The 115,343-nt window shown below is 59.2% G+C and carries 101 protein-coding genes and 4 pseudogenes (2 of these 105 cut by a window edge); 55 read left to right on the top strand and 50 right to left on the bottom strand.

Annotated elements, in window-relative coordinates:
* Window positions 1–589: the 3' portion of a two-component system response regulator KdpE gene (gene kdpE, locus ACFPM8_RS10845; RefSeq protein ID WP_378997564.1), read on the top strand. Its footprint begins 110 nt before the window's first position; 589 of the gene's 699 nt are visible here — the last part of the coding sequence; its start codon lies off the left edge, out of view; it ends in the stop codon at window positions 587–589.
* 2 nt (window positions 590–591) lie between these two features.
* On the opposite strand, the gene ACFPM8_RS10850 is transcribed toward kdpE, so the two are convergent.
* Window positions 592–1,488: a LysR family transcriptional regulator gene (locus tag ACFPM8_RS10850; protein ID WP_378997565.1), complete on the bottom strand. Its 897-nt coding sequence runs from the start codon at window positions 1,486–1,488 to the stop codon at window positions 592–594.
* Window positions 1,489–1,614: 126 nt separating this feature from the next.
* Here ACFPM8_RS10850 and ACFPM8_RS10855 point away from each other — a divergent pair, with 126 nt between their 5' ends.
* Window positions 1,615–2,394 carry an SDR family NAD(P)-dependent oxidoreductase gene (locus tag ACFPM8_RS10855; protein WP_378997566.1) on the top strand — a complete coding sequence of 260 codons (780 nt, stop codon included), beginning with the start codon at window positions 1,615–1,617 and terminating at the stop codon, window positions 2,392–2,394.
* A 764-nt stretch (window positions 2,395–3,158) separates the two neighbouring features.
* On the opposite strand, the gene ACFPM8_RS10860 is transcribed toward ACFPM8_RS10855, so the two are convergent.
* Window positions 3,159–3,890, bottom strand: a complete 732-nt coding sequence (locus ACFPM8_RS10860; protein ID WP_378997567.1) for a hypothetical protein — start codon at window positions 3,888–3,890, stop codon at window positions 3,159–3,161.
* Window positions 3,891–4,394: 504 nt separating this feature from the next.
* Between ACFPM8_RS10860 and kdpF the strand changes: the two genes are divergently transcribed.
* The 5 genes and pseudogenes from kdpF to ACFPM8_RS10885 form a co-directional block, all read left to right on the top strand.
* Window positions 4,395–4,475: a K(+)-transporting ATPase subunit F gene (gene kdpF / locus ACFPM8_RS10865; protein ID WP_378997707.1), complete on the top strand. Its 81-nt coding sequence runs from the start codon at window positions 4,395–4,397 to the stop codon at window positions 4,473–4,475.
* Between the two features lie 34 nt (window positions 4,476–4,509).
* A complete protein-coding gene (gene kdpA, locus ACFPM8_RS10870) occupies window positions 4,510–6,327 on the top strand; it encodes a potassium-transporting ATPase subunit KdpA (RefSeq protein WP_378997568.1) in 1,818 nt (605 codons plus the stop codon).
* An 18-nt stretch (window positions 6,328–6,345) separates the two neighbouring features.
* Window positions 6,346–8,499 (top strand): potassium-transporting ATPase subunit KdpB, encoded by a 2,154-nt coding sequence (kdpB, locus tag ACFPM8_RS10875; RefSeq protein ID WP_465263049.1) that lies wholly within the window; start codon window positions 6,346–6,348, stop codon window positions 8,497–8,499.
* Window positions 8,500–8,507: 8 nt separating this feature from the next.
* Window positions 8,508–8,798, top strand: a pseudogene (locus ACFPM8_RS10880) (potassium-transporting ATPase subunit C); the annotation flags it as partial.
* 465 nt (window positions 8,799–9,263) lie between these two features.
* Window positions 9,264–9,524 (top strand): annotated as a pseudogene (locus ACFPM8_RS10885) (potassium-transporting ATPase subunit C); the annotation flags it as partial.
* 22 nt (window positions 9,525–9,546) lie between these two features.
* Here ACFPM8_RS10885 and mgtA read toward each other — a convergent pair.
* On the bottom strand, window positions 9,547–12,309 hold the full coding sequence (mgtA, locus tag ACFPM8_RS10890) for a magnesium-translocating P-type ATPase (RefSeq protein WP_378997569.1): 2,763 nt from the start codon (window positions 12,307–12,309) through the stop codon (window positions 9,547–9,549).
* A gap of 192 nt (window positions 12,310–12,501) precedes the next feature.
* Between mgtA and ACFPM8_RS10895 the strand changes: the two genes are divergently transcribed.
* The 5 genes from ACFPM8_RS10895 to ACFPM8_RS10915 all read left to right on the top strand — a co-directional run bounded on the left by ACFPM8_RS10895 (window position 12,502) and on the right by ACFPM8_RS10915 (window position 18,900).
* On the top strand, window positions 12,502–13,077 hold the full coding sequence (locus tag ACFPM8_RS10895; RefSeq protein ID WP_378997570.1) for a PTS sugar transporter subunit IIA: 576 nt from the start codon (window positions 12,502–12,504) through the stop codon (window positions 13,075–13,077).
* Between the two features lie 120 nt (window positions 13,078–13,197).
* Entirely contained in the window at window positions 13,198–14,595 is a 1,398-nt protein-coding gene (locus ACFPM8_RS10900; protein WP_378997571.1) for an MFS transporter, read from the top strand.
* Between the two features lie 197 nt (window positions 14,596–14,792).
* A complete protein-coding gene (locus ACFPM8_RS10905; protein ID WP_378997572.1) occupies window positions 14,793–16,559 on the top strand; it encodes a cation:proton antiporter in 1,767 nt (588 codons plus the stop codon).
* Window positions 16,560–16,662: 103 nt separating this feature from the next.
* Complete coding sequence (rpiA, locus tag ACFPM8_RS10910) at window positions 16,663–17,334, top strand: ribose-5-phosphate isomerase RpiA (protein ID WP_378997709.1); 672 nt, start codon at window positions 16,663–16,665, stop codon at window positions 17,332–17,334.
* A gap of 171 nt (window positions 17,335–17,505) precedes the next feature.
* The gene (locus ACFPM8_RS10915) at window positions 17,506–18,900 is read left to right on the top strand and encodes an amino acid permease (protein WP_378997573.1); all 1,395 of its coding nucleotides are present in this window, start codon (window positions 17,506–17,508) and stop codon (window positions 18,898–18,900) included.
* A 223-nt stretch (window positions 18,901–19,123) separates the two neighbouring features.
* Here ACFPM8_RS10915 and ACFPM8_RS10920 read toward each other — a convergent pair whose 3' ends face one another.
* The 3 genes from ACFPM8_RS10920 to argA form a co-directional block, all read right to left on the bottom strand.
* Complete coding sequence (locus tag ACFPM8_RS10920) at window positions 19,124–21,886, bottom strand: M16 family metallopeptidase (protein ID WP_378997574.1); 2,763 nt, start codon at window positions 21,884–21,886, stop codon at window positions 19,124–19,126.
* A gap of 278 nt (window positions 21,887–22,164) precedes the next feature.
* Window positions 22,165–22,437, bottom strand: coding sequence for an oxidative damage protection protein (locus ACFPM8_RS10925; protein ID WP_378997575.1), 273 nt, complete (start codon window positions 22,435–22,437; stop codon window positions 22,165–22,167).
* A gap of 85 nt (window positions 22,438–22,522) precedes the next feature.
* A complete protein-coding gene (argA, locus tag ACFPM8_RS10930) occupies window positions 22,523–23,833 on the bottom strand; it encodes an amino-acid N-acetyltransferase (RefSeq protein WP_378997576.1) in 1,311 nt (436 codons plus the stop codon).
* A gap of 122 nt (window positions 23,834–23,955) precedes the next feature.
* On the opposite strand from argA, the gene ACFPM8_RS10935 reads away from it, so the two are divergent.
* The 5 genes from ACFPM8_RS10935 (at window position 23,956) to ACFPM8_RS10955 (ending at window position 28,637) form a co-directional block, all read left to right on the top strand.
* On the top strand, window positions 23,956–24,459 hold the full coding sequence (locus ACFPM8_RS10935; RefSeq protein ID WP_378997577.1) for a hypothetical protein: 504 nt from the start codon (window positions 23,956–23,958) through the stop codon (window positions 24,457–24,459).
* 83 nt (window positions 24,460–24,542) lie between these two features.
* A complete protein-coding gene (locus ACFPM8_RS10940) occupies window positions 24,543–25,043 on the top strand; it encodes a YgjP-like metallopeptidase domain-containing protein (protein WP_378997578.1) in 501 nt (166 codons plus the stop codon).
* Between the two features lie 477 nt (window positions 25,044–25,520).
* Entirely contained in the window at window positions 25,521–26,654 is a 1,134-nt protein-coding gene (locus ACFPM8_RS10945) for a porin (protein WP_378997579.1), read from the top strand.
* A gap of 163 nt (window positions 26,655–26,817) precedes the next feature.
* Complete coding sequence (locus tag ACFPM8_RS10950) at window positions 26,818–27,867, top strand: M14 family zinc carboxypeptidase (RefSeq protein WP_378997580.1); 1,050 nt, start codon at window positions 26,818–26,820, stop codon at window positions 27,865–27,867.
* The gene (locus ACFPM8_RS10955) at window positions 27,864–28,637 is read left to right on the top strand and encodes an alpha/beta fold hydrolase (RefSeq protein ID WP_378997581.1); all 774 of its coding nucleotides are present in this window, start codon (window positions 27,864–27,866) and stop codon (window positions 28,635–28,637) included. Before ACFPM8_RS10950 ends, ACFPM8_RS10955 begins: the two co-directional genes overlap by 4 nt.
* A gap of 124 nt (window positions 28,638–28,761) precedes the next feature.
* On the opposite strand, the gene ACFPM8_RS10960 is transcribed toward ACFPM8_RS10955, so the two are convergent.
* The 4 genes and pseudogenes from ACFPM8_RS10960 to ACFPM8_RS10975 all read right to left on the bottom strand — a co-directional run.
* The gene (locus ACFPM8_RS10960) at window positions 28,762–29,106 is read right to left on the bottom strand and encodes a copper-binding protein (RefSeq protein WP_378997582.1); all 345 of its coding nucleotides are present in this window, start codon (window positions 29,104–29,106) and stop codon (window positions 28,762–28,764) included.
* 167 nt (window positions 29,107–29,273) lie between these two features.
* Entirely contained in the window at window positions 29,274–29,756 is a 483-nt protein-coding gene (locus tag ACFPM8_RS10965) for a cupredoxin domain-containing protein (RefSeq protein ID WP_378997583.1), read from the bottom strand.
* Window positions 29,757–29,816: 60 nt separating this feature from the next.
* A complete protein-coding gene (locus ACFPM8_RS10970; RefSeq protein WP_378997710.1) occupies window positions 29,817–30,710 on the bottom strand; it encodes a multicopper oxidase domain-containing protein in 894 nt (297 codons plus the stop codon).
* Window positions 30,693–31,056: pseudogene (locus tag ACFPM8_RS10975) on the bottom strand (multicopper oxidase domain-containing protein); the annotation flags it as partial. The gene ACFPM8_RS10970 and the pseudogene ACFPM8_RS10975, both read right to left, overlap by 18 nt.
* A gap of 348 nt (window positions 31,057–31,404) precedes the next feature.
* Here ACFPM8_RS10975 and ACFPM8_RS10980 point away from each other — a divergent pair.
* The 14 genes and pseudogenes from ACFPM8_RS10980 to ACFPM8_RS11045 form a co-directional block, all read left to right on the top strand.
* Window positions 31,405–31,726, top strand: a pseudogene (locus ACFPM8_RS10980) (type 2 periplasmic-binding domain-containing protein); the annotation flags it as partial.
* Window positions 31,727–31,884: 158 nt separating this feature from the next.
* A complete protein-coding gene (locus ACFPM8_RS10985) occupies window positions 31,885–32,685 on the top strand; it encodes an oxygen-binding di-iron domain-containing protein (RefSeq protein WP_378997584.1) in 801 nt (266 codons plus the stop codon).
* Between the two features lie 118 nt (window positions 32,686–32,803).
* Window positions 32,804–34,222 carry an oxygen-independent coproporphyrinogen III oxidase gene (gene hemN, locus ACFPM8_RS10990; RefSeq protein ID WP_378997585.1) on the top strand — a complete coding sequence of 473 codons (1,419 nt, stop codon included), beginning with the start codon at window positions 32,804–32,806 and terminating at the stop codon, window positions 34,220–34,222.
* 12 nt (window positions 34,223–34,234) lie between these two features.
* Entirely contained in the window at window positions 34,235–35,038 is an 804-nt protein-coding gene (locus ACFPM8_RS10995; RefSeq protein WP_378997586.1) for a sulfite exporter TauE/SafE family protein, read from the top strand.
* A 20-nt stretch (window positions 35,039–35,058) separates the two neighbouring features.
* Entirely contained in the window at window positions 35,059–37,560 is a 2,502-nt protein-coding gene (locus ACFPM8_RS11000; protein ID WP_378997711.1) for a heavy metal translocating P-type ATPase, read from the top strand.
* Window positions 37,561–37,571: 11 nt separating this feature from the next.
* A complete protein-coding gene (ccoS, locus tag ACFPM8_RS11005) occupies window positions 37,572–37,745 on the top strand; it encodes a cbb3-type cytochrome oxidase assembly protein CcoS (protein ID WP_378997587.1) in 174 nt (57 codons plus the stop codon).
* 88 nt (window positions 37,746–37,833) lie between these two features.
* A complete protein-coding gene (gene pdxH / locus ACFPM8_RS11010) occupies window positions 37,834–38,469 on the top strand; it encodes a pyridoxamine 5'-phosphate oxidase (protein WP_378997712.1) in 636 nt (211 codons plus the stop codon).
* A gap of 107 nt (window positions 38,470–38,576) precedes the next feature.
* Entirely contained in the window at window positions 38,577–40,031 is a 1,455-nt protein-coding gene (ccoN, locus tag ACFPM8_RS11015; protein WP_378997588.1) for a cytochrome-c oxidase, cbb3-type subunit I, read from the top strand.
* Window positions 40,032–40,069: 38 nt separating this feature from the next.
* Entirely contained in the window at window positions 40,070–40,684 is a 615-nt protein-coding gene (gene ccoO, locus ACFPM8_RS11020) for a cytochrome-c oxidase, cbb3-type subunit II (protein ID WP_378997589.1), read from the top strand.
* Window positions 40,685–40,686: 2 nt separating this feature from the next.
* On the top strand, window positions 40,687–40,887 hold the full coding sequence (locus ACFPM8_RS11025; RefSeq protein WP_378997590.1) for a cbb3-type cytochrome oxidase subunit 3: 201 nt from the start codon (window positions 40,687–40,689) through the stop codon (window positions 40,885–40,887).
* A complete protein-coding gene (gene ccoP, locus ACFPM8_RS11030) occupies window positions 40,880–41,809 on the top strand; it encodes a cytochrome-c oxidase, cbb3-type subunit III (protein ID WP_378997591.1) in 930 nt (309 codons plus the stop codon). The genes ACFPM8_RS11025 and ccoP overlap by 8 nt, the downstream gene beginning before the upstream one ends.
* Before the next feature lie 33 nt (window positions 41,810–41,842).
* Complete coding sequence (gene ccoG / locus ACFPM8_RS11035; RefSeq protein WP_378997592.1) at window positions 41,843–43,243, top strand: cytochrome c oxidase accessory protein CcoG; 1,401 nt, start codon at window positions 41,843–41,845, stop codon at window positions 43,241–43,243.
* Between the two features lie 16 nt (window positions 43,244–43,259).
* Window positions 43,260–43,799, top strand: a complete 540-nt coding sequence (locus ACFPM8_RS11040) for a FixH family protein (protein WP_378997593.1) — start codon at window positions 43,260–43,262, stop codon at window positions 43,797–43,799.
* Between the two features lie 13 nt (window positions 43,800–43,812).
* Window positions 43,813–44,055 carry a hypothetical protein gene (locus tag ACFPM8_RS11045; RefSeq protein WP_378997594.1) on the top strand — a complete coding sequence of 81 codons (243 nt, stop codon included), beginning with the start codon at window positions 43,813–43,815 and terminating at the stop codon, window positions 44,053–44,055.
* A 4-nt stretch (window positions 44,056–44,059) separates the two neighbouring features.
* On the opposite strand, the gene fnr is transcribed toward ACFPM8_RS11045, so the two are convergent.
* Window positions 44,060–44,824 carry a fumarate/nitrate reduction transcriptional regulator Fnr gene (fnr, locus tag ACFPM8_RS11050; protein ID WP_378997595.1) on the bottom strand — a complete coding sequence of 255 codons (765 nt, stop codon included), beginning with the start codon at window positions 44,822–44,824 and terminating at the stop codon, window positions 44,060–44,062.
* Between the two features lie 222 nt (window positions 44,825–45,046).
* On the opposite strand from fnr, the gene ACFPM8_RS11055 reads away from it, so the two are divergent.
* The 17 genes from ACFPM8_RS11055 (at window position 45,047) to ACFPM8_RS11135 (ending at window position 63,589) form a co-directional block, all read left to right on the top strand.
* Entirely contained in the window at window positions 45,047–46,132 is a 1,086-nt protein-coding gene (locus ACFPM8_RS11055; protein WP_378997596.1) for a fatty acid desaturase, read from the top strand.
* Window positions 46,133–46,501: 369 nt separating this feature from the next.
* Window positions 46,502–47,674, top strand: coding sequence for a hypothetical protein (locus ACFPM8_RS11060; RefSeq protein ID WP_378997597.1), 1,173 nt, complete (start codon window positions 46,502–46,504; stop codon window positions 47,672–47,674).
* Window positions 47,675–48,442: 768 nt separating this feature from the next.
* Window positions 48,443–49,402 (top strand): sterol desaturase family protein, encoded by a 960-nt coding sequence (locus ACFPM8_RS11065; protein ID WP_378997598.1) that lies wholly within the window; start codon window positions 48,443–48,445, stop codon window positions 49,400–49,402.
* 193 nt (window positions 49,403–49,595) lie between these two features.
* On the top strand, window positions 49,596–50,333 hold the full coding sequence (locus ACFPM8_RS11070) for a methyltransferase domain-containing protein (protein WP_378997599.1): 738 nt from the start codon (window positions 49,596–49,598) through the stop codon (window positions 50,331–50,333).
* A complete protein-coding gene (locus tag ACFPM8_RS11075; protein WP_378997600.1) occupies window positions 50,321–51,280 on the top strand; it encodes a class I SAM-dependent methyltransferase in 960 nt (319 codons plus the stop codon). The genes ACFPM8_RS11070 and ACFPM8_RS11075 overlap by 13 nt, the downstream gene beginning before the upstream one ends.
* Before the next feature lie 41 nt (window positions 51,281–51,321).
* Window positions 51,322–52,413, top strand: coding sequence for a M50 family metallopeptidase (locus tag ACFPM8_RS11080; RefSeq protein ID WP_378997601.1), 1,092 nt, complete (start codon window positions 51,322–51,324; stop codon window positions 52,411–52,413).
* A gap of 17 nt (window positions 52,414–52,430) precedes the next feature.
* Complete coding sequence (locus ACFPM8_RS11085; protein WP_378997602.1) at window positions 52,431–52,646, top strand: TglA family RiPP precursor; 216 nt, start codon at window positions 52,431–52,433, stop codon at window positions 52,644–52,646.
* A gap of 64 nt (window positions 52,647–52,710) precedes the next feature.
* Window positions 52,711–53,643, top strand: coding sequence for an MbnB/TglH/ChrH family RiPP precursor modification enzyme (locus tag ACFPM8_RS11090; RefSeq protein WP_378997603.1), 933 nt, complete (start codon window positions 52,711–52,713; stop codon window positions 53,641–53,643).
* Window positions 53,640–54,488 (top strand): hypothetical protein, encoded by an 849-nt coding sequence (locus ACFPM8_RS11095; RefSeq protein ID WP_378997604.1) that lies wholly within the window; start codon window positions 53,640–53,642, stop codon window positions 54,486–54,488. Before ACFPM8_RS11090 ends, ACFPM8_RS11095 begins: the two co-directional genes overlap by 4 nt.
* Window positions 54,485–56,992, top strand: coding sequence for a lantibiotic dehydratase (locus ACFPM8_RS11100; RefSeq protein WP_378997605.1), 2,508 nt, complete (start codon window positions 54,485–54,487; stop codon window positions 56,990–56,992). Before ACFPM8_RS11095 ends, ACFPM8_RS11100 begins: the two co-directional genes overlap by 4 nt.
* A 32-nt stretch (window positions 56,993–57,024) precedes the next feature.
* Entirely contained in the window at window positions 57,025–57,354 is a 330-nt protein-coding gene (locus tag ACFPM8_RS11105) for a DHCW motif cupin fold protein (RefSeq protein WP_378997606.1), read from the top strand.
* A gap of 91 nt (window positions 57,355–57,445) precedes the next feature.
* Window positions 57,446–59,119 carry an AMP-binding protein gene (locus ACFPM8_RS11110; protein ID WP_378997607.1) on the top strand — a complete coding sequence of 558 codons (1,674 nt, stop codon included), beginning with the start codon at window positions 57,446–57,448 and terminating at the stop codon, window positions 59,117–59,119.
* A gap of 54 nt (window positions 59,120–59,173) precedes the next feature.
* A complete protein-coding gene (gene prpC, locus ACFPM8_RS11115) occupies window positions 59,174–60,340 on the top strand; it encodes a bifunctional 2-methylcitrate synthase/citrate synthase (protein ID WP_378997608.1) in 1,167 nt (388 codons plus the stop codon).
* 46 nt (window positions 60,341–60,386) lie between these two features.
* Complete coding sequence (locus tag ACFPM8_RS11120; protein WP_378997609.1) at window positions 60,387–61,184, top strand: c-type cytochrome; 798 nt, start codon at window positions 60,387–60,389, stop codon at window positions 61,182–61,184.
* A 41-nt stretch (window positions 61,185–61,225) separates the two neighbouring features.
* Window positions 61,226–61,852 carry a chromate transporter gene (locus ACFPM8_RS11125; protein WP_378997610.1) on the top strand — a complete coding sequence of 209 codons (627 nt, stop codon included), beginning with the start codon at window positions 61,226–61,228 and terminating at the stop codon, window positions 61,850–61,852.
* A gap of 2 nt (window positions 61,853–61,854) precedes the next feature.
* Window positions 61,855–62,382 (top strand): chromate transporter, encoded by a 528-nt coding sequence (locus ACFPM8_RS11130; protein WP_378997611.1) that lies wholly within the window; start codon window positions 61,855–61,857, stop codon window positions 62,380–62,382.
* Window positions 62,383–62,455: 73 nt separating this feature from the next.
* Entirely contained in the window at window positions 62,456–63,589 is a 1,134-nt protein-coding gene (locus ACFPM8_RS11135; RefSeq protein WP_378997612.1) for a 3-deoxy-7-phosphoheptulonate synthase, read from the top strand.
* On the opposite strand, the gene ACFPM8_RS11140 is transcribed toward ACFPM8_RS11135, so the two are convergent.
* The 15 genes from ACFPM8_RS11140 to ACFPM8_RS11210 form a co-directional block, all read right to left on the bottom strand.
* Window positions 63,586–65,049 (bottom strand): efflux transporter outer membrane subunit, encoded by a 1,464-nt coding sequence (locus ACFPM8_RS11140; protein ID WP_378997613.1) that lies wholly within the window; start codon window positions 65,047–65,049, stop codon window positions 63,586–63,588. The two genes, ACFPM8_RS11135 and ACFPM8_RS11140, sit on opposite strands and share 4 nt — an antisense overlap.
* Complete coding sequence (locus ACFPM8_RS11145) at window positions 65,046–66,266, bottom strand: efflux RND transporter periplasmic adaptor subunit (protein WP_378997614.1); 1,221 nt, start codon at window positions 66,264–66,266, stop codon at window positions 65,046–65,048. The genes ACFPM8_RS11140 and ACFPM8_RS11145 overlap by 4 nt, the downstream gene beginning before the upstream one ends.
* Window positions 66,267–66,315: 49 nt before the next feature.
* Entirely contained in the window at window positions 66,316–69,486 is a 3,171-nt protein-coding gene (locus ACFPM8_RS11150; RefSeq protein WP_378997615.1) for an efflux RND transporter permease subunit, read from the bottom strand.
* 70 nt (window positions 69,487–69,556) lie between these two features.
* A complete protein-coding gene (locus tag ACFPM8_RS11155; RefSeq protein WP_378997616.1) occupies window positions 69,557–70,528 on the bottom strand; it encodes an extracellular solute-binding protein in 972 nt (323 codons plus the stop codon).
* A gap of 50 nt (window positions 70,529–70,578) precedes the next feature.
* Entirely contained in the window at window positions 70,579–71,163 is a 585-nt protein-coding gene (locus ACFPM8_RS11160; RefSeq protein WP_378997617.1) for a class I SAM-dependent methyltransferase, read from the bottom strand.
* A 200-nt stretch (window positions 71,164–71,363) separates the two neighbouring features.
* Window positions 71,364–72,260: a LysR family transcriptional regulator gene (locus tag ACFPM8_RS11165; protein WP_378997618.1), complete on the bottom strand. Its 897-nt coding sequence runs from the start codon at window positions 72,258–72,260 to the stop codon at window positions 71,364–71,366.
* Window positions 72,261–72,426: 166 nt separating this feature from the next.
* The gene (locus tag ACFPM8_RS11170) at window positions 72,427–72,915 is read right to left on the bottom strand and encodes a hemerythrin domain-containing protein (protein WP_378997619.1); all 489 of its coding nucleotides are present in this window, start codon (window positions 72,913–72,915) and stop codon (window positions 72,427–72,429) included.
* A 232-nt stretch (window positions 72,916–73,147) separates the two neighbouring features.
* Window positions 73,148–73,630, bottom strand: coding sequence for a cupredoxin domain-containing protein (locus ACFPM8_RS11175; RefSeq protein WP_378997620.1), 483 nt, complete (start codon window positions 73,628–73,630; stop codon window positions 73,148–73,150).
* A 72-nt stretch (window positions 73,631–73,702) separates the two neighbouring features.
* The gene (locus ACFPM8_RS11180) at window positions 73,703–75,097 is read right to left on the bottom strand and encodes a multicopper oxidase family protein (RefSeq protein ID WP_378997621.1); all 1,395 of its coding nucleotides are present in this window, start codon (window positions 75,095–75,097) and stop codon (window positions 73,703–73,705) included.
* Window positions 75,098–75,124: 27 nt separating this feature from the next.
* Window positions 75,125–76,534 (bottom strand): TolC family protein, encoded by a 1,410-nt coding sequence (locus ACFPM8_RS11185; protein WP_378997622.1) that lies wholly within the window; start codon window positions 76,532–76,534, stop codon window positions 75,125–75,127.
* A 9-nt stretch (window positions 76,535–76,543) separates the two neighbouring features.
* On the bottom strand, window positions 76,544–76,933 hold the full coding sequence (locus tag ACFPM8_RS11190; protein ID WP_378997623.1) for a hypothetical protein: 390 nt from the start codon (window positions 76,931–76,933) through the stop codon (window positions 76,544–76,546).
* Window positions 76,934–77,685: 752 nt separating this feature from the next.
* Window positions 77,686–78,441 carry a TolC family protein gene (locus ACFPM8_RS11195; protein ID WP_378997624.1) on the bottom strand — a complete coding sequence of 252 codons (756 nt, stop codon included), beginning with the start codon at window positions 78,439–78,441 and terminating at the stop codon, window positions 77,686–77,688.
* Window positions 78,442–78,576: 135 nt separating this feature from the next.
* Window positions 78,577–78,969, bottom strand: a complete 393-nt coding sequence (locus ACFPM8_RS11200; protein WP_378997625.1) for a hypothetical protein — start codon at window positions 78,967–78,969, stop codon at window positions 78,577–78,579.
* Between the two features lie 10 nt (window positions 78,970–78,979).
* Complete coding sequence (gene cueR, locus ACFPM8_RS11205) at window positions 78,980–79,399, bottom strand: Cu(I)-responsive transcriptional regulator (RefSeq protein ID WP_378997713.1); 420 nt, start codon at window positions 79,397–79,399, stop codon at window positions 78,980–78,982.
* A gap of 4 nt (window positions 79,400–79,403) precedes the next feature.
* On the bottom strand, window positions 79,404–81,674 hold the full coding sequence (locus ACFPM8_RS11210; RefSeq protein ID WP_378997626.1) for a heavy metal translocating P-type ATPase: 2,271 nt from the start codon (window positions 81,672–81,674) through the stop codon (window positions 79,404–79,406).
* Between the two features lie 211 nt (window positions 81,675–81,885).
* On the opposite strand from ACFPM8_RS11210, the gene ACFPM8_RS11215 reads away from it, so the two are divergent.
* The gene (locus tag ACFPM8_RS11215; protein WP_378997627.1) at window positions 81,886–82,083 is read left to right on the top strand and encodes a heavy-metal-associated domain-containing protein; all 198 of its coding nucleotides are present in this window, start codon (window positions 81,886–81,888) and stop codon (window positions 82,081–82,083) included.
* Here ACFPM8_RS11215 and ACFPM8_RS11220 read toward each other — a convergent pair.
* Both ACFPM8_RS11220 and ACFPM8_RS11225 read right to left on the bottom strand, forming a co-directional pair.
* A complete protein-coding gene (locus tag ACFPM8_RS11220; RefSeq protein ID WP_378997628.1) occupies window positions 82,062–83,429 on the bottom strand; it encodes an MFS transporter in 1,368 nt (455 codons plus the stop codon). The two genes, ACFPM8_RS11215 and ACFPM8_RS11220, sit on opposite strands and share 22 nt — an antisense overlap.
* 80 nt (window positions 83,430–83,509) lie before the next feature.
* Entirely contained in the window at window positions 83,510–84,178 is a 669-nt protein-coding gene (locus ACFPM8_RS11225) for an alpha/beta hydrolase (protein ID WP_378997629.1), read from the bottom strand.
* A gap of 472 nt (window positions 84,179–84,650) precedes the next feature.
* Between ACFPM8_RS11225 and ACFPM8_RS11230 the strand changes: the two genes are divergently transcribed.
* Window positions 84,651–84,923: a hypothetical protein gene (locus ACFPM8_RS11230; protein WP_378997630.1), complete on the top strand. Its 273-nt coding sequence runs from the start codon at window positions 84,651–84,653 to the stop codon at window positions 84,921–84,923.
* Window positions 84,924–85,168: 245 nt separating this feature from the next.
* Here the strand turns inward: ACFPM8_RS11230 and mog are convergent, their stop codons facing one another.
* On the bottom strand, window positions 85,169–85,801 hold the full coding sequence (gene mog, locus ACFPM8_RS11235) for a molybdopterin adenylyltransferase (protein WP_378997631.1): 633 nt from the start codon (window positions 85,799–85,801) through the stop codon (window positions 85,169–85,171).
* Complete coding sequence (yjgA, locus tag ACFPM8_RS11240) at window positions 85,776–86,390, bottom strand: ribosome biogenesis factor YjgA (RefSeq protein WP_378997632.1); 615 nt, start codon at window positions 86,388–86,390, stop codon at window positions 85,776–85,778. Before yjgA ends, mog begins: the two co-directional genes overlap by 26 nt.
* A gap of 75 nt (window positions 86,391–86,465) precedes the next feature.
* Here yjgA and pmbA point away from each other — a divergent pair, with 75 nt between their 5' ends.
* Complete coding sequence (pmbA, locus tag ACFPM8_RS11245) at window positions 86,466–87,830, top strand: metalloprotease PmbA (RefSeq protein ID WP_378997633.1); 1,365 nt, start codon at window positions 86,466–86,468, stop codon at window positions 87,828–87,830.
* Between the two features lie 147 nt (window positions 87,831–87,977).
* Here pmbA and ACFPM8_RS11250 read toward each other — a convergent pair whose 3' ends face one another.
* The 9 genes from ACFPM8_RS11250 to argH form a co-directional block, all read right to left on the bottom strand.
* The gene (locus ACFPM8_RS11250; RefSeq protein WP_378997634.1) at window positions 87,978–88,703 is read right to left on the bottom strand and encodes an ABC transporter ATP-binding protein; all 726 of its coding nucleotides are present in this window, start codon (window positions 88,701–88,703) and stop codon (window positions 87,978–87,980) included.
* Complete coding sequence (locus ACFPM8_RS11255; RefSeq protein WP_378997635.1) at window positions 88,700–89,461, bottom strand: ABC transporter ATP-binding protein; 762 nt, start codon at window positions 89,459–89,461, stop codon at window positions 88,700–88,702. Before ACFPM8_RS11255 ends, ACFPM8_RS11250 begins: the two co-directional genes overlap by 4 nt.
* Window positions 89,461–90,339 carry a branched-chain amino acid ABC transporter permease gene (locus ACFPM8_RS11260; protein ID WP_378997636.1) on the bottom strand — a complete coding sequence of 293 codons (879 nt, stop codon included), beginning with the start codon at window positions 90,337–90,339 and terminating at the stop codon, window positions 89,461–89,463. Before ACFPM8_RS11260 ends, ACFPM8_RS11255 begins: the two co-directional genes overlap by 1 nt.
* Window positions 90,340–90,343: 4 nt before the next feature.
* Window positions 90,344–91,225 (bottom strand): branched-chain amino acid ABC transporter permease, encoded by an 882-nt coding sequence (locus ACFPM8_RS11265; RefSeq protein WP_378997637.1) that lies wholly within the window; start codon window positions 91,223–91,225, stop codon window positions 90,344–90,346.
* 154 nt (window positions 91,226–91,379) lie between these two features.
* Complete coding sequence (locus tag ACFPM8_RS11270) at window positions 91,380–92,549, bottom strand: ABC transporter substrate-binding protein (RefSeq protein WP_378997638.1); 1,170 nt, start codon at window positions 92,547–92,549, stop codon at window positions 91,380–91,382.
* A gap of 384 nt (window positions 92,550–92,933) precedes the next feature.
* A complete protein-coding gene (locus ACFPM8_RS11275; RefSeq protein ID WP_378997639.1) occupies window positions 92,934–93,392 on the bottom strand; it encodes a hypothetical protein in 459 nt (152 codons plus the stop codon).
* Window positions 93,386–94,279, bottom strand: coding sequence for a DUF6402 family protein (locus tag ACFPM8_RS11280; protein WP_378997640.1), 894 nt, complete (start codon window positions 94,277–94,279; stop codon window positions 93,386–93,388). The genes ACFPM8_RS11275 and ACFPM8_RS11280 overlap by 7 nt, the downstream gene beginning before the upstream one ends.
* Window positions 94,276–94,953: a PAAR domain-containing protein gene (locus ACFPM8_RS11285; RefSeq protein WP_378997641.1), complete on the bottom strand. Its 678-nt coding sequence runs from the start codon at window positions 94,951–94,953 to the stop codon at window positions 94,276–94,278. The genes ACFPM8_RS11280 and ACFPM8_RS11285 overlap by 4 nt, the downstream gene beginning before the upstream one ends.
* Before the next feature lie 486 nt (window positions 94,954–95,439).
* Window positions 95,440–96,834, bottom strand: a complete 1,395-nt coding sequence (argH, locus tag ACFPM8_RS11290) for an argininosuccinate lyase (RefSeq protein ID WP_378997642.1) — start codon at window positions 96,832–96,834, stop codon at window positions 95,440–95,442.
* Window positions 96,835–96,973: 139 nt separating this feature from the next.
* On the opposite strand from argH, the gene ACFPM8_RS11295 reads away from it, so the two are divergent.
* Both ACFPM8_RS11295 and ACFPM8_RS11300 read left to right on the top strand, forming a co-directional pair.
* Complete coding sequence (locus ACFPM8_RS11295) at window positions 96,974–98,086, top strand: sensor histidine kinase (protein ID WP_378997643.1); 1,113 nt, start codon at window positions 96,974–96,976, stop codon at window positions 98,084–98,086.
* A gap of 70 nt (window positions 98,087–98,156) precedes the next feature.
* Window positions 98,157–98,966: a LytR/AlgR family response regulator transcription factor gene (locus tag ACFPM8_RS11300; RefSeq protein ID WP_378997644.1), complete on the top strand. Its 810-nt coding sequence runs from the start codon at window positions 98,157–98,159 to the stop codon at window positions 98,964–98,966.
* A 163-nt stretch (window positions 98,967–99,129) separates the two neighbouring features.
* Here ACFPM8_RS11300 and ACFPM8_RS11305 read toward each other — a convergent pair whose 3' ends face one another.
* Window positions 99,130–100,461, bottom strand: a complete 1,332-nt coding sequence (locus tag ACFPM8_RS11305; RefSeq protein WP_378997645.1) for a DUF1501 domain-containing protein — start codon at window positions 100,459–100,461, stop codon at window positions 99,130–99,132.
* A gap of 3 nt (window positions 100,462–100,464) precedes the next feature.
* The gene (locus tag ACFPM8_RS11310; protein ID WP_378997646.1) at window positions 100,465–102,009 is read right to left on the bottom strand and encodes a DUF1800 domain-containing protein; all 1,545 of its coding nucleotides are present in this window, start codon (window positions 102,007–102,009) and stop codon (window positions 100,465–100,467) included.
* A 452-nt stretch (window positions 102,010–102,461) separates the two neighbouring features.
* Here ACFPM8_RS11310 and ACFPM8_RS11315 point away from each other — a divergent pair, with 452 nt between their 5' ends.
* The gene (locus ACFPM8_RS11315; protein ID WP_378994596.1) at window positions 102,462–102,707 is read left to right on the top strand and encodes a SymE family type I addiction module toxin; all 246 of its coding nucleotides are present in this window, start codon (window positions 102,462–102,464) and stop codon (window positions 102,705–102,707) included.
* Window positions 102,708–102,823: 116 nt separating this feature from the next.
* On the opposite strand, the gene ACFPM8_RS11320 is transcribed toward ACFPM8_RS11315, so the two are convergent.
* Complete coding sequence (locus ACFPM8_RS11320; RefSeq protein WP_378997647.1) at window positions 102,824–104,467, bottom strand: DUF4139 domain-containing protein; 1,644 nt, start codon at window positions 104,465–104,467, stop codon at window positions 102,824–102,826.
* Window positions 104,468–104,615: 148 nt separating this feature from the next.
* Window positions 104,616–105,806: an MFS transporter gene (locus tag ACFPM8_RS11325; protein WP_378997648.1), complete on the bottom strand. Its 1,191-nt coding sequence runs from the start codon at window positions 105,804–105,806 to the stop codon at window positions 104,616–104,618.
* A 413-nt stretch (window positions 105,807–106,219) separates the two neighbouring features.
* On the opposite strand from ACFPM8_RS11325, the gene ACFPM8_RS11330 reads away from it, so the two are divergent.
* Complete coding sequence (locus ACFPM8_RS11330; protein WP_378997649.1) at window positions 106,220–106,720, top strand: GNAT family N-acetyltransferase; 501 nt, start codon at window positions 106,220–106,222, stop codon at window positions 106,718–106,720.
* A 10-nt stretch (window positions 106,721–106,730) separates the two neighbouring features.
* Here ACFPM8_RS11330 and ACFPM8_RS11335 read toward each other — a convergent pair whose 3' ends face one another.
* From ACFPM8_RS11335 to ACFPM8_RS11365, 7 genes are all read right to left on the bottom strand, one after another.
* Window positions 106,731–108,920, bottom strand: a complete 2,190-nt coding sequence (locus ACFPM8_RS11335) for a TonB-dependent receptor (RefSeq protein WP_378997650.1) — start codon at window positions 108,918–108,920, stop codon at window positions 106,731–106,733.
* 234 nt (window positions 108,921–109,154) lie between these two features.
* Entirely contained in the window at window positions 109,155–109,595 is a 441-nt protein-coding gene (locus tag ACFPM8_RS11340; RefSeq protein WP_378997651.1) for a ParB N-terminal domain-containing protein, read from the bottom strand.
* Between the two features lie 130 nt (window positions 109,596–109,725).
* The gene (locus ACFPM8_RS11345; protein ID WP_378997652.1) at window positions 109,726–110,925 is read right to left on the bottom strand and encodes a type III PLP-dependent enzyme; all 1,200 of its coding nucleotides are present in this window, start codon (window positions 110,923–110,925) and stop codon (window positions 109,726–109,728) included.
* A complete protein-coding gene (locus ACFPM8_RS11350) occupies window positions 110,922–111,677 on the bottom strand; it encodes an HpcH/HpaI aldolase family protein (RefSeq protein ID WP_378997653.1) in 756 nt (251 codons plus the stop codon). Before ACFPM8_RS11350 ends, ACFPM8_RS11345 begins: the two co-directional genes overlap by 4 nt.
* Window positions 111,668–113,452: an IucA/IucC family protein gene (locus ACFPM8_RS11355; RefSeq protein ID WP_378997654.1), complete on the bottom strand. Its 1,785-nt coding sequence runs from the start codon at window positions 113,450–113,452 to the stop codon at window positions 111,668–111,670. Before ACFPM8_RS11355 ends, ACFPM8_RS11350 begins: the two co-directional genes overlap by 10 nt.
* A 4-nt stretch (window positions 113,453–113,456) precedes the next feature.
* Window positions 113,457–115,178, bottom strand: a complete 1,722-nt coding sequence (locus ACFPM8_RS11360) for an IucA/IucC family protein (protein ID WP_378997655.1) — start codon at window positions 115,176–115,178, stop codon at window positions 113,457–113,459.
* Window positions 115,179–115,191: 13 nt separating this feature from the next.
* Window positions 115,192–115,343, bottom strand: partial view of an MFS transporter gene (locus ACFPM8_RS11365; protein ID WP_378997656.1) — the end only. 1,051 nt of this gene lie beyond the right edge of the window; the window shows 152 of its 1,203 coding nt (coding positions 1,052–1,203); its start codon lies beyond the right edge, outside the window; the stop codon is at window positions 115,192–115,194.

A 115,343-nucleotide genomic window follows, 5' to 3' on the forward strand; every position in this document is an offset into this window, starting at 1 on the left:
CATGCAGCGCGGCCTGATCGATTGCGGCACACGCAAACCGAGCCTGATCATCCTCGATCTCGGCTTGCCGGATGGGGATGGAGTGGACTTCATCCTGGATGTCAGGAAGTGGTCGACGGTGCCTATCATCGTGCTGTCGGCACGGGTCAGCGAAACCGACAAGATCCGGGCGCTGGATGCCGGCGCCGACGATTATCTGGGCAAGCCGTTCGGGGTCGGCGAACTGCTGGCGCGGGTGCGCGCCACGCTGCGCCGCCAGCATCAGCCGCTGGCCGGGGCCGACGGCCTGATCCGTTTCGGCGACGTCACGCTGGACTTACAAACGCGCTCGCTGACCAAGGCGCAGCAACCGGTGCATTTGACGCCGACCGAATATCGCCTGCTGTCGGTGCTGGTGGCGAATGCCGGCAAGGTCGTGACCAATCCGCAATTGCTGAAAGAAGTGTGGGGGCCATCCCATTCCGAGAGCGGCCATTACCTGCGGATCTACATGGGCCACTTGCGGCACAAGCTGGAGGACGATCCGGCGCAGCCGAAATACCTGTTGACCGAGACTGCGGTGGGATACCGGATTTTGTTGTCGCAGTAAGGCTAATCCAATTCACTTAAAGCCTTGACCAGCGCGTCGAACACGACCCGTACCCGTCCCGGCACCGGCCCGCGCTGCGGTCGGTAGACATAAATTTTCCAGGGTTCCGGATCGCTCTTTTGCAGAACTGGGATCAACCGTCCGTTTTCAATTTCCGCTGCGGTCAGATAGCTTGGCAACTGACCGAAGCCGACTCCTGCCAGCACCGCCGCCAATTCCGCTTCCGGGTCGTCGGTCAGAAACGCGCTGGAGCTTGGCTGGAATTGCTCGCCATCGGCGAAATACCAAGGCCAGGCTCGGCCCGTGCTGCGATCGAGCAAAGCGGTGAGCGGCTGCTGGCGCAGCGCATTGATGGTTTTTGGTTTGCCGACCCGCGCCAGCAATTCAGGCGAGCCGACCACAGACAAGATGCCTTGCCCGGCGGCGCGTGCGACGAAGCGGCTGTCGCGCATTAATCCAGTCCGGACGCCGACATCGATTTGCTCGTCGACGACGTCGGCGATTTCATCCGACAAACGCACATCCAGGATGATGCCCGGGTGAGCGACGGCCAGCCGGGTCAAGGCCGGCATCAAGTACCTGCGGCCCAGCGCTGCCGGAGCCGTCAGCCTGACGATGCCCTCCATGTCCATTTTTGAACTCGCGGCGGAGCTGCGAAACAAATCGTCGATCGACGCCAGCGAAACCTGCGCCCGCCGCGCCAGGCCTTCGCCGAAGCTGGTGATGTTGACTTTGCGCGTATTGCGGTGAAACAGCGGTTCGCCGAATGTGCTTTCCAATTCGTTGATGGCGCGGGTAACCACTTGCGGAGATATGCCGAGATGGGCCGCCGCTTTGCTGAAGTTTTGCAGTTCGGCGCAAACGCAAAAGATGCGGATCAATTCAAGACGATTGGACATGATGGCGCTGGATTGTTCCAGGAATTGGAATTTTAAAATCCTGATTATTCCATTTTCTTGCGCTGTTGGGGCAGGCAAAATTCTTTCCGTTGGTGGAGCCCCACCAGCTCATTAAACGGAGGATGTATGACTAAGCAAAACAATTTTTCCAATCCGCTTGCAAACAAGATCGCCCTGGTGACCGGCGCCAGTTCCGGCATCGGCCGCGCTTCGGCCATCGAATTGGCGCAACGCGGCGCCAAGGTGGTAGTGACGGCGCGCCGTGCGGCGGAACTCGAACAACTGGTGCAGGAGTTGCGCGGGCAAGGCCTGGAGGCGATTGCCGTCACCGCCGATGTCACCAAGGAAGAGGATATGGTGCGTGCGGTCGATGCCGCGGTGGCTGCATACGGCCGGCTCGATATCGCGTTCAATAACGCTGGCGCCGAAGGGATATTCGGGCCGCTGGTCGAGCAAGACAACCACAGCTACGATCTGGTGTTCGAGCCGAACGTGCGCGGCGTGTTCAATGCGATGAAATACGAAGCCAAGGTGATGCTGGCGCAGGGCAGCGGCACCATCATTAACAATGCGTCGATGGGTGGCGTGGTCGGCTTCCAGAACGGGGCGCTGTATATCGCCACCAAGCACGCGGTGGTCGGCATGACCAAAACCGCTTCGCTCGAATGGTTCCGCCAAGGGGTCCGGGTCAATGCGCTGTGTCCTGGAATTATCGACACGCCGATGCAGCATCGAGGCGTCTGGCCATCGGACGAGGCGCTGCATGAGTTCGCCCGGGCCACGCCGGCCGGACGGGTTGCCAGCGCGGAGGAAATGGCGAAAATCGTCGCCTTCCTGGCGTCCGACGATTCTTCTTATATCTCGGGGCATGCACTGGTTGCCGACGGCGGGTATACGGCCGCATGATCAATCCGGCCAGTTCGAGTTACCCACAGAATCTGTGAACAGGCCTGTGGATAACCTCGCTGGCTTCTATCCATGTCTTTGATCCGTAAGGTTTTTTTGATGGTGGTAGCTGGGAGTGCAAATCGCCCGGAACCGGACTACGGGGTAGATACGTCGGCACTCTGCCCGAGTTACCCACAGAAACTGTGAACAGCCTTGTGGATAACCGGTCTGAGTTCTACTCATGTCCTTGATCTGTAAGGATTTTTTGGTAGTGCTGCCTGACGTGCAAATTGTCCAGACTGGAGTGTCCGGGGGCAGAGCGGATGCTCCGGTGCTCTGCCCGAGTTACCCACAGAAACTGTGAACAGCCTTGTGGATAACCGGGCTAAGTTTTATTCATATCTTTGATTTGTAAAGATTTTTTGGTGGTGGTACCTGGACGCGCAAATTGTCCGGGCACGAACTACGGAGTGGATACGTCGGCATTCTGCCCGAGTTACCCACAGAATCTGTGAACAGGCTTGTGGATAAGCAGGCTTGATTCCATGCATGTCATTGATCTGTAAGGATTTTTTGGTGCTGGTAGCTGGGCGCGCAAAATCAGTCCAGGGCGTAGAAGCGCTGTGCTTAGGTCCGAGTTACCCACAGAATCTGTGAACAGCCTTGTGGATAAGCAGGCTGGGTTCTATCCATGTCATTGATCTGTAAGGATTTTTTTGTGGTGGTGCTTGACCGCGCAAATTTTCCGGGCACGCGTGCGTGGGACAGGCGCAAGCTGAAACTTATTCGTGTATCCGTCTTTGAATCGCATGCATGATGGCCAGGTTGTTCGCGGCGGCTTCCACCGGCAAGTCCCTGATTCTGGATATCTCTTGGTAAAGGTCCTTGATTTCTGCAGCGGCATGTTGGTTGCCGGGTTCGCTTTCAAACACGGAAAGCCCTTGCTCAAAGCTGCGACGGTCGTCGATCCACTCGTGAATGACGGTCTTGGCGAGCGTCGCCGTCAGGACTTTTTGGGCAAAAACTTTAGCGCTATTGAATGCTTGTGTCGCAGCATCGCCAAAAGCGCTGATGGCTTGAACCTCGACCACCAATACCCGCAGTGCCGAATTAAACAACCGTGAGGTTTCGATGCGCTGGACCAGGTTTTCCCGGTTGCGTACATCGTTTTGGCCAGACCGGATGGGAACGACTAACACATCGGTTGCGAGCAACGCCGAGTCGGTACTCCGGGCATCGATGCCATCGGCATCGATAATAATTTCTCGATAGTGGGTGCGATAGTACGAGTCCGGACTTTCCAGTTCCGACTCCAGGTTTTCCGTGCCGTGCACGACAAACCTTGACTTGACGCCGGCAGCATTGAACTGCGTGCTCCAGTTCAGCGAATATTCCGGCGCAGTCGCATCAATCAGAAGTACCTTGTGATGATCAAGTGCACGCAGTGCCGCCAGGTTGACCGCAAGCATTGACCTCTTGGCGTTGTCGTCCTCGCTGAAAATCGTGATGATCATGGATCCTCCGATGCATTAAACATGTCAACGATGCAGCGCGCGGCAGACACCCATTCAGCAGCGTCGCCAGCGACGTCCATTTGACGAATTCAATTTAGCGTTATCGACATAAAGATGTCGTAAAAAGTCTGACGCGCTCTATAAATAAAAAATAAAAATCGGGCATTGCCGGGCATCCGTGACCTACTTCATTGCATAGTCATTTATCGGATGACGCGGCCGATTTCTTTCTCTTCCAATGTTGCGGGATCGAGCTGGCAGATATCGGGAAGTCCAACTTCCTTCGGCGAAGATTTACATAAAAATTACGTTCTTCACATCGTTATTTACATCATTTTTACATGCGCTGTACTACAACTTAATTGCTCGTTCGAGCATGTATGCGAAGGAGAAATGCCATGACTCTCGCAATCTGGCTGCCGGCAATGTTCGTATTAGGCTTGCTCGGCCTGGGACTTTGCCTGGCGTTCGTGAGCGCCTGCGAAAACATTTAAGGAGACCATCATGGCCTGGCTTGCAGCGGTGATATCGGCGCTTGTTTTCGTCTACCTATTTGCGGCACTGATCCGGCCGGACTGGTTCTAGACGAGACCAATGGCTTGATTGAGGGGAAATGCTCATGTGGATTCTGCCTTTGCTGTTGCTGCTGACCGCCATCGCGATGGCGATCCCGTTGAGTCGCTACATGGCGTGGATCATGGACGGCCAATATCGTGCGCCGCGTCTGTTGCACTGGTTTGAGCAAGCTCTCGACAGCGGAGCGCAGGACTGGAAGCAATATGTGATCGCGCTGCTGGTGTTCAACGCCGCGCTGTTCGTTTTTGGTTTTGTGGTGCTGTCGCTGCAGCCGATCATGCCGCTGAACCCGCTGGGCAGGGGAATGCTGGCGCCATCGACCATCTTCAACACGGTGGTGTCGTTCATGACCAATACCAATCTTCAGCACTATTCCGGCGACCAGCATTTTTCAAATTACAGCCAGCTGTTTTTCGTTATCACCAATATGTTCCTGTCGGCGGCGGTCGGACTGTGCGCGCTGGCGGCGATCATTCGCGCCTTGCGCGGGGATAGTACCGTAGGCAATTTTTTTGTCGATATGTGGCGCGTGGTGGTTTATATGTTCGTTCCTGCTGCGTTGCTGTCAGGGGTGCTGTTCATCCAGCAGGGCATGCCGATGACGTATCAAAGCGCGCATCAGGTGACGACCTTGGAGCCGGCGGCGATGGGCAGCACCGACAAAGGGCTGGCCAAACCGCAGACGATCATCGTTGGCCCGGTCGCCGCGGTGATCCCGATCAAGATGCTGGGTACCAACGGCGGCGGGTTTTACGGCATGAACTCGGCCCATCCGCTGGAAAATCCGACCGCGGTGACCAACTTCGTTACGACGCTCGACATGATGTTGTTTCCGTTTGCGCTGGTGCTGATGTACGGCCGGATGCTGAAACGATTGCGGCATGCGGTGGTGATCTTCAGCGTGATGCTGACGATGATGATCGGCTTGATCGGATGGGCGATTTATTGGGATACGCTGCAGCCGAATCCGGGGCTGACCGCACACGCCGTTAGCCGCAGCTATGACATACCGAGCCCGGGCGCGCCCGGCGGCAAGCAGGTCATCACGATACCGCCGGTGGCGGCTTTGCCGGTCGAACAGCACCTGGGCAATCTGGAAGGCAAGGAATTGCGCTTCGGGACATCGGCCGGCGCGACCTTTGCCGCCATCACGACCGACGTCACCTGCGGCGCCGTCAACGCCGAGCACGACAGCCTCAATCCCATGGCCGCCTTGTCGCCGCTGATCGGCATGTGGATCAACTGCGTGTTCGGCGGCAAAGGCGTGGGGATGATCAATCTGCTGCTGTTCCTGATCATCGGCATCTTCCTGGCGGGCCAAATGGTGGGCCGCACGCCGGAATACCTGGGTCGGAAAGTCGGTGCGCGAGAAATGAAACTGGCGATGGTCGCGCTGCTGGTGCATCCGATTTTCATTCTCGGGCCTACCGGACTGTTCGCCGCCAGCGATTGGGGCACCAAGGCCGAGAGCAATCCGGGAGCCCACGGCTTTACGCAGATCACATACCAGTTTTCATCGGCCTCCGCCAACAACGGCTCGGCCTTCGACGGGCTCGGTACAACCTACGGTTTTAACAACAATCCGACCCCATCGCCGACGGCCGTGCAATGGGACACCTCGACCGGCCTGGTGATGATGTTCAGCCGCTATCTGCCTATCGTGGCGCCGATTGCGATGGCCGCGAATCTCGGCCGCAAGAAGAGAACGCCAGAGACGCTGGGCACGATGCGGGACAATACTTTGACGTTTGGCCTGCTGCTGCTCGGTACCATCGCGATCATCGGTGCGCTGCTGTTCTTGCCGGTGGCGGCGTTGGGGCCGTTGGCTGAACATCTCGGCCCAATTCCGTTCGGCGGTTAGCCAAAGGAGTTCGCAAAAATGGAATCAGCCAGTGTTTTGAAGACGCCGGATGTTGTGCCGCAAGAGCCGCCTCCGGTCGGGAATGGCGCGCGCCCCGGCCTGTTCGAATGGCGGATGGCGCGTGCCGCCCTTAAACACGCATTCGTTGCGTTGCGGCCGGATGTGCAGTGGAAAAATCCGGTGATGTTCGTGGTCGAGATCGGCGCCGTGCTGACCTTGGTTTTCGTGCTGCAGATGGCGTTCGGCGCATCACCAAGCCAGATCCCGATCACTTACTTCATCGCGTTGGATTTCTGGTTGTTCCTGACGGTGTTGTTCGCCAACTTCGCCACCGCCATCGCGGAAGAACGCGGCAAGGCGCAAGCTGATTTTTTGCGTCGCACCCGGCGCAACACGATCGCCTACCTGCTGCGCGATGGCCAGGTAAAACAGGTGTCGTCGATCACACTGGCGCCGGGCAATCTGGTGGTGGTGAAAGCCGGCCAGGTGATTCCCAGCGATGGCGAAGTGGAGCGGGGTGTCGCTTCGGTCGACGAGTCGGCCATCACCGGCGAATCTGCGCCGGTGATCCGGGAAGCCGGCGGCGACCGTTCCGGCGTCACCGGCGGCACCACCGTGTTGTCCGATGAGATCATCGTGCGCATTACCGCCAACGCCGGCGAAACCTTTCTCGACCGTATGATCGCCTTGGTTGAGGGCGCAGTGCGACAACGCACTCCCAATGAAATCGCGCTGACGCTGGTGTTGTCGGCGTTCACGCTGATCTTCCTGATCGTGGTGGTGCCGCTGTGGGCGATGGCGTCCAATGCCGAGCAATATATGGCGAGCTATCTAGGCCTGTCCGAGCCGCTGAAGAGTCTCGGCACCGATATTCCGACACTGGTGGCGCTGCTGGTGTGCCTGATCCCGACCACCATCGGTGCGCTGCTGGCGGCAATCGGCATCGCCGGCATGGATCGGGCGTTGCGCGCCAACATCATCGCCAAGAGCGGCAAGGCGGTCGAGGTGGCAGGCGACGTCGATACGGTGGTGCTCGACAAGACCGGCACCATCACCATGGGTAATCGGCGCGCCACCGGGTTCTTTCCCATAGGCGAATATAGCGAGTCCGACCTGGGCCGCTTGGCGGCATTGGCATCCGCAGCCGATCAGACTCCGGAAGGCAAAAGCATTGTCGCCGTGGTGCTGGCGCACGGCGCCAACGAAGCAGCCATTGCGGCTCCGGCCGAGGCCCGGTTTATCCCCTTTACCGCGCAGACTCGCATGAGCGGCATCGATATGCTGGATGGTCGGTCGATTCGCAAGGGCGCGCCAGATTCGATGATGAGATATGTGGAAAATCTGGGCGGCACCGTGCCGCATGAACTGCGCCAACTGGTGATCGACGCCGGGATCAAGGGCGCGACACCGCTGGTGGTGTCCGAAAACAAGCAATTCGCCGGCGTGGTGCTGCTGCAGGACGTGCTAAAGACCGGTATCCACGAGCGCATCCAGCGCTTGCGGCGGATGGGTCTGCACACCGTCATGGTGACCGGCGATAACGCGCTGACGGCAGCTACGATTGCGCACCAGGCGGGCGTTGACGAGTTCATTGCCGAAGCCACTCCCGAAGCGAAACTGACTTACTTGAGGAAGGAGCAGGCCGAAGGCAAGCTGGTGGCGATGATGGGCGACGGCACCAACGACGCGCCGGCGCTGGCGCAAGCCGATGTCGGCCTGGCGATGAACTCGGGCACCCAGGCCGCGAAAGAGGCCGGTAATATGGTCGACCTCGACAGCGACCCGACCAAGCTGATCGAGGTGGTCGAGATCGGCAAGCAACTGCTGATGACGCGCGGGGCGTTGACGACATTTTCGATTGCGAACGATGTGGCCAAGTATTTCGCGATCGTGCCGGCGCTGTTTGCCGGCACGCTGCCGTGGCTCAAGGTGATGGACGTGATGCAGTTGCACTCGCCGACTTCGGCGATCCTGTCCGCGGTGATTTTCAACGCCGTCATCATTCCGCTGCTGATCCCGGTTGCGCTCAAAGGCGTGAAGTACCGGCCATTGGGCGCCGACGCGCTGTTGCGCCGCAATCTGCTGATCTGGGGACTGGGCGGCGTCATCATTCCGTTTATCGGCATCAAGCTGATCGACTTGTTGATGGTTGCCCTGCATCTGGCTGCATAGGAGAAGTCATGTTGCGCACTCTATCGAAAAGCCTGTTGCTGCTGGCACTGACCGTAGTCCTGGTCTGCGGCATTTATCCTGGCATCCTGTGGGTCGTCGGCCAGACGGTTTTCCCGTTCCAGGCGAATGGCAGCATCGTCGCCGGTCCGGACGGCAGGCCGGTCGGTTCGCTGCTGGTCGGGCAGCCATTTACGAAAGACGAATACTTCCAGCCGCGGCCCTCTGCCGTTTCGTACGATGCCTCGGCATCCGGCTCTTCATCGCTGGCGGCCTCCAATTATTTGCTGCGCGATCGGGTGGCGCGGATGCTCGGTCCCATCGTCAAATATCGCAGCGGCCCAAAGCAGGGGAAACCGGCGGCGCCTGATGTCGAGAGCTGGTTCCAGGCCGACCGGTATATGGGGCAGCCGCACTTGGTCGCTCAATGGGCGGATGCGCATAACGGGCTGGCGCAGGCTTGGGTCAATGCCGACCCGGCGCATGCGAAATATGTCGATGCATGGGCGCAGCACCATCCGCAGGCCGTGACCGCATGGATCAAGGCCAACCCGGCAACGCCGCAGCCGAAGGCGGCGGATCTTGCGATCCCTTTCTTTGAATCGTTCTCTGCCGAACATCCCGGCCGGTTCCCATCGGCCGCCATGCATCCGGACGCGAACGGCCAGCCGGTCAGCGCTATCGAGCCGGTGCAGGACGGCACTGATATTCAATCCATCTTTTTCGATATGTGGCGGCAGGAACATCCGAACGCAGAGTTACAGGACGTGCCGGGAGATATGGTGACAGCCTCGGGCTCCGGCCTCGATCCCGATATCACACTGGCGAACGCGGAATATCAACTGGAGCGGGTTGCCGCCGCATGGGCCAAGGATACAAAACGCGAACCGGCGCTAGTGGCTAAGGAAATCAGAGATCTGCTGCAGCAGAAAGCGCGCGCGCCGTTGCACGGGCTGGCGGGTGAGCCATTGGTCAATGTGCTGGAAGTCAATCTTGAACTGCGCAGGCGCTATGGAGCGCCTGCGTAAGCGACAGTTTCTTAATGGATCGTTACCAACCGTAGCGACGCGCGTAAAAAGTTTTCATCGCCTGCGTCAGCAGCATGTAACCCAATAAGATCGCGGCCAGCCAGCCGAAATAACTCAGCGGCAAAGCTTGCAGTTTGAAATATTCCGCGAACGGCCCCATAGGCAGGAAAACGCCAATCGCCATGATCGTCGCCGTGGTGATCAGCAGCGGCCAGGAGGCGCGGCTTTGCAGAAACGGAATTTTGCGGGTCCGGATCATGTGCACGATCAGCGTTTGCGTCAACAGCCCTTCGACAAACCAGCCGGATTGGAACAGCGTTTGGGTAGCGGGAGTATTGGCGCGGAAGACATACCACATCAGCGCGAAGGTCGCGATATCGAACACCGAACTCATCGGCCCGAAGAAAATCATGAAGCGTCCGATTTGTCCGGAATTCCAGCGCTGCGGTTTTGCCAGCAAATCGGTATCGACGTTATCCAGAGGGATCGCCACTTGCGAAAAGTCATAAAGCAGATTTTGCACCAGCAATTGCAACGGCAACATCGGCAGAAAGGGCAGGAACACGCTGGCTAGCAATACCGAGAAAACATTGCCGAAATTGGAACTGGCCGACATCTTTGTGTACTTGAGCATGTTGGCGAATGTTTTTCGTCCTTCCATCACGCCTTGTTCCAGCACCAGCAGGCTTTTCTCCAGCAGAATGATATCCGCTGCCTCCTTGGCGATATCGACAGCCGAATCGACCGAGATGCCGATATCCGCCGCACGCAATGCAGCTGCGTCGTTGATGCCGTCGCCGAGGAAGCCGACGATATGCTCGCCTTGCCGCAGCGCCCTGACTATCCTTTCCTTGTGCAATGGAGTGAGTTTGGCAAACACGTCGTAGCGTTCGACCGCCAGCGCCAATTCGGGATCGGACATTGCCTCGACCTCGGCGCCGAGCAATATGGCGTCGCAGGCCAGACCGACTTCGCGGCAGACTTTGGCTGTCACCTTGTCGTTGTCGCCGGTCAAAACCTTGACCCGAACGCCGTGCCTTTGCAGTGCGTTGATGGCGGGTGCCGTGGATTCTTTCGGCGGGTCGAGAAACGCGATGTAGCCGAGCAAAGTCAGCTCCGCCTCGTCCTCGACGTCGTAACTTTCCTTGTCAGGGGCCCGTTCGCGGACGGCGACAGCAACCACCCGCAATCCTTCTTCATTGAGCGCGCTGGTGACCCTGCGGATGCGCGCTAGCAAGTCGGGTGTCAGCGCGGAAGTTGTACCGTTCTCATGCACCTTGCTGCATACCGACAGTATTTCGTCGACAGCGCCCTTGCAGATCAGCAGATGATGATCTTCACGCTCGGCCACGATGACCGACATCCGGCGCCGGTGGAAATCAAAGGGTATTTCGTCGATTTTGCGAAAATGTCCGGCGACATTCAATTTGCTTTGCAGTTCGACGTGTTCCAGTACCGCGACGTCCAGCAGGTTCTTCAATCCGGTCTGGTGGTAGCTGTTCAGGTAGGCGTATTCGAGCACCTTGTCCGACGCCGCGCCGAAGATATCGGTATGCCGTTCCAGGAAAATTTTGTCTTGGGTCAGGGTGCCGGTCTTGTCGGTGCACAGTACGTTCATGGCGCCGAAGTTTTGAATCGCATCGAGCCGTTTGACGATGACCTTTTTGCGCGACAGATGGATGGCGCCCTTGGCCAGCGTTGCCGTGACGATCATCAACAGCATTTCCGGCGTCAGTCCCACTGCGATCGAGAGCGCGAACAGTGACGCGCTCCACCAGTCGTGCTTGGTGAAGCCATTGATCAGCAACACGATAGGCACCATCACCAGCATGAAGCGAATCAATAGCCAGCTGACTTCATTGACTCCGCGCTGGAAAGCGGTGGGCGAGCGGTCGGTCTTTAACACGCGTTCGGCCAACATGCCGAAATAGGTGTTCTTGCCGGTATTGACGATGACTGCCGTGGCCGCGCCGCTGATCACGTTGGTGCCCATGAAGCAGAGATTGTCCAGGTCCAGCGGGTTGGATGCGGCGCCGCTCGTCTGCTGCGCGAATTTCTCGACCGGCAGCGATTCGCCGCTCATCGCGGCCTGGCTGACAAACAAATGCTTGGCCGATAGCAGGCGTACATCGGCCGGGATCATATCGCCTGCGGACAGCGCGATGACGTCGCCAGGCACCAGCAGCTTGATCGGGATTTCGATTCTGTTGCGCGGATGATGCGCTTCCGGGAAATGGCAGTCTTCGCGGCTTGTCCCCAATCCGTCTTGCGTGGCGCTGCGCCGCAGCACCGTAGCGGTATTGCTGACCATCGATTTGAGTTTTTCTGCCGCCTTGTTGGAGCGGGTCTCCTGCATGAACCTGATCAGCGTACCGAGCGCCACCATGGAGCCGATGACAATTGCGCCTTTGGCATCATCGGTGCAGTAGGAGATCGTCGCCAGCACGGTGAGCAGCAGGCTGAAAGGATTTTTGTAGCAATGCCACAGATGCATCCACCAGCGCAGGGTGCGCGCTTGCCCGATTTCATTAGGGCCGACCTGATCGCGAATCCTGGCCGCCTGCGCCTCGGTCAAGCCGTCGGCATGCGTGCCCAGCGATGGAAGCAGCAGCTCCGGCGTGGTATTCGACGCGGCAACCAGGTTTTTGGTCAGCGTCGATGTCAAGCCGTTGTCTGTATCGCTGCGTTTGCCGATGTCGAACCAGGCGAGGCGTTGAAAATGACGTTCCAGACCGCGGGTTCGGACGAATGTGCTGAAAGCTTGCTGAAGCATTGAAATGTTCATCTAACGTGTTTTTTGCATCGACGACGTGAATGCCGGGTCGTTGCCGGTGAAGAGGAATTCTTAAAAAATCCGCGCCAGATTACACATTTGCTTGTAAAAAAATCGTAAAGATTGGCGATTTTCTGATGCCCTGTTGTGCCGGGCATTGCGTCGCGGTGAGCGCGCACCTGGAAAAAATTACGAAATTTTTATATGAAAACGCGTATTGTTTTTCGACCACGATTGATAAATATCGGCCCTTCTCCAAGCTGGAAGATAAATGCAATGCGCGTCGCCAAATTACTGCAACCGGATTTTCTGATGAGCCCGTTCGCGAAATTTCTTTTTCCTGAAAATATTCGGCTGGACGTTGCCGCATTCGACAAGACCCAGGCATTTGCACAGGTTGCGGCCGTGTTTGAGCGTGAACATCGGATCGGTTATTCACAGGTCTACGAGGGTTTGCGGGCGAGAGAACAACTGGATTCGACCGGCTTGGGGTGCGGCGTGGCGCTTCCGCATGCGCAAATCAGCGGATTGCGCGCGCCGATGATGGCATTCGTGCGGCTCAGGATGCCTATTGGATTTGATGCGCCGGATGGACTGCCGGTGTCTGACCTATTGGTGCTTCTGGTGCCGGGCAAAGGATCGCAGGAATATCTGCAGCTGCTGGCCGAGATCGCCGGTGTTTTGTGCGATGCCAGCTTTCGCGAACAACTTTGTACTGCGCATGACCCGTACGCCGTGTGGCAGCTTTTTGTGCGATGGCGGCGGTCACATGCGCATTGATGAGAGTTTTAAGACTTGTCGCGACAGCTTTCGCACGCCTGCCGATTTGCTCAAATCGGTGTAAACTGACGGCTCGACAGACGCAAAGCTGCTTGCGTCTGTTTTTTATTTCTCTCACGATTGTCAGCAGTGCCACGTACCCTTCTTATTCCGCTTATCGTTGCTTGTGCGCTGTTCATGGAAAACATGGACGCGACGGTGATCGCGACCTCGTTGCCGGTGCTGGCGCACGATCTCGGGCAGGAACCGTTGATACTGAAACTGGCGTTGACCGCGTATGTGGTCGGGCTCGGCGTGTTCATTCCGATCAGCGGCTGGGCGGCGGATCGGTTTGGCGCGCGCACGGTGTTTCGGACGGCGATCGCGGTCTTCATGACGGGGTCGCTGTTGTGCGCGGTATCCAGTTCGCTGGCGGCTTTTGTCGCTGCCCGTTTCTTGCAGGGCATAGGCGGCGCGATGATGGTGCCGGTGGGACGGATCGTGATTTTTCGTTCGGTGCAGCGGACCGAACTGGTCAAGGCCATCAGTTTTCTGACCATCCCTTCGCAACTGGGACCGGTGCTCGGGCCGCCGCTGGGCGGCTTCATCACGACCTATTTTCATTGGCGCTGGATTTTCCTGATTAATGTGCCGATCAGTATTCTCGGCATGTATCTGGCGGGCCGTTATATCGAGAACTGGCGCGCCGAGCAGATGCAGCCGCTCGACACCAAGGGCTTCGTCTTGTCCGCCGTCGGCAGCACGCTGCTGATGCTGGGTTTGTCGCTGATCGACGGCGAGTTGCTGGCGTCGCAGCTGGCATTCGGCATGTGCGTCATCGGGGCGCTTACTTTATATGCCTATTTGCGGCACGCCCGGCGCGAACCTTCTCCTTTGCTGGATTTGCGCTTGCTGCGGATTCCGACTTTTCGCGCCAGCGTGCTGGGTGGCTCGTTGTTCCGGATCGGTCTGGGAGCGGTACCATTTTTATTGCCGCTGTCGTTGCAGCTCGGCCTCGGCATGAGCGCCTTTCACGCCGGCACCATTACCTGCGCTTCCGCCTTCGGTGCGATTTTCATGAAAGCGATCGGCACGCAGGTCCTGCGGCGCTTCGGTTTCCGTTCGGTATTGATCTGGAATGCGGTGCTGGCCGGGCTGGCGCTGGCCTCGTATGGCTTGTTCACGCCGAGCACGCCTTATCTGGTGATGATGGCGGTGGTGTTGTTGGGCGGCTTTTTCCCGTCTATGCAATTCACTTGCCTCAATACGATGGCATATGCCGACCTGGGCGATGCCGATGTCAGCCGCGCGACCAGCCTGGCCAGCGTGGTGCAGCAGATTTCGCTCGGCCTGGGGGTCACCATCGGCGGCCTGGCGGTGCATTTTTCGAGTCATTTGCAGGGGCACTCGACCATCGTCGCCGGCGATTTCTGGCCGGCCTTTGTTGTCATCGGGCTGTTTTCGATGGCCTCGATTCCTGTTACCCGCCGCCTGCCTTCAAATGCGGGCGCCATGCTGACCGGGCACAACCCCGCATAGTCACGCACTATTCATCCAGCTATTAAACGAGAAATTCTGATAGCAGATTATAATTAATCGAATTTTCTAACGGCAGCGCTGTCTTTATCCTGCCAGCTGCCTATTATTCATTTCGCCGTTGTCCCGCTTCGCGCGCCCTGTAGTCGCTGCTTGCTTGTCTTCCATCGTCCCGCTGTTTTCAAAAGGAAAGCCCGTCCATGCATCAAGCCGTCGAATTGTTCATCCAGGATCTGGCCGTGATCATGTTGGTCGCCGGTGTCGTGACCTTGATATTCCATCGTTTCAAGCAGCCGGTGGTACTGGGTTATATCGTCGCCGGCGCCATCATCGGACCGCATACGCCGCCGTTCTCGCTGATCACGGACCAACACACGATTCAGATTCTGGCCGAACTGGGCGTGATCTTTTTGCTGTTTTCGCTGGGGCTGGAGTTCAGCCTGAAAAAACTCGGCAAGGTCGGCGCCACGGCGTTTGTCACGGCGCTGGCGGAGATTACGCTGATGCTGTGGATCGGTTATGAAATCGGGGTCTACTTTGGCTGGAAGACGATGGATGCGGTGTTCCTCGGCGCCATGCTGGCGGTCTCTTCGACCACCATCATCGTCAAGGCGCTGGATGAGCTGGGGATGAAGCATGAGCGCTTTGCACAGCTGATTTTCGGCATCCTGATCGTCGAAGACGTGCTGGCGATCGGCATGATCGCGCTGCTGTCGGGGATTGCCACCAGCGGTTCGGTGGACGCCGGCGATGCCGCGATCACTATCGGCAAGCTGGTGCTGTTCATGATCGTGGCGCTGGTGCTGGGGATTTTGATCGTGCCGCGTCTGCTGGATTATGTAGCCAGGTTCCACAGCAAGGAAATGCTGTTGGTGACGGTGCTGGGCCTGTGCTTCGGGTTTTGCTTGCTGGTGATGAAGCTGAATTACAGCGTGGCGCTGGGCGCTTTCATCATCGGTGCGGTGATGGCGGAATCGCGCCACCTGTATCGGATCGAGCACCTGATCGAACCGATACGCGATATGTTCAGCGCCATCTTTTTCGTCGCTATCGGCTTGCTGTTCAATCCCGCCATCCTGGCTCAATACTGGTTGCCGATTACGCTGATCACGCTGGCGGTGGTGATCGGCAAGGTGCTCAGTTGCAGCCTCGGCACTTTCTTGTCGGGCCACGACGGCCGCACCTCGATGCGGGTCGGCATGGGGCTGGCTCAGATCGGCGAGTTTTCATTCATTATCGCGGCGCTCGGGGTCAGCCTGAAAGTGACCAGCGATTTCCTGTATCCGACCGTGGTGGCGGTGTCGGCCATGACCACCTTGTTGACGCCTTACTTGATCAAGCTGGCCGATCCGCTGTCGGCCCGTCTGGCGACCGCGATGCCGGACAAGATGTCCGCGGTATTCGGCATGTATTCCAGCTGGCTCGGCAGCCTGCAACCGCAGGGCGATCGCGCCGCGCTGTCCAGGATCATCCGCCAGATCCTGATGCAGGTGATCGTCAATCTGGCGCTGGTGGCCGCGGTGTTCATCGTCGCCGCCTATTTTGCCGACAGTCTCGGCCGCAGCATGGCGTCGTGGGTGGCCGATCCGGAGATCCAGAAAGCCGTGGTGTGGGGCGGGGCGCTGGTGCTGTCTTTGCCGTTCCTGATCGCCACCTACCGCAAGTTGCAGGCGCTCAGCATGTTGCTGGCCGAAATCGGCGTCAAGCCGGAACTGGCCGGTTCGCACAGCCGCGGTGTGCGGCGGGTGATCGCGGAAGTGATCCCGGTGGTATCCATTATCGGCATCATGTTGATGATGGCTGCCCTCAGCAGCCGCATCCTGCCGCCGACCAAGTTGTTGATCCTGGTGCTGATCGGCGCCGCCGGCCTGGTGCTGTTGTTGTGGCAACGCTTGGTCAAATTGCACTCGAAGCTGCAAATTGCGTTGCATGAAACGCTGGAACAACCGCCCGACGAGAAAAAATAATTGCTGCCGGCCGGGAAGTTCTGCATGCTGAATGACAAAGGGTGGCAATTGATTAGTTAAAATAGCGTCTTTACTTCTCTTACAAGATACAGCCATGACTGCCATGACCCAGGACCAACTCAAGCAAGCGGTTGCCCGCGAAGCCATTAAATATGTGGTGGATGGCGAATACGTCGGGGTCGGCACCGGCTCCACCGCTAACTTCTTCATCGACGAACTGGCCAAAATCAAGGACCGCATCAAAGGTGCGGTGGCGTCGTCGGAAGCAACCGCCGCGCGCCTGCGCAGCCACGGCATCGACGTGGTCGAACTGAACCAGGTCGCGATTCTGCCGGTGTATATCGACGGCGCCGATGAAATCACGCCGCAGGGCGCGATGATCAAGGGCGGCGGCGCAGCGCTGACGCGCGAAAAAATCGTGGCCTCGGTCGCCGATAAATTCATTTGCATCGCCGACGGCTCCAAGCTGGTCAATGTGCTTGGCAAATTTCCGCTGCCGGTCGAAGTGATTCCGATGGCGCAAGCGGTGGTCGCACGCAAATTGGCCAAACTGGGCGGCGAGCCGAACTTGCGCTTCAAGGATGGCAAGCCGCTGATCACCGACAACGGTTGCGTGATTATCGACCTGGTCAACCTGAAGATTGCCGATCCGGTCGAACTGGAACGGCAAATCAACCAGATCACCGGCGTCGTCACGGTCGGCCTGTTCGCCGCGCGCGGGGCCGATGTTTGCCTGCTGGGGAACCCGGACGGCGTGAAGACCCTGACCTTCTAAATAGCAGGTCGCCTTTAAAAACCGTAGCGAGCGACCCGAGATTGGGTCGCGCGGCAGGTTTCAATCCCATTTTTTGCAAGACCCCGTAACAGCGCTGAGACAGCCTTAATCGATTGCAAGGTCGATTAAGGTTAAAGCGTTATATATCAAAAGAAAGTTGGAAAGCTGTTTATGAGTTTATTTCGTACCAAAGACCTGGACCTGATGATCAGTTCCAGTAAATCCGATAGCGGCCTCAAGCGTACGCTGGGCGCGATGGATCTAACCTTGTTGGGAGTCGGCGCGATTGTCGGTACCGGTATTTTTGTGCTGACCGGAACCGGCGCAGTGCAGGCCGGTCCGGGTCTGTCGCTGTCGTTTATCCTGGCCGCCCTGGCCTGCGGCTTTGCCGCGCTGTGTTATGCCGAGTTCGCTTCCACCGTGCCGGTGTCCGGTTCGATTTATACCTACAGCTACGCGACCATGGGCGAAATCGTGGCCTGGATCATCGGCTGGGACCTGATGCTGGAATACGGCCTGGCCACCTCGGCGGTCTCGGTCGGCTGGTCGGGTTACATGCAATCGCTGTTGTCCGGTTTCGGCATCACGCTGCCGACCGTGCTGACCGCCGCTCCGGGAGCTGTGCCCGGCGTGACGACCTGGTTCAATTTGCCGGCGTTCTGCATCCTGCTGGTGATTACCGCCTTGTTGTCGATCGGGATTCGCGAGTCGGCCCGCGCCAACAACATCATGGTGTTTATCAAAGTGGCGGTGGTGCTGCTGTTTATCGCGGTCGGCGCCGGTCATGTGCAGCCGGTCAACTGGCAGCCTTATCTGCCGTTCGGTTACAACGGCGTATTCAACGCTGCCGCCATCGTGTTTTTTGCTTTCATCGGCTTTGATGCGGTCACCTCGGCCGCCGAAGAGGTCAAGAATCCGGCGCGCGCGCTGCCGATCGGCATCATCGCTTCGCTCGGCATTTGCGCTTTGCTGTACGTGGTGGTGGCTGCCATCATGACCGGCATCGTGCCGTATCACAAATTCGCCGGAGTCGACCATCCAGTCTCGCTGGCGCTGCAATATGCGGGAGAAAACTGGGTCGCCGGCTTTGTCGACCTGGGTGCGATCATCGGCATGACGACCGTGATCCTGGTGATGACTTACGGCCAGACCCGGATCCTGTTCGCGATGTCGCGCGACGGCTTGCTGCCGAAAAAACTGTCCAGCATCCATCCGCGTTTCGCCACGCCGGTGTTCACCACCTGGCTGGTCGGTATCGTGTTTGCGCTGATCGCCGCCGTGGTGCCGCTCAACATCCTGGCGGAACTGATCAATATCGGTACGCTGGTGGCGTTTTCGCTGATCGCGGTGGCAGTGCTGGTACTGCGCAAAACCCGTCCCGATTTGCCGCGCGCGTTCCGCTGCCCCGGCGTGCCGTTTGTGCCGCTGGCGGCGATTGGATTCTGCGTATTCCTGATGCTGCACTTGCAGGTCGTGACCTGGATTGCCTTCCTGTGCTGGATGGCGATCGGGTTTGCGGTGTATTTCGGTTATGCACGCAAGCGTTCTTTGCTGCATGTAGATTAAACGAGCGAAAAAAAGCCGGTGCTGCAATCGCACCGGCCTTTGAACAGCAGATCGAAGGCAAGCCATTCATACGGCTTGCTTTTTTTTGCTTCGTGTTTTTGGACCAAGCCCAAAATAACGGGAGTAGGGTGGATGAGCGTAGCGTTATCCACCGATGGATGCGTCACATTTGTTTGACGCATCTAAAACGGCGGAAGACGCTACGCTTTTCCGCCCTACTTAGTTACTTCGCCATTGCCGTGTTCGCTTTCGCCTTCGCTTCATCCCGCGCAATCACGATGCTCAAACGCGCCGGATCTATCCTGCTGCGGAAGGCGGCGTTGACCTGGTCGACCGTCAATGCGCTGATCTTGTCTTCCATCTGCTTGCTCCAGGCAAAAGTGCGGTCCAGGTCGAGGAACCTGGCCCAGCCGGCGCTCAGTGCGTTGTCTTGCGCGCGCGAGCGTTGGTTTTGCTGCAGGATGCCGGATTTGGCGCGTGCCAGTTCGTCGGCGCTGAAGCCGTCTTTCAGCGCCCGCGCCAATTCTTCCTTGACCGCCAGATCCACCTTTTCCAGGTTTTGCGGTGCGGCGATGGCCTGGATGTTGAAGCTGGCCGCGCGGCTGATGGCATCGACTTCCAACGCCGAGCCGACGCCGTAGGACAGGCCGTCCTTTTGCCGGATGCGGTCCATCAGGCGCGATTTCAGGCTGCTGCCGCCAAACAGGTAGTTAGCCACCATCAATGCCGGATAGTCGGCGTCGTCTTCCCGCATGTCCAGATTCAGTCGCGCCAGGTAAAAGCCGTTTTCCTTTTCCGGCGCGTTGATCGCTTTCTGCATCGGTGCGATGTCGAAATTCTGACGGATCACGCGTTGATACGGGGCCGCGCTTTGCCAATCGCCGAAAGTATCCTGGACCACCTTGGTGATCGCGGCCGGATCGAAATCGCCGACAATCGCCAGCTCGCCGTGCGAGGCGCCGAAAAAGTCATGATGAAAGGCGCGCACCTCGGTCAGCGTAGCCGACTTGATGCCGGTGATTTGCTGGTCTACGGTCAGCTCCGATAGCCAGTGGCCCGGCGGATATTGGTCGAAGTGCTGGTTGATGGCTTCTTCGGCCAGCGTGTTGGGATCGTTGCGCGATGCTTCCAATCCGACCACGGCTTCATTGCGCAAGCGTTCGAATTCGGCCGAGTCAAAGCGCGGTTGCTTGAGCACGTTGGCGATCAGTTGCAAGGCGCCGGCCAGGTTGCCGCGGGTGGTCTGGAATTGATACAGGCCGCCGCTGATTTTCAGCTTTGAAAATTCGTCGGCCAGCTGGTCGCGGCTCAGCGTGGTGCTGCCGCGCAGCAGCATGGCGTCGGCCAGTTCGGCTGCGATTTTTTTGCCGTACAGGCTTTTTTCATCGCCCCATTGCAGCTTCAATCTGACCGATACGGTTTCGCCGCGTGTCTTTTTCGGCAGCAGCGCGAGTTTCAAGCCGCCGACAGTCAGGCGCTGGGTACGGGCGTCGATATTGGCCTGGGACGGATCGAAAGCCTCACCGTCGGCTATCGCCTGCTGCGGCGTGTATTGCTTGATCAGCTCGGCGACGCTGGGTGCCGTCGGCACCTCGGCACGCTGCGGTTGCTCTTCCGGCAGGAACAGACCGACGGTGCGGTTGTCACGTTTGAAGTAGTGCGCCGCTGCCGCCGCTACCTGGGCCGAAGTCGTTTTATTCAGCAGGTCGCGTCCTAAAAACAGCAAGCGCCAATCGCTCAGCGCAATCGAGTTCGACATTGCAACGCCGACCTTTTGATGATCGTTCAGCAGCTTTTCAAAACCGTTGGCGTTGCTGAGACGGACTCTTTCCATTTCTGCCGCGGTCGGCGGCGTCGCCGCAAATTGCTCGACGCCGTCGATCAGCGCTTGCCGTACCGGTTCTATCGGCTCGCCTTTTTTGACCACCGCAGCGATGATTTCCAGGCCAGGCGCATAGCCGCTCATTTCATAATTGAACACGGCGGTGGCCTTGCCGGTCTCGACCAGGCTCTTGTGCAACCGTCCATTCGGGGTGTCGGCCAAAATCGATCCGGCATAGGTCAGCGCAGTGCTGTCGGGGTGCAAGTCGCTTGGGATCTTGTACGCAACCGCCACAATCTGCACATCGCCCTGGCGTCGCACCGTGACGCTGCGTTCGCCATCCTGGGTCGGCTCCACGGTCCAGAAGTCGCGCATTTTACGAGTCGGCTTCGGCATCTTGCCAAAGGCCTGGCTGACCCAGGCCAGCGCCTGTGCCGGCTCGAATTTGCCGGCGATCAGCAGCACCGCATTGTCCGGCTGGTAGTAAGTGCGATAAAAGGCTTGCAGGTTCTCGATTTTGACGTTTTCGATATCGCTGCGGTTGCCGATGGTCGGTTTGCCGTAGTTGTGCCAGTCATAGGCGACCCCTTGCAGGCGTTTCACCAGGACGTTGAACGGCGAATTTTCACCTTCTTCGTATTCATTGCGGACCACCGTCATTTCGCTGTCCAGGTCTTTCCTGGCAATGAAGGAGTTCAGCATGCGGTCCGCTTCCATGTCGATCGCCCATTTCAGGTTGTCGTCGCCGGCCTGGAAGATCTCGAAGTAATTGGTGCGGTCGACGCTGGTGGTGCCGTTGAACGACATGCCGCGCTGGCTGAAATCCTTGGGAATCGACGGATGCTTGGGCGTGCCCTTGAACATCAGGTGTTCCAGCAAATGCGCCATGCCGGTTTCGCCGTAGTTCTCAAAACGCGAACCGACCAGGTAGGTCATATTGACGGTGACGGTCGGCTTCGAGGCATCGGGGAACAACAGCACTTTGAAGCCATTGGCAAATTGGTATTCGGTAAGGCCTTCGGCGGTCGGGCCCTGGGTCACTCCGGCGGGCAGGGCGGTGGGCTTGGCGGCTTCGGCGGGAGCAATGAAGCCCAAGCTGCAGGTGGCCGCCAGAAGGCATGACAGCAAGCGATTGGACCAGGAAAGTTGGCGGAATGGGAGCATGAATTTTCCGATCTATGAAAGTGAGAATACGGATGAATCTGCGAGTCACCTCTAAAAACCTACTGCGCGGCCCAATCTCGGGGCTGTGATGCTCGCCGTACCACCGTACGGCTGCGCTTCTCGCCCCGACCTTGGGCCGCTCGCTACGGTTTTTAGAGGCGACTTAAACCAATGTAGTTGAAACTGACGACCTGAAATTGATGTGTTGCCGGGCAAAAAACATGCTGTGTATTTTGCCCGGTAGGTGCGTGGAAGAGATCTTGTGCGGACCGGACTTTTTATTCAGTCGGCGGCACATAGCCGCTGGCGGCGTCGGCGCCTGAGCCGAAGAAGTGGTTTTCCATCTGCTGCGCCAGGTATTTGCGGGCGCGGACATCGGCCAGGTTCAGGCGGTTTTCGTTGACCAGCATGGTCTGGTGCTTGAGCCATGCAGCCCAGGCTTCTTTCGAAACCTGTTGATAAATGCGTTGGCCCAGTTCACCAGGATAAGGAGGGAAGTCGAGACCTTCGGCTTCTTTGTCGAGTTTGATGCAATGAATCATGCGTGCCATGGCTTTTCCTTGAAGGTTTGGGGGTCTTGCTCGCCGGTTGCAGGAGCGTGGTCCAGCAACCGGCAAATGGGTTATTCAATCAGCGTTAAAGGTTCTTGATCAACACCAGCGATTTACGCTGCCAGTTGTACATGTGCTGGCGGTCTTTCGGCAGGTTGTCGACGGTTGCGTGGACAAAGCCGCGGCGCAGGAACCAGTGCGAAGTGCGAGTGGTCAGTACGAACAGCTTGGTCAGGCCGGCCGCCCGGGCCCGGCTTTCCATGTGTTTCAGGATGCGCTCGCCATCGCCTTGCGCCTGCACTTCGGGATTGACCGTCAGGCAGGCCATTTCGGCCATTCTTTCAGCCGGGAACGGATACAGCGCGGCACAGCCGAAAATCACGCCGTCATGCTCGATCACCGAGAAGTAGTGGATTTCGCGTTCGATCAATTCGCGGCCGCGCTTGACCAGGGTGCCGTCGGCTTCCAGCGGTTCGATCAGTTTCAGGATGCCGCCAACATCGTCAATCGTGGCTTCGCGCAGGCTTTCCAGGTTTTCATACGAAATCATGGTGCCGACGCCGTCATGCGTAAACAATTCGAGCAGCGCCGAACCGTCGGTCGCAAACGGCACCACATGCGCGCGCGGCACGCCGGCGTTGCAAGCCTTGATCGAGTGCTGCAAATAGAATGCCGAATCGGCCGGCAGGCAACCGCTGTCCAGCACCGCTTGCGCCTGATGCGAAGACAGTTCGCGGATCTCGGCGTCGCCGGCATCTTTCATCAGCGGCGTTTCGCTGATGAAGATCAGTTTTTCGGCGCGCAAAGCGATCGCCGCCGATACCGCCACATCTTCCATGGTCAGGTTGAACGCTTCGCCGGTCGGCGAAAACCCCAGCGGCGACAGCAACACCAAACCGCCGGCATTGAGGATCGGATGAATCGTTTCATAGTCGATCTTGCGCACCACGCCGGTCAGTTGCAGGTCGGCGCCGTCGATCACGCCGAGCGGTCGTGCCGTCACGAAGTTGCCGGAAATAATGCGGATCGCGGCATGCGCCATCGGCGTGTTCGGCAAGCCCTGGCTGAATGCGGCTTCGATATCCAGGCGCAGTTCGCCGGCCGCTTCCTTGGCGCATTCCAGCGCTGCGGTGTCGGTAATGCGCAAGCCGTTGTGAAAGCGCGCCTCGACATTGCGCAGCGTCAGTTGCTCTTCCACCTGCGGCCGCGAGCCGTGCACGATGACTACCTTGATGCCGAGCGCATGCAGCAGCGACAGGTCCTGCGCCAGCACCGGCAGGGCGCCGGCAGTGACCAGTTCACCCGGGAAAGCGACGACAAAGGTCTTGCCGCGAAAGGCGTGGATATAGGGGGCGACTGAGCGTAGCCATTGGACGAATTGGGTGGGATTTTCCATGCCGCACATTATATACAGGACGCACCGCCGGCTGCATGGATTTGACTATGTTGGACGCGGTTTTGCTGGCAACTCCCGTCATTGCAAATAGTTGGAGCGGAAGGGAATGAGATAATCCGGCGATGATAAATACGATTACCGTGGAATTCGACCCCGCCGAGGTGCAAAAACTGTTGCAGCACGCCTCGGCGGCTAGCGAACATTTGCCGTGCATGGGTGATCAGTTCGTTGCCAAATATTATGCCGGCGGCAAAGTGATCGGCAATGACGACGGTCCCGACATCAGCCGGATCGACACCGCGAAGATCCCGGCCGCGCTGTTTCTGGTCAACGATTCGTTTTTGATGAGCAATGGCGTCAATCCGGCGCAAGCCAGCCCGTGCGTCTATAAAAACGACCACATGCCCTCCGAGATGCAGAACGAGAGCGATGCTCATGCCTTGGGCGCGGAGGATTTGCCCATCGTCACCAAGATCCTGGTCAGCGACTTTGATGGCATCGATGCCGCACAGCTGGTCCGGATCGTGTTTCAGGACGATCCGCGCAAGGGGCTGATTGTTTCGCTGGAGATGGTGAACGATAGCTGTGAGACGCCGGATGTCAGAATCATCAGTCGCCGCTCGTAGCTAAAAAGCTAGCGATTCACTATTTTTTTTCAATGGCTTTTTTTGCAATTAATTAAGCATGGACAGCTGACCGAAAGCAATAAATGAAATATTTGATGGCTTATTCCGACCAGATAAAAGAACAGGTACAGCAACTTGTCGAAAATAAGAAACTGGCCGATGTGCTTTTAAAAAGATATGCCGCAGCGCATGAGATCAGGACCGATAAAGCGCTTTACCAGTACGTTCAGGACTTGAAGAATAACTACATGCGCAATGGCGCGCCGATCAGCAAGGTCAGCTTCGATAGCAAGATGCATGTGATCCAGCATGCGTTGGGTTTGCATACCTCGATTTCCAGAGTGCAGGGAAGCAAGCTTAAATCGAAGCATGAAATCAGCGTTTCTTCCCTGTTTAAAAATGTGCCGATCGAATTCTTGAAGATGATCGCGGTGCACGAGTTGGCGCACCTCAGGGAGAAAGAGCACGATAAGGCTTTTTATAAACTGTGTACGCATATGGAGCCGCAATATCATCAATATGAATTCGATTTGAGGCTGTATCTGACGCATTTGGATACATCCGGAGATCCTTTGTGGTCTTAATCACCTCTAAAAACCTACTACGCGGCCCAATCTCGGGCCTGCGATGCTCGCTGTACATCCGTACAGCTGTGCTTCTCGCCCCGACCTTGAGCCGCTCGCTACGGTTTTTAAAGGTGCCCTGAAAAATATATAGAGCGCGCTAAAAACGCTAAAAGATTGCTGCAGGAAATAACAGGTATTTCTTCATTGATTTTCGGCAGTTATTTTGCTTATCCTTAATATAGTTTCTGCCCATCATTCAGATTGTTTCGGCACGAAAATAATGCTGTATAGCCACCCCGGAATTGCCTTTCGAAATTGCAGATAATGTGTTGTTTTTTTCGGACGCTGAGAGCCCATAGATTTACGCTATTCCCCTATGAGAACGAGCAAAAATGCGACAAAAAATAATTGTCACACGAAGTAATTTAATGAGACCTCTTGCTCAAATTTTCGCAGCGCTGCACTATTCAATCTCCAATTAAATTAGGAGACAAAATGAAAAAAACGTTACTCGCAATCGCTGTCCTGGGCACCATTTCCACTGTTGCTTCAGCACAAACGAACGTCACGATTTACGGCGTGATCGATACAGCGATTCGCTTTACCAACAACCAGGTAACTTCTACCGGCACTCTGGGCAAACAGACTGCCATGACCGAAGGCTCGTTCCAGGGTTCACGTATTGGATTCAAGGGCAGCGAAGACCTGGGTGGCGGCACCTCCGCCATTTTCCAGTTGGAAAACGGTTTTCAGAGTAACAACGGTGCAACCGACCAACAAGGCCAGATCTTCGGTCGTCAGGCATTTGTCGGACTGCGCAGCAAAACCTTGGGTGAGTTCACCGTCGGCCGTCAATACGGTCTGGCGTTTGAAACACTGGGCAACTACGATCCTTTGGGCATCGGTAACTTCGTAGAAAACGAATGGGCTTCTTTCCTGTACGGCATTCGTTTCGACAACACCGCCAAATACACCAAGAGCTTCGGCCCGGTGACGGCGGCATTGCAATACTCGTTCGGTGAACAGGCTGGCAAAACCAGCATCGGCTCGACAGTTGCCGGTTCCTTGAACTACACGCAAGGCACCTTCAACCTCGGCGGCGTCTATCAGCAATCGAAAGATGCCAACTCAGCCGAGATGAAATTGGGCGGCGTCGGTACAGCGTGGGGCGTTGGTCCTGCAACCCTGTATCTGCAAGTGTTCCAGGCGCGCCGCGATCCAGGTTTTGCCAAGGCGGCTTCGAACAGCGGCGGTCCGCTGGCCAACACCAGCATGACGTCCAACTCGGGCAATACGCTGCGTCGTACCGACAGCGTGCTGACTACCGGTGTCTTGTATCAAGCCACGCCGGCGATGGGTTTTACCCTCGGCTACATGTATGACAAGATCAAGAACGTATCGTCTGCTGGCGATAAGGGACGGATCTCAAGCGTGTATGCAGTCGCCGATTACAACCTGTCCAAGCGTACCGACGTCTATGTTGAAGTCGATCGCACCACGCTGGGCGGCGGCGAAATCCAGGACGTGAATGGCGTGATGCCGTTTGCCGGCAGCAGCCTCGGCGCTGGCGGTCCTAATACTGCTTCGTCCCGTAACGGCGTCGGTATCGGTCTGCGTCACAAGTTCTAAGCTGACTTTGTAGTTGCAACGAAAATAGAAAGCCCAACCGCAAGGTTGGGCTTTTTTGTTTTTGTGCTCGCTGGAGAGTACTTTGTGGATGGCGATAAGAGTAATCTAGACGACTGAATCGGCCCGCTTTTTCATCGCCTCGCAATCACTCCTCAGCACTGCCATGACCAGCTGCAAACTGCCCGAACTGATTGAACTGGAGCGCATCATCGCGTCCGGCGGGCCGCAGCTCGAAGTGCGGACAGTGTGCGAAATCGCCGCCGGCGGCCAGCGTCTTCCGGTGTATGCGCTGGCGCTGGGGAACCCGGGGCCGGCTGCGCCGGCGGTGGGTTTTTTCGGCGGCGTGCATGGCTTGGAACGGATCGGCACCCAGGTGCTGCTGGTGTTTCTGCACAGCTTATTGATGCGCTTGCGCTGGGACGATGTGCTGCACCAGCAACTGAGCTTGGTGCGCCTGGTGTTCATGCCGCTGGTCAATCCGGGTGGCATGTGGCAGGGCACCCGCTGCAATACGCATGGCGTCGACCTGATGCGCAACGCGCCGATCGACGCCAGCGACAAAGTGCCTTTTTTGCTGGGCGGACAGCGCATCAGCGCGCGTCTGCCGTGGTATCGCGGCAGCGCCGGCGGCCCGATGGAAATCGAAAACCAGGCGGTTTGCCGTATCGTCCGGGAAGAGTTGTTGGCGCGCGACTTCAGCCTGGCGCTGGACTGCCATTCCGGCTTCGGTTTGCGCGACCGCATCTGGTTTCCCCATGCGTACACCGCGGTGCCGATTTCGCACCTGCCCTATATCAGCGCGCTGGAATATTTGTTCGAGCAAACCTATCCCCATCACAACTACATTTTCGAACCGCAAAGCCGTCAGTACCTGACCCACGGCGACCTGTGGGACTACCTGTATCTGGGCGTGGCTGCGGGCGGCCCGCGCGTGTTTTTACCGCTGACGCTGGAAATGGGATCGTGGCTCTGGCTTAAAAAAAATCCGCGCCAGTTATTTTCGCGTCAGGGTTTCTTTAATCCCTTGCCCGGCCATCGTCTGCAAAGAGTGCTGCGCAGCCATTTGATCTGGTTCGACTTCCTGGTGCGCGCCGCGTGCGGCTATCAACGCTGGCTGCCGCAAGGCGATGCGTGCGGTCAGCATCAGCAGCGGGCTTATTCCCGCTGGTACCCAGAAGAACTGCGAAAAGAATTGCGCGGAGCGTCGCGGTGAGCACCTGGGTCTTGTTGCGCGGCTTGATGCGGGAGGCCCGCCATTGGGGCGATTTTCCCAGCGTGCTGGGCGCGGCCATCGCCGATGCCAGGGTGGTGTCGCTGGATCTGCCCGGCAACGGTCCGCTGCACCGGATGCCCAGCCCGATGCGGGTGGAACAGATGGCGCAATACTGCCGCCAGGAGTTGCGCGCACGCGGCATCGCGCCGCCGTATCACGTGCTGGCGTTGTCGCTGGGGGCGATGGTGGCGGTGGCATGGGCTACCGCTTATCCGCAAGAACTGAGCGCTTGCGTCCTGATCAATACCAGCCTGCGTCCGCTCAATCCGTTTTACCGCCGCTTGCGTCCGCACAATTACCTGGACGTATGCAAGTTGGGCCTGATGCCGCTGGATCAGGAGCGGCAGGAACGCTTGATCTTGCGCCTGACCAGTTGCCGCGGCGATGCCCAGTGGGCGATTGTCGATGCCTGGGTTGCTTACAGGCGCGAATACCCAGTCTCGCGCCGCAATGCGCTGCGTCAATTGAGCGCCGCCATCCGCTATCGGGCACCGGCGACACCGCCGGTCACGCCGATGCTGGTGCTCGCCGGTGCCCAGGATAAATTGGTGGATGCGCGCTGCTCGCAACAGTTGGCCAGTCGCTGGCAAACCGCTTTCGCCATGCATCCCGGCGCCGGCCATGATTTGCCGCTGGACGATGCGCACTGGGTGGCGCAGCAGGTGCGCGACTGGCTAACTGGTGCTACAGGGCAGCTCGAAAAACCGTAGCGAGCGGCGGCCCAAGGTCGGGGGACGATGTTGCAACACCTACAGCCGTACGGTGATACGGTGAGCATCGCAGCCCCGAGATTGGCGGGCTTGCCAAACCCTGCAGTAGTTTTTCCGAGGTGCCTTACAGGTCGACCAGCTCCAGGCTCACGATAGTCAGCGCGCCGCCGACCTTGTTGACTGAAAACTTGACCTTGTCGCCGGCCTTGAACTGATCCAGCATGGCCGGATCGCCGGCTTTGAACAGCATCGTCATGGCCGGCATGCCGAAGTTGGGGATTTCGTCGTGTTTGATGGTGATCTTGCCGCTGCTTGCGTCGACTTTGCGGATCTCGCCGTTCACCAGCGGCAGTGCAGTCTTGTCTTCCGGTGTGATTTGGGTTTCGACGGCGCCGTTGGCGGCCATGCTGCTCGCCGGCAAGCCGATTAACAAGGTACCCAGGATCGCGAGTAATTGAAGATATTTCATGGGGCTGATTCCTTTCAAACTAAGTGATTAAATAGGCTGGTATCTGGACGGTATCGCTTCCTATGTGATTGAAAAGAAACACATGGTCCAATACCGTCCCAAAAAAGTACCGTTTTTTTACAGCTCGTTACGTAATGTTGAGAATAAATAGTCTGTCCGGACGGCAATCAATGTGCAGCAATGACCGCCACCCGGCCCCTCATGCCGGCTTCGTAGTGACCGGGTTCCAAACAGGCAAATTCGAGCTTGGCGGCCTGGCTGAATTTCCAGATCAAGGTCGCGCTTTTACCGGGTTCCAGCGTCACCTGATTGGCATCGGCATGCTCCATTTCGGGGATTTTGCGCATCAGGGCGGCGTGTTCCGCCAGTTCGGCCGCGCTGCCGAGCACCATTTCATGTTTCAGCTGGCCGCTGTTGACGACTTCGAATCGGACGGTTTCGCCTTGCCTGACCGTCACACTGGCCGGGGTAAAGCGCATGTTGTCGGTCATCGCTATCCTGACGGTGCGGCTGACATCGGCGGCCAGGCCGGGTTCGCCGGACAGCGCGCTTGCGCCGGCGTCATGGTGATGTCCGGCATCGGCGTGGGTCATATTGGCGGCGGACAAGAGACTGATCAGCAAGGTAAAAATGGCGATCGTGTTTTTCATGTGTTGTTCCTTTTGTCGTTGATAACTAAGGGTTGAGTTTGCCGCAAAGAAATATACCGTTTACGAATGATGGTGTGCTGTTGGCTTGACGACATTGACCACGCTTTCACCAGCGTTGCCGGAGCCCGCCGGATTCTGAGCGGGCGCCTGACTGGCAGGCGGCATCGCCGCCGCCGGCCCCTGCCATTCGTAGGCGACGCTGCCGGCAGGCGCCCGGTACCAGCCGGGGTCGCGGTAATCGTTGCGCGCCAGACCGGCCCGCACCTTGACCATGCTGAACATGCCACCCATCTCCATCGAGCCATACGGGCCTTGGCCGCCCATCATGGGCAGCGTGTTGTCCGGCAATGCCATTTCCATCTCGCCCATGGAGCCGCCTTTGTCGCCCATCACCATGTAGTCGGGAATCAGCTTGTTGATTTTTCTCAGCACCGAACTTTGATCGACGCCTATCATGGTCGGCACTTCGTGTGCCATCGGGTTCATCGTGTGATGCGACTTGTGGCAGTGCAGCGCCCAGTCGCCGGGTTCGCTGGCGTCGAACTCGATCGCCCGCATCTGGCCGACCGCGATATCGACACTCACTTCCGGCCAGCGCGAGGCGGGCGGGGGCCAGCCGCCGTCGGTGCCGACCACCACAAATTCGTGGCCGTGCATATGGATAGGATGATTGGTCATGCTCAGGTTGCCGACCCGGATCCGGCCCCGGTCATGCTGCCGCACCACCAGCGGGTCGATGCCGGGGAAGGCGCGGCTGTTGAAGGTCCACAGGTTGAAGTCGGTCATCTCGTTGACACGCGGCGTGGCGCTGCCGGGTTCGATCGCATAGGCATTCAACAAGAACACGAAGTCGCGCTCGACCCGCATCGCCGCCGGGTCCTTAGGATGGATGATCCAGAAACCCATCATGCCCATCGCCATTTGCACCATTTCATCCGCATGCGGGTGGTACATGAAGGTGCCGGCGCGACGGGCCACGAATTCATAGACGAAGGTCTTGCCCGGCTTGATCCCCGGCTGGGTCAGGCCGGTGACGCCGTCCATGCCAATGCACCGAGGTTTGCTCCGGCAATTTGTTGGTGACGAAAATCCGTACCCGGTCGCCTTCCACCACTTCTATCGTCGGTCCCGGGCTCTGGCCGTTATAGCCCCACAGATTGGCTTTCATGCCGGGCGCGATTTCACGCAGCACCGGTTCGGCCACCAGGTGGAATTCCTTGACCCCCTGGTTCATGCGCCACGGCAGGCTCCAGCCGTTCAAGGTGACTACCGGCTGATACGGGCGGCCGGTGGGCGGCATCAATGGCGGCTGGGTGCCGGTGCTGGCCTGGCTCACCGCCTCCGGCAGCGAGGCGGCGCCGACCCGGCTGACGGCGCTGCTGGCCACCGCCAGTGCCGAGCCTTGTAAAAAAGCGCGTCGTGATAAATGACTCAAACCTTAAGAATACTTACTAACAGTTAAATCTCGTAACTGATTGTTTTTAAACAACTTATAGTAAGTAACAGTTTTCGCGCTTTATGAAGGCAACAATTCAGCTATTTTGGTCACGCTGGATAACGTCCTCAAACTGAGCCTAAATTAAATATGCTGACATGAGTGTATGAAATTGCGCTTCCTTGAGCGCCTATTTGATACGACGTGACTACCCTCGTTTCCCGGCGGGGACTCGACAAGGGGCCGATTGATGAAACGTTGAAATCGTTGCATCTGGAACGGAATATCGTGACGATCGTTGGCGGCATTTTCTAATGCGCTGGCCCTGGCCTCCGATCTGATCGCCAGTGTTCCCGAACGACATACCGGCAACCTGCGTGCAGGAATGCATAGTTTCCCGCTTCCGGTTCCTGTGCCGGAGATTACGGTTTCCTTGCTCTGGCATCCACGGCTGCATGCCGATCCCGCGCATCGCTGGCTGCGCGGGTGCGTACGGGATATTTGCGCGGAACAACGCAGCGATTCTTTTGCGTGAGAAAAAGGGGTGCGGCAGGGAAAGAGCTGAAAAACAGCAGAAATCGACCTGATCCTCTTGATTCCTCTGGAGTTCGCTCACTTCTTTGATGTATATCAATGGCAACACTCAATGCGTGCGTTAGGCTCCGCCATTCATTCATTTCATTCGGTAGAACAATGGCAACGGAACTCTTTAACGATGGTCATCATGTGTGTCTGGTGTTTTCAGATCTGGTAGAGGAGGATGAGGGGGAGGTTGTGCAAACCAACCAGTTCTTTATCGCCGATCACGGTCATGGCGCGCTAATCGATCCCGGCGGGCATATGACCTACAACGAACTGTTTATTGCTCTTAGCCGGTTTTTCCCGCCCAAAGAACTCAAGTATATTCTGGCGTCGCATGCCGATCCCGACATTGTCGCCTCGCTCGGCCGCTGGCTGACCGGTTCGGAATGTCAAGTCGTCATATCAAAACTCTGGTCGCGCTTTATTCCGCACTTTTGCCCCGCCGGCAAGACATCCGGCCGGATCATAGCCATTCCGGATGAGGGATTCCGCATCCCGCTCGGTCATGGCGATGTTCTGGCTTTGCCGGCGCATTTCCTGCACTCGGAAGGCAATTTCCAGTTCTACGACCCGATCAGCAAGATTCTGTTCTCTGGCGACCTCGGCGCATCGATGGTCAGCAATGCCGACGCTGCTGAACCGGTAACGGATTTTTCTGCGCATTTATCGACGATGTCGACATTTCACCGCCGCTACATGAGCGGCAATCGCGCATGTCGTCTATGGGCCGCCATGGTCAGGCAACTCGATATCGAGTGCATCGTGCCGCAGCACGGGCGCATGTTCAAGGGGCGGGAAATGGTTGCCCGCTTCATTGCCTGGGTAGAGCAGCTTAGCTGCGGGATCGATCTGTTGACCGAGCGGCACTACAGTTTGCCAGACAACTGGATGCAGCCGATCGGTAGTTTGTGACGATGGATTCGCGCGACTTTTGATGTAAGTCAAGATATTGGCGAACGCAGAACCATACACTCGATGCTGATCAGGTCATGTTCCAACTCTTGGGGCGGCCAGCAGCAGGGGAGAAATAATGGTGGTATCTGCAAAACCGGCATTACAAGCCGCGTCGGTCGAATTCGATGTCAAACTGATTCGCAAGCTAGACCATGCCGGGCCGCGCTACACGTCCTATCCGACCGCGGATCGGTTTACCGAAGCATTCGGCTATCGCGACTACCTGCAAGCTGTCGCTGGTTTGCGCACGCGGGGCAACAGGAAGCCGTTATCGCTGTACCTGCATATCCCCTTTTGCGACACGGTCTGCTATTACTGCGCGTGCAACAAGATCGTCACCAAAAACCGCGATAAAGCGGCTATCTACCTGAGCTATCTGAAACGGGAAATCGAAATGCAGGGCCAGCTGTTCGTCGGCATGAATCATGTCGAGCAGTTGCACCTCGGCGGCGGGACGCCGACCTATCTATCCGATGCGCAAATGGCCGATCTGATGGCGCAGCTGCGGCGCTGGTTCCAGTTTGCGGCCGACGATGTGGGGGAATACTCGATCGAAATCGATCCGCGCACAGTTTCCGGCGCGCGCGTGCGGCGCCTGCGCGAACAGGGATTCAACCGCATCAGCCTGGGCGTGCAGGACTTCGATCCGGATGTGCAGCAGGCAGTCAACCGGATTCAGCCGGAGGACGAGACGGTCAAAATCATCGATGCGGCGCGCGATGCGCATTTTCGCTCGGTGAGCATCGACCTGATCTATGGCTTGCCAAAACAAAACGTCATCACCATGGCGCAGACGCTGACGAAGGTCATAAAGGCCAGCCCGGACCGCATCGCCATCTATAACTATGCGCACCTGCCGCACCTGTTCAAGCCGCAACGGCGCATTGCGGAGCAGGATCTGCCTGGCAGCGAGGTAAAGCTCGACATGCTGTCTCTGTGCATCGGGCGGCTGACCGACGCGGGGTATGTGTATATTGGCATGGACCACTTTGCCAGGCCGGGCGACGATCTCGCGGTGGCGCAGCGACAGGGGCGCCTGCATCGCAATTTCCAGGGGTATTCGACCCATGCAGAATCGGATCTGGTGTCGTGCGGCGTATCGGCGATCAGCGCGGTAGCCGCGACCTACAGTCAAAACGTCAAGACGCTTGAGGCGTATTACGATCATCTCGACAATAATCAATTGCCGGTTGTGCGCGGCATCAAGTTGAATATGGATGACGCATTACGGCGCGTCATTATCCAGACGCTGATGTGCAATTTTGAACTATCGGTGCCATCGATCGAGCTGGCTTATCCGGTCACATTTGCAGAATACTTTGCGCCTGAGATGGAAAAGTTACAGGCGCTCACCCAGGACGGCTTGCTGACGATCGATGCCGACTGGATCAGCGTGACTCTAAAGGGGCGGCTGCTCATTCGCAATATATGCATGGTATTTGATCGCTATCTGCATGCCACGCCGGATCGGGTGCGTTATTCCAAAACCATTTGACGGACAGCGCACATGACAGGCCCTATCCCCGGCGTCAACCTGTTACCGATTTTTATGGTCGGCCTGCTCGGCAGCGTGCATTGCGTCGGCATGTGCGGCGGCATCGTGAGTGCATTCTCGATGACGCCGGCGGCGCGGAAATTTCCGGTGGCGGTCGTGGTCCGGGCTGGACCGATAGCAGAAGCCGGCACGGTCGATAGCTTGTTACGCGTGATCGAATACAACGCGGGGCGGATCGCCAGCTACGCCACGGCCGGTGCGATAGCCGGCGGCATCGTCGGCGGTGTACGCACGTTGGCGAGCGCGTCCGTTGTGCAGATGATCGGCTATTGGCTCGCCAATCTGATGCTGGCGACGCTGGGGCTATATCTGATGGATGCGTGGCGCGGACTGTCCAGGATAGAGGCAGCCGGTCAAACCCTATGGCGACGGATCCAGCCTTTGACGAAACATCTAATGCCGCTGGACAGTCCGCTAAAGATGCTGGCCTTAGGCGGACTTTGGGGATGGCTGCCATGCGGCATGGTATACAGCGTGCTGCTGACAGCGATGCTGAGCGGTTCCGCTCTGTCAGGGGCGGCCGTGATGCTGATTTTCGGGCTGGGGACCTTGCCGGTTTTATTGATGATGGGCATGCTTGGCGCCTGCCTGAGAAGCTGGCTGCAGCGACGCTCGGTACGTTTCATAAGCGGCTTGGTGGTGCTGGGCTTCGGTGTGCTGGGCCTGATACGTGTAGCTGACGGCATACACTCGAACTGGCTGGACGTGGTATGCGTGACGCCGACGCCAGCGCTATCGACAGGAGCGCATCCGTGAGCGCATCCTCGTCCGCCGGCATGGCTCAGTCGACCTGCTTTCATTGCGGTTTGCCGGTGCCTGCCAACACGGGCTGGCTGGTTGCCATCGATGGCGTCATGCGGCCGATGTGTTGTCCTGGGTGCCGGGCGGTTGCGCAAAACATCGTCGATAACGGTTTCGGCGATTATTACAGCACCCGCATGGGTTTCTCTGCCGCGACAGGGCAAGATGATCTGATTCCAGTGGAGCTCCTGCTATACGATAGCGACGGCATCGCAACGTCGGCCGACGTCGATGCGTACAGCTGCGAGGCTGCGTTTTCGGTCGAGAATATCCGTTGCGCGGCTTGCGTCTGGCTGATAGAACGACGACTGGCGCGCATGCCCGGCGTGCAAAAAGCTGATATGAACGCCGCCACCGGACGACTCCGCGTGCGCTGGACGCGAGAGCTCTGCAAACCGAGCGACATTCTGCAGGCGATGCGCGCGATCGGCTATGCCGCTTATCCTTTCGACCCGCTCAGGCATGGCGAGCAGCTGGAGCAGGCGCGCAAAACGCTGTTTCGCCAGTTGTTCATCGCCGGATTGTCCATGATGCAAGTAATGATGTATGCGCTCCCGGCATACCTGGCCAACGACGGCACAATGGACGCCGACATGACGCAGCTGATGCGATGGGCGAGCCTGTTGCTGACTTTGCCTGCGATGGCGTATTCGGCGCAGCCGTTCTTCCGGGGAGCATGGATCAACCTGAAGCAGCGTATGCCAGGTATGGATATACCGGTGGCGCTCGGCATTGCGGCGGCTTTTGCCGCCAGCCTGGCTGCCACCTGGCGTGGCCATGGCGACGTGTATTTCGATTCGGTCACGATGTTCATCTTTCTGTTGCTGGGCAGTCGCTATCTGGAACTGGCGGCGCGGCGCAAGGCGGCTGCGGCACTGGAAAGTCTGCAGCATGCATTGCCGGTGTCGGCATTGCGCATGCCCGGCTATCCCGCTCGTCGCGATATCGAGTTGACCGCGGCTGCCCGCTTGCGCGAGGGCGATGTCATTCTGGTCAAGCCGGGAGCGGCGGTTGCTGCCGACGGCGTTATTCTTGAAGGCGATACCGAGATCGATCTCGCCCTGCTGACAGGAGAGAGCCGGACGCAGCGCAAGTTCGTCGGTGACAGTCTGCCCGGCGGCGCGGGCAATGCGACGCAAGCGATCGTTATGCGCGTCACCCGGGCCGCGGCCGACAGCACCTTGTCGCTCATGGTGAAACTGATTGAGCGCGCAGGGCAGGGCAAGCCGCAACTGGCGCTGTGGGCAGACCTGGTGGCCACATGGTTCGTCGCGATCCTGCTACTGCTCGCAGCGGCGGTTTTTGTCGTATGGCATTACCTCGATCCATCGCGGGCGTGGCCGATTGCGATTGCAGTGCTGGTGGTGTCTTGTCCTTGTGCATTGTCGCTGGCGACGCCCACCGCGCTGGCTGCCGCTACCGAACGTTTGCTACGGCAAGGCGTACTGATTGCGCAGCCGCATGTGTTGGAGACCCTGCATCGCGCCACCCACGTCATCTTTGACAAGACCGGTACGCTCACCGCCGGCAAACCATTGCTACGAAACGCCGAAACCCTGGGGGCGACGCCGCGGGCGCAGTGCCTGCTGGTCGCTGCGGCGCTGGAGACATCCAGCGCGCATCCGTTGGCCGTGCCGATCGTGGCGGCGGCGGAAGATTGCGCTGCGCCGCCGCTGACGGCATGCGAGGTGCAGGAGCTTGCCGGTCAGGGACTGGAAGGCACGGTCGATGGCATACGCTACCGGCTGGGTTGCGCCCCATTCGTCCGGGCATTGACCGGCTGCCCGCTGCCGCAAGAGGCATCGCAAGGATCGCAAGGCGGGACGGTGCTCTACCTTGGCAGCGGCGCCGGCTGGCTGGCACGCTTCGATCTGGCCGACGGTTTGCGCTGCGATGCGCTCCAGACAGTCCGGCAATTCCAGGCGGGAGGAAAAACCGTCATCCTGTTAAGCGGCGATGAGCAAACGGTCGCGCAGCGGGTTGCCGACGAATTGGGTATCGGCACTGCGCTTGGTCAATACCTGCCTGATCAGAAGCTCGCATTCGTGCAAGGTCTGCAACGTGACGGCGCCATTGTCGCCATGGTGGGAGACGGCATCAATGACGCGGCGGTATTGCGCGCAGCCGACGTGTCGTTTGCCATGGGCAGCGGCGCAGCTCTGGCGCAGATGCATGCGGATTGCGTGCTGCTGTCCGGCCGTCTGTCGTCGCTATGCGAGGTCGCCGTAACGGCAGCGCGGACAATCGCCATTATTCGCCAGAATCTGGCGTGGGCGACGCTGTATAACCTGCTGGCCATACCAGCGGCAGCAATCGGCCTGCTCAATCCGTGGCTATCGGGAATCGGCATGTCGCTCAGTTCGGCGCTGGTGGTCGTCAATGCATTGCGTCTGCGGCGCATGCCTCATGCACAAGCAAACGCCGACGTGTCGCCGGTTGTATGCAGCAATGTCAACAAGACGCTGCAAAGCGGGTAGGGCAGATCGATATGGAAGCGCTCTTTCTACTCATTCCGCTTAGCGTCGGCATCGTATTCATTGCAGTCTGGGTGTTTTTCAGGATGTCCGACAGCGGGCAATTCGACGATATGGTCGGCCCGGCATTACGGATCTTGCTTGACGATGACCGCATCGATACGACAGAAGAAATCCGTCCAGATTGATAACCCAATAAATGCCTTCGGCATTTTTACTCACAGGAAGCCACCAAAAGCCATGTCCACTCACTGCATCCAGGAACGACTGAACAACATGTCGATCGCTCTGCTTCGTAAAGACTATAGCCACGCCAGTTTGTCCGAACTGGACACAGCACCCGATCCGTTTGTGCAATTTGCCAGATGGTTCGACGAGGCATTGCAATCGCAACTGCCCGAGCCGAACGCGATGAGCGTCGCCACCGTGGGTGCAAACGGCCGTCCATCTTCCCGCATCCTTTTGATCAAGGAGTTCGACCGTCGCGGATTCACCTGGTATACCAACTATGAAAGCCGCAAGGGCGAGGAACTGCATTGCCATCCGTATGCTGCCCTCTTGTTTCATTGGGTAGAGCTGGAGCGCCAGGTACGCATCGAGGGACGGGTCGAACGCGTTTGCGCCGCAGAAAGCGACGCTTATTTTCAGAGCAGACCGCTAAATAACCGCCTTGGCGCAATCACATCCCGGCAAAGCCGCCCTGTGTCGAGCCGTCAGATACTGGAGACGAACTTCGTCGCAGCCGCACGGAAATACGGCGAACGGCCGCCGCGTCCCGAGTATTGGGGCGGCTATCGCCTGATCCCGGATTGCATGGAGTTCTGGCAAGGCCGCAGCTCGCGCATGCACGACCGCATTCGATATACGCCGGAGCCGGATGGCCAGTGGCAACGCCAACGCTTGCAACCGTAAGCGTAAGAATCTGTGTTGATGTCGGTTAATTTGATTCACATCAAGGTTTTTAAGTGCTCAGGCTTTTATTCTCTCCATGTCATCGTCGTAATTCGGGGAGAGCATTTGTGGACACAGAGTTGAACTACAACTACAAGATCGTCAGGCAGTTTACGATCGCGACCGTAGTGTGGGGAGTGGTGGGCATGCTGGTTGGCGTCTTCATCGCCGCGCAGCTGGCATGGCCGGAACTCAATTTCGATATACCGTGGCTGACCTACGGGCGTCTGCGGCCCTTGCATACCAACGCCGTCATCTTTGCATTCGGCATATGCGGTCTGTTCGCAACTTCTTATTACGTCGTGCAGCGCACCTGCCAGGTACGGCTGTTTTCGGACAAGCTGGCTGCTTTTACCTTCTGGGGCTGGCAAGCGGTGCTGGTCGCGGCGGCGATCACGCTGCCAATGGGACTGACGCGCGGGAAAGAATACGCCGAACTGGAATGGCCGATCACGATTCTGATTGCCATGGTCTGGATCGTGTATGCGGTGGTTTTCTTCGGCACTTTGGTCAGGCGCAAGGTCCAGCATATCTACGTAGCGAACTGGTTTTTCGGCGGCTACATCATCGCCGTCGCGCTGCTACATATTGTCAATGGCGCCAGCATGCCGGCGTTGCCATGGAAATCGTATTCGGCCTACTCCGGCGTGCAGGATGCCATGATCCAGTGGTGGTATGGGCACAACGCGGTCGGTTTCATCCTGACCGCCGGTTATCTGGGCATGGTGTATTACTTCATCCCGAAACAGGCAGAGCGTCCGATCTATTCCTACCGCTTATCGATCGTTCATTTCTGGGCGCTGATCTTCACTTACATGTGGGCCGGGCCGCACCATCTGCATTACACAGCGTTGCCGGACTGGACGCAGTCGATCGGCATGGTGTTCTCGCTGATCCTGCTGGCGCCATCCTGGGGCGGCATGATCAACGGGGTCATGACCCTGTCGGGCGCATGGCACAAGCTGCGTTCCGACCCGATTCTGAAATTCCTGATCGTGTCCCTGTCGTTCTACGGCATGGCAACCTTCGAAGGGTCGATGATGTCGATCAAGACCATCAATTCTTTGTCGCATTACACGGACTGGGGCATCGCTCACGTCCATTCCGGCGCGCTGGGCTGGGTCGGTTTCATTACGATAGGCTCGCTCTATTACTTGATTCCCCGTCTGGCGGGCAAAAAAGAGATGTGGAGCATACATCTGATCGATACCCATTTCTGGGTTGCGACGATCGGCGTCGTGCTGTACATCGCTTCGATGTGGATCGCCGGGGTGATGCAGGGCCTGATGTGGCGTGCGGTCAATGCCGACGGCACGCTGACATATACCTTCGCCGAAGGCGTCAAAGCGACGTATCCCTACTATGTGATCCGCTTCAGCGGCGGCTTGCTGTATCTGAGCGGGATGCTGGTGATGGCATACAACACCTTCATGACGATGCGCGATAGCGTTCCGGCAGACGGGCGAATCCCGACGTTAAGGACCGTGCCTGCCGCGCCGGCCGCAGTGGCCGCACGCAGCTGATTGCCGCGCCTGACCTGATTTGAGTTTGGAGTATTGACATGAAATTTTCACATGAATGGATAGAAAAATATCCGTGGCTCCTGATTTCACTGGTGCTGCTGGTAGTCAGCGTCGGCGGCTTAGTCGAAATCGTGCCGCTGTTTTTCCAGAAATCGACCACCGAGCCGATTGCCGGATTGAAGCCTTATTCACCGTTGCGGCTGGCGGGTCGGGATATCTACGTGCGTGAAGGCTGCTACAACTGCCATTCGCAAATGATCCGTCCGTTCCGCGCCGAAACCGAGCGCTACGGACATTATTCGGTTGCAGGCGAATTCGTCTACGACCGGCCTTTCCAATGGGGTTCCAAGCGCACCGGTCCGGACCTGGCCCGTGTCGGCGGCCGCTACAGCGACGAATGGCACCGCGCGCATCTGAACAATCCGCGCGATCTGGTGCCGGAGTCGAACATGCCGGGCTACCCATGGCTGGCCGCCACCAAATTGAATCCGGACGAGATCGTGCCAAAAATGCGCGCACTGCAGCGGCTCTCCGTTCCTTATTCAGAGGATGACATCGCACAGGCGTCCGCAGCCCTGGCGGACAAGACCGAGCAAGACGCGCTGATTGCGTATTTGCAAGGACTGGGTATCTTGATCAAGGCACGGAATTAACCATGGCAATCGCACATTTGTTAACTGACGCTTCCGCCATCATGACCGTCGTCAGTTTTATCACGTTCATCGGCATTCTCTGGTGGGCATTCAGCAGTCGGCGCAATGCCGATTTCGATATCGCCGCGCAGTTGCCGTTTGTCGATGACACCAGTGGCGCCGATGACGCCGGCTTGCCGAATCCGGAGAAGCATCATGGCTGATTTCACCAACAGTTTCTGGAACATCTATATCGCGGTATTGACGCTGCTCGGCATTGTCGGGTGCGGCCTGTTGCTATGGTCGCAATCGACTGTAAAGGGGCCGGTTGAGCCGGGTTGCCAGACCGGCACCACGGGTCATGTGTGGGATGACGATCTGACAGAGCTGAATACGCCGATGCCGCGCTGGTGGATGTGTATGTTTTACATCTCCATTGTGTTTGGTCTGGCTTACCTGCTGCTGTACCCGGGGTTGGGCGCCTATGCCGGCAAGCTGGGCTGGAAATCGAGCAGCGTCTACCAGCAAGAGTTGCGCAAAGCCGATAGCGATTACGGTCCGCTGTTCGCCAGATATTTGCAGCAGGATTTGAAGGCGGTCGCAGCCGACCCACAGGCACATGCGATCGGCGAGCGTCTTTTCTTGACCTACTGCGCCCAATGTCACGGTTCGGATGCGCGTGGCAGCAAAGGTTTTCCTAATCTGACCGACAAGGACTGGCTGTATGGCGGCGATCCGGATGTGATCAAGACCACGATCCTGCACGGACGCAACGGCCGGATGCCGTCCATGGCGGCGGCGCTCGGTTCGGACACGGATGTGGAAAACGTCGCGAACTACGTGTTGAGCCTGTCCGGATCGACGCACGATCCGATCAAGGCAATCTTCGGCAAATCCAAGTTCGGGGCATGCATGGGCTGTCATGGTCCCGGCGGTACCGGCAATCAGGCCATCGGTGCGCCGAACCTGAGCGACAAGATCTGGCTGTACGGCGGCGGCGTCGAGACCATCATGGAAACCATCCGTAAAGGCCGCAATAACACCATGCCTGCTTTCCAGGATTTTCTGGGCGAAGCGAAGGTGCATGTGCTTGCCGCATATGTATGGAGTTTGTCGAATGAAAAATCGAGCCTGCCGCAACAATGACATGCATCTTTCCCCGGCTCTGCTGTGAGTTCCATGAATAACGTCGCGCCCAAGGTCTCCACCATCAAGATGTACGCTGCGCGCGCAGAGATTTATCCGCGCGAGGCAAAAGGCCGCTACGCCGGATTGCGCTGGCTATGCGTGTGGCTGACGCAACTGGCGTTCTATGGCTTGCCGTGGCTGTCCTGGAACGGGCGCCAGGCCGTGCTGTTCGATCTGGTTGCACGCAAGTTCTATATTTTCGGCGTCGTATTGTGGCCGCAGGATTTCATCTATCTTGCGGCGCTGTTGATCATCTGTGCCTATTCATTGTTTCTGGTTACCGCAGTAGCTGGGCGGGTCTGGTGCGGATTCGCCTGCCCGCAAACGGTGTATACAGAAATATTCATGTGGATCGAACGCAGGATCGAAGGGCCTCGCGGTGCGCGCATCCGTCTCGACAAGCAGCCCTGGTCGCTTGAAAAACTTGCAAAGAAAACTGCCAAGCATACGGTTTGGGCTAGCGTAGCCTTGTGGACCGGATTTACTTTTGTCGCTTACTTCACGCCGGCGCAAACGTTATTGCATGAATTGACAGACATGACGCCTGGCCCGTGGGAATGGTTCTGGGTCCTGTTCTACGCGTTTGCGACTTATGGCAATGCCGGCTGGATGCGGGAGCAGGTGTGCAAATACATGTGCCCCTATGCGCGCTTCCAGAGTTCGATGTTCGACAAGGGCACGCTGATCATCACCTACGACAATGTGCGCGGTGAGCCGCGCGGCGCGCGCACCAGAAAAGAGGGCGCCGCAACCGCGCCGTCGGGTGCCTGCATCGACTGCTCAATGTGCGTGCAGGTTTGCCCCACCGGCATCGATATCCGCAATGGCTTGCAGTACGAATGTATCGGTTGTGCTGCCTGCGTCGATGCATGCAATTCGGTCATGGCGAAGATCAATGCGCCGCCCGGCCTGATCCGTTATTCAACCGAGCATGCGATGGCCGGCCATTTGTCTGCGGGACAGTTGTGGCAGCGCGTGTTGCGTCCGCCGGTACTGCTCTATATTGGTTTGCTGCTGGTGATCGTGACGGTTTTCCTTGGCGCGCTGATCATGCGCACGCCGCTCAAGCTAGACGTCATGCGCGACCGTGGATCGATGGGGCGGGAGGTCGAAGACGGGATGATCGAAAATGTATATCGGCTGCAGATCATGAATACCGCCGAAATATCGCACCGTTACAAGATTGCCGTATCAGGGATCGAATCGATCGCGCTGGCTACGCCGGACGAGGTCATCCTGGACGGCGCCGCATCGCGCGCGATGCCGGTTCGCGTGCGCATCGATCATGGAAAAGGCAAACCGGGATCGAACCCGATCGTGTTCGAGCTGAAGGCGCTGGACGATGCGCAGTTGCAGGTAAGTGAGAAGGCCGTATTTTTTATACCCAAATAGAGTCAAGGAGAATGCCGTGCATACCGTACCTCCCTTAATCGATCGGATAAACAGTGCGCGACCCTGGTATGCGCAGGTCTGGCCGTGGCTTCTGATGCTGGGGCCCTGTATGGTCATGCTGGCAGCCGTGTATACCGGCTGGCTGGCATTTGCGAAGCCCGATGCGATGGTGGTGGACGACTACTACAAGCAGGGGCAGGCCATCAATCAGGATTTGCACCGCGACCGCATTGCGGCTTCGCTGGGCTTGTCGTTCGATGCCCGCTACGACGCCGCCGCCGAAAAGCTGAATGGCACGCTGCTGGGCTTCGGCAAGCCGATCGGCGGAAAAATCAGCATCCACCTGGCTCATGCCACCCAGCCGGAGAAAGACCTCAAGCTTGCCGCACAGCTCGACCGGCATGGTGAATTCAGCGTCGCCTTGCCGATACTGGAAAGGGCGCGCTGGCAGGTCGTGGTGGAGAGTGAGCAGCGTGACTGGCGTCTTACCGGCGCATGGACATGGCCGCAGCAGCAGACGGTCGACATCCAGGCCGATTTGCCGCCGGCCGACTGAAAGAGGAGGGACCATGTTGCGACTGACGATCAGCATCCTATGGCCGTCTTTCCTGGCGGCGGCCCTCGCGGAAGGCTGCTTTTTTTCGCTGTTCGATCCGCGCGACTGGCTGCGTATCGATGGCCTGCATGAATTGCCGCCGATGGCCTGTTACACCATCGGCTTTTTCTTCTTCTGGACATGTTGCGCGATGGCCAGCATGCTGACGTACCATCTGGCCAAAGCGCCGAATGAGCGCCCGCCGTGCCGAGATTGAAACGTTACGTTGAGCCGCAGTTTTCCGTGCCGGCCGCCAGTGCTTTCAACATTGCCGGATCAAGCAGTTGCACCTCCCGCTTATCGACCTTAAGCCAGCCTTGTTTCTTGAAGCGCGACAGCAACCGGCTGATGCTCTCGATGGTCAGCCCCAGGTAATTGCCGATATCTTCGCGCGACATCCGCAACTGGAAGCTGGTGGGAGAATAGCCGCGCGCTGCATAACGCGCAGACAAATTGACCAGAAAGACCGCAAAACGCTGCTCTGCACGCATGTTTCCGAGCAAGAGCATCACATTCTGCTCGCGCGTGATTTCCTGGCTCATGATGCGGTGGAAATGATGCAGCAGCGCCGGGATGTGGCTGAACAATTCTTCCAATCGCTGAAAAGGGATTTCGCATACCTCGCTATCTTCCAGCGCCATGGCTTCGCAATGATGGCGATCAGCGCTGATGGCATCCATTCCCAGCAACTCGCCAGCCATCTGGAAACCGGTGATCTGCTGCTCCCCGTTTTGATCGAGCTGATAGGTCTTGAAGTGTCCAAAGCGAATGGCATACAGATTCCTGAAAGGATCTTCCATCCGGTACAGGTTTTCGTCGCGCAATACGCGCCGCCGGCGTCCGATAATCTGGTCAAGCCGATTGATGTCCGCATCGTCCAGGCCCATCGGAAGACACAGCTGATGCATGCTGCACCCGGTACAGCTTGCTTTCAGGGCGCTGACGTTGACAACTGACGACGGGATATAGGGAAGCGGTTGATTCATATCATTATTAATTTCTTGTTTTTAGGATGGCATTGAGGAAATCGGCTTAATTTACATTAAAAATCAGGGGCGTACAAAACAGAAACGGCACTTTTTTCATCCAGGCAGAGCCTGTGTTTATATTAAAAAATCCGGCAACTCTTTGATCGAGGTCAAGATATCCCATCTTGCCTTGCCCTAACATCGGACGATGTTTTGTTTCCGTCAAAGGTTTGCCTGATCATGTCCTTACATCTGCCCGACCCGGTGCCGCCATCGGCGCCAATGCCGCATCGCAAAGTGATTCGCTCCTGGTTGTTACCGGTTACGCAACGCAGCACCAGTCGTGCCCTGGCGCTGGTGGCGCTTGACCTGATCCTGTTCGGACTGGCGATATCGGCCACCGTCTGCTTGCAGAACATTGCTGCGAAATTATTGTCCGGCCTGATCGCAGGGTTCATCATCGGCCGGTTGTTTATTCTCGGTCACGATGCCTGCCATCAGAATTTCACGCCGCATCGGCGTCTCAACCGCTGGCTCGGCCGTCTGGTTTTTCTGCCGTCGCTGACGCCATACAGCCTCTGGGATGTCGGCCATAACGTCGTGCATCACGGCTATACCAACCTGAAGGGCGTCGATTTCGTCTGGCAGCCTTACTCCCTGGACGAGTTCCGGGCGCTACCGCGCTGGCGCCAGCGTCTGGAACGCGTTTATCGCAGCGGCTGCGGTTCCTGGCTGTATTACCTGATCGAAATGTGGTGGCTGCGCATGTACTTTCCTAGCCGTCGCCGGATGCCAAGCAGGCGACCGGTATTTTTCTGGGACGGCGTGCTGGTAACGGTGGCCGCCATCAGCTGGAGCGGCGCGTTGAGTGCGGCTGCGATCGTCACGGAGCAATCGGCCTGGCTCACCTTGCTGGCCGGTTTCGTCATGCCGTTGCTGTTCTGGAATGCAATGATCGGCTTCGTCGTCTATGTCCATCACACGCATATCGATGTCGCCTGGCACGATGAAAAAACCGCCTGGGCCGCAGCGCAGCCATTCGTCTCGACCACCGTCCATCTGAGCTTTCGTTATGGTATCGGCTCATTGTTGCATCACATCATGGAGCACACCGCGCACCACGTCGACATGAGTATTCCGCTATATCGATTGCGGCAGGCCCAGCAGATACTCGAAGCCATGCTGCCGCAACGTATCGTAATCCAGCGCTTTTCATGGCGCTGGTACTTCGATACCGCCCGGCGTTGCAAGTTGTATGATTTCCAGCGGCATTGCTGGACCGATTTCAACGGCAGGCCGAGCAGCGAGCCGGCGATGGCGACTTGATATGCCGCGCCATGCGCTAAGCCTGACACGCAGTGAACGCTATGACAAACATAGCGTCTTGAAGTGAAGGGCGCGCGTCGTAGGAGGTGCAAATCTGATCGCATTAATTGTTGGCTATGCGATGCGTCGAGAGCAAAGAATCACAAAACTGGAAACACTCGTTCGATTTTTTGGTTAAACTTTAATTGCCGTGCATCAACATGCTAAAATAATATCACCCTCCCGTACCTTGAGCTTTGCAAACAAGCGCCGGAGGCATGCAGGCGATATCGCAGCAAACCTGAATCGCCTTTCAATCCGTCATCCAAACCGAGAGAGTCCAGCTTGAACCTATCCATGAAACGCTTGCGGCGACTAGGAGCCGCAGGCATGCTCGCGGCCTTGCCGCTGCTGCCCGCATACGCGGCCGATTTCACTACCGTGATGAACAATAATCTTTCCACCACCGGCGAAGGGCAGATCAATTCTTCGTATGGAAAGCAGATCAAGAACCTGATGATCTATCAGGCCGGAGGCTGGGCTGGTTTTCCCGAGGTGGCGATGGCCGCTCGCGGACAGGGTTACGACCCCACTTGGCCGCAAGTAGGCGGGGTTAACAACTATCTGCTGCGCAATCCGGAAATTTTGCTGCGCCAGATGGGACAGATTAAATCCTTGAACGCCAATACCGCGATCGCCGTATTGATCATGCCTCCTGAGGAAGCGGATTTCCCCAGTAAGCCATTGAATCTCAAGAAAAAATTTGGCGCTTGTCTGAACGGTAGCTGGGCAGGGCAGGACAACTGCTCCGGTGGCGACGGATGGAAGAGGTCTGATGAAATGTTCGCCCAGGTGAGATGGGCTGCCTGGATGAAGGGGATTGAGGTCGCGCCGTTTTTCTCCATCAACAATTACGATCACGAGAACGAGCTCGGTCGCGGGCAATACGTACTGCCAAAACTTCAGCGCCTGGTCACATGGGTACGCTCCATGACCGATGCCACCAGCCTGAAAACCGTGGACGGCAAAATCGTCATCATGACTGAAGGGCTGCCCGGCAACACTGGGCTATCCGACCAACAACGCCAGGATCTCTTGAGCTGGATGGGGCAGCAGCTGGATATTCTCTGGCTAGACAATCTGGCGGTTCCGTTTAACAATCCCCAGTCCTTGATGCAATACCCGAACATCTACGTCAGTGGACAAATTGCCCCTCCCCTGGATGTGCCTAACCCCTTGACCAGCGATTACGCCACCGACGGCACATGGTGCCCCACGCCGGACGCGCAAACGTCGCTGAAATCCATGTTCGGCCCCCGTTATCGCTGGAGCTTTACCGACCGCTTTGGCAAAACCAAGGCTGACATGTATAGCTACAACCATAAAGTATGCGAGTCCCTCCGTATGCGCTGGCTGAACATCTCTCCCTATGACTCCACCATGTATCCCGTCATCATCTCGCAATGGAATGAGTATGGAGAATTCCTGTACTTCGAGCCCAGTCAATTCGATGGAAATGCGGAGTTCAACTATCTAAGCTGGCGCCTTTCCCAGCAGCAGTAGCAGCACTGCCTCGCCGTCCCGCAGAGTTTGGGCGCGGTACGGCGAGGCGTAGGCCGTGTGAGGCGGCATGATCACAAGCCCCGTTGAGGGCCATATGCTTCGCAACTGGAAATATCCGCTGAATATCCGCTGTGATTGTGGCTAACCGCAGCTCGCACAAGATCCACAGACTGCCACACGGTCCAGGCAGCGTATCGGTGATCGATTTCGCAATGGAGAAGGTCATCGCCACTTGGCCGATCTGCTGCCGACTTTCCTTCTGGCGTACCATCTGCGGGCGCGACTGCGGTACCTTGAACAGAATTCGCAGGTGCAGGGTTCGATACTGAGAGATTCCTTTTTAAATTCAAATATTGATCCAGGTATTTCGTCACAAAGCCTACACCGGGATCGTCCTGCAAGTTCAGCGCAGTGTTCGCACCTTCAAAGCCTTTTGCTAAGCTGCACAAGTCATTGTCCCGAACAGGCGGGCGAGCCGCGGACATTTGCGCAGTGCCTGCCGACGACAACGAAAGCAGGCCGTATTTCTCCCTTTTTGTTTCTACATAGAAACAACAATTTCGGGTCGGAGAATTGCTTGCACTCCGCAAAACCAACGGATAGCATTGCGTGCATATACATATTACTTAAATGAATTAGCCGATCAATTGATCGCATTATCTTGCGTTCAAGAGCAATGGCGTCTGTCGCCAAGCGCGGCAGGAAGCCTGGTCCCTTTGATGGCTATGCGGGTTTTGATCTGCAGATGTTTCGTCGGTATTTGATTTGATGGCACGCGCTAATGAAAGCCTGCCATCTCAAAAATATCATTCCGGTACGGTGAACAAGCTAGACGGAGGACGTTTGAAATCATTGCTGCCTGCGACGCTGAGCGTTGCCCTGATCAGTTCGATCGGTTTTTTTGTAATACTTTTCGTCCTTGAACGTATTTATCCGCGGATCCGGTTTTCAGGCAATCGAGGAAAGCGCCTGATCCATAATTTCGGTCTCGGCTTTACCTATAAGCTGCTGTTTGCGCCAATGGTGATCGGGCCGTTATTGTTATTCATTGCGCATGACATGCCGTACAAGTGGCATCGGCCAGAATGGTATGCGGGCTGGTTCGTTATTGCGCTGGACTTCATTCTTCTGGATCTGACACACTTCTTCCAGCATATTCTGGCGCATCGCATACCCTTGCTCTGGCGTTTCCATGCCGTGCACCACATTGACGAGCACCTCGACGTCACCACAGGAATACGGAGTCACTTCGCCGAGAAGTTTCTGGCCCTGGCCACCAAGCTCCCCGCGCTGTACCTGCTGGCAGTGCCGCCTGAAACCCTGGCCGTGTATGAAGTCGTGGTGTTCTGCTTCGGGGTATTTCATCACAGTAATATCGCCCTGCCGGAGCGCCTGGAACTGTGGCTTGGCAAGGTATTTGTCACGCCTCTCTATCACATCATTCACCACGGCCGGACGCCGGACTTCACGGACTCCAATTACGGTGCGATCCTGAGCATCTGGGACGCTCTGATCGGCACGCGCTGTGCCGTTACCCGGAAGCCGCCGGGTTTTTCGAACGGCCTGGACGACCATGGCGACTTTTCTCTGGTCGCGCTGCATGTTCTGCCATTTACGCCAGTCAGCGTTAAACAATGGAGCAACGATTGGCGGGGAAAATGGCAGCGTCGCGGCGGGACGAAGCCGTCCGGCATGGCCGCGCGCGCAAACGGGAGACCCCCCGGATAGAGGCGAGGCTCCTCACGCCGCTATCGTAGCGGTCGATACCGACTTAACGCGTCGCGGTGATCGCTTTGCAGATCTGAATTCGCCGTCACGCAGTTTTCACGACCAATGCACGCTTTCCGCCTGAGCAGACCTGCTGGCCTGCTAGCCGGGGAAGTGCCGGCCACCGCTTTCCCATTACTATTTCGAGGTGAACATGGACGCTTCACAGAATCCTCTCTCGGTCGGCGACTCTATCGTCACGAGCAACGCGGCGTGGACATTTGCCGGCGACACCGCCAAGAATTTCGACGGACATGTGTCGAAGTCGGTGCCGTGCTATGCGGAAGGCCATGAGCTGATAGCGCAGATCAGCGATTTCTTCGTTGGCGGACATTCGGTCTGCTACGAGCTGGGCTGCTCGACTGGAACGCTGACACGCGCGCTTGCCCGGCGCCATGGCGTCAACGTCAAGTGGATTGGGCTCGACATCGAGCCTGACATGATCGAACAAGCGCGGGAGTCCACTGCGTCGGAGGCCCATCCGCTGCCGAACGTCAGCTTCATTACCGACGACATCAATCTTCACCCTTACGAAAAGAGCGACTTCATCGTGGCGTATTACACGCTCCAGTTTGTGCGGCCGCGGCTGCGCCAGGAATTGCTGGCCAGGATCTATGAGAGCCTGAATTGGGGCGGCGCCTTTCTGTTGTTCGAAAAGGTGCGCGCGCCGGACGCGCGTTTCCAGGATATAGCCGTCGGCCTGTACAACGAATACAAGCTCAAGCAAGGATACGACGCCGAGCAAATCCTGCAGAAAACACGCAGCCTGAAGGGCGTTCTCGAACCATTCTCCACCGATGGCAACATGGATTTGCTGAGGCGCGCGGGCTTCGTCGACATTGTGACGGTCTTCAAGCATATCTGTTTCGAAGGTTTTCTATGTATCAAATAACGCAGCATCTGGCGCCGGATTCATTCCATCGCTATTTGCGTGCGGTTGGGATGGAGCGCGACTACACCGTCGTCGCGCATCCCTGTGATTTGTGCGGCGATAGCAGCTTCCGCTCCCTGGTGACGGAGGTCGACATCGGTCGCGGGCAACGCTGGGAGCTGCCAGTCGTCATGTGCAACAGCTGCGGCTTCGTGATGCAGAATCCCCGCTTCGAGTCGCGCTTTTATGAGGACTATTACAGGAAATACTATCGTGTGAACCTGTTCGGCGCGACCGAGCCGGAACGCGCCTTTGTGCTGGATCAGATGCGGCGCGGCGATCTGCTGTATCGCGCGATAGAACAGTTCTTGCCGGACACCGGGGCGTTGCTCGATGTCGGTTGTTCCGCAGGCGGGATGATGGTGCCGTTTCACAAGCGCGGCTGGCAGACGCATGGCACGGATCCCGATTTCGGTTACGCCGATTACGGCCGTCGTCAGTTGAAGCTGGCGATCGACGTCGTGTCCGCCGAAGAGATGGTCTTGCCCGACGAGCAGTTTGATCTGATTGTCATTACCGGTTCGCTCGAACACGTGTACGACGTCAACCGTACGCTCGAGATCTGCCGCCGCGCCAGCCGGTCGAACGGTCTTTTATTCATCGAAGGGCGCGCGCTTGAGAGCGGAGCGGCGAGCGGTGTCTTCAGTCATACCCACCGGCGCTACCTGACCTTGCACAGCATACGGCTTCTCATGCGCAAGCATGGCTGGACGCCGATGCTGGCGACGTCCGATCCCCTGTGCGGACCGACTCGCCCGGGTGGCGTCTACGTGCTGGGGCGCGTCGATGCGCCTCTGACACCGTCGGCGCTGCTGGCTGATGCGCGTCGCGGCGCACGCGACGAACAGGCCCGGGTCAGCGCGCTCGTTGCGCCTGAAGTCGTGTCTGCAAGCGGGGGGCAGCCGTGACTCAGGACATGGCGCCAGGCATCGCATGCGGATGCAGCCGCATGCGCGACGACCTGGCTATCGAAGCAATCGACGATGCGGCGCGCCAGGCCCGTTACCTTATCCATGATCCGTGTTCGGATGCATCGTTCGTCCTGGGTAAGCGCGAACTGACCGTCGCGAGAATGTTTGACGGCACGCGCTCGATCGAACAGATCGTCACGCAACTGCGCGAGGATCACGCGATCCTGGCAGCGGTTGCAAAAATCCAGCAGTTTGAAGAGCGCATGCTCAAGCTCGGCATCCTGATCGACCCGGTGCGGCCGGCGCTTAACGCCCGTTCGCCCTCGGCGGGAATCACCTACGGCCCCTTCAAACGCTTTCTCATGCTGACGCTGCTGCGCTTCGATCCGCGCCAGCCCATCGAAGCCATCGCGCGCCACCTGCCATGGCTCATGTCGAAGAGCGGTGTCGCCGTATTCAGCGCCGTCATCCTCGGCGCACTGATGCTGCTGGTCCAGCGCTGGGGAGTTTTTACGCATGACCTGGCGACGGTATACACGAACGACCTCGGCTGGATTCCCCTGCATTACGCCGTGGTGGTCGGTTCGATCGTCGTGCACGAGTTCGGCCATGCAATCGCCTGCCGTGCGTACCGGGTGCGCGTGACGGAAATCGGCGTGGCCGTCTACGTCCTGATCCTGACCGGCTGGGCATGGCCTGTGCAGCGCGACTGGAGCAAATTGCACAAAGGCGCCAGAGTCATGACCATTCTCGGCGGACCATTTGGCAGCCTGCTGTTCGCTGCCGTAGCGGTACTGGTCTGGTCGTTGGCCAAGCCGGGCAGCGCCCTGTGGTACCTGGCCGTGGTCGCCGCAGCAAGTCCGACGGTCGCGCTGATTCCAACGCTTTTGCCGATCTTTAATGGCGACACCTATCTCGCGCTGACGGAATTGCTGGACATGCCGCGCATCCGTCAGCGTGCTTTCCAGGCACTGTTCAGTGCAGTGCGCGGAAACCGTCCCGCTTTGACGCGGGGCGAAATGCTGACCTATGCGGCACTGATACTGAGCACGCTGGCCGGATGGGCGATCGCATGGCTGGTTCTGATCCGCATGCTTATTTCCATTATTTCCACTATTTCCCATTATTGATTATTCCGGAGGATACGATGACTGAAGCGACGAAAGCCAACGAACAAGTGACGTCCAACATGAACAACCAAGCCAGGGCCGAGGCCGACAAGCCCGTTGCCGTACCGTCCGCGCCCGCCGATGCCAGTCAGCCGGTGGTGTCAGGCTCGTCCGGGGAGGCCGGGCAGAGCGAGGATTTCGAAGACTTCTCTCTGGACGACATCGAGGTTATCGAAAGCAAGGTATTTGCGTAACCTTACCCCGCAGCCCGGCCGGTGCGAGCGCAGCGGCCGGGGCGACTAAAACAACGGAGCCACCATGAAATTTGCGAAACCGTCGTCGATCGGCATCGGCTTGCAGTACAACCCGGAGATCCTCGACTGGTTTCCGTTCAAGGAAGTCGAGGTCGATCTTTTTGAGGTGCTGCTCGACAATCTGATGGGCCCGCTCGACGGTCCGTATCTGATGCGACCGGCCGCGCGCGAGCAGCTGTCAACGATCCGCGATTACGGACGCCTTCTCGCGCATTCCAACTATGGCTGCGACTTCGGCTTCGCGCCATTGGAGACGACTGCGGCGGTGAGGCGTCATGTGCCGCTAGCAAAGTGGCTGGGCAGCCCGTGGGTCGCCAACCACTGCTTTTATGGAGAGGAGTCCTGGCTCGACATCTGGAGCAGTCCGCTGCAATTCTCAGAGGCCGAAATCGCACGCTGCGCAGAGCGCGCGAGCGCGTTGCAGGACGCCTACGGCATGCCGCTTGCGCACGAAAACGCAGCGTATTACATGCCATGCCCCGGCGCGCAAATGCGCGAGGCCGAGTTCATGGCGCGCCTGGTCGAGCGGGCCGGCACCTTCCTCCATCTGGACCTGCACAACATCTACACCAATGCGATCAATCTGGCCGGCTTCGATCTGGCCGACTACCTCGATACGATCCCCCTGGAGCGCGTGGTTGCCATCCATCTGGCCGGCGGCAGCTGGTACGGCGGCAGTTATCACGACTGGCACGATAGCAAGGTCCCCGAGCCGGTATGGGACCTGCTTGAGAACGTGTTGTCGCGCGCGCAGCCGGCCGCGGTGATTCTTGAGTACCAGGGACAGGCGCATCACGCGGGAACGCGGGTGATGGGCAAGGCCAACGTCGAAGCCGATCATGCGATGATTTGCGACGACCTTGCGCGCGCCCGATCGATCTGGAATCGCTATCAGGGCGCGTGCCTTGAGGAACGGGACATGGTGGCCGCGCAATGAACGCACACACCGTTTGGACTACCTGGCGCCGCATTTTGCGCGAAGAGCCGCTGCATGCGGCGATACTGAGCGGCGATTGCACGGATCTGCAGCAGCGCTTCCTTTTATCGGATGACGAAGCCGAGGCAGCCTTGCATTACGCGCGCGACGCACGCAGCGCCCGCTGGTTTGTCGAGAACTATCGGTTCCGCATGGGGAATTCGTTCCTGAACGCTCTTGAGACCGGAGCGCCGCTGACATTGCGCGCACTGATGGCGGGCGGGCATGAGATCTCCGGGCTTGCGACGGATTTTTTAAACTCGGTCGGCTGGCGCGACTACGGGCCGTTCGTCTACACCTTCTGTGCCGACGCACTCGACTATCTGAAGAACCAGCCGGCGGTGGTGCGCCTGGCGGGAATGGCGGACCTGATCGGGCTTGAAGCGGCGGCGGTCGCAACCTTGCGCCGTTGCGCTGCGCAACCTGCGCGCACCGATCCGCATGGCGGTCCGCAGCAGGCCGGACAGGCGGAAAAGAAATGGTCGCAAACTGGCTGCGCCACGCTGTACCGATCATCGACGCAACTGGGCCAATGGTTGCGCGACAAGGCGACCCTAGGCCGCGTGCCGCTGCCGTCAGGCGATACAATTTTTGTCGCCTACTTTGTCGACGATGAGCACACCCACCGTTTCGCGACGCTGCCCGCGCGCGCGGAAGAGCTGTACGCGGCGCTTGCCGCGCCGGCTGACCGGCAGGAGCTGTCGGCGCGACTCGCGACCCGCGGCGCGGCGCCGCTGACGCCTGACGACGAGCGATTTCTTGCGCTGCTGCAGCAATGCCGGGCGATTGCCGAGCGCTGGGCATGAACATGCAGCTTTCCTCCTATTTCTGGATCCGTTCTGCGGGGTTTCCCATTAGCTGGCTCGAGCGATTCGCAGTCCATCTGGATGATGCGCAAGTCGCCCATGCCGATGCGCTTCGCATTGAGATCGACGCCAGGATCGACAGGATACGCGACGCTCTGCTGCAGGCCGGTTCGTCGGCTGCGCTCAAGATCGTGCGCAAGCTCAAGGACGGCACCGCGCTGAACGGCAAGGACTGGCCGGCGGGTCAGGAAGATTTATACCAGCGTGAAGTAGCGCCGCTCTATGCCGCGCAGGCGGCGCTGGCGGGTAATGCTGCCGCGCTCGAAGCGCAGTTCAAGGACGCGGCCGAACTCAGCCGTCGCGCACTCTTCGAGACATTGACCGACCCATTGGTGCGGGAGGCGGTGTTCCTGTCCAATCCGAGCGCCCTGGAACGGCTGACCGCGCTGGCGGACAGCGCCCCGGAGCGGGTCGACAACCGGATGCGGCAAAGATTGCGCCTGGCCTGGAGCTATATCCAGCGCCTGTGCGCGAAGAATGACACGACCAGCTTTTTCGGGCCGATAGCGTGGGGCGAGTTTCGTGCCGCCGATGCCGCTGCGGATGCGCAGTCGCTCAGCGTCGTATCCTCTCCGGGCAACTGGATCGCTGAGCGCCGCACTTATTTCGAGCACTGGGTGGTGTCGCGCGTCGCCGACTGCATCTCGCAGGATGCGGTCTTGAGCGAGGCGCTGCCCATTTATCTCAGTGCCGCCTGCGTGCTGGTCGATGGCGCACTGCATGTGCCGGCCAATCGCCGCATTGCCGTCGGCGGCGCAAGCGCGGCCGTGCTGACGGAACTGGAGCGCTGCCGCGCCGACGGAGTGCGGCGGGCCGAGTTGCACAGCAAGGCTGTCGCCGCCGGCTTCACTGCGCAGGAAGTCGACGATGCCATCGACGGCGTTCTTGAAAAGAGGGTGGCCCGGCAGGGCGTGCGCGTCGGCACGGGTCTGGCGGATCCGCTGGGCACATTGCGCGACCAACTGGCCGGCTTACGCGCAGCACCAGCCCGGGTGGTGTTCTGGAACACGCTGCTCGACCAGCTTGAGGTTCTGCGCCAGCGTTTTGCCGCCGGGGATCTCGCCTTGCGCCAGCAGACCATGGCTTGCTGCGAGCAATTGCTGGCCGACAACGGCGTCGATGTCAACCGCGAGCACGGCAAAATGTATGTCGGCCGTTTCCCGTTCTACGAAGATTGCGCCCGCAACGTCCAGGCGAGCATCTCCGGCGCGCTGCTCGGCGCGATCCGACAGGATCTGATGCCGCTGATGAGGCTGTACGACCGCCTGGCCGGGGCCGTTGCGTCTGAGCTGATGAGCGCGTACCTGGACATCCGCGCAGGCTGCGGCGCGGACACGAGATGCGATTTCCTTTCCTTTGCCGGCGAGCTGCAACGGCACCGTATCGTCGAGGGCGTGATCCAGCGGCTCAGGCCGGTATTGCGGACCGCCTGGCAGAGCTTCGCCGGCGAGACGACAGCGGTCGGCGGCGAGATCGTGCTGGCGTCGCACGACCTTGAACGGCTGTTCGAGGTGTTCGATCGCGTCGGTTTGCAAGCGCATGGCGCGCTGCCGCTTGGCGCGACGGTGCATTCACCCGATTTTTTCGTCGCAGCGGCCAGCGTGGCTGCCATCAATGCCGGAGATTTTGACATCGTGATCGGCGAGGTGCATCCGACCGTGCACACCGTTTCACAGCCGGTCGCGCAACCGTTCTGCCCATTCAACGAGCAGATTCGCGCCGAAGTCTCGGCGCTATTCGCCGGACCGCGCCTGGTTGCGGCCGACTCGGACCGAACCTATCAGCGTTCGCATATCGACTGGCCCGACGTCGCGGAACTGTGGCAGGTCGAACTCCCAGGCGCCAGCGCGCGTGTGCCCGGTGAGCGGCGCGTGCCGGCAGGCCGTCTGGCTATCGTTGCCTGCGACGACGTACTGTACGTCGAAGACTGTGCGAGCGGCAGACGCGAACACTTCCTTACCGTATTGCCCGGCGATCTGCATCGCGCATGTTTCGCGCTTGCGGCCGACGTGCTTGGCGCCGGCGTCGGTCCCAGGATCCGCCATGGCAGGACGATCTGCAAGCGTCGGACATGGGAGATGCGCGCAGACGGCTTACCGTCGGTCGAGCGGGTGGCGGAGAGTGCACAGGGATTTTTAGCCTGGCGGCGCTGGGCTGCCGAGCAGCAGTTGCCGCGTTATGTGTTCGTGAAAGCGGACACCGAGCCGAAACCGGTGTTCGTCGACTTCTGCTGCCCGCTATCGCTCGATGCACTGGCGTCCATCGCCGCGCGCGCCGAGATTCTCGCCGTGTCAGAAATGTTGCCAACGCCAGACCAGGCCTGGCTCGCGGACGAACGTGGCAACTACTGCACGGAGTTCCGTACCTCGATCAGCGCGATGACGGCACCATCGGTCGCGCCGATCGCCGCGGAAAATCGTATGCAGGAACCGCACTGCATTTAACCAGCACACCTTGTGGAAAGAAGAGAACGCTCATGGAAATGACAAATATTCCTTTTGGCATCACGGACTGGTCGGACGTTCCAGTCGAGGAACACGCCGGAGTCACCGGCATGGCCTATTGGCGCACGCGCCAGTTCGACAGGATTCGCGTGCGCCGGGTCGATTACTCGCCGGGCTACCTGGCCGACCACTGGTGCACCAAGGGGCACATTCTTTACGTACTTGAAGGCGCGCTCAGCACCGAGCTGGAAGACGGCCGCCGCTTCGAGCTGGAAGCCGGGAAAAGCTATCAGGTCGCGGACAACGCCGAGCCGCATCGTTCGTACACCGCCAACGGCGCCGCCTTGCTGATCGTCGACTGACCCCGGATGGCCGCGATCCGGCTGATTATCCGGCTGGTTATCCCGGCGCTGCAACCGCTGCATTAGCGGGTTTTATTTTGAGGGATGCAATGTGAGTAATTTCGATGCGGATCTGTCCAGGAATACAGCCAATTTTGCCGCTTTGACCCCCCTGGATTTCATCGCCCGAGCGGCCGCAGTGTATGGCGACAACCTCGCCGTGGTCTACGGCGCTTTGCGCCGTAACTGGCGCGACACCTATGCCAGGACGCGACGCTTGGCGAGCGCCCTGGCGCGCGCAGGGGTTGTGCGCGGCGATGTGGTGGCAACGCTCATGCCCAATACGCCGGCAATGATAGAGGCGCACTTCGGCGTGCCGATGGCGGGCGCGGTTCTCAGCGCGCTCAATACCCGGCTCGACACGTCGACCATGATCTATATGCTGCGCCACTCCCAGGCCAAGGTACTGGTGCTTGACGCAGAGTTCGTTGCGCATGCCATGGAAATCGCCCAGGCATGCCCTGCATTGAAGCTGATTGTCGATGCGGTTCCGGGGACGGCAGCAACAGCGCAACCGGATGGTTGGAAGGACTACGAAGATTTCCTGGACGGCGGCGACCCGGAGTATGCCTGGCTGCGTCCGACCGACGAATGGGAGGCGATTGCACTGAACTACACGTCGGGTACGACCGGCCAGCCGAAGGGCGTCGTCCTGCATCACCGCGGCGCCTGCCTCAGCGCACTGAGCATTGTCGTTGACTGGGATTTACCGCGACATCCCGTGTATCTGTGGACCTTGCCGCTGTTTCATTGCAACGGCTGGAGTTGCGCATGGGCAGTCGCCGCGCGCGCCGGGGTGAATGTCTGTCTGCGCCGCGTCGACGCCAACGCCATTCTCGATCTGATCCAGGCCGAACGCGTGACCCACTACTGCGGCGCGCCTATCGTGCATGCGATGCTGGCCGACACGATCGAAGCCCGGCACGATAGCTGGCGCCGCGACACCGCGCACCGCGTGCATGCCATGGTCGCTGGCGCCGCTCCATCGCCGACGCTGATCGGGCGTCTCGACGCATTGGGTTTTGAACTGACGCATGCGTATGGCTTGACCGAAACCTACGGCCCCGCAGCAATTTGCGCCCCCCATGCCAGCTGGACCGCGCTGGATGCGGCAGAGCGGACAGCGAAGACGGCGCGCCAGGGCGTCGCCTATCAACTGCAACTAGGCATGTCGGTGCGCGACCCGGAGACGCTTGAACTGGTTCCTGCGGACGGGGCCACGATCGGCGAACTGATGTTCCGCGGCAATCTATGCATGAAGGGCTATCTGCGCAATCCTGAAGCGACCCAGAAGGCGCTCAAGGATGGCTGGTTCCATACCGGCGATCTCGCGGTGACCATGCCCGACGGCTACGTGCAGATCAAGGACCGCAACAAGGACATCATCATCTCCGGCGGCGAGAATATTTCCAGCATCGATGTGGAAAACGCGCTGTACCAACACCCGGCCGTGGGCGCGGTCGCCGTTGTCGCGATGCCGGACGAGAAGTGGGGCGAGGTGCCGTGCGCGTTTGTCGAAACGCGGCCGGGCGCGGCGGTGAGCGCTGCCGAACTGATCGATCATTGCCGCACGCGACTGGCCGGATTCAAGATGCCGAAGGCGATCTGGTTTTCGGAATTGCCGAAGACCTCAACGGGCAAGATACAAAAGAACGAATTACGCGCAATCGTTGCCGCGATGCAGAGCGCCAGGCCCGACAAGCCGCGCCTGGAACCGGCGATGTAGGCGCTTTGCGGCCGACATTCAAGAAAATCATCAACTTAACCAAGGAGCAACAAGATGGATATGCCAGAACCCGTGTCAAGCAACACCGCTTTCAAACCCAAGAAATCTGTCGCCCTGTCCGGGGTAGTGGTCGGCGATACGCGCCTTTGCACAGTTGGCCGCGCGGGCAACGACTTGCACTATCGCGGCTACAACATCCTTGACATTGCCGACGTGTGCGAATTCGAAGAAATTGCCTACCTGCTGGTGCATGGCGCGCTGCCGCGTCCCGCCGAGTTGAGCGCCTATAAGTCCAAGCTCCAGGCGCTGCGCGGCCTGCCTGCGGCGGTAAAGATGGCGCTTGAGGCGATTCCGGCATCGGCGCATCCGCTGGACGTGCTGCGCTCGGGTGTGTCGACGCTGGGCACGGTGCTGCCGGAAAAGGACGATCACGGCGTCTCCGGCACGCGCGACATCGCCGACAGGCTGATGGCTTCGCTGGGCTCGATGCTGCTGTACTGGTATCACTTCAGCAACAACGGCCGCCGTATCGAAGTGGAAACCGACGACGACTCCATCAGCGGGCATTTTCTCCATCTGCTGCACGGCCGCCCGGCGCCGGACCTGTGGGTACGGGCGCTGCACACCTCGTTCAATCTGTATGCGGAACATGAGTTCAATGCGTCCACCTTCACCGCTCGCGTCATCGCCAGCACCGGCTCCGATTTCTATTCTTCGATTACAGGGGCGATCGGTGCACTGCGCGGCCCGAAGCACGGCTGCGCCAATGAAATCGCATTCGAGATCCAGAAGCGCTACGACACGCCGGATGATGCCGAGGACGACATCAGGAAGCGCATCGAAAAGAAAGAGGTGATTATCGGCTTCGGACATCCGGTATACACGGTCGCCGATCCACGTCATCAGGTAATCAGGACCGTGGCAGAGCGACTGTCCGATGCGGCGGCCAATCGTAAAATGTTCCAGGTCGCGGAACGCATCATGCATGTCATGGCGCAAACGAAAAAAATGTTCCCGAACATGGATTGGTTTTCTGCGATTGCCTATCATCAGATGGGTGTGCCGACGGCGATGTTTACGCCGATTTTCGCCATAGCGCGCACGGCAGGCTGGAGCGCCCATGTGATCGAACAACGGATAGACAACAAGATCATCCGGCCCAGCGCCAATTATGCAGGCCCGGAAAATCGTCCATTCGTGCCCTTGCAGCAGCGCACCTGAGATATCCCGCGATGACCGTGACAGCCCTTGTAGACAAGAAAGCCCAATGATGCGCCGATTGATTTTTTGCGTCCTTGCATGTGCGACGCTCACCTTGCATGCCCATGCCGACGATCTTGACGTCGCGCTCGACAAACTTGCTCCCGGACCGGACCGGGACGCGATTCTGCTCGGCCGGAATATCGTGTTCGACACGCCGCGCTATGCGGCGAAGTACGTCTCCGGCGGCATATCCTGCGCGAGTTGCCACATTAACGGCGGAAGGCAGGCGCACGCCTCGCCGTGGTACGGCATTGTCGGCGTCATGCCGGCTTACAGCGCGCGTAGCGCAACGGTCGCATCCCTTGAGCAAAGGATCAATGAATGCTTCCGGCGCTCGGAGAACGGCAGCCCGCTGCCGTTCGGCTCAGCCGAAATGAACGGCTTGCTGGCCTACATGTCCTTCATCTCGAAGGGGGTGCCGGCGGGAGAATTCGGTCCGGGGCGCGGGATGGGCAAACTGGCAGGCGCGGATCGTCCGGATGCGCTCCACGGCAAGACGATCTACGGCCAGAAATGCGCCGCCTGCCACGGCGCAAACGGCGGCGGCCTGCAAAGCAATGGCAGCTACAGCGTGCCGCCGCTATGGGGTGACGCCTCGTACAACATTGGGGCAAGCATGGCGCGCGTCGGGCCGGCGGCCGCATTCATCAAACATAATATGCCGCTCGGTCAGGGCGACACCTTGACCGACCAGGAGGCGCTTGACGTCGCCTACTACGTGACCCGTCAGCCGCGCCCGGATCTGGCGGGGAAGGCGGCGGATTGGCCTAACGGCGGCAAACCCGCCGATGCGCGTTACTGACCGGGTGCATTGCGCCGGATCCACTGAATCAGGGAGTGTTTATGCGCGACACGCGTATTACTGTTGAAGACGGCCCCCGCGAGCCGATAACGCCTAGGGCCTTATTCATGGCGTTTGCCATGATCGGGCTATGCGGCTTCGGCGGCATCCTGTCCTGGGCGCGTCGGATGCTGGTCGACACCAAAGGCTGGTTGACCGAAACGGAGTTCACCGAGTTGCTCGGGTTTGCCCAGATTCTGCCCGGCGCCAACGGCACCCATCTTGCGGTGATGTTCGGCCTGCGCTGCTGCGGCTGGCGCGGCGCTGTGGCCGCCGTCGCGGGGCTGTTGATCCCGCCGTTCGGAATCCTGATTTCACTGGCAGTGTTGTATCAATGGTATGGCGCGCTGCCGCAGGTGCGTGGCGCGCTGAAGGGGATGGCGGCGGTGGCGGCGGGGCTCAGCATCGATGCCGGCATCAGGCTCGCGCGTGCCCAGCCGCGGCGCGCCCGTTGTTTCCTGTTAAGCGCTGCCGCATTCGTCGCCATTGCACTGCTGAACCTGCCGCTTGCGGGCGTGATGGCAAGCCTGGTTCCGGTGTCGATCGGTTGCGAGTTGCTGCTTCTGCGGCAGCCGGCATGGCCTCAACGCAAAGCGGCTCCAATGGACCGGAAGGAAGGAAGAAGTTGAGCATGCTGTACGTCCTCGCTGTCCATTTCTTTCTGATATCGCTGATTGCGTTCGGCGGGGCCAGCGCCGTATTGCCGGAAATGCACCGCTTTCTGGTGGAAAACCTGCACTTGATCAGCGACCGGGATTTCATTGCCTTGAATGCGCTCGCGCAGGCGGCGCCCGGACCCAACGTGCAGATTGTCGCGATGTACGGTTTTCAGGTCGCCGGCCTGTCGGGCGCGGTCGTGTCGATGCTGGCGATGTGCGGGCCGACGTCCATGCTGGCGATACTGGTCGAGAGTTTCGGCAAGCGCCATAGTGGGACCGCATGGCACAAGCTGATCCGGCGCGCGCTTGCGCCGCTGACGGTCGGTCTGGTGTTGGCGACAGGGTACATGCTGTCGATCGGCGCGGCGCGCATGGGGGATAGCGGGACCCGGCCGCTCGCGCTGACCGCTGTTGCAGTCGGGGTCGCGATGTCGCGCCGGCTCAGCCCGATTGCCTTGATAGCGATCGGCTGCGTACTGGGCGCGGCCGGCTTGATATAAGCCAGGTCGATAAGCCGCGCCGATAGGCCGCGGTTTTTCTTGAATAGCCACCATCTCAGAGGACTTGAAATCGATGAGCATCAACGCTAGTGAAGCGGAGCGGTATCCGACACGCCTGAAGCGTGTAACGCCGGTCATGTCGCCGGCGCAGCTGTGCGGCGAGTTGCGAAACTCCGTTCAAGTACGAGAGACTGTCCAGTCCGCGCGGCGCGCATTGACGCGCATTCTGCATCGGCATGACGACCGCCTTGCCGTGATAGTCGGACCTTGTTCCATCCACGACGTCAACGCAGCGCGTGACTATGCAGAAAAGCTGGCTGCGCTGCGCCAGGCCCACCGTGGCGACGTCGACATCATCATGCGCGCGTATTTCGAAAAACCGCGCACGACCGATGGCTGGAAAGGCCTGTTAAATGATCCGCATCTTAACGGCAGCAGCGACATTGAGCTGGGTTTGCGCCTCGCCCGCAGCCTGCTGCTGGACATAAATCTGATCGGGCTGCCGGTCGCCACGGAATTTCTGGAGCCTTGCGCGACCCATTTTATTAGCGACCTGGTTGCCTGGGGCGCCATCGGCGCGCGCACGGCCGAGTCGCAGATCCATCGGCAACTGGCTTCCGGCCTGTCCTGTCCGATCGGCTTCAAGAATGGCACCGATGGCAACGTAAAAATCGCGGCCGACGCCGTCAAATCGGCCAGCGCCCAGCACCAGTTCCTGACAGTCGGAGCGGACGGGGTGTTTGCCGGGGTCTGGACCACCGGCAATCCCGATTGCCATATCGTGCTGCGTGGCGGCGTCGCGCCGAATTATGATGCGGCCAGTGTCGCGGACGCCTGTCTGGCGCTGGCGCAGCATGGTTTGGCGGGGCGCGTGATGATCGATGCGTCGCATGGCAACAGTCGGAAGCTGCACGACAATCAGTTGGCGGTCTGCGAAAACATTGCCGGCCAGCTGGCAGGCGGTAGCCAGGCAATCGTCGGCGTCATGATCGAATCCAACCTGGTCTGCGGCAGGCAGGATTTTGCGGCAGGCCGGCCGCTCACTTATGGGCAGAGCATTACCGACGCATGCATCGCCTGGGATGATACGGTGCGCATCGTCGAACGGCTGGCGCAAGCGGTGCGCCAGCGGCGCGATGCCTTGTCGGCCACGACGAAAGGCTTTGCGCCGCCCGAGCCCAAGGCATTGCCGGCGCTACCGATTTAACTGTCACGCTCTACCGGGGCCGGTTCAGGTTGCGGCAGCTGCGGATCGTTCCAGCCGCCGCCCAGCGCCTTCGCGAGAAACACCACCAGCGCGATTTGCTGGCCGCGAATCTGGACTTCCTTGCGCTCGCTGTCGAGCAGACGCTGTTGTGCGCTGATGACGTCGATAAAGGCAGCCAGGCCGCCGCCATAGCGATCATTGGCGAAGTCGAGCAGACGCTGCGCATCGGCCACCGCCGCATGCGCCTGGCGTAGCGCGCCATCGAGCAGCGCCAGTCCCGTCACGCCATCCTGAACCTGCTGGAACGCGTCGAGCACGGTCTGCCTGTACCTGGCTTCGGCCGCGACATAATCCGCGCGTGAAAAATCGACCCTGGCAGTCCGCCTGCCGCCATCGAACAGCAGCTCGGCCGCCGCGCCGCCGACCGACCATGCCAACGCCGGTGCGCTCAGCATGTCGGCAAAGCGGGTCGCTTCCCAGCCGATGTTCGGGGCCAGTGTCAGGCTTGGAAAATACGCGGTCCGGGCGACGCCGATGCGCGCATTCGCCGCCGCCATTGCCCGCTCCGCCGATGCGATATCGGGCCGCCGCTGCAGTAGCTCGCTCGGCACGCCGAGCGGCAGCGTCGGAGCGTTCAGCGTCTGCAGCCTCGGCGCCAGCGAAAACAGCGGCGCGGGCTGCCCGGTCAACGCGGCAATCGCATGCTCATATTGCGCACGCCGGTTCAGCAGCAGTTGCGCCTCGATCCGCGTCGCGTCGAGTTGCGCCTGCTGTTGCAGGAGATCGAGCCCGGACACCGCGCCCAGTTCATGACGCGCTGTCACATAATCGAGCGCCTTCTCTTGCAGGGCGACCGAACGCTTGAGCACGTCGCTCTCAGCATCCAGTTCGCGCAAGGCGACATAGGCGGTGGCAAGGTCCGCAGTCAATATCAGCCGTGCATTGACGAGATCGTCCGCGGCCTGTTGTGCGGATGCGCCGGCTGCATCGGCTGCGAGCCGGATCCGGCCGAACAGGTCGAGTTCATAGTTGATGCTCACGCCCAATCTGATGTCGTTCTGCACGGTCGACTGGCTCGGCACAGCGTAGTTCAGTTGCGGCCGGTCGGCGGAAATTTTTGCGCGTGCCACGCTTGCGGCAAGACCGACTTCCGGCGCAAGCGCCGCTGAAGCAGCTGCCAGCGCAGCCACCGCCTGATCGTAGTGCGCGCTAGCGACACGCAGGGTTTGATTGTCCGCGAGCGCTTGCTGTTCCAGCGCGTCCAGTTGCGGATCGGCGAAACTGCGCCACCAGTCCGGTTCCAGCGGCGCGTGCGCAGGGGAGATCGGACGCCAGTACGCATCGGCCGGATCGGTCTTCCAGGCAGCAGGCGCGACAACCTGCGGCCGCCGGTATGCGGGGCCGACGCTGCAGCCGGCCAGCGCCGCCAGCAATATGAGCGCAACAGACGGCAACCTCATGTCGCTGCCTTGGCCGGCGTTTTCCGGATAAGGACCTTGTCGCCATCCGTGAGCGAATCGCTCGGATTGACGATGAGCTGATCGCCCGGCGCGATGCCGCTTTCGATCTCAAGCGCCTGTCCGAGATCGTGCGCGATCACGACAGGCCGCAGATGCACATTGCCGCTGGCGTCGACGATCGCGATGCGCGGGCCTTCAGCGCGAAATAACAAGGTATTGCCGGGTACTTCCAGGCGTGCCTGCGCGGCCTTGGGCAACGCTACCTGGACATAAGCGCCTGGCAGCAGCGCGCCGTCGCGATTTGGCAGCGCTACCTCGATCTTCAGCGAGCGCGTGGCGACGTCGATCGCGGCCGCCGAATGAACCACCGTTCCAGCAAAGCTGCGCTTTGCCAGTTCGGCCTGGGTCACCGTCACTTGCTGTCCGACTGCAATGCCTGCGGCGTACGCCTGCGGTACGTTGACATAAACCCGCAGCCGGTCGGACTGGGTCAGCACGAACAGCGCTTGTCCCGCGCCGCCGCTGCCCGCCTCGACCAGGTTGCCGATGTCGACGTTGCGCCGGGTGACGATGCCGGCGAACGGCGCGACGATGCGCTTGAAAGACTCCAGTTGACGCAAGCGTTCGACGTTGGCGTCGGCCGCCGCGAGATTGGCGACGCTCTGGCGATAGGCGCTCTCGCGTTCGTCGAGCTCTTGCTGCGAAACCGCGTCGCGTTTGCGCAGTTGCTGCCAGCGCAGCAGCGAGCTCTTTGCCAGGCCGAGCGCGGCGGCTGACTGCTCCCGCATGGCGGCCGCCTGGGCGAATTCGTGATCGATCTCCGGCGTGTCGAGTTCCGCCAGCAACTGTCCCGCTTGCACCGGCGTGCCGATGTCCGCGTGCCAGCGCAAGAGATAGCCGCGGGCGCGGGCGTAAATCGGCGACTCTGCATAACCTTGCAAGGTGCCCGGCAACAGGATGCTGACGGTGTTTGCCGTGGCACTGGGCTTGACCACGTTGACGTATTGCCGCGTGTTTTGCGCGGTTGTGTCAGCCAGCCTGCGCGCATCTTCATGGTGATTGAAAGCCGTGTGCGCGGCGCCGCCCAGGAGCAGCAGCAGGACCGCCAGCCCGACGGCGCGCGCGCGCCGCTGTACCCTGGCCACGGGCGGCAGGGCCAGGCCGTCGCCGTACTCGCCGGTGCGATTGAGCAGAGTTTCGGGATCTCGTACGTTCATGTCGTCCTTCGAATCGATTGAGAAAAATACCTGTGCATGAGGCCAACCGCTACGACTCCTCCTCGTCCGGCATGCCTGGGGTCTGCCTGCGGGCGAGTCGGCTGTGCACGCCGGCGAACACCAGGGGAACGAACAACAGCGTCGACACCGTCGCGAACAGCAGGCCGCCGATCACGGCGCGGCCGAGCGGCGCGTTTTGTTCGGCGGCTTCTCCCAGGCCCAATGCCATCGGAACCATGCCGATAATCATCGCGGTGGCCGTCATCAGTACCGGCCGGATACGCGTGGCGCCGGCCTCCAGGGCCGCTGCCAGCGGCGTCGCGCCCGCTGCCAGCCGTTGGCGCGCAAATGACACCACCAGGATGCTGTTGGCCGTGGCCACGCCGATCGTCATGATCGCGCCGGTCAGTGCAGGTACGCTCAGGTGCGTCTGGGTGACGAACAGTATCCAGACAATCCCCGCCAGCGCCGCCGGCAGCGCGCTGATGATGATGAGCGGGTCGACCCAGGACTGGAAGTTGCTGACGATCAGTAGATAGACCAGTACGATTGCGACCGCCACGCCGGTGCCAAGTCCGAGATACGACGAATGCATGGTGTCGACCTGGCCGCGCACGGCGATATCGACGCCGCGCGGCAACGATGGACGCAGGGCGTCGACCAGATGCTCGACCTTGCCGGCGACAGCGCCTAGATCGCTGCCTTCAACGCTGACGTACAGGTCGATCACGGGCCGGATGTTGTAGTGCGAGACCACGGCCGGTTTGGCATGGCGCTGGACTTCAACCAGATTGCCGAGCAGTTGCGAAGCCGTATTGCCGCCCGACGAGACGGGCAGGCGCAATATGTCGTCAATCGACGCCACGTTGTATTGCGGCGTCTGCACCGTCAGCGGATACTCGACGCCCTGCGGACTCAGCCAGAACGCCGGGGCCGTCTGAGAGCTGCCCGACAGCGAGACCAGAAGATTTTGCGCCACGTTCTGGGCGCTGAGATTCAATTGCTGCAGGCGCGTGCGGTCCATGCGCAAGGTCAGCGTCGGCTCGTCCAGGCGCTGCTGTATGTGCACGTCGACCGTGCCGGGAATGCGTCGGATCTGCTGCATCAGCTTGGTCGCCGTCGCAAAATTCGCGCCCTGATTCGCCCCGACGATCTGCACATCAATCGCTGCCGGTTGGCCGAAGTCCAATATCTGCGTGAGGATATCGGCAGGCTGAAAGAAGAATTCGACGCCGGGAAACTGTGCCGGCAAAACGGCGCGCAGCCTGTCGATGTAAGCGGCCGTGGGCAGATGCCCCGGGTTCAGCGCGATGAGCACTTCGCCGTCGAAAGTACCAATCGTGCCGGCATTGCTGTAGGACAGATTGATACCGCTATACGGCAGCCCGAGATTGTCGAGAATCGGTCCAAGCTCATGCGGCGGAATAACCTGGCGGGCGACTTTTTCGACATCATCGGCCAGGCGCGCCGTCTCTTCGATGCGCAGGCCCGTGGGCGCCCGAAAGTGCAGGCGTATCTGGCCGGCATCGACGCTCGGGAAAAAGTCGGTGCCGAGCGCAGGGACGAGACCGGCGGAGAGCACGCAGAATCCGAGAAACATCCCGGCATAGAAGCGCCGGCGCGCCAGTAAAATCCCCAGCAGCACGATGTAGTTGGCCCGCAAGCGCTCGAACGCGCTGTCGAAGCGTTGATAAACGACGGCCAAACGCGATGGCCGCGCCTTGACCGGGCCGGTCGTTTTGCGGTGTTTCATCAACAGCAGCGCCAGCGTCGGCACCAGCGTACGGGACAGGATGTAGGAAGCGATCATCGCAAACAGGACCGCCTCAGCCAAAGGCACGAACAGGTAGCGCGCCACGCCGGTCAGGAAGAACATCGGCACGAACACGATACAGATGCACAGGGTCGACACCAGCGCCGGGACGGCTATTTCGCTGGCACCGTCGAGGATCGCATCGTACAGGCTGCTGCCCAGATGCAGGTGCCGCTCGATGTTCTCGATCGTCACCGTCGCATCATCGACCAGGATGCCGACCGCGAGCGCAAGGCCGCCGAGCGTCATGAGGTTGAGCGTCGCTCCCAGCGCATGTAGCGCGAGCAGGGAGGACAGGATCGACAGAGGAATAGAGATGGTGATGATGACGGTGCTGCGCCAGTTGCCGAGGAACAGCAGAATCATTGACGCCGTCAGCAAGGCGGCGATCAACGCTTCCCGGATCACGCCTTGCACCGCGGCCTTGACGAACACTGACTGATCGAACAGCGGCAGGATCTTCAGGTCCTGCGGCAGCGATTGCCGCGCATGAGGCACCAGCGCCTTGATGGCATTGACGATCGATAATGTCGACGCGTCGCCGTTCTTCAGGACCGACAGCAGCACGCCGCGCTGGCCATCCAGCCGAACGACGTTGGTTTGCGGCGTGAAGCCGTCACGCACGTGCGCGACTTCCCGCAAATACGTCGTGGCGCCATTGACCGTCCGCACCGGAATGCTGTTGAGTCCGTCGATCGTGTCCGGCGACGCGTTCGTGTCGATGGCGAATTCGGTCGCGCCGATTTTCGCGGTGCCGCTCGGCAAAATCAGGTTCTGCGCATTTACCGCGTTGACGACGTCGTTCGGGGTCAAGCCTTTTGACAGCAGGGATCTTGTGTCAAGGTCGACGGAAATCACGCGCTGTTTGCCGCCGTACGCGAACGGCACCACCGCGCCGGGAATCGTAATCAATTGCGGACGCAGGAAGTTGCTGGCGACGTCGTTCAAGGCCTGCTCCGACATCAGGGGACTCGACACGCCGAGCTGTATCGCCGGGATGCTCGAGGCGGAATAGCTGATGATGATGGGCGGCGCGGCGCCGGGCGGCATGAAGCGCAGTTGCGATTGTTCGGTCGAGACCGTCTGCGCGATGGCGGAGCGGATATCCGCGCCAGGCTGCAGGAATAGCTTGATTACCGCAATGCCCGCCAGGGACTGCGACTCGATATGCTGGACGTTGTTGACCACGACCGTCAACGTGCGCTCGTTGACCGATGTGATGCGATTGGCCATCTCGGGCGCTGATAAGCCATTGTAGGTCCAGATGATGCTGATTACCGGAATGTCGATTTCGGGCAGAACGTCGGTCGGCATCGTCCGCAGCGCAAACGGCGCTGCCAGGAGAATCATGAGCGCCATCACGATAAAGGTGTACGGCCGCTTTAGTGCATGCTTGACAATCCACATGAAGCTATTTCTCGATGGTGTTGAAAATAAGCCGATTGCCGTGTTTTTCCGGCAGTCGGCCAGTGCGGCATCAGCGAGTGAAAAGCTCCGAAAAGCGCTTCAGCAATGCTGCTCGTCCTGGTTTTTCCGCTCCGTCGGCTGGCGTCGGCAGCAACTTGATCGCATCGAGCGGTGGGCGGATCGGCGCGACATCGTCGCGTGCGGGAATAATGTATTGCGCCGCCGCGCGCCGTTGCCCCGCCGGGGACAGCAAGAAGTCAACAAAGCGTTTCGCATCGTCAGGCGCTTTCGTCGTCTTCAGAATCATGACGGGACGGGCCGTGGCGATCGTGCCGCTCTTCGGAAAAATCACTTCGATAGGCGCACCGCCTGCCTTGTCTTCCAGAGCCGTATGATCGGCGACGGCGAACAGCGCCGCCTTGTCGCCGCGTATCACGGTCGCCATCGCCTGTGCGTTCGAGCCGGCGCTCACCATGCCATTCTGTTTTAGTTTTTTTAACAGGTCCCACACCTCGGATCCGCTATTGGCCTCCCATGCGGCGATGAGGTCGAGCGATGAACCGGAATTTGCCGGATCGACCGTGGCGATGCGGTCAAGAAACGCCGGCGCGACCAGGTCCGACCAGTCCTGGGGGCGCGGCGTGCCACTGTCGACGCGCCAGACAATTGCCAGCGTCGCGAGTCCTTGCGCAACGTAGGTCGGCGTGCGATATTGCGCCGGGATATGCTCGGACCCGGCTGGCCGGTTCGGCAGCAGCGCGCCCTTGGCGCTCAGCTCGGCGGCGCTGCGCCACGAGCCGATGATGACCACATCCGCTTGCGGATCCGCGGATTCTTGCTGCAGGCGCTGCAATACCTGTCCCGTATCCCCTTGATAAACCGTGACCGGAATGCCAGTCTGCTGGCGGAAGTCATCGGCAAGGCGCCGGATCAGATTTGCGGGGCCGACACTATAGACGTTCAAGGCCGAGGCGTCGCATGCTGCGATGGCGCCGCACAGCACCAGACAGCACTCAAGGAGCCTGCGAGAGATTCGTATCATCGTGGAATGAGGGTGAGCATCAAAGTGGAGGCGGAAGCAAGCGCAGAATCCTATTTGCGCAGCACCAGGCGGTACGTGGTTTTTCCGGACGAAGCGCTGCTGCTTTGCTCATTGAACAGAAGCTCGGCGCTGCGCAAGTGTTGCATCACTTGGTCGGCATCGATCGCGGTATACAGTCGGCCATGCTTGTCGCGCTCGCCGCTCCCGGCAGTCACGCGCCAGCTCAGATAGAGCGTCCCGCCCGGTGCAAGGATGCGCAGCAACGACTGCAGTGCGAGGCCAAGATCGGCGCGCGGCAGATGCATGATGACCGTTTCGCAGAGTACGTTGGCAAAGCTGCCGTCGCTGATGTTGGCGAGCTCCGGCAGGGCGGCGCTGGCGAACTGGAGCAAGGGGTAACGCCGCCGCGCCTCCGCCAGCAGGCCTTCGGACGGGTCGTAGCCGATCACGTCGAAGCCGCGCGTCGCGAGCCATGCGACATCGCGACCGCTACCGCAGCCTATGTCGGCAGTCCTGCCCGTTAAAAAATGTTCCAGCACCGTGCGGTGCATGTCGTCCGGTACAGGCTGGTCGTGCCAGTCATCTGCAAAGGCCGTCGCCCGCATGTCATAGGCGGCAAGCGTTTTCTGATCCATGAAGCGTTCCGTTAGAAAGTTATCTGTTGGCGCAAGACCGGGCGGCAGGCCATCGCTTTCCCGATGTTGGCTTGCGCACGAGAGAAGCTGTCGGACTGCAGAGTACTACATCGCTGTGGCGGGATGACGCAAGGCGTGGATTGTTTCCGGTTCGCTGCTAATGCGCGGGAATGCGGAAACACCCGGCATGATCTGACTTTCTATGTCTGTTCAAAATTTTCCGTCAGATACTGGACGAAGGACAGCACCCGCGGCGGCACGAGCGCATCCTCGCGGTAGGCGACATAGGCAAAGCGTTTCTCGAAAGTCCAATCTGGAAAAATGGGGATGAGCGTTTTTTCCTCGACCGCTTCACGCGCCACATAGCGGGGCAGGTAGGCTACGCCAAGGTCATCGAGCGCCCCGTTCAACAGGGCGACACTGTTATTCGAGCGCATGATGCAGCGCACGCGCACCTCTACTTCCCGCTTATGTTTGCGCATCGCCACAACTGTCGTGTGCGCCGAGCCGCGAAACAGCAAGAATAGATGGCGCCCAAGCTGATCCGGGTCGGAAATGGCCGGATGGCGTTCCAGATACGCTGGCGATGCAAACAGCCCCCATTCGATTTCCATCAAGGTCCGTCCGAGCCCGGGCTCCGGTTTTACGCGATTGATGAAAATCGCAACGTCGATATTCGCCTCTTCCGGATCGATTTGCCGATCAGTCAATTCGAGCTCAACCTGCACATTGACATATTTCGCGGCGAATTGATTCAGCAAGGGAACAATGACGCGATTGCCAAATGTTACCGGCGAGACGACACGCAGATTGCCGACCGGGTCGGCGTGATATTTGTCCATGAAGGCATCGGCGCTTTGAACCTCCGTCAGCATGCGCGCGCAGTATTTATAGTACGTATGGCCGACATCGGTGACTTCGATCTTGCGAGTCGTGCGCTTTAGCAAGCTGACCCCCAGCACCGCTTCAAGACGGGCAAGCTCCTTGCTCACGGCCGACTTGGACACGCCGATCGCGCGCGCCGCTTCGGTATAACTCATGGTATCCACGACTTTTGCGAAAATAGCCATCGATGTGATTTGCGCCAGCTGGTTCATCACTTCCTCGGAGTAGGTAATTTGTGCTCAGACGATTATTGCTGCCTCTCTCAAGCCCTGATTGTTCAGATGAGAGCTCAATTGTAATGCCGCAAGGAAACAATTGCTGATTTCTCTGCGATTCCCGGGGGAGGCGGTTGACTGCCGTCGGTTGAATGGCCGCAGTCTATGGCTCAATCTGGCTGGGCATGACGGTCACAATCAGCAAAATGAGCTTGTGGAGGTTGTTCTTGAGGTCGGCGCTGGCAAACGGATCCTGATTGACCGTGAATGCCGCGTCGATCACGGCCCAATCCTCTGGCGTCAACAGGCGCTGCGCGGCGGGAAAAATCACTTTCTCTTCCAGATGCACGTGGTTGAAATAGAATCTGGCGTACGTCTCCACCAGATCGCGCAACCCCGGGAATGCAGGGCTGCCCTCCAGTTCGTAGCGGATGAGCGCGTACTCCAATTCTCGTACCAGCGCCTGCTCTCCTTTATCGATCTGACGCACGAAATGCAGCATGCCGTGCATCACTGCCGACAACTGCTCGTGTTCGTCCAGGATAAAACGTACCGCATTGCATTGGCGTGAACTCCTTCGACGTTCAATCCGCGACAGCTTATAAGCCCTGCAAATAGGCAGCCACTGCGCTAGTGAACTGTAACAGTTCACTAGCCTCTTCATCTTTCATGCATTGCTTCAAAAGTGTTGCCAGGAGCGGACATGGCCGAGTAATTCCTGGACGGTTCGAATAGCCGTGCCAGCTGGAGAACGTAAGTAGCAGAGGCATCTCGAAAAGCATGGGCGCTATCCTGTTCTGGAATGCGCGGTTAACAGGAGTGTTGCAAATAAAATAGAGCGTGCTTTCATGAGAATTCCTTTTCAGTTTTTTTAATAATAAGCATTATTTAACGATGATTTTTCCGCGCATGCCGGCCTCGAAGTGCCCCGGCTGCAAGCAGGCGAAGTCAAACGTGCCGGCTTTGCTGAACTGCCAAATTAATTCTCCGGTTTGGCCTGGATCAACCGATACTTGATTTGGATCAGAATGTTCCATTTCCGGAAATTTCAACATCAGCGCTGCATGTTCTTTGAGTTCTTGCATCGAGCCAATCACCATTTCATGTTTGATCTTGCCGGAGTTTTTGACGATGAACTTGACGGTTTCGCCGCGTTTGATCGAGATGGTCGATGGCGTGAAACGCATCGTGTCGGCCAAATCAATTTCCGTCGTCCGCGATACTTTGTCGGCATCGCCCGGCTTGCCCATTTCTGTGGCGCGTCCTTGATGTGTTTGAGCGGCCGCCTGATAATTGTCATCGCCGTGCGCGAAGGCATTGGCGGATAAGGATAAAACCAGGGTTGAGGCAATGAAAATAGATTTCATAAAACGATCCTTTTGGTTGAAAATTAAACGTCGTCTTGCTTGGAAAACAAATTAAAGCTGATAAAAATTCAATTAATGATCGCTGTGTGAACCTCCTCTTTTGATCACTTTCAGGACTTTTTCGCCTGGTTTGGCAGCCATGCGTTTGGCGTCTGGTGCCTGAGTGGCAACCGGCATGGCGGCATCATCGCCTTTCCATTCGTAGGCCAGCGTGCCAGGAGGGTGTTTGTACCAGCCCGGATCTTTGTAATCGTTGCTGGCGAGACCTTTACGTACCTTCACCATGGTAAACATGCCGCCCATTTCAATACCGCCAAATGGGCCGGCACCGGTCATCATCGGCAAGGTGTTGTCCGGCAGCGGCATTTCCATTTCACCCATAGAACCGCCTTTGTCTCCCATAACCATGTAGTCGGGGACCAGCTGGTTGATTTTGTTAAGCACATCGCTCTGATCTACGCCAATCATGGTGGGCACCTCATGGCCCATCGCATTCATTGTGTGATGGGACTTATGGCAATGAAATGCCCAGTCGCCGAGATCAGTGGCATCGAATTCGATGGCACGCATTTGACCGACGGCGATATCGGTGGTCACTTCCGGCCAGCGCGATCCCGGTGGCGTCCAGCCACCATCGGTACCGGTCACGACAAACTCATGCCCATGCAAATGAATCGGATGGCTGGTCATGGTCAGGTTGCCGACGCGGATGCGAACTCGGTCGTTCTGGCCGCACACCATCGGGTCAATACCTGGAAACACACGGCTGTTGAACGTCCATAGGTTAAAGTCGAGCATCGTGTTGGTTTTCGGCGTGTAGCTGCCCGGATCGATGTCGTACGCATTGAGCAGGAAGCAGAAATCGCGATCGACTCGATGCTGACTAGGATCTTTCGGATGCGTGATCCAGAACCCCATCATGCCCATCGCCATTTGCGTCATTTCATCGGCGTGCGGGTGATACATGAACGTGCCGGGCCGCTTCGCAATGAATTCATAAACGAAGGTTTTACCCGGCTGGATGCCTGGTTGTGTCAGGCCGGTTACGCCATCCATGCCATTAGGCAGCCTTTGCCCATGCCAATGAATGCTGGTGATTTCTGGCAATTTATTAGTGACAAACATCCGTACCCGGTCACCTTCTACGACCTCAATGGTCGGCCCTGGCGACTGACCGTTATAGCCCCATAAGTGAGCTTTCATGCCCGGTGCAATTTCGCGCACCACCGGCTCGGCTACCAGATGGAATTCCTTGACACCGTTTTTCATTCGCCAAGGCAAGGTCCAGCTATTGAGAGTGACCACCGGGTTATACGGCCGCCCGTTTGGCGGCGAAAGCGGCGGCTGGGTTGCCGCACCATCCATCGTAACGGCTTCAGGAAGCGATGCAGCGCCGACCCGGCTGACCAAGCCTGCGCCAACAGCAATCGCACTCGCGCCGCTAATAAAATCTCTACGTGACACCATGGTGACTATCCTTTGCTTATTCGTTGATTAATCAGTAGAAGCGGCGGCAGAAGCGCCGGCTTTGCTACTGATGCTTGAGGATGAACGGCCGGTCTGCGCCATCTTTAATGCCGAGTCGGCGATCCAGTAATCGCGCAGCGCCTCGATCGAGCCGTTGACGCTCACGACCTGCGCACGGGCGTCGGCCAGTAACGTGAAAACGCCGATCAACATGCCGTTGTAACGCAGCATTTGTTCGTCGAAGATCCGCTTTTTGAGGGGGACGATTTCATCGCGATAATGTCTGGCGATGTCATAGGAGCTGCGATAACGGGCATATGCTTCGCGCACATCCGAGCGCGCGGTGATGGCCATTTCTGCGGAGCGGTTCACCGCCTGCATATACAGCGCTTCCGCTTTCGCCACTCGGGCGCTGCCCCAATCGAACAATGGGATTTCAAGCTGGATCGAATAGCCGTTTTCGCGCGATGGACTCTGGTTGTAGTTGTTGTGCATTAGGCCAACGTCGAGAATGTTGATAAACCGCGTGGTCTTGGTTAGCCCCAACGATGTCGCCAGGCCGGACAATTCGCGCTTGGCCATCATGATGTCGAGCCTGTTTTGCATGGCTTGCACCTCGACATCGGCAATGTCTTCTGGCGCTTTCGGAAGATCGGGCAGACGATCCGGTAGCTGAAATGCGGTACGCTTCCCCCATAGTCCGAGCAGACGCGTCAGCTTTTCGCGTTCTGCTACTTGTGTCTGCGCCGCCCGCGCCAGCTGCACAGTGACATCGGCATAAAACGATTGCTCGCGCGCCTGCTCCAGCTTGTTCCAGTTACCGACCGCCGCCATTTTGCGCGCCAGCTCGGCGCCGGCTTCGGCCGACACTTTGACTTGCTCCATGTATTTGACGGTTTCTTGTGCTGCAACGGCAGAGAAATAGGCATGACGCGTTTCATCGGCAACAGTCAGTGCGTCGCCGGCGGCGCGGAATTGCGCCTGTTCGAAACGGCGGCGCTCAATCTTGCTGGCGAACGGCATAGTCAACAGACTCATGACCGGCAGCATCAGCGAACGGTCAATTTCGATATCATCGCCACGGCGCAGGCGGCCGAACGAAAAGGATGGATTGGCGATACGTCCGGCCTGCACCAGGTTGGCTTCGGCGATACCCAACTCGCCATAATCGGCCTGTAGTCCCTTGTTATTGAGCAGCGCAATCTTGACCGCGTCATCAACGGTGAGAGGTTTGGCAAGAAGTGGTTCTATCGTATTGGCAACGCTTGCGGCATCGTCTTCAGACTTGATCCATTTGACGTCTTGACCAATACGCTCTTTCGTCAATGACTGTACCGACGAGAAGCCGCCGTCTTGTGAAAATGAAGCACAGCCGGCCAGGAACAAGACTGAAGCTGCGAGTGCGATCGGGCGAAGAGTGACAGAAAATAATGGCATGGTCGCTTCTTAAGGCTTTTGCAAGCCGTTTTGACTTGGCGTCGCATGCGGCATGGAGTGCGGCGCATGACTGGATGGAGTTGTTGGCTTTTTTTCTGGGGCAGTGGTGCTGTTCGCCTTCATGTCCCCCATGTTTTTTTCAGTCATGCCCTTCATGTTTCCCATGCTGGTGTCGGTCATAGCATTGGGCTGACCGATGTCGGCGTTGGACTTCCGCCATGATTGCAATTCAGGATCTTGATAGCTTTTGTAATCAGAAAAGACAGATTTGTAGGGCGCGCTAGAAACAACCGCTTGCGGATTTTGTGGATCTTCTGTAGCGGGTTGCGCATTAACCGCGAACGGAGTTAATACAATGGCGGCACAGATCGCGCGCCTCGTATGGGGGGAGGGAATCATGATGTCCTCGATGCTTCAAAATCGAATGAAATGCAAGATGCGCACGCAAGTGCACAGCTCATGCGAATGCAGAACCTACAATGTGCGACGGCAGGCGGCGATAGCCTGAGGTCGACAGTTCAATTCTGAAATTTAAATGACGAGGGAATGTGGAGGCCGTTCGAGGCCGTCCGGAAAGTGCGCGGTGAATTGGACAACTAGATGGGAGTTTGACTCCAAACCGGTTTGGAGCGGTGCAATCGGATCAAGGATTACAGGGGGACTGATTGCCGCACTCAGACAGCAAGACGCACACGCACTGCATTTGGTCGCACCGTGATGGTGAGAACTGTCTGTAGACGCTTTTCCCGATGAGGTGTGGGAAGAATCAGCGACATCTTGATGGTCATCGTTTGGCGACAATACCTCATGATGATGAATCTGGCTTTCCTGATCAAAACTCACGCTGTCCTCCTCATGCATTGAAGAGTTGGACATAAGGTGATGATGCGCTATCCCGCAGTCAAGCATTCCGGAAGATGCGAAGCCTTGCATAGGCAGAGCAAAGACCAAAAGCCACAATATTGCGATTTTTAGGATGCGAGACATGGGCGTGAGTATAGGTCAAAAATAAAAGGCTAACAATGCAGGTATCGCAACTCGGATTATGGATCATTAGGAGAGTGATCAATGCCACAACTCCACGGCATGGTTATGCCAAAGTACAAATGAATCGACATATATTCCGCTGTCGCGGCTGCTTTATTTCAATCCTAAGAGGAAATAAGGTGAAATCGTTCATTGAATGGATGCGAGTTAAGCTGGCAATGATGTCGGTGCCAATCGCAATGCTCAAGTTGGCTCGAATACACATTGATTTTAATGAGTAGGGATATAGCAAGAAGTTGGTTGAAATTGCCCGCTTTTGCCATTTTGGTCGCCAGTTCGCTGCCGGCCGAGGCGGCGCTCTCGACCTGTTCCTGATAGCCGATGCTTTGGTTGGCGGCGACGCTTTGGTAATACGCGTTGCGGGTCGCGGCAGCCACTTGCAATACCTGGTTGGCGACCGTCAATTTGGTGTGCTGAAACTGCCGTTGCTCGATTTTGGCGCTCACCGGCAGCGTCAACAGCTGCATGATGGCCAGCGAAAAACTGCGCTCGATCTTGATATCTCCGCCGTCGCGGGTATGGCTGAAACTGAAACCGGGATTGGCCAGACGACCGGCTTGCACCAGGTTGGCTTCGGCTATCCCCAACTCTTCGTATTCGGCTTGCAGACTGCGATTATTGAGCAGGGCGACCTGGACCGCATCATCGACCGACAGCGGCTTTTGCAGCAGTTGATCTATGGTTTGCTGCAGTTCAACCCGTTCCGCTTCGGTGTGCGTCCAGCTGACTTCTTTCCCCAGCCGCTGTTGCGCGATATCGCGCACCTGGCCAAAGCCGTGGTCGTCGCTGAAGCTGGCGCAACCGGCCAGTGTCACCAGCAACATGGCAGGCAGCACGCGCCTGCGCATAAAAATAGACATGAAAACCTCGTGGATGTGAGGCAATGCAATGGCCTCCAACGCCGGCGCAAAAATGCGCACGACGGAATTGCCCATCATATTGCGATGCAATCAGGCTTGCCACTCTTGAAAAGCGGCAAGCTACGCGACAAGGAATTACACGAGGGAGGAGGGCGGCCGTTCCGGATTTTCCGGCGTATAGCCGACAAAACCCGAAAGCCTCAGGCGGGTGTAGTGCGCGCTCAATGCCGGCAACTTGGCGGCGACCGTGGTCGACACCGGCATCATGCCGATGCAGCAGGCGGCGCAGGAACTGCAGGAGCTGGAAGTTTTGCCGTGCGAGGCGGCGTCATGCTTGGCATGGGTTGCGGAGTGATCCGACAGCTGAACTTGCTGATCCGCATGGTGGTGCGGCGTGGAAGAGGCGCTGGTCTCTGCGGTTTCCGACGAGGCGCAAAAAACCATTGCCGCCGCTGCATATCCCTGTAACGGGAGTGCCAGCGCCAGCAATAAAATCAACAGGTTTTTCAGGCGGCTTATCGGAAACATGAGCGCGATTTTAGCATTGACTATGGTTTGGACCGGAGCAAGTCCCGCCTCCCAAGCCTTCCAGGATCGGGCATTCAGGCCGCGCATCGCCGTGGCAATCGTGCGCCAGCCGCTCCAGCGTCGCCTTCATTGCTTGCAATTCGTTGATCTTGTCGTCCAGCTCGCGGATATGGCTCAGCGCCAGTTGCTTGACCTTGCTGCTGGAGCGCGATTGATCGAGCCAGAGCCCGATCAGTTCGGCAATCTGCTTCATCGAAAATCCCAGCAGCCGGCCTTGCCGGATGAAGCGCAGCAAATGGATATCGCGCTCGGCATAGGTGCGATAACCGGCATCGGTGCGGGCCGCTTTCGGGATCAGGCCGATTTCTTCGTAATGCCGGATCATCTTGGCCGAGACGCCGGAGGCTAGCGCGGCATCGCCGATATTCATGGCTTCAGTGTGCATGTGCGGACTCCATCGCAGATACGGTCACGGTCTTGCCAGTGGTGGCGGCTGCGCCGGACGCCGGTCGCCAGCGTCGCAGCAGCAAGGCATTGCTGACCACGCTGAGGCTGCTGAAAGCCATCGCCGCCCCGGCCAGTACCGGATTCAGGTAGCCCAGCGCCGCCAGCGGAATGCCGACCACGTTAAAGATAAATGCCCAGAACAGGTTTTGCCGGATCTTGCGATAAGTGCGGCGCGAGATCGCAATCGCGTCCGCCACCAGCGCCGGATCGCCGCGCATCAGCGTGATGCCGGCGGCTTGCAGCGCGACATCGGTGCCGGTCGACATCGCAATGCCGACGTCGGCGGCGGCCAGCGCCGGCGCGTCGTTGATGCCGTCGCCGACCATCGCCACCACCGCGCCGTTCTTTTTCAAATCGGCGATGACCCTGGCTTTGTCGGCGGGCAGGATCGCCGCATGTATTTCCGCAATGCCCAATTGCTTGCCGACCGCACCGACGCTGCCCCAATTGTCGCCGCTTAGCATGACCACCCGGATCGCTTGCCGTTGTAGCTGTTCAATCGCGGCTTTGGCCGACGGCTTGAGCGCATCGCCAAAGGCCAGCAAGCCGCGCACCGTGCGCTGGCCGTCCAGTTCGCCGGCCAGCCAGGAGACCGTGCGGCCTGCGCCTTCCAGCGCCGCCGCGCGCGTTTCCAGCGCGCTGGTATCGACGCCCAGTTCGCGCATCCAGCGCGAGCTGCCAAGGTAACAAGCCTGATCGCCGACTCTAGCTTGTATGCCGCGACCGGCCACCGTTTGCACATTGGATGCGGCCGGATAGTGTAGATTTTTCTGCGCGGCGGCGGCGATCACGGCGCGCGCCAGCGGATGTTCGCTGTTGTGCTGCACCGCTGCCGCTAGAGTCAATAAATCGTCGGCAGCGGATTGTTCGTCGCTGCTCGGCTGCCAGGCCACCAGCGTCGGATGGCCGACGGTCAAGGTGCCGGTCTTGTCGAAAGCGACCACGCTGATGCGGTGCGCCAACTCCAATGCTTCGGCATCTTTGATCAGGATGCCGTAGCGGGCGGCGATCCCGGTGCCGGCCATGATCGCGGTCGGCGTCGCCAACCCCAGCGCGCAAGGACAGGCAATCACCATCACCGCCACCGCATTGAGCAGGGCTTGCTGCCAATCGCCGCTGAACAGGCCCCAGCCGAGCAGCGTCAGCAGCGCGATCAGCAGCACCACCGGCACGAATACCGCGCTGACCCGATCGACCAGGCGCTGGATCGGCGCCTTGGCTGCTTGCGCGTGTTCCACCATGCGGATAATCCGGGCCAGGGTGGTTTCGGCGCCGACCGCGGTGGTGCTGACCAGCAGCAAACCTTCGCCATTGATGGCGCCGGCAGTCACGTGATCGTTAGGCTGTTTCGGCAGCGGCAGGCTCTCGCCGGTCAGCAAGGATTCGTCGACGTGGCTTTGTCCTTCCAGCACCACGCCATCCACCGCGATGCGCTCGCCGGCACGTACCACCACCAGGTCATCCACTTGCAGCGCACTGATGGCAAGTTCGCGGTCAACCCCGTCGCGCCGCACCGTCGCGCGTTCCGGCTGCAGCGCATGCAGGGCCCGGATGGCATCGGCGGTCTGGCGCTTGGCGCGGGTTTCCAGCCATTTGCCGAGCAGCACCAGCGTGATGACCGCCGCCGACGCCTCGAAATAAAGATGCGCCATCGCGTGCATGTCCTGCGTCAGCAATTGAAATAGCGACAGGCCGTAAGCGGCGCTGGTGCCGAGTGCCACCAGCAAGTCCATATTGCCGGCGCCCGCCTTCAGCGCGCGCCAGCCGGCTCGATAGAAGCGGCCGCCAAGCCAGAACTGCACCGGCGTTGCCAGCGCCAATTGCCACCAGCCGGGGAGTTGCCAGTCGCCGCCGAACAGCATCAGCAGCATCGGCAGGATCAACGGCAGCGTCAGCAGTGCCGAGGCGGCGACCGGCCACCAGCTCGGCACTTTGCCGGCGGATGGGCTTGTCGGTTGCGGATCGACGGCCGGCAGCGCGGCGACATAACCCGCTGCCGCCACCGCCGCCAGCAACTGTTCTGCGGCTACCGCGCCGCTTGTGGTGAGAGTGGCTTTTTCAGTCGCCAGGTTGACCGACACGGCTTGCACGCCGGGGACCTTTTGCAAGGCTTTTTCAACCCGGCCGACGCACGACGCGCAGCTCATGCCTTCGATTTGCAATTGGAATTCGGTGTTGGCTGTACTCGCGTTGCTCATGATTAAGTTCCGCTCAGGGATGTTGGTGAATGGGCACCTCTAAAAACCTACTGCGCAGCCCAATTTCGGGGCTGCGCAGTAGGTTTTTAGAGGTACCCGAATAGATAATGGACCTTCCCACCATGGCAAGGTCAAGCGTGAATTTTAACTTGACCTTGCCATGGTGGGAAGCTTGATATTGGCGATTCCAACAACCAACGGAGTAACGACGATGATTGAATTCGCTGTGCAGGATATGACTTGCGGCCATTGCGCGAGCCGCATTACCAAGGCCATCAACGACGTCGACAGCGGCGCAAAAGTCGATGTCAGGATCGAACAGAGGAAAGTGTTGATCGACAGTAAAGTTGGTATCGCCACATTGGCCGAGGCAATCAGGGAGGCCGGCTATACGCCGCTGCCGGCCTGAGAGGTTTTGCTTGATGCCGCGGACAGGGCAGGGCGATCAAGTCCATGCTCGCCCTGTGCCGCAGCTGCCGGGAATACCTGCGGATACTGGAGTTGATACCAGTCCTTGACCTGCTCATGATCCAGACTGAAGAATTCACGAAAACGCGGCACCAGCACGAAGCCGGTGGCGCACACCGTCGACGCCAGGCCAAAGGCGATATACACGTGGCTGACGCTCCAATGGGTCAATGCCGCCCCGGCCGCAGCCGGTCCCAGCGCACCGGCAACCAGCGTGCTCATGATATTGACTGCGGTGATGCGTACCCGAAAATCCCTGGGTATCGCCAGCGTCCGATGGGTCAGACCAATCAGGACCACCGCCGAGTTCGCCATCCCGGCACACAGGAAGGCAGCCATCAACACCAGCGGCCATTGCGTGAAACCGGCCAGTGTCAACGCCAGTCCCTGGATCACCCCGGCGCCGACTCTGACCTGGTAACGGCCGAAGGTTTTAGCCAGAAATCCGGCGCCCCACAAGGCGCCGCCCAACATGCCCAGCGATAGCGCGGCCTCGCAGGCCCCCAGCCATGCGCCTGACAAACCCAGCGCTTGCACCTTCAACGGAATCAGCATGGTGAGCGCGGGCCCCATGAATATCCACGTAATGAAATTTACCAGAGTCCAGCCGCGCTCCAGCGGGACCTGCCACTTCACCGCCAGGCCTGCTTTCAGATCGAACCACCAGTGCGCCGCACCCGAGGTTTTCAAGACAGCCGCGGACGGCGGCGGAATGCGGGTCGCCAGCATCGCCGCCAGCATCAGCAATGCGCAAGACAGCCACAAGGCGGCCGGCGTGCCGGCGGCTGCCAACATGCCGCCGCCCAAAGCCGGTCCGGCAATGCGACCGGCAGCCTGCGCGGTTTTTTGAAGGCTTAAAGCGTCCGACAACTTCTCTGCCGGGATTAATTCTGCGGCAATGGTGGAGGAGGCTGGGGTGATGATGGTGTCGCTCACGGTGGTCACGATTCCCGCAGCGATTAACAGGACAATGTTGTAGTGACCGCAGCTGGCGAGTATGGCGACCAGCAGTGCGATGGAGGCACGGGCCGCCAGGCCGACAGCGATCTGCGTGCGCTTCGGGATCCGATCGCCAAACGGCGACCACAGCGGCATTGCTATAAAGGCTGCGACCGACAGCACCATGCCGTACAGCGCCAGGTCGCGGGCGCCGCCTTGATGCGCGATCCACCACGGCAGCACGACGTAGCCGACCATCTGGGCCAGCAACATCAGCGCATCGCTGATCAAGAGGGCGCGAAACGGCCGCCCCATGTTATCCAGACGGTGTTTTACCCCGTTCCGCATGTTTTCCTTGAGTTGTTGTCGGCAATTAAAAACGGCCCGCATGGGTTGCGGGCCGTTCCTGGACTGCTTATTTCTTTGTTTTAGCCCAACACGCGCCGCAGCCAGCTGCCGATATCCGCCACTTCTTCCGCGCATACCGAGTGCTGCATCATGTATTCGCGCCATTCGACCTGATAGCCGAGTTGCTGCAGCAAGTCGCGCGATTGTTCGGCGCGGAGCACCGGCACCACCGGATCTGCGCGTCCGTGCGCCTGGAAAATCGGTGTCTGCTGGTTGGCGGCGTGGCGTTCGGCGTCGGTCTTGTCGTGCAGCGGCAGGTAGCCGGACAGGCACATCATGCCGGCCAGCTTCGCCGGATGGCGCAAGCCGGTCTGCAACACCATCGCGCAGCCTTGCGAAAACCCGGCGAGCACGATTTTATCGGCCGGGATGCCGCGCGCGATTTCTTGCGCGATCAGTTCTTCAATCTCGGCCTGCGACTTGCGCAAACCGGCTTCATCCTCGCGTTGAGTCAAGTCGCCGCTGCGGATGTCGTACCAGGCCGGCATCACGTAGCCGCCGTTGATGGTCACCGGCATCACCGGCGCGTTCGGGAAGACAAAGCGGATGCCGGGGCAGCCGCGCAGATCCAGTTGATCCACGATAGGCACGAAATCGGAACCGTCGGCACCGAGGCCGTGCATCCAGATGACGGCTGCGGCCGGATTCGGGGCGGTTTCGATTTGGATGGTTTCCAGTTTTGTTGTCATTGTGTTTTCAGATCAATGTTGATGGGGACGATTTGCGTCAGGACAGCATTATTCCAGAGTTCAGCAGGTAGGGCGGAAAAGCGTAGCCCTTGCAGGGTGCGTATCCGCTGGCAGGCAGATACCGTTCAGCAGGCGGATGGCATGCCATCCGAAACCCTTGCTTCACTCTTCCGCCATTTTCGATGCATCAAGCGTCTGTGACGCATCCATCGGCGGATAACGCTGCGCTCATCCGCCCTACAGACGGTTGCAGATTTTAAAACAGATTCTTAACCACATTCGAGGTCGAGGTTGTGGATATAATCGGCGTCGTTTTTTACCACGCTTGCAGTCTCCTCTGAAAACCGTAGCGAGCGGCCCAAGGTCGGGGCGAGAAGCACAGCCGTACGGAGGTACGGCGAGCATCGCAGCCCCGAGATTGGACCGCGCAGTAGGTTTGCAGAGGAGACTTACTTTCAAGGAATCTCATCTAATGAGCATCGGCATCATCAATGCATTCGTCGTCAAATACATGCGCACCATCGAAATGGTGGGCGTGCTGATGCGTGTTTTTAGTTTTAGCCTGGTCAGCTGGCTGGGGCCGGACAGTCCGTTTTTATTCGTCTGGATTTTCAATACGGTCGACGCCACCATGTTGTCCTGGTGTTCGGTGCTTAAGCGGGATAACGCTTATAGCGTTTTGAATGTGTTCTGGATCATGGTCGGCGTAATTGGGATACTGCGCGCCGGGAACATGATCCACTAAGGCCAGTGTTAATCAACTGAGCGACTTGAACGCCAGACAGCGCCCAACTAACCGTTGACGGTCAACGCCGGTAGGGCGGATGAGCGAAGCGTTATCCGCCGCTAGTGTCCTGAGTTGTTAATTATTCAATGAATTAACAACTCAGGACACTAGATGCACCACCTGTATTCGGTACGTCTACCAAGGTGAAGCGGCGGATAACGCTGCGCTCATCCGCCCTACAGTAGTCCGGCGGGTCATCAAGTTCAGACAGCTTTTGATTTCAGTGCCGACTTCGGCCTGAAGGCCTTGCACACGGCCTCGTTGGTTTCCACATACGGGCCGCCGATCAGGTCGATGCAATAAGGCACCGCGGCAAAGATGCCGGACACCAATTGCTTGCCGTCGGCATCTTTCAAACCTTCCAGCGTTTCCTTGATCGATTTCGGCTGGCCCGGCAGGTTCAGGATCAGCGCTGCGTGATCGGCGATTTCGCGGATCACGGCCACTTGGCGCGACAGGATCGCGGTGGGGACGAACTGCAGGCTGATCTGGCGCATTTGCTCGCCGAAACCGGGCATTTCCCTGGTGCCGACCGCCAGCGTCGCTTCCGGCGTCACGTCGCGCCGCGCCGGGCCGGTGCCGCCGGTGGTCAGCACCAGATCGCAGCGCTGTTGATCCACCAGTTCGATCAGGGTTTGTTCGATCAGCGGTCGTTCATCTGCAATCAGGCGGGTTTCGACTTGCCACGGGCTGCTTAGGGCGGCGGTGAACCAGTCCTGCAAGGCGGGGATGCCTTGATCCTGGTAGACGCCGCTGCTGGCGCGGTCGGAGATCGAGACCAGGCCGATTTTCAATTGGCCTGGCGCTGACTCAGGATTCGTCGTGGTCCCGTTCATCGTGCTCGTCTTCGTCATCGTGGTGATCGGCGTCGTCATGCTCGGCTGACGGCTTTTGCAACTGTTTCAACAGCTGGAAAATCTCGCGATACGCCTTCGGCGGTTTGTTCTCGGCCTGTTCCTTGCGGGCATTGCGGATCAGCGTGCGGGTGTGCTGCACATCCAGTTCCGGGTGCTGGGACAGCAGCTCGGTCAATGCCGCATCGTTCTTCAGCAGGCGGTCGCGATGCCGTTCCAGCGCGTGCATGGCGGCGGTGTCGGCTTTCGACAAGCCTCTCCAGCTGTCCAGGGTTTTCTGGATTTCGGCGATTTCGTGAGGTTCCAGCGTGCGCATCTTTTTGCCGACGTATTGGGTCTGGCGGCGGCGTCCTTCGTGATCCTTGATTTGTTGGCACTCAAGGATGGCGTCGCGCACATCTTCCGGCATTGGCACCCGCTTGACGCGGTCGCGCGATTCGGCGATCAACTCTTCGCCGAGCTTCTGCAGGGCGGTCATTTCGCGCTTCAATTGGGATTTGGAGGGACGGTCGTATTCTTGTTCGAACTCGCTGGACTGGAAGCCGCAGGAGCCCCGATTGGGATTTGGCATGATATTAAGGGTGAAACCATTCTGTAAACGACTGCTATCATAACCGTTTTATCCGCCAATCAAAGAAAACCAACTATGAGCGACTCCGTATTTATCCATAGCCAGGACCAGTTGCAGCAGCTTGCACAGGACGTATTGCGTTTTGCCCGGGACCTGGGCGCGTCCGGCGCCTCGGTCGAAATCAGCGAGGGCAGCGGCCTGTCGGTCGCCGTGCGCAAGGGCAGCGTCGAAACCATCGAGCAAAACAAAGACAAGGGCATGGGCGTCACCGTCTACTTGGGCGACGAGGGCCACACCCGGCGCGGCAACGCCAGCACCTCGGACTTTTCGGCCAAGGCACTGAAAGATACGGTCGAGGCGGCGTATAACATTGCCCGTTTTACATCAGAGGACGATTGCGCCGGCTTGCCCGATGCCGACACGCTCGAAATGCACCCGCTGGACCTGCAACTGTGTTCGCCGTGGCTGATCTCGGCGGAAGAGGCGGTCGAGTTGGCCAAGCGCTGCGAAGCGGCGGCCTTCGCGGTCGACAAGCGGATCACCAACAGCGAGGGTGCGGGCGTCTACGCCCAGCAATCGCATTTTGTCAGCGCCAACTCGCGCGGTTTCATGGGCGGCTATCCGTTCTCGCGGCATACCATTTCGGTTGCGCCGATTGCCGGCCGCGGCGGCAATATGCAGCGCGACGACTGGTATTCGTCGATGCGCGATCCAAAGCAACTGGCGCAGCCGGAAGCGGTCGGCCGCTATGCCGCGGAACGCGCGCTGGCACGCTTGAATGCACGCCAGCTCGATACCCGCAAATGCCCAGTGCTGTTTGAAGCGCAGCTGGCAGCCGGTCTGCTGGGGGCTTTTGTGCAAGCCGTGTCGGGCGGCGCGCTGTACCGCAAATCGACGTTCTTGCTGGATACGCTGGGCAAGTCGGTGTTCCCTGCGCATATCCAGATCGTCGAAGATCCGCACGTGATCGGCGCGGTCGGCTCGGCCCCGTTCGATGAAGAAGGCGTCAAGACCCAGCGCCGCGAAGTGGTCAAGGACGGCGTGGTGCAAGGTTATTTCCTGTCGACTTATTCGGCCCGCAAACTGGGCATGAAAACCACCGGCAACGCCGGCGGTTCGCACAATCTGTCGCTGACCTCGTCGCTGACCAAATCTTCGGACAATTTCAAGGCGATGTTGAAGAAACTCGATACCGGCTTGCTGGTCACCGAGCTGATGGGGCAGGGGGTGAATTACGTGACCGGCGATTATTCGCGCGGCGCGTCCGGCTACTGGGTCGAAAAAGGCGTAATCCAATACCCGGTCGAGGAAATCACGATTGCCGGCAACATGAAGGAGATGCTGGCGCAGATCGTGGCGATAGGCGCCGATACGCTGATTCGCGGCACCAAGCAGACTGGTTCGATTTTGATCGAGAGCATGACGGTGGCGGGCAATTAAGCAGGCCAGTTTTCATCGTATCTATGGGTAGGGCGGATGAGCGTAGCGTTATCCGCCGTTTTACATTCCTTCGCACATCCAACGGCGGATAACGCTGCGCTCATCCGCCCTATCTCTCGTTTTTAGTGGGTGCAATGGTACAGCCGATCACCCACCCAAATACGCCTCCAGCACCTTCGGATTATTCAACAAATTGCTGCCGCTATCGGCCAGCACGATCTTGCCGGTTTCCAGTACGTAGCCGTGCTGCGCAATCCGCAGCGCCTGCCGCACGTTTTGTTCGACCAGCAGGATGGTCAGCCCGGTGCGATTGATTTCCTGGACGATGCGGAAGATTTCCTGCACCAGCAGCGGCGCCAATCCCATCGAAGGCTCATCCAGCAGCAGCACGCGCGGCTTGGCCATCAGCGCGCGGCCGATCGCCAGCATCTGCTGTTCGCCGCCGGACAGGTTGCCGGCCAAGCCGTCGCGTCGCCGCTGCAGCACCGGGAACAGCGTATACACCCACTCCAGATCCCGTGCGACTTGCGCCTTGTCCTTGCGGGTGTAGGCCCCCAGCGCCAGGTTTTCGGCGATGCTTAATGTGGTCAACGTGGCGCGCCCTTCGGCCACTTGCACCACGCCGCTTTGCACGATCTTGTGCGGCGCCAGCCTGGTCAGCTCCAGCTGGTCCAGCAAGACCTGACCGCGGGTCGGCTTCAGTAAGCCGGAAATCGCCAGCAGCGCAGTACTTTTGCCGGCGCCGTTGGCGCCTACCAGCGCGGTGATTTCGCCTTCGTTGAGCGCCAGGCTTATGCCTTTGACCGCCTCGATATGACCATATGAAACCGCCAGATCCTGTACCCGTAATATCGGCTTTGCGTTGCCCGTCATTCCGCTTCTTCCTTGCCCAGATAGGCTTCGATCACTTCCTGGTTATTCTTGATTTCGCCGGGCGTGCCTTCGGCGATGATACGGCCGAAATTCAACACCGCGATGCGGTCGCACAAGCCCATCACAAAGCGCATGTCGTGCTCGATCATGAAGATGCTGAAGCCGCGTTGCTTGATGTTCAGGATCTCGGTCATCAGCTCGGTTTTTTCCGCCGGATTCATGCCGGCCACCGGCTCATCCAGCAGCAGCAACTTGGGCTTGGTGGCCAGCGCTCGGGCGAATTCCAGCTTGCGCTGTTCGCCATACGACAGGCTGTCGGCCAGCATTTGCGCCTTGTGATCGAGGCGGACCCAGGACAGCAGCTCTAGCGCCCGCTCGCGGGCTTGGGCCTCGATCCGGCGATACGACCCGAGATTGAACAGCAAGCTGCCAAAGCCGTAGCCCATATGCTCGTGCATGCCGACCACGACGTTTTCCAACAGGGTCATTTCCTTGAACACGCGGATGTTCTGGAATGTACGGGCGATGCCGCGCTCGGTAATCTTGTGCGGTGCCACCTTGCCGATATCCTGGCCGTCGAACTGGATGCCGCCGCCGGAGGCGCGCAGCAGGCCGGTGATCAAGTTGAAGACCGTGGTCTTGCCGGCGCCGTTGGGGCCGATCAAGCCGAAAATGCCGCCTTGCGGCACGTTGAAATTGACGTCTTGCAGCACTTGCAGGCCGCCGAAATTCTTGCTGATATTTTTGAGTTGCAGCATCAGTTGACTCCCGCCGTGCGGCGCTTGCGCTGGAGAAAAGCGCGCATCCGGCGCGGGTCCCAGATCCCCTTCGGTAAATACAAGATGACCAGCACCAGGATCAAGCCGTTGACGGCCAGGCGATAGTGGTTGAAGTCGCGCAGCGCTTCCGGCAGCAGGGTCAGCACGATCGCGCCTATGGTCGGGCCGATCAATGTGCTGCTGCCGCCGAACACCGCCATGGTCAGGATGTCGACCGCGTTTTCGAACGCGTAATTGCCGGGCCCGATGGTGAAGGTGTAGTGCGCATTGAGGCCGCCGGCAACGCCGGCGATGGCGGCGCCGATGACGAACGCCAGCAGCTTGTAGCCGGCGACGTTGATGCCCATCAGGCGCGCTGCGACTTCATCTTCCTTGATCGCTTCGAACGCGCGGCCGATTTTCGAACGTCGGATTCTGGCCAGCAGATACAGCGTCAGCGCCAGCAGCAATACGATATGCCACCATTCGGTGGTCAGCGGGATGCCGTTCAGTCCCAACGGGCCGCCGGTGATGTCCAGGTTCAGCACCACCACCCGCACCACTTCGCCGAAGCCCAGCGTCGCCATCGCCAGATACACGCCGGACAGGCGCAGGGTAGGGATGCCGATAATCAGCGCCACCAGCGCCGGCAGCGCGCCGCCGGCGGCTAGCGCCAGCGGGAACGGCAAGCCGGTCTGCATGCTGATCAGGGCTGCGGTGTAAGCGCCTATGCCCATGAAGGCGGCATTCGCCAGCGACAGCAAGCCGCACGACAGCGTGACGTAAATCGAGAGCGCCAGCATGGCGTTGACGCCGAAGCTGAAAATGACTGTGTTGTAGGTCGACCAGAAGCCGTCCCACCATTCCATGAATCCCATGCTGTTACGCCTTCCTTTCCAGCACTTTGCCGAACATGCCGGACGGCTTGACCAGCAAAATCAAAAACAGTAAACCGAATCCCACCGCATCGCGGAAATCGCTTGAAATATAAGCCACGGTCAGCACTTCGGCGCAGCCCAGGAACAGCCCCGCCAGCATGGCGCCGCGAATATCGCCCATGCCGCCCAGGATGATGACGGCGATTCCCTTGTGCAGCATCGGCTGTCCCATGAACGGCGTGATCGCGTTGAACGACAGGCCGACCAGCACGCCGGCTGCGCCGCCCAATGCGGCGGCGGCAAACGAGGTCAGGTAAAACAAGCCTTCGACATTGATGCCGAGCAGGTAAGCGGCTTTCGGCGATTCGGCGATTGCGCGCAACGCTCGGCCGAGCTGGGTGCGGCGCATGATCGCCAGCAGCACCACCATCAGCACAAATGAAATCACGACGATGCCGATTTGCACCGCGGTGACATGCAATTGACCCCAATTGAAACTGTCTTCGGGGATGGTGCCGGCCGGGAAGCGCTTGTTTTCCGCGCCGAACAAGCCTTGCGCCAGACTGGTCAGGATGGTGGCGACGCCAATCGTCGCGATCATCGGCGCCAGGTGCGGCGCATTGCGTGCGCGCAGCGGCCGCAGCACCAGGAAATCGACCAGCAGACCGAGCGCGCCGGACGCCAGCATCGCAATCACCATCGCCAGCCACAGCGGCAGTGCCAGTTGTTCGACCAGCAGCAGCGCGGCATAACTGCCGAGCATGAAAATCGCGCCATGCGATAAATTGATGACGCCAAGCACGCCGAAAACCAGCGTGAAACCCAACGCAAACAGCGCGTAGACGCTGCCGAGCGAGAGGGCGTTGATGAGTTGTTGTTGGAGCATGGAGGCTTTTCTTTAATACCAAGCGAGATTAGTTAACCGGGGTGCAGTACGCGAGCAGTAGTTAATAGGGGTCAGAGTTTTTTTTCGCAGCAGTATTGCGAAAATTACTCTGACCTCTATTAACGGGCCACGGAGTAGTAACTTTTAAAAAGTTTTACTTTAAAAGCACAAACTTGCCGCCTTTTGCGATATTCACAATCGCCTCCTGCTGCGCATCGTAGCCAACTTCCTTGCCGCCGGCCGCCGGCGCCTTGCGGAACGCAAACTTGCCGGTCGCGCCATCGACAGTCACTGCCGGCAATGCATCGCGCAACGCCACCCTATCCTTGTCGATGGCGCCGCTCAGTTTGACCTTCGTCAGCGCCGCGGCAACGATATGCAACGCGTCATAGGCTTGCGCCGCAAATTGATCCGGGTCGCTGCCGAATTTCGCCTTGTAAGCGGCGATGAAAGCCTGGTTGGCCGGGGTCAGGTTTTCCGACGACCACGGGCTGCCCATGATGGTGCCGTCGCCGGCGCCCTTGGCGATGTCGAACAGCTTCGGCGAGTTGAGGCCGTTGCCGCCGATGAAGGGCTGCTTCATGCCCAAGGCGCGGGTTTGCAGGATGATGTTGGCGGCTTCTTCGGTCAGGCAGGAACAGACGATGGCGTCCGGGTTGGTGGCCTTGATCTTGGTCAGCTGCGCTTTGAAATCGACATCGCCCTTGGCATACGCTTCGGTGGTGGTGACCGGGATCTTCTGGCTGGTCAGGGTGGCCTTGAACACGTCGTAGCCGCTCTTGGTAAACGCGTCGTCGTTACCGTAAATGATCGCCACTTTCTTGATCCCGTAATGCTTGACCGCGGCGCGCGTGGTGACCGGCAACACGTCCGCTTCCATGACCGAATTGCGGAAGGTGAACGGCCCCATCGCCGTGATGCCGTCGGCGGTATTGCTGGTGCCGAAAGCGACCACTTTCGAGGCGTTGGCGATCGGGTCGGCGGCAAACGCCGAGTTGGACAGCGTCGGGCCGAACACCAGCAGCACCTTGTCCTTGAAAATCAGTTTTTTGAAGACGTTGATGGCTTCTTCTTTTTTGCCTTGCTCGTCTTCGACGACCAGCGCCAGTTTGTTGCCGTTGACGCCGCCCTTGGCGTTGACTTCATCGGCAGCCAGCGTAAAGCCATTCTTGATGGCGACGCCGTATTTGGCCGCCGGGCCGGTCAGGGCCGCAGCCAGACCGAGTTTGACATCGGCCGCCTGCGCGGAACTGACCAGGCTGGCACCGAGGACGAGTGCCGAAGATGTCGTAAATACGGTTTTAAGAACGGCGTTGAATTGCATTTTGTATCCTCCAAGTGACCGAAATAGTGAATGCGGATTGCTTGCGGACTGCATACCGAACAAGCTCGGGCAAGCGGCAAGGACGATCCATCCGCTGCGCGCGCGAGCGTTGCAAGGAACACAGTTCTTATCGTTTTTTTCTTGACGCACGCTGGGTGGGTGCACCAAAAGTGAACAAAGTATAAGGGATTTTCGGTTCGAAATTCCCTGTACGCAACTTATTCATTAGCCAGGTAAAGGAGGTGTTTTACACTGGACTGGCGCGGCTTTTGGCCGGCTCGGGGGAGGTGTTGCGTAAGGCGGGGGATTATACCCGGCGTACAGGCAAAATGTTTGTACGCCGGGGAAATTTATTGTGATTGATATGGCATTTGCAGGGCTCTACTAATTCAATAGTGCGCTTGATGAACTTCTCTTTCCATAGCGAGGCTCGCTGAGCGCAGAGATATTTTTTAATGTCTCCGCGTCTTTCGGTAGCTTGATTATGCCGCCATCCATTGCTCCTGCTCCGGTGTTAACTATGAGTTTGTTATCAAGCCAGAATATTTCCGCAATCGGCATTGCACGTGCATATATCTCCCCAATAAATTTATCGTCCGAGGAATACACTCTTACATAGCCGTTCATGCTGTAAAGAGCATCGCCCCCCTGTCCTGGCATGCGAATACCTGGTATCCACTCACCTAAACTAAATACCTTGAATCGCTGGAAATAGAACTCCTTGTTTGGGCTGTATTCTTTGTCATCATACGGCGCTCCTTCATGCCACCTGAAATAAATAAAGCAGGATGCCAGCACGAGCAAAGTGATAAAAATCAACGAGCGTTTTTTAATCGTTACCACGGTATAGGTATCTCCATTCCTTTGGGTACTTGCACCCACATGACATCCGAATACACCACGAAATCACCACCTGCATTGTGCAATTTTTGGTAGCGCCGGAAGTCCTCGTTAAACACGGGCACCAAGCCGGGAAATGTCTCGGCCAGCTCGCTCTTATCTTTCATTTCGAACAGCGTCATATATGCCGCTGTTTCTGCTTTATGCAGCAAGCGGCTGTTGCTCCATACGCCGAGCGGAAAATTCTGCTCGAAGATCGAGTCGCTGTTGAAATCGTAAGTGTCGCGCAGGTAAATGCCGATGTGCTTGACCACAAACGTATCCTGTTTCAGCAACCAGTCGGGGTATGCTTCACCGACGACCGCCAGCTTGAAAAGCCCTTCGCCGATAGCACCGTACAGCTCGTCGAGCACGTCCAGTTTTGTGCCGAACTCCTTGATATTGACCTGGCATACGCTATCCAGCTCGCGCGCCGACATGGAACGACTGCCCAACTTGAACGGCAACACATGCTGGGCCTTCCAGCCTGCTTTTTTTAATTTTGCTTTAAGTCTGTTTATTCCGTTTTCCGTTGTCCAATTCTTGTATAGGTAGTTGAGCGCTTCCACTGCACGTGGAAATTTCAGTAGCCACGCCATCTTGATAATCTGGTCGTTGTACTGTGTTGGAGTGAGATTGAGAGGGTCAACTTTCCCTAATTTGATATCGCGCGGCATCACCCAAGCCGGTTCAATCGAAAACCAATGACGCATGATCTGCGCTGCCATTTTCCAGCCCATCTTGTCCATGGTGTCCGGGATATCGCGGAGCTGCAAAATCTCCATCGAACATTGCACGCCTTCGCGGTCACTGCAAGGCGTTGTCATTGCAACGGCAATCGGGATACTCATCGTTTAGCCACCCCGATTTGCGTTTGCACTGCGTATTTCAGGCTGACTTCTTGCGGCGACGAGGAATATGCCTCGACGGTTTTACCTTCGATGTCCAGCATGTCGTGATGTTCGCCAAATCCGGCCTTAATGCTGTACGCGACACCCTCCGCTGGTTGTTGGCCAGTGCTATCAACTACCACGAAATGCTGGTCGTATTGATTGGTTTCTTTTCCCGCAAATGCATTTTTTCTATAGCCGTTGACGTTCAAGTCTGGATCCGCATCCGACCTGAACTGAGACGCCAGCGTAGCGCCGGCAGTCATCCCAAACGGCGCCACGCCAAGCAATGCCGCCAGTTCCGCAAAGCTCATCGGCGTCTGCTGCCGCGACAGGATATACCCGGCCGCTTCCGGGCTGATCGGGCTACCGCCATCGCCGATAAACACATTCGGCGAGCCGCTGGTCACCGTTGCGCCGCAGGATGTTGTGTCGTTGACGCGGACGGCAGGCTTGCCGTTGATGAAAACGGTGGACGAGCCTTTGCTGATGGTTTGCTTGTCGTCGCTGCTGCAATTGACCTCGCTGCTGACGTAGGCGGCCGGCTTGCCGTTGATGAAGACATTAGATGAACCTTTGATGATGCTGCCGCCGTGCGACAGCGGGTCGCCGACCCTGGCTGCTGGTTTTGCCATTGCGTTTCTCCCTGATGCCAATGATGGATGTATTAATCAATTGGTAATGCCGAAGGGATGCTAATGGACAAATACACAATAAACAATAAGGAAACACTTAAATGACAGGCGAATCGAGGGCTTGGCGAGGCGCCAATTGCCTTGATCTTCAATAAAACCTTGGTCGCTGGAAGAAAGGTGGGATGTCGCTTAAAAGCTACGATCAAAAGCGAACAAACCGCGAGTGCGGTTTTGTGCACACCCGCTGCGGCCTTTTACGGGCGGTAGCAGGGGTAATTGGATAATTTGCTACGCTGCGATGGCGCTTAAGCTCTGTTTTACGATCGCTTGTTGGTGCTTCAAACTTCCTGCTTAGTCAGTTGGGGACAGAGTAATTCGCCACGCTTCGGTGGCTCTTAAACTCTGTCCCGCAATTGTTTTTGTTTAGCTGGGGACAGAGTAATTCGCCACGCTTCGGTGACTCTTAAACTCTGTCCCGCTATTCATTTAGCTTAGCTTTTCGCGCAAATACTGAATCGCCAGCCGCACCTGATTCGGCGCGGTGCCGCCGATATGATCGCGGGCCGCGACCGAGCCTTCCAAGGTCAGCACCGCGAAGATATCGGCTTCGATCAGCGGCGAGAATGCGCGCAGCTGATCGAGCGTCAAGTCGCTCAGGTCGCACGCCTGGTCGACGCAGCTGCGCACCGCATGGGCCACGGCTTCGTGGGCGTCGCGGAACGGCAGGCCCTTCTTGACCAGGTAGTCGGCCAGGTCGGTGGCGGTGGCGTAGCCTTGCAGCGCCGCGGCCCGCATCGCTTCCGGCTTGACGCTGATGCCGCGCGCCATGTCGGCGAAGATGCGCAAGGTGTCGGTCAGCGTGTCGACGGTGTCGAACAGCGGTTCTTTATCTTCCTGGTTGTCCTTGTTGTAGGCCAGCGGCTGGCCTTTCATCAAAGTCAGCAGGGCGACCAGGTGGCCGTTGACTCGGCCGGTCTTGCCGCGCGCCAGTTCCGGCACATCGGGGTTTTTCTTTTGCGGCATGATCGACGAGCCGGTGCAGAAACGGTCGGCGATGTCGATGAAGCCGACCCGCGGGCTCATCCAGATCACCAGCTCTTCCGACATGCGCGAGATATGCGTCATCACCAGTGCCGCGGCGGCGCAGAATTCAATCGCAAAGTCGCGGTCCGAGACCGCATCCAGCGAATTGCGGCAGACATCGTCGAAACCGAGCGTGGCGGCAACTCGCTGACGATCGATAGGGAAAGTGGTGCCGGCCAGTGCGGCGGCGCCCAGCGGCAGGCGGTTGACCCGCTTGCGGCAATCCTGCATGCGTTCGGCGTCGCGCCCGAACATCTCTACATAAGCCAGTACGTGATGACCGAAAGTGATCGGTTGCGCCACCTGCATGTGGGTGAAGCCGGGCAGGATGGTGTCGGCGTGCTGTTCCGCCAGGTCCAGCAAGGCCAGCCGCAGCTCGCGCAGCAGGCCGTCAATATCGTCGATCGCGCCGCGCATGTAGAGCCGGATGTCGGTCGCCACCTGATCGTTGCGTGAGCGGCCGGTGTGCAGCCGCTTGCCGGCATCGCCGACCAGCTCGGTCAGGCGCTTTTCGATGTTCAGGTGGACGTCTTCCAGGTCCAGCAGCCATTCGAACTGGCCGGCGGCGATTTCGCCCTGGATCTGGCTCATGCCCTTCTGGATCGCGGCATAGTCGTCGGCGCTGATGATTTGTTGGTGGGCCAGCATCTCGGCATGCGCCAGCGAGCCCTGAATGTCCACTTCGGCCAGGCGCTTGTCGAAAAATACCGAAGCGGTATAACGTTTGACCAGGTCCGAGACCGGTTCGGAAAAGCGGGCCGACCAGGCTTCGCCTTTTTTGGAGAGTTGTGCTGTCATAATTGAGGCCCTGGAAATTCCTGTGGATGTAAGTCTGTGAATCACGCGATTATAGAGCAAGCCAATAAGCTACCCAATAAACAAAACAACAACGCCGCCGCCAAGCAACCGTCCCATTCCTACATCCCCGCGCCAAACAATGTCTTCACCGAATCCGCCTGACAACACTGCCGCCCAGCAACCCAGCGAAGTTGTCATCCCCGATTGCTGCAATCTGGGGGTCGCGTTCCGGACCCTGATGGCGGTCAATCTCGGCATGATGATCAATGCCTTGCTGCGCATGGACAACTTGTCAACGGCGTTGCTGAGTTTTATCGAACATTCCGGCCTGGTTGAAGCGACCTGTTTCCTGTCCTTGTTCATGTTGTGTTGTTTGCAACGGGTGGCGCATGCGATCCCGGTCTGGGGGCAGCGTCTGTTATGCGCGGCGGTGCCGGCTGTATTGACGATTATCGTGATGCGGCTGTTGTATGAGTTCGGCTGGTTTCTCAGCGGGTTTTCGCAGCTGAGCGCGGGCGAGGGCATGCCGCTGGCGGCACTGGTGGCGGCCTTGTTCGGGATTGTGCTGCAACACTATTTTGAGTTGCGCGCCAAGGCCTTTTCACCGGTGCTGGTGGAGGCGCGCTTGCAGGCATTGCAGGCGCGGATTCGTCCGCATTTCCTGTTTAACAGCCTCAACGCGGTGCTGTCGCTGATCCGGACCGAACCGCGCCGGGCCGAAGCGGCGCTGGAAGATTTGGCCGATTTGATTCGGGTATTGATGCGCGACGGCAGCGTCATGACCACGCTGGAAAAAGAAATCCGATTGTGTCGGCAATACCTGTCGATCGAAAAGATCCGCCTCGGCGACCGCCTGAAAATGCAGTGGGAGCGCGACGGCATCAGCGACGAAACCATCTATCGAGCCCAGGTCCCGACCCTGTTATTGCAGCCCCTGATCGAAAATGCCGTACATTACGGCGTCGAGCCGAGCACCGGCCCGGCGCTGATCCGGATTCAATTAAGCCGTTCGCTGGACCGGATTGAGATCGTCATCACCAATCCCTATAATCCGTACCGCGGCAAAGGCGTGACAGCGCTACCAGAAGGCAACCAGATGGCGCTGGATAATATTCGCGAACGGCTGTCTTTGCTTTACGATGTCGAGGGGCAATTGACGACCGCAACCACGCTCGGGCAGTTCGAAGTACGGGTGCGGTTTCCTTACGTTAAAGCCGCGCTCAATACGCCAAAGAAAAATAAACAACGCTGATCAGCCATTAAGCAATCACTAAGCAGCCATCAAGCAATCATTAACCAACCGATAAGCTCATCGTTTCCCCATGATCCCCCGCATATTTATTGTCGATGATGAAGCCCCTGCGCGCGCCAGATTGGGCACCTTGCTATCCGATATCGTCGCCGACTGTCCGCATTATCTGGTGGGCGAGGCGGCGCATGCGCAGGCAGCGCTGGACGGCATTGCCGCCACCGCGCCGGATGTGGTGTTGCTGGACGTGCAAATGCCGGGCATGAGCGGCTTGCAGCTGGCCGAGCATTTGATCGACGCCGCCAAAAAAAATGCCACCGAGCCGCCGTTGATTATCTTCGTGACCGCCTACGACGATTACGCGCTCAACGCGTTTGACGTGCAAGCCTTCGATTATTTGCTGAAGCCGGTACGCGCCATGCGGCTGGCGCAAGCCATCATGCGCGCCAGCCGCTGGCGCCGGCCATCGCAACCGGCGGCGCCGGCCGATGCCGGCGCCGCGCCCGACATGGCGCGCCGCCGTCAGTATTTCTCGGTGCAGGAGCGCGGCCGTCTGCTGCTGGTGCCGGTGACCGAGGTGATCTACCTCAAAGCAGAGCTGAAGTACGTGACCTTGCGCACCAAGAGCAAGGAATACCTGATCGAAGATTCGCTGGTGTCGATCGAAGAAGAGCTGGCGGAATACTTCGTGCGGGTGCACCGCAACGCGCTGGTGGCGCGCAACGCCATCGTCGGCGTCGAACGCGCCACCAATGCGGTGGATGCCGATGACGGCGTTGCCGAAAAAACCATGGAAACATGGCAAACCATACTGCGCGATATCGATCACCGCTTGCCGATTTCACGGCGGCAGTGGGCGGTGATCAAGGCGCTGGTGCGCTAGCCGACATTCGTCTGCCACGCATCGTAGGGTGGAAAAGCGTAGCGCCTTCCACCGCAACGAACTTCAATCGATCATCGGGCGTTCCCTTGATCGACGGCGTGCAATACGTCGGAAGGCGCTACGCTTTTCCGACCTACGCGTTGCAAGTTGAAGCCGGTGACGCTTACACCAAAAAATTCAACGAACGACCGCTGCCCGCCGCAAACTGCGGGAACAGCTTCTGCATCGCCGCATCGCCGATGCGCATGTGCTTTTCCGCCAAGCTCGCCAGCACGGCGCGGAAGTCGGTGGTGATGGCCAGGTCGCGGCCTTCATTGAGCGACTTGTCGTCTATCCCCGGCCATTGGCCGTAAATGCTGCGGCCGCGAATATTTCCGCCCAGTAACCACATCGCATTGCCATGGCCGTGATCGGTGCCGCCGTTGCCGTTTTCGCGGAAGGTGCGGCCGAATTCCGACATCACCACAATCACCGTGTCGTTGAACGCCGGGCCCAGCTCGCGCGCCAGCGTGGTCAAGCCATCCGCCAGCGGCCGCAAGCGGTTCGCCAGCTGGCCGCTGCCGCTGCCCTGGTTGGCGTGGGTATCCCAGCCGCCGACCGCCAGAAAGCCAAGCCGGATCTCCGGATTGCCGCGCATCAGACGCCCGAGTCTGGCGGTGTCGATCGCCAGTCCGTTCGGCAGCGGCGCGCCGTTGTTGGCGGCCTTTTGTTCGGCGCTGGTGATGTCGGCCATCAATTCCTTGCGCGCTGCAATACCGTCGCGGTACGTCTTGCCCAGCGCGGCGTCCTGCGCATACAGCGCGGCAAACGCTTGATTGACTTCCGGGCGGTCGATCAGGGTCGGCTTGGTGGCGTCGCGTCCGGTCGGCATGTTGGCGACCACCACCTTGCCGGTCAGGATACGCGGCACCGACTCGCCCAAGGTCAAGGCCTGCATCGGCGAGTTCGACGACGGCAGGCTGCCCAGCATGCGGTTCATCCAGCCGTCGGGGGTATTGTGCTGGCCCGGGGTGCCGCTTTCCATGAAATCCTGCGCCTCGAAATGTGAACGCGACATATCCGGCGATCCGGACGCGTGGATAAACGCCAGCTGGCCGCTATCCCAATACGGCTTGAGTGTTTGCAGCGCCGGGTGCAAGCCGAAATAACCGGTCAGGTCGATCGCGCCGTTGTCGGCGCCCGGACGCGCCACCGCAATCGTCGGCCGCGCCTGGTAATAGTGACGATCGCCGTGCGGCACCACCACATTCAAACCATCCACCGCGCCGCGCAGAAACACAACGATCATGCGCGGCGTGCCGTCGCCTGCGGTGTGGCCGCGCTTCAATGGTGTGCCGTAGGACAGCGGGTGTTCGGTTGCGGGTGCCGGACTAGCGCTGGGTCGTGATTGCGGCTTGGCGGGCGGAGCTACGACGCAGCCGGACAGACCGACCGGGATCAGGATGGCGCCGCCGGTTGCCAGGCCAAGGTTACGAATAAAGTCGCGACGATTCATCAATTACCTCTTCATAAAATCTGGCCCACCAAGAATCAACCCAACTCGCAAATTGGGCGGCGCATTTGCAATCGTGCCGAAGCTGCGTTGATCCAGCATCGGCGTCAATGTTTGCATCAGTTGCTGCGGATCGACTGGCACTACGGTGGCCGCCGGCGGGGGTGTCGATCCAGCTGCCGGTGGCGGCGTTTCACTGCGCGCAATCGGCGACTTGCCATTGCTCAAACCATTGACGAAATTGATCCGGCGCAGCAGCGCATCGGGATTGAGCCAGGCTTCCTCGGAAAATTTATAGCCTTCCGGCGTCAGCCAGCCATACAGCGGCTGCCCCAGCTGATTCAGCACGCCGTCGATAGGCTTGACGTTCAGCACCGGCGTCGCGGTGGCGCGCAGCGATGACACGATATATTGATACGGGGTCTTGAACTTGGTTTGGTAATTGCTGCGCGACCAGAATTCCGGGCTGTCGAACAAGGTGTGCAAGACCGCCTTGATGTCGCCATCGGTGCTCAGGAAACGGCGCGCCAGCTTCTCGACCAAAGCCGGTTGCGGATGGTCGGACACAAAATATTGCACCAGCTTGTTGGCAATGAAATGCGCGGTGGCCGGGTGCATTGCCAGCTTGTCCAGAGCCTGTTCGCCTTCCTGGGCGTCGCCGCCCTGGATGCGCTGACCGAGCAGGATCTTGTCGCCGGCATCATGCCGGCGCGGGTTAAAAATGAACGGCGGCTGGCCATCTTTCATGCCTTTTTCGTTAATGGTCCAGCCGGTCAGGATGCGCGCCAGCGCGATCACATCGGCCTGGCTATAACCGCTGTCGACGCCCATCGTATGCAGCTCCAGCAACTCGCGCCCGTAGTTCTCATTCAAGCCCTTGAAGCGGCCTTTGGCTTCCGGCGTATTGGCGCCGCTGCTGAGCCAGTTGTCGAGGTAATACAACATCGCCGGATGATGGGCCACCGCGCCCAACAGCTGGCGGAAATTGCCGAGCGCGTTCGGCCGCAGCACGTCTTTTTCATATTCGGCATTCCAATAGCGGACCCAATCCTTGCCCTCGAACACATTGAAATGGTTGAACCAGAATTCCGTCATCACCTCCTGCAACTGGCGCGGGCTTTCGGTCGCCAGCCACAGCCGGGCCAGATGCGCTTGCGGCGTGATTTCCTTGTTGGCGCGCTGGCGCGCCGCATTTTTTTCTTCTGGCGTGGCGCTGTTAGGCGGGAAAGAGGGCGGCCCGTATTGCTGATACAGCTGGGTCGGCGTCAGTTGATAAGTGGATAAGCCGGACAGCTTGTCCGTCAGTTCGACCGGCAGCGCAATACTGTCGGGATTCAGTTGCTGCTCGATATAGCGCTTGGCGCCGAGCCGCTTGACCGCATCGACATCGCCCGGACGCGGACCGTAAGCCAGCCGATTCAGGACATGCAGCGCCTTTTCGGAATCGTTCAACGGCGCTTGATCGGCCTGCGCCTGGGCATTCAACGCACCGCTGCCGGCCACCAGTAGCGCAGCCGCGAGCACGCAGCGTTTTTTTATCGTTAATGTCATGTCCCCGCCTTATATAGGATTTGCTGCCGATACCAGGACTTAACGGCTTAGCGAGGGGGCGGGTCTACAGGGGCTGTGTAACAGAGTGTAATTTGGAGCGTTGGGCTGGAAAGCCCAACATTTGGTGGCGACGGAGATGGAAATGTTGGGCTTTGCAGCCCAAGCTACCGACTGCTCGGATTGTCATGGCATCCAATTGCGTTTATAGTCGGCCCCGTCCTTGAGAAAAAAATCGAGGATAAGGTTTGAAAGCCTTTAATTCCAAAAGGTGCATGCCGCGCAATGCGGTTTATGTACGAACACCGTTGCTCGTCCCTATGGACGGCAGTGGTGGGGAGCCTTCGGGCTACCGGTTTTTTCCTTTTGGTTCCGGTCTTTCAATCCTGCCGCCTGCCGTCCTCCCGTTTGAAAGCGGGAGGTTGCTTCAATAGCGCAACCAAAAGGAAACCACTATGACTAAAGCCACACCGCCTAAACAATCAGGCAAATCTCCACCCGCACCAGACCGTCCCACCACCATTTCCACAATCAACAGCTATCCAGACCGGCATTTAACCGTCGGCGTCTGCCCGGAGGGTAAGCTCAGAACCCCCTGGATCCGGCTGCGTGGCAAGTGGCTATTAGCAGCCGGCTTCACGCCTCAAACCCGGATCCGGGTGCAGGTGAGAAGAGGCTGCTTGTTCATCACCAGAGAGTAAAAGTAGGGCGGATGAGCGCAGCGTTATCCGCCGTTTTGGATGCATCGAACGCAGGTGGTACATCCAACGGCGGAAGGCGCTGCGCTTTTCCGCCCTACGATTTCGGGAGGTCAGTTTTACCGCATCTGCAAGCGCGCATCCTTCGGATAGCTGATCGTGTAGTCGGCACCCACGTGCGTCGTCTGGCCGGCCGCCAGGTCTTGCGACCACAGCATCATGCCGGGCTGCTTGTTCCAGTCCCGTTCAGTCGGTTGCGGCGCGAACTGTGCGGTGATGCGGACTTGCTCGTCGACCGCGACCGGGGCGGCTTCCAGCACCTGCACGGCGATCGGCGTCCGATGGCGGTTTTCGACCAGGTAGCCGCGCTGCAGCTTGCGCTCGGCGCGCATGCCGGCAAAACCGGCAGTGCCCTGGTTATCGCGTTCCGGCTCGACCTGCACTCGCACCAACTCGTCGCGGCCGAAGGACAGCGTCACGTGCTGCTCGGTCGGCGGCGCCCATTGCGAGCTGCCGACGAAGGCGCCGTCGCGATACAGCTGCAACGGACCGGCCGGCCACACGCCTTCAGGCGGTTTCATATCGGCGATCAGGAAGGCGCTGGCCTCGACCTGCGGGCTGGTGCGCACCGCGAGCTTGACCGTGTCTTCATGCTGGCCGAGCGCGACGCTGACTCGCTGACCGTTCGACGGCACGTCGATGGGATTCGGCACGCTGAACTCGGTGGCGAAGCTGCCTTGGAATACCGAGACGTCGAATAGCCGCTCTGGCATGACCGCCCTGATGCGGCCAGATGGGGCGACAGGGGCGGGAGCAGCAGCGAAGGCTGCTTCCGCTTTGAAATCGGAAAAGTCCCCCTTCTTATGCGGCTGAGGCGGTGGCTCGATGCCGATGTTCCACGGCCTGGGCAGGCGGGCCGTCGTGTCGCGCCGCGGCTGGCCGGTGGCCAGCACCAGCTTCACGCCGCGCCAATCCTCGTCCGTGGCCTGTGCCACCAACGCTTGCCGCTCAAGCCGCAGCTTGCGGGTGGTGGTGTCGAGCAGCGCGCGGTAGGTGGGGATCCAGCCGGGGCCGCTGATCTGGTAGCTGAGCTTGACCTCGGCGTCGTGGGCAGTGGCCAGCGTCACGGTCACGGCCACCACCTCGCCGTCATCGCTGTGCGAACGTGCGCGCTCGGCCAACATCGGCTCGAGTTGGCGGTCGAGTTCGGCTTGCCGGCGTTTGATCACATATTGTTTTTGCAGCGAGTCCTGCCCGGTGCGGCGCAGCGTGTCGGCCATCGCGCTGACGCTCTTGGCATCGGCTGCGGTGCGGGCTGTCGGCACAGTTGCGCCGCCGCCAGCCGAGATGTTTTTGAGATAGCCCTTGACCAGCTCCAGCGCGTCGTTCTCGGATTGCAGCGCGGCCTTTTGGTCTTCGAGCTCGCGGATGCGGCTGTCGAGCGCGTTGGTCGAGCAAGCCGCCGAGCGCGCACGCGGCTCGGTCAGCACCGAGGTTTCGCCGATGCGCACGGCGGAGTCGGCCGACACTTGCAGGCTCTGGACGTCGAGCGCGGCGGGCAGGCAGTTGAAGGTCAGCGTCTTGCTGCCCGCAGCCGCCAGCGCCACGCGTTCGACCGTCGCACTGCCGGGATAGACCTTGACTTGGGTAATACGCGATTCGGCGTTGGCCGCAGCGGCCGGGCGGGCCAGTGCGGCGCCGCCTGCGCAAACGGCGAGCAGCGCCAGCGTAAGAGTTGAGCGGGACGAGAGTGGTGTCGGCATGGGGATCTGTGAGTGGGTGAAGGACGGCGTGTGGTAGAGCAGCAATGCAAGTGCTGAGACCGGATAAAGTGAACGCGATCTTAGGTCAGCGTGTTGGCGTGTGTCAATAAAATGCTGCTGCGGTGCGGCTTGGGCAGAATGCAGCTTGTTACATGTAAGCGCCGAGCTTTCTCTTTTCAATCGCCGCCCCGCCAGAGAACACAACGCACATCAACGCGGCAAGCGCCAACAGCGTGTTCATTAAAGATAAGGGCCAGACATGCTGGTGCGGAAGCAGGCTGGCAAGGCTCCCTATCGCCGCTGCAATCACTTGGTGCAGGAGCCCGCACAAAGCCATGGCATACGGGCCGTGCACCGGAGAATCGTCGTTGGCGATGGACAGGCTGATCGGATAATTCATGGCTTGCCCGAATATCGCAAGACAGTAGGGCAGCCATAAGCTGACGGCTAAGGCTGTGCCGAACAGGCTGCCGAGGATCATCGTGCCGCTGCCGCACAGCATCAACGCGATTCCCAATGTCATCAAGCGTTGCCGGCCGATTTTCAAGACGAATTTGTTAACGACGATGGCACCCAAAAAATAGGCGGCGCTGATCGGCCAGCCCAAAAGCCCGTAGTCTTTTGCCGTCCAATGAAATTGACCTTGCAAGATCAACGGAGCGCAGGTGTTGAAGGCGGTGATCGCTGCGTACCCGAGCCCGCCGGCCAAAGCCGGACGCAGAAAACCGGCGTGACACAGGATGGCGGCATAGATACGCCAGGACGCTTGCGCCGGTTCCTTTCTTGGTACGGCAGCAAACGGTATCCGCAGCAATATCAACATGAGCAGCAGGGCGCCGCCGGCCAGTACATAAAATATCCCGTGCCAGCCCAAACCGGCCTGCAGCAGCGAGCCGAGGTACTGTCCAATCCCCAGCGAAACCACAAAGGAAATCGACAGCCACGATAAGGCTTTGGCCAGCATGCTGCCGCTGAAACTGTCGCGTATCAGGACGCGGGCCATGACGGAAACGCCGCCGGACCCGATTCCCTGGATCAGGCGCAGCAGAATAAACGACTTAATGCCAATGGCTGCCGGCAATGCGGCGCTGGTGAGCCCATACAGCGCCAAGGCCGCCAGCAATACGGGTTTGCGACCGCAGCGCTCGCCCAAGCTGGCCCATGACAACATGGTGAGCGCCGTTCCAATCAGATACGCAGCCAGTGCCAGTGCCGTCTGTGGGGCTGGGACTTGCAGGTCTTGCGCAATCGTCGGCAGCGCCGGCAGATAAATGGTCATGCCTAGCTGCGCCAGGAATACGGCGCTGCAGGCAACGATGATGGTGGTGCCGCTTTTCATGTTTGATTTTTTGGTCTGTTGGGCGACGCTTAAGCCGGTAACGGCAATCGTGGTGCTAGTGCGGCGGTCAAAGAGCGCATTGACGGTTTAAATATTTAATTAAGGCAACATTTTATAGGGCATTTGAAAAGGCCGGTTGCGCACCTGCTGCCGTGCGGCAAGCCGCAGTACAATTCGCGCTTCGTTTCCCCCAACTGCGATCGCTGTGCTGTACGCCTTGCCCTGCACGCCGGGTACGCGCCTTTCACTCCCGAATCCACTGTTACAGCCCACTAGCGAAACCGAAAATATTGAAACGACTTTGACGATTGGAGAAAATAAGTTGAACAATCCAGGTGCAATCAAATATTGCAAATACACCAAGCAAATCGTTGAACCTCATGCTTAAAGTCATTCAAACAAGCGCAAGCCGAATGGGCGATATCAATCGCTGCGACGGCACTTTTCTCGTTGAGCATGAGCTGGTCCTGAAATTCGATGGCAAGCAGCTGGCTTATGACGTGATCTCTGTGACGCCCTACGAAAAAAGCTATCTCGCCGACGACCCTGAACCCGACGACGGGGATGAGCCGGCGGATGCGGTTTTCCTGGCTTATGTCGAGGATCGCTTGGCGGGGCAGATCGAGCTCTCGCGTCACTGGAACGGCTATGCCCATATCGACAACATCGTCGTCGACCGGCAATCCCGCAAGCTCGGCGTCGGCAGGGCACTGGTACTGCGTGCGATCGAATGGGCGCAGCAAGAGCAGCTGGCCGGCGTCATGCTGGAAACCCAGAGCAACAATGTCGCCGCATGCCGGCTTTACGCCAGTTGCGGGTTTGCGCTAAAAGGCTTCGATCAGGACTTGTACCGAGGGCTCAAGCGCGATACGCGAGAAGTCGCGCTCTTTTGGTATTGGCATCCCCCAGGCTGATTCGCCGCACTCACCAAACATGGCTATAACCCACCTTCAGCACCGCCCCCGTGGCAGGCAGCCGGCTGGTGTTATTACTGTTGCGCATCAGCTGACTGTATAGCGGGGTGTAATAACGATTGAGCAGGTTCTCGACGCCGACGCTGACCATATCCTGTTTGCCGAGCTGGTAACGGCTGATCAGGTCGAGCGTCGTATAACTGCTGACCTGCCTGCGGCCGAAACCGGTCTTGCCGTCCAGGCGATAATCGCGCGCCGCAAAGTAGGTGGCTTGCAGGCGATTGCTCCAGCGGCTGCTCGGCTTGTATTGAAGGTAGCCGGTCAGCTTCAGCGGCGGGATGCGGTAGCCGCTCATGATCTGGTCGCTGGCGCTGTTTTGCGGCCGCTCGCGACCGCGCATCCAGGTCATCGTGCCGCCGCCGCCCCAGGCCGAATCTTCCGGCAAATAATCCAGGCTGCCTTCGACCCCCAGAATCTTTTCCCCGGTACGGGTCAGGATCAGGCCATTGTTGAAGCTTTGCACGTCGCCCAATTTGGAGGTGGTGTAAAACACTGCCAGCGAGCTCAGCAGGTTGCCGAATGCGCCGCGCCAGCCCAATTCATAGTTGTTGGTTTTAACCGGTTCCAGGGCGGACGATGCGAGCTTGAATTGCGGCGTGGCGTTCCTGATTTGCAGGCCGATGTCCGGCAGCTGGAAGCCCTGGCTGAACGAGGCGTAAAACTCTTGCTGCTTGACCGGCGAGTACACCGCGCCCAGGTTCAGCAGCCATGCGCTGTAAGCGACCGAGCCGCCTTTGACCGCTTGCGGTTTGGCAGCGCGATATTGCGACAGCGGGATGAAGTCGTCGAAGCTGGCGTTGGCGCGTTCATAACGCAGGCCGCCTTCGGCCGACCATTGCTGGCTGAACTTATGTTGCAGTTGACCGAAGCCGCCGATGCTGCGCGTGGTCAGCGATGGCATATAGGTCACGGTGCCGGTCTTTTTAAACACTGTGCCGCCGCTGGCATCGTAGGCTTTCGGATCGAAAATATCGTCCGGCATGTCGCTGCGTTCCTGGTTGAAGTCCGCGCCCCAGGTCAATTTGGTTTTCTGGTCGGAGGTCAAAGGGGTGTTGATCGTCAGCCGGCTGCCGAGCACGCTGGAGTTTTGCATCACTTGATCGACATTGTTGCCGCGGGTCGCCACCGCACGGGCATCGAACGGGGTAAAGCGGGTGAAAAAATCGCGGTAGTACAGCTGGGCGGACAGGGCGCTGCCGAGCACATCCTGGTGCTGGTAGTCGGCGCTTAACAGAGTGTTTTTAATCCGGTTTTGATCCGCCAGTTGCAAGCCTTTGAGCGGACGCGCGGTGGCGCTGCCAGGGGTCAGTTTGGCGACTGCGGGGTCGGACGCGTAATCGGTATCCTGCTTGACGTCGTAATGACTGGCCGCGAATTGCAGACGCTGATCGCGGTCGATGCGCATGCCTATTTTTCCGCCGATGCTGCCGGCATTGCTGTCGAACAGGTCGCCTTGACTGGGTTCCGGCGCCAGCCGGTTGCCGCGACCGTCGTAAGAAGCGCCGATATGTTCCAAATCGACGTTGAGTGCGTAGTCGATAGCGCCGTTGCTGCCGGAGAGGTAATGCTGGATCTCGCCGCCCAGTCCCTCTTGGCCTAAGCGGGATAGCGGCGAGGACACTGAAAACGTGGTTTCGGCATGGGGGGCGCCGCCGGCCGGGCGGGTAGTGACGGCGACGATGCCGCCGGTAGCGCCGCTGCCGTAGATCGCGCTGCTGCCGCGCAGGACTTCGACCTTTTCGATGCTGGCGGGATTGATGCTGGCCAGGTTGCGCGCCGAATCGCGGTTGGTATTGAGCGGGATGCCGTCGACCAGCACCAGCAGGTTGCGGCCGCGTAGGGTTTGTCCAAAGTCGGTCGCGGTGTGACTGGAGTCGGCCATGCCGGGCACGATTTTGCTCAACAGTGTGGCGAAGCTGTCAGAGCCCTGACGCAGCTCATCCAGCTCGTCGTGCTCGATCACATTGACCTGACGCGTCGGTCGGATCAAATCGCTTTTGGTGCGTTGCGCCGTTACTTCTATTGGTGCCAAGGCTGGTGTTGCTTGATCTGTTTTGGTGGGAGTTTGGGCGTTTGCATGCGGTGCTGAAAACGCCAGTGAAAATGCGCTGGCCAAAACGGTAAAACGAAATTGCGACATCAATGAATCCTTCTGTAATGCGACCGCCAAACCAAAATGCTGCGTAATGACGTTTAAGCTGATTGCTGTACGGCCAGTGAGTATGTAATACGAAGTGAAATTGGAGCTGACTACGGGCACCTCGAAAAACCTACTGCGCGGCCCAATCTCAGAGCTTCGATGCTCGCCGTACAGCCGTACGACTCCGCTTCTCGCTCCGACCTTGGGCCGCTCGCTACGGTTTTTAGAGGTGCCCTACAGACTGCCCTCCAGCCCCAGCAGCGAGAGCGAAATATCGCAGTCCGGCAGCGGCGATGGAAACCGGTGGCGGGTGGTTTTGGGCGGGTACAGCTCGCCGCTTGCGGAACGCCGCACGATCTCTTGCGGCGTGACCAGGTAGTCCTGGCTGTCCTGACGCCAAGCGCTGACTTCCACTTGGCTGTAGTCGAGCAACAGGCAGGGCACCAGTTTCAGCTTGAGCCGGCGCGCCGCTTCAAGCCGGTGATGGCCATCCATGACGGCCAGGCTGTGACGTTCCAACGTGACCGGGACCCGCCAGCGCTGCTCGCGTAGGATGGTATCGGCCAGCATCAGCGCGTGCTCGGGATGATGCTGTTCGTTCGGGCGGATCAGGTCGAGCCGGACCAGATGGAGCGGCTGTAAGTTCAGCATGGGCGAAGGTTTGAGCTTAGTCATGGTTCAAGCCGGTAACGGCAATCGTGGCGCGTGGTGGTCAAAAAAGAGATCGCATTGATGGTTTAAATATTTAATTAAGGCAACATTTTATAGGGTATTTGAAAAGGCCGGCTGCCGGATTCAGGTCTGTTCACCCATCCAGATACACCCGTTCGGGATGCGGGTGGCTGAGGAAATCGTGATGCGAGATGTGCCAGCCGTAAGCGCCGGCCAGCAGGAAGGCGACGCAATCGCCGGCGCGCAACCGGGCGACGTGGGCGTCGCGCGCCAATGTGTCTTTCGGCGTGCACAGCTCGCCGCACAGCGTGATCGGCGCGTCTTGCACGGCAGGACGCGCAAACGGATAGGGCCAGGCCTCGCGCGCCAGCACCGTGAACGGGTGATCGTGCTGCCACGATACCGGCAGCCGGAAATGGTGCGAGCCGCCGCGCAAAATCGCAAAGTGCTTGCCGTGGGTGGTCTTGACGTCGGTCACCTCGGCCAGGTAATAGCCGCAATCGGCGGTGATGAAACGGCCGCATTCGAAGATCATCTTATAGCCGGGCCGGTGCGTCGCGATCAATGCCGCCAGCCCGTTGCAGAAACGCTCCCAGTCGAACTGGGCTTGCGGTTCGGCATGGTCGACGCCATAGTTGACGCCGATGCCGCCGCCGACATTGAGCCATTCGAATTGCAATTGATAACGCTGTTGCCAGGTCTCTGCCAGCGTCAGGTAATGCGTCAGCACCGCCAGGTGGGTTTGCGCATCGAGGTTGTTGGAGATCGCATGCAGGTGCAAGCCCTTGAGCCGAATCCCGGGCAGGCTTAGTGCCAATTCGATCATGGCCGGAATCTGCGCCTGGTCGATGCCGAACTGGGTCGCCTCGCCACCCATGCGCAAGGTCGCCTTGGCATCTTGCGGCAGCTGGGCCGGGTTGACCCGCAACAGGACGTCGGCGACTTGATGGCGGCGGCGCGCGATCCAGTCGAGGCGGCGCAATTGATGCTCGCTTTCGATGTGGATCAACATCACCTGTTGTTGCAGCGCGCCTTCCAGTTCGGCATCGGTCTTGCCGGGGCCGCCGAAGATGATCGGCACACTGCGGTCGATGGCGCGCACCCGCTCGACTTCGCCTAACGAGGCGACTTCAAAACCGTCGGTGCGATGCAGCAGCGCTTGCAGGATAGGGGCGTCGCTATTGGCCTTGATCGCGTAGAACAAACTGCATTGCGGCGGCAGCGCTTGCCGCAACCGTTCGGCACGGCGGCGCAAATGCGCCAGATCGTACACATAAGCGCACACCGGTTCGGTGCGGCTGTCCAGGAAATTACGTAACAGTTGCTGTTTCATAGGTCTTTTACTTGGTGTTGGCTGAGATGTGCGGCCATCGCGCGGCGGGCGATGCCGCGGTCGTCGCCGAGGATGAACATGCGCACCCGGTCCTGATAGGCCGCATCGAAATCTTCCGGTGAACGCGGCAGCGCGCAGAAAACCTTGCCGCCCGCTTGCGCCGCTTGCCGTATGCGCGCCAGCGCCGCCATCACTTGCGGATGGCGGGTTTGCCAGGGCAGGCCGAGCGCTTGCGACAGATCGGCCGCGCCTTCCAGCAAGACGTCGATGCCGTCGATGGCGGCGATGGCAGCGGCCTGCGCCAAGCCGTCCAGCTCTTCGATCATCGCCACCACCAGCGTGCGGGCATTGGCCGCATGCATCGCCGCCGCCAGGTCGTCGCGGCCGTAGCGGCTGTGCCAGGTGCTGTTCAAGCCGCGCTCGCCGACTGGCGAAAAATGGCACAGGCGTACCGCCTGCTGCGCGTCCTGCGGCGAGCGGATACGCGGGAACACGATGCCTTCGGCGCCCGCATCCAGCGCCTGCGCCACTTGATGCGGGGCAGCTACCCGGACCAACGCCGCGATGTTGCCGGCGCGCGCCGCCAGCAGCATCGCGGCCAGCTGTTCCGGGCCGATCAAGGTGTGCTCCAGATCGATCAGCACGAAGTCGTAACCGGCCGCCGCGATCAGTTCCACGCTGAGGGCGGCGGGAGTGGAACAGAACAGGCCGTAGAGTGGCTTGTTTTCTTGCAACCGGGTTTTCAGCGACATGGCGGCTCCCCAATGCGCGCCAGCGGATTGGGCGCGAGCCGGGTGCGCAGGCGGATTTCCGGCTGGAAGCGGCGGCTGGCCAGCAACTCGATCGCGACCGCATCGGCAAAGCAATCGAACAGCGCGAACCGCGCCGCCTGCTCAGGGTGGCGCTGCTGATGGGCGCGCAGCACGTCGCCGGTGATTTGCCAGAAGCGGGTTTCCGGCATCTCGTAGAAGCGGGCGAACAGCCATGCCAGTTCCGCCAGGTTGACGAAAAACAGGGCGTCGAAAGTGAAGTCGCGCAACTCGTCGGCATCGCTGGTTTGCAGGAAGGAGTTGGGATTGACGCGGGCGTGTTCGGCTGGTGGCGCGGTCAGTGCCGGAGGCGGGCCGGACAGCAGTGCCGGACTGAAGCGCACGCCGTCGTGGAAATCCTTCAGCGCCACCCGCGACGGCAAGCCGTCCGCATGCAGCAGGATCATGTTCTGGGCATGCGATTCCAGCGCCGTGCCGTGCCGCCACAGCAAATGCAACACCGGCAACCAGGCCCGTTCGATCAAGCGTTGCAGCCAGCGCTCCGGACCGTGGCGCTGGACCCAAGGATCGATCAAGGGCAGGCCGTCGGCGTCGACGTGCAGCACGCCGGTCATCGGCACTGCGGCCTCGCCCGGCAGCAAATGACTGTGCACGCTTTCGCGCCAGATGCATGCCAGCGCGCCGTACTGGCCGTGGGCCGGGGCTTGCGGGCTGAAGCTGACCCCGGCCACTTCACGCAGCAGCACCGGCCGCGCCAGCGGCGACGGCCAGTCGGTGCTCGCTACCAGCGTCCGCAGCCAATCGCTGATGGGGGCCGCGTTCTGCACGGTGTGCGGGGCCAGCACGCGCGAGGTCGAGGTGTTGACCAGGTTCATCGACAGCTTGAGCGACAGTTGGCGGCGCTCGCTGGCGTTGCTCAAAGTACGGATAGACTGCTGCGGCAGATAGCGCGCCTGCAGCGGCCCCAGCGCCAGCAACTCGCCGCGCGCCAGCGCTTGATGATAGGCGGGCAGGACCACCTCGTTCCATTGCCAGGGATGGACCGGCAGCGGCAGATAGTCTTGCGGGCGCAAGCCGCGCCGGATCAATTCATCGTGAAAATGTTGAGCATCGGCGTGGTCCAGCAGAGCGCTTGCCGCCGCGTCCTGGTCCAACATGGTGCTGAAGGCAAAGCGGCAGCGCTCGCGGCGCACTGCCAGCAGCAGCGGCGTCACGCCGCCGGCGAGTTCCGGCGCGTAGGCGGCATTGTCGGCCAGCGTAAAACCGAGCCGCGATTTATAACTCGGGTGATAGGGATGGCCATCGCTCAAGCGCGCTTCCAGCGTATCGTAGTCGGCTCCGCGCAGCAGCTTGCCGGCACGCGCATGCAGCGTCTGCGCGTCCTTGATCTGGGTTGCCAGCAGTTCCGCCGCAAACTGTTCCAGTCGGACCGTATCGGCGTTGAGCCAGGGGGCGATTTCGGCCAGGAACAACGCCGGGTCGCTGGCTTCTTCGGTTTGCTCATCGCCGTGACAGCGCAGCAGCGGCGTCGTCACCCGCATGCGGTCGAAACTGAAAGTGCGCAGCACCTGGCATTGATAGCTGACGGCGCTGCCGTCGCTGCAGCGGCCCGCCAGCGTCAGGGTGTCGGCCTGCCATGCGGCATGCGGCAAGGCGTCCTCGAACAACAGCGCTTCCAGCAATTGGCGCAGCACCCGGCGGCTGGCTAGTCGATAGGCCGGACTGTCGATCAGGCTTTGATATTCGTGTGGCTGCATCGGTTTACCTTTGAAATTGATGAAGCGGATTGGCGATCGTGACCCAGCTCGGACGTTCGCCCTGTTGCTGAAAGCTGCTGAGCATATTGGCCTTGGCCGGCAGCGTGGCTTGTTGCAGCAGTTGCTGCGCCAGCGGCAGGCCGCTTGCTTGCAAGCGCTGCGCCGTGTCCTGCCACAGCGTGTTTTCCAGGATCAGGCCGGTGCGCGCCAGGCAGGCGATCAGGTGGCCGATGTGGTTAACCAGCACGTAATACTGGAAGCGATGCCAGGCCTGTTGCTCGTCGTACAGCGCCGGGCTGTCGGCCGCCAGCTGCTCGAGGAAGGGGAAGCGCTGGCGGCTGATGCTGGCGCCCTCCATGTCGCGCGCGTAGCCGCGCAACGGCCAGCCTTGATCGAAGGCCACCATCACGTTTTGCAAGTGGGCTTCCAGGCTGATGCCGTAGTCGGCAAACAGCTGCAGCAGCGGCATCAGCGAGACATCCAGGTAACGCTGCCACCATTGCCGCACGAGTATTTGATCGAGCGGCTGGCTGCCGGACTCGGCCGCCTGGCGCAGCAGCTTCAGCAGCGGGATTTCGCCCTCGGCCGGTTCTTCCAGCAGTGCCGCGAGCACCTGGATCTGTTCGGCCGCGGCTGCCGGCATCGCTTGCCGGTACACCACCGCGCATGCCGCGCGCAGTGCTTCATCCGCCAGTTTCAAGGTCTGGCCGCCTAGCTCCGGCAGAATCTGGAACGCCGCTTGCTCGCGTGCCTGTGGCGGCAACAGCGACAGCGCCAGGCTGGCATCCAGCGCCCGCGTCACATGTTCGGTCGGATTGTTGCGGACGAAATTGGTGATGCGGATATTCAGCGACAGTTTGAGGAACAGGTTCTGGGCCGGCAGCCACACGGTGCGCACCGAGGACGTCGGCCAGGCGACTTCGCCCAGAGGGCCGAGCGCGATCAGCGAGCGATTTTTGATCAGTGCGTCGATTTCCGGCAGTCCCAGCAAATAATCGGCTTGCCACGGATGGCAGGGCAGCAGCCGGTACTCGCCGTCGATCAGCAAATCCCGGGCGAAACGGGCGGCCTCGGGATCGATCGGCATCGCTTTGCGATTGACGCCGCGCACTTCCAGCAAGCCGGCCGCTACCGCGAAATAATGCAGACGGAACGAAGCGCCCAGCTCCGGCGCGTAGCGCTGCATGTCTTGTTCGCTGAAGCCGTCGGAAGCCTTGGATGTGACATGGAAAATGTGGCCGAAACGCAGTCCCTGTTCGGCTGCCACGAAAGCGGACCGCGGCGCCGGCGGCGGATGCCGATGGAAGCGGCGCACCTTGTCGACGCTGTTGTGCATCAATCCCTTCAGACGCTCGCGACGCTGATGACAGCCTGAAGGCAGCGCATCGGCGATCATGTCGATCAGCGGCGCGGCGTCGTTCAGCGGCTGCCAATCGCGGCTATCCTTGCGGCCGATCCAGGCGAACGGCGCCACCCGGTGGTAGCCGATAGCCGAGAAATGGCTGAAGGCGCCGGCCAGTTGTATGTCGGCTGGGGCAAACGACAGCAGATACGGCATCAGTCCGGCAGCGCGCCAGGCGGTGAACTGCGTCCGCAGAGCTGCCGGATCGGCTTCGCTTGAAATGACCCGCGGGTCGAAGCAGGCGGTTTCGCGGCAATAGGTGTTCAGGTATTGCTCCAGCAGACGGCGATCGACCGCAGCCAGTTGCGGCAAGTGGGAAGACATCGAAATCCTTTCTTTAATTTTGGACAGGAGACACTGAGACTGCCTGGCGGTTGCGGCGGACCAGCAGGCCGGCGCTCAGGAACAGGGCTGCCACCGGCCACAGCAGCTGGACCGGCGCCAGTAGCGGCAGCAACATCATGATCAGCAGCGGCCCCAGCAGTTGGC

It is taken from the genome of Paraherbaspirillum soli (assembly GCF_042654985.1).
Taxonomy (GTDB): domain Bacteria; phylum Pseudomonadota; class Gammaproteobacteria; order Burkholderiales; family Burkholderiaceae_D; genus Paraherbaspirillum; species Paraherbaspirillum soli.

What these genes read in the sequence shown, in the direction of transcription:
- ACFPM8_RS10850 (WP_378997565.1), bottom strand. Translation starts at nt 1,488, where the DNA reads ATGTCCAATCGTCTTGAATTGATCCGCATCTTTTGCGTTTGCGCCGAA.
- ACFPM8_RS10855 (WP_378997566.1), top strand. Translation starts at nt 1,615, where the DNA reads ATGACTAAGCAAAACAATTTTTCCAATCCGCTTGCAAACAAGATCGCC.
- ACFPM8_RS10860 (WP_378997567.1), bottom strand. Translation starts at nt 3,890, where the DNA reads ATGATCATCACGATTTTCAGCGAGGACGACAACGCCAAGAGGTCAATG.
- kdpF (WP_378997707.1), top strand. Translation starts at nt 4,395, where the DNA reads ATGGCCTGGCTTGCAGCGGTGATATCGGCGCTTGTTTTCGTCTACCTA.
- kdpA (WP_378997568.1), top strand. Translation starts at nt 4,510, where the DNA reads ATGTGGATTCTGCCTTTGCTGTTGCTGCTGACCGCCATCGCGATGGCG.
- kdpB (WP_465263049.1), top strand. Translation starts at nt 6,346, where the DNA reads ATGGAATCAGCCAGTGTTTTGAAGACGCCGGATGTTGTGCCGCAAGAG.
- mgtA (WP_378997569.1), bottom strand. Translation starts at nt 12,309, where the DNA reads ATGAACATTTCAATGCTTCAGCAAGCTTTCAGCACATTCGTCCGAACC.
- ACFPM8_RS10895 (WP_378997570.1), top strand. Translation starts at nt 12,502, where the DNA reads ATGAAAACGCGTATTGTTTTTCGACCACGATTGATAAATATCGGCCCT.
- ACFPM8_RS10905 (WP_378997572.1), top strand. Translation starts at nt 14,793, where the DNA reads ATGCATCAAGCCGTCGAATTGTTCATCCAGGATCTGGCCGTGATCATG.
- rpiA (WP_378997709.1), top strand. Translation starts at nt 16,663, where the DNA reads ATGACCCAGGACCAACTCAAGCAAGCGGTTGCCCGCGAAGCCATTAAA.
- ACFPM8_RS10915 (WP_378997573.1), top strand. Translation starts at nt 17,506, where the DNA reads ATGAGTTTATTTCGTACCAAAGACCTGGACCTGATGATCAGTTCCAGT.
- ACFPM8_RS10920 (WP_378997574.1), bottom strand. Translation starts at nt 21,886, where the DNA reads ATGCTCCCATTCCGCCAACTTTCCTGGTCCAATCGCTTGCTGTCATGC.
- ACFPM8_RS10925 (WP_378997575.1), bottom strand. Translation starts at nt 22,437, where the DNA reads ATGGCACGCATGATTCATTGCATCAAACTCGACAAAGAAGCCGAAGGT.
- argA (WP_378997576.1), bottom strand. Translation starts at nt 23,833, where the DNA reads ATGGAAAATCCCACCCAATTCGTCCAATGGCTACGCTCAGTCGCCCCC.
- ACFPM8_RS10935 (WP_378997577.1), top strand. Translation starts at nt 23,956, where the DNA reads ATGATAAATACGATTACCGTGGAATTCGACCCCGCCGAGGTGCAAAAA.
- ACFPM8_RS10940 (WP_378997578.1), top strand. Translation starts at nt 24,543, where the DNA reads ATGAAATATTTGATGGCTTATTCCGACCAGATAAAAGAACAGGTACAG.
- ACFPM8_RS10945 (WP_378997579.1), top strand. Translation starts at nt 25,521, where the DNA reads ATGAAAAAAACGTTACTCGCAATCGCTGTCCTGGGCACCATTTCCACT.
- ACFPM8_RS10950 (WP_378997580.1), top strand. Translation starts at nt 26,818, where the DNA reads ATGACCAGCTGCAAACTGCCCGAACTGATTGAACTGGAGCGCATCATC.
- ACFPM8_RS10960 (WP_378997582.1), bottom strand. Translation starts at nt 29,106, where the DNA reads ATGAAATATCTTCAATTACTCGCGATCCTGGGTACCTTGTTAATCGGC.
- ACFPM8_RS10965 (WP_378997583.1), bottom strand. Translation starts at nt 29,756, where the DNA reads ATGAAAAACACGATCGCCATTTTTACCTTGCTGATCAGTCTCTTGTCC.
- ACFPM8_RS10970 (WP_378997710.1), bottom strand. Translation starts at nt 30,710, where the DNA reads ATGTACCACCCGCATGCGGATGAAATGGTGCAAATGGCGATGGGCATG.
- ACFPM8_RS10985 (WP_378997584.1), top strand. Translation starts at nt 31,885, where the DNA reads ATGGCAACGGAACTCTTTAACGATGGTCATCATGTGTGTCTGGTGTTT.
- hemN (WP_378997585.1), top strand. Translation starts at nt 32,804, where the DNA reads ATGGTGGTATCTGCAAAACCGGCATTACAAGCCGCGTCGGTCGAATTC.
- ACFPM8_RS10995 (WP_378997586.1), top strand. Translation starts at nt 34,235, where the DNA reads ATGACAGGCCCTATCCCCGGCGTCAACCTGTTACCGATTTTTATGGTC.
- ACFPM8_RS11000 (WP_378997711.1), top strand. Translation starts at nt 35,059, where the DNA reads ATGGCTCAGTCGACCTGCTTTCATTGCGGTTTGCCGGTGCCTGCCAAC.
- ccoS (WP_378997587.1), top strand. Translation starts at nt 37,572, where the DNA reads ATGGAAGCGCTCTTTCTACTCATTCCGCTTAGCGTCGGCATCGTATTC.
- pdxH (WP_378997712.1), top strand. Translation starts at nt 37,834, where the DNA reads ATGTCGATCGCTCTGCTTCGTAAAGACTATAGCCACGCCAGTTTGTCC.
- ccoO (WP_378997589.1), top strand. Translation starts at nt 40,070, where the DNA reads ATGAAATTTTCACATGAATGGATAGAAAAATATCCGTGGCTCCTGATT.
- ACFPM8_RS11025 (WP_378997590.1), top strand. Translation starts at nt 40,687, where the DNA reads ATGGCAATCGCACATTTGTTAACTGACGCTTCCGCCATCATGACCGTC.
- ccoP (WP_378997591.1), top strand. Translation starts at nt 40,880, where the DNA reads ATGGCTGATTTCACCAACAGTTTCTGGAACATCTATATCGCGGTATTG.
- ccoG (WP_378997592.1), top strand. Translation starts at nt 41,843, where the DNA reads ATGAATAACGTCGCGCCCAAGGTCTCCACCATCAAGATGTACGCTGCG.
- ACFPM8_RS11045 (WP_378997594.1), top strand. Translation starts at nt 43,813, where the DNA reads ATGTTGCGACTGACGATCAGCATCCTATGGCCGTCTTTCCTGGCGGCG.
- fnr (WP_378997595.1), bottom strand. Translation starts at nt 44,824, where the DNA reads ATGAATCAACCGCTTCCCTATATCCCGTCGTCAGTTGTCAACGTCAGC.
- ACFPM8_RS11055 (WP_378997596.1), top strand. Translation starts at nt 45,047, where the DNA reads ATGTCCTTACATCTGCCCGACCCGGTGCCGCCATCGGCGCCAATGCCG.
- ACFPM8_RS11060 (WP_378997597.1), top strand. Translation starts at nt 46,502, where the DNA reads ATGCTCGCGGCCTTGCCGCTGCTGCCCGCATACGCGGCCGATTTCACT.
- ACFPM8_RS11065 (WP_378997598.1), top strand. Translation starts at nt 48,443, where the DNA reads ATGGCACGCGCTAATGAAAGCCTGCCATCTCAAAAATATCATTCCGGT.
- ACFPM8_RS11070 (WP_378997599.1), top strand. Translation starts at nt 49,596, where the DNA reads ATGGACGCTTCACAGAATCCTCTCTCGGTCGGCGACTCTATCGTCACG.
- ACFPM8_RS11075 (WP_378997600.1), top strand. Translation starts at nt 50,321, where the DNA reads ATGTATCAAATAACGCAGCATCTGGCGCCGGATTCATTCCATCGCTAT.
- ACFPM8_RS11080 (WP_378997601.1), top strand. Translation starts at nt 51,322, where the DNA reads ATGCGCGACGACCTGGCTATCGAAGCAATCGACGATGCGGCGCGCCAG.
- ACFPM8_RS11085 (WP_378997602.1), top strand. Translation starts at nt 52,431, where the DNA reads ATGACTGAAGCGACGAAAGCCAACGAACAAGTGACGTCCAACATGAAC.
- ACFPM8_RS11090 (WP_378997603.1), top strand. Translation starts at nt 52,711, where the DNA reads ATGAAATTTGCGAAACCGTCGTCGATCGGCATCGGCTTGCAGTACAAC.
- ACFPM8_RS11095 (WP_378997604.1), top strand. Translation starts at nt 53,640, where the DNA reads ATGAACGCACACACCGTTTGGACTACCTGGCGCCGCATTTTGCGCGAA.
- ACFPM8_RS11100 (WP_378997605.1), top strand. Translation starts at nt 54,485, where the DNA reads ATGAACATGCAGCTTTCCTCCTATTTCTGGATCCGTTCTGCGGGGTTT.
- ACFPM8_RS11105 (WP_378997606.1), top strand. Translation starts at nt 57,025, where the DNA reads ATGGAAATGACAAATATTCCTTTTGGCATCACGGACTGGTCGGACGTT.
- prpC (WP_378997608.1), top strand. Translation starts at nt 59,174, where the DNA reads ATGGATATGCCAGAACCCGTGTCAAGCAACACCGCTTTCAAACCCAAG.
- ACFPM8_RS11120 (WP_378997609.1), top strand. Translation starts at nt 60,387, where the DNA reads ATGATGCGCCGATTGATTTTTTGCGTCCTTGCATGTGCGACGCTCACC.
- ACFPM8_RS11125 (WP_378997610.1), top strand. Translation starts at nt 61,226, where the DNA reads ATGCGCGACACGCGTATTACTGTTGAAGACGGCCCCCGCGAGCCGATA.
- ACFPM8_RS11130 (WP_378997611.1), top strand. Translation starts at nt 61,855, where the DNA reads ATGCTGTACGTCCTCGCTGTCCATTTCTTTCTGATATCGCTGATTGCG.
- ACFPM8_RS11135 (WP_378997612.1), top strand. Translation starts at nt 62,456, where the DNA reads ATGAGCATCAACGCTAGTGAAGCGGAGCGGTATCCGACACGCCTGAAG.
- ACFPM8_RS11140 (WP_378997613.1), bottom strand. Translation starts at nt 65,049, where the DNA reads ATGAGGTTGCCGTCTGTTGCGCTCATATTGCTGGCGGCGCTGGCCGGC.
- ACFPM8_RS11145 (WP_378997614.1), bottom strand. Translation starts at nt 66,266, where the DNA reads ATGAACGTACGAGATCCCGAAACTCTGCTCAATCGCACCGGCGAGTAC.
- ACFPM8_RS11150 (WP_378997615.1), bottom strand. Translation starts at nt 69,486, where the DNA reads ATGTGGATTGTCAAGCATGCACTAAAGCGGCCGTACACCTTTATCGTG.
- ACFPM8_RS11155 (WP_378997616.1), bottom strand. Translation starts at nt 70,528, where the DNA reads ATGATACGAATCTCTCGCAGGCTCCTTGAGTGCTGTCTGGTGCTGTGC.
- ACFPM8_RS11160 (WP_378997617.1), bottom strand. Translation starts at nt 71,163, where the DNA reads ATGGATCAGAAAACGCTTGCCGCCTATGACATGCGGGCGACGGCCTTT.
- ACFPM8_RS11165 (WP_378997618.1), bottom strand. Translation starts at nt 72,260, where the DNA reads ATGAACCAGCTGGCGCAAATCACATCGATGGCTATTTTCGCAAAAGTC.
- ACFPM8_RS11175 (WP_378997620.1), bottom strand. Translation starts at nt 73,630, where the DNA reads ATGAAATCTATTTTCATTGCCTCAACCCTGGTTTTATCCTTATCCGCC.
- ACFPM8_RS11180 (WP_378997621.1), bottom strand. Translation starts at nt 75,097, where the DNA reads ATGGTGTCACGTAGAGATTTTATTAGCGGCGCGAGTGCGATTGCTGTT.
- ACFPM8_RS11185 (WP_378997622.1), bottom strand. Translation starts at nt 76,534, where the DNA reads ATGCCATTATTTTCTGTCACTCTTCGCCCGATCGCACTCGCAGCTTCA.
- ACFPM8_RS11190 (WP_378997623.1), bottom strand. Translation starts at nt 76,933, where the DNA reads ATGATTCCCTCCCCCCATACGAGGCGCGCGATCTGTGCCGCCATTGTA.
- ACFPM8_RS11195 (WP_378997624.1), bottom strand. Translation starts at nt 78,441, where the DNA reads ATGTCTATTTTTATGCGCAGGCGCGTGCTGCCTGCCATGTTGCTGGTG.
- ACFPM8_RS11200 (WP_378997625.1), bottom strand. Translation starts at nt 78,969, where the DNA reads ATGTTTCCGATAAGCCGCCTGAAAAACCTGTTGATTTTATTGCTGGCG.
- cueR (WP_378997713.1), bottom strand. Translation starts at nt 79,399, where the DNA reads ATGAATATCGGCGATGCCGCGCTAGCCTCCGGCGTCTCGGCCAAGATG.
- ACFPM8_RS11210 (WP_378997626.1), bottom strand. Translation starts at nt 81,674, where the DNA reads ATGAGCAACGCGAGTACAGCCAACACCGAATTCCAATTGCAAATCGAA.
- ACFPM8_RS11215 (WP_378997627.1), top strand. Translation starts at nt 81,886, where the DNA reads ATGATTGAATTCGCTGTGCAGGATATGACTTGCGGCCATTGCGCGAGC.
- ACFPM8_RS11220 (WP_378997628.1), bottom strand. Translation starts at nt 83,429, where the DNA reads ATGCGGAACGGGGTAAAACACCGTCTGGATAACATGGGGCGGCCGTTT.
- ACFPM8_RS11225 (WP_378997629.1), bottom strand. Translation starts at nt 84,178, where the DNA reads ATGACAACAAAACTGGAAACCATCCAAATCGAAACCGCCCCGAATCCG.
- ACFPM8_RS11230 (WP_378997630.1), top strand. Translation starts at nt 84,651, where the DNA reads ATGAGCATCGGCATCATCAATGCATTCGTCGTCAAATACATGCGCACC.
- mog (WP_378997631.1), bottom strand. Translation starts at nt 85,801, where the DNA reads ATGAACGGGACCACGACGAATCCTGAGTCAGCGCCAGGCCAATTGAAA.
- yjgA (WP_378997632.1), bottom strand. Translation starts at nt 86,390, where the DNA reads ATGCCAAATCCCAATCGGGGCTCCTGCGGCTTCCAGTCCAGCGAGTTC.
- pmbA (WP_378997633.1), top strand. Translation starts at nt 86,466, where the DNA reads ATGAGCGACTCCGTATTTATCCATAGCCAGGACCAGTTGCAGCAGCTT.
- ACFPM8_RS11250 (WP_378997634.1), bottom strand. Translation starts at nt 88,703, where the DNA reads ATGACGGGCAACGCAAAGCCGATATTACGGGTACAGGATCTGGCGGTT.
- ACFPM8_RS11255 (WP_378997635.1), bottom strand. Translation starts at nt 89,461, where the DNA reads ATGCTGCAACTCAAAAATATCAGCAAGAATTTCGGCGGCCTGCAAGTG.
- ACFPM8_RS11260 (WP_378997636.1), bottom strand. Translation starts at nt 90,339, where the DNA reads ATGGGATTCATGGAATGGTGGGACGGCTTCTGGTCGACCTACAACACA.
- ACFPM8_RS11265 (WP_378997637.1), bottom strand. Translation starts at nt 91,225, where the DNA reads ATGCTCCAACAACAACTCATCAACGCCCTCTCGCTCGGCAGCGTCTAC.
- ACFPM8_RS11270 (WP_378997638.1), bottom strand. Translation starts at nt 92,549, where the DNA reads ATGCAATTCAACGCCGTTCTTAAAACCGTATTTACGACATCTTCGGCA.
- ACFPM8_RS11280 (WP_378997640.1), bottom strand. Translation starts at nt 94,279, where the DNA reads ATGAGTATCCCGATTGCCGTTGCAATGACAACGCCTTGCAGTGACCGC.
- ACFPM8_RS11285 (WP_378997641.1), bottom strand. Translation starts at nt 94,953, where the DNA reads ATGGCAAAACCAGCAGCCAGGGTCGGCGACCCGCTGTCGCACGGCGGC.
- argH (WP_378997642.1), bottom strand. Translation starts at nt 96,834, where the DNA reads ATGACAGCACAACTCTCCAAAAAAGGCGAAGCCTGGTCGGCCCGCTTT.
- ACFPM8_RS11295 (WP_378997643.1), top strand. Translation starts at nt 96,974, where the DNA reads ATGTCTTCACCGAATCCGCCTGACAACACTGCCGCCCAGCAACCCAGC.
- ACFPM8_RS11300 (WP_378997644.1), top strand. Translation starts at nt 98,157, where the DNA reads ATGATCCCCCGCATATTTATTGTCGATGATGAAGCCCCTGCGCGCGCC.
- ACFPM8_RS11305 (WP_378997645.1), bottom strand. Translation starts at nt 100,461, where the DNA reads ATGAATCGTCGCGACTTTATTCGTAACCTTGGCCTGGCAACCGGCGGC.
- ACFPM8_RS11310 (WP_378997646.1), bottom strand. Translation starts at nt 102,009, where the DNA reads ATGACATTAACGATAAAAAAACGCTGCGTGCTCGCGGCTGCGCTACTG.
- ACFPM8_RS11315 (WP_378994596.1), top strand. Translation starts at nt 102,462, where the DNA reads ATGACTAAAGCCACACCGCCTAAACAATCAGGCAAATCTCCACCCGCA.
- ACFPM8_RS11320 (WP_378997647.1), bottom strand. Translation starts at nt 104,467, where the DNA reads ATGCCGACACCACTCTCGTCCCGCTCAACTCTTACGCTGGCGCTGCTC.
- ACFPM8_RS11325 (WP_378997648.1), bottom strand. Translation starts at nt 105,806, where the DNA reads ATGAAAAGCGGCACCACCATCATCGTTGCCTGCAGCGCCGTATTCCTG.
- ACFPM8_RS11330 (WP_378997649.1), top strand. Translation starts at nt 106,220, where the DNA reads ATGGGCGATATCAATCGCTGCGACGGCACTTTTCTCGTTGAGCATGAG.
- ACFPM8_RS11335 (WP_378997650.1), bottom strand. Translation starts at nt 108,920, where the DNA reads ATGTCGCAATTTCGTTTTACCGTTTTGGCCAGCGCATTTTCACTGGCG.
- ACFPM8_RS11340 (WP_378997651.1), bottom strand. Translation starts at nt 109,595, where the DNA reads ATGACTAAGCTCAAACCTTCGCCCATGCTGAACTTACAGCCGCTCCAT.
- ACFPM8_RS11345 (WP_378997652.1), bottom strand. Translation starts at nt 110,925, where the DNA reads ATGAAACAGCAACTGTTACGTAATTTCCTGGACAGCCGCACCGAACCG.
- ACFPM8_RS11350 (WP_378997653.1), bottom strand. Translation starts at nt 111,677, where the DNA reads ATGTCGCTGAAAACCCGGTTGCAAGAAAACAAGCCACTCTACGGCCTG.
- ACFPM8_RS11355 (WP_378997654.1), bottom strand. Translation starts at nt 113,452, where the DNA reads ATGCAGCCACACGAATATCAAAGCCTGATCGACAGTCCGGCCTATCGA.
- ACFPM8_RS11360 (WP_378997655.1), bottom strand. Translation starts at nt 115,178, where the DNA reads ATGTCTTCCCACTTGCCGCAACTGGCTGCGGTCGATCGCCGTCTGCTG.